This is a genomic window from Stenotrophomonas sp. 116085_Sma, from assembly GCF_056479585.1.
Genome location: NZ_CM151057.1, coordinates 2,412,858 through 2,523,248 on the forward strand (window position 1 = coordinate 2,412,858; position 110,391 = coordinate 2,523,248).

The following is a 110,391-nucleotide window of genomic DNA, read 5'->3' on the forward strand; positions in this document are numbered from 1 at the left end:
CATCGCGCCATGAACAACCCACGCTTCAGGGAACGTTTCCAATGAGCATCAGCATCAACGACGTCGCACGCGTGGCGGGGGTCTCCAAATCCACGGTGTCACGGGTGCTCGGGGGCGGTCCGGTCAGCGAGGACGTGCGCGGCAGGGTCGAGCTGGCGATCCGGCAGACCGGCTATCGACCCAACCTGCAGGCCAGGCGGTTGCGCTCCCGGCACACCGGCATCATCGGCCTGATCGTCGCGGATATCCGCAATCCGTTCTTCACGGCGCTGATCCGCGCCGTGGAGGAGGTGGCCTATCGCGAAGGATTGCGCGTGACCCTCTGCAACACCGACGAGGACCCGGAGCGGGAGGCGCTGTATCTGCAACTGATGCACGAAGAGCGCATCAGTGGCCTGATCTTCGCGCCGACCCGGACCACGGTGGGCCGGCTCGAACGGCTCACGCTGGATTATCCAACGGTGCTGGTGGACCGCGCCGCCCCCGGCGGGTCGATCGACAGCGTGGTACTCGACAATCCGGCAGCGATGGCGGGCCTGGTCGAGCATCTGGTCGAGCGCGGCTATCGCCGTATCGGCGGCTTGTTCGGCAGCACCAGTACCACGGCGGCCGAGCGTCGCGACGGCTATCTCGCTGCGATGCGCACCCATGGGTTGCAGCCGGACTACCGCGAGGTTGAACCCACGGCCGAAGCCGCCATCGCGACGGTCGGGCAGTGGCTCGCCACGCCATCACGCCCCGAGGCACTGGTGACCAGCAACAGCCTGCTGTTGATGGGGGCATTGAAAGCCGCCCGCAGCGCTGGGCTGGCGATTCCCGAGGCGTTGGCGCTGGCCGGCTTCGACAACGAACGCTGGACCGAACTGGTCGAGCCGGGCATCACCGTGATCGAGCAACCGGTTGAGGAGATGGGGCGGGCCGCGATGTCGATGCTGCTTGAACGCCTGCGCACGCCTGCGCTGCCTGTGCGCCGACTGGTGATGACGGGTCGGTGCGTGGCCAGAGGGTCGACGGCTGCGCGATAGCTCGACGCCCGATTGCGGCCAACCCTGAGAGCGCCGTCCGGGTGTTGGCGAGCCGACCGTCGTCTGTTACAAGCCATCTGTACACGCAGACACAATGGATGATCGCCTTGTCAGAGCCTTATTCAGCGCTGCTCCGCCTGCAGTTGTGCCCCGAAGATCTCTCCAGATGGCTGGCAGCGCCCGTGCCCGCAGCATCCCGATGGTCCGACTGGCGATGCATCGCCGGGCAGTGGCACCTGGGAAACGGTGAATACCTGGCCTCTTCAAGCGACGAGGCGTTGGATCACCTGCTTGCGGACTGCCAGGCGCTGCTGGCCCGCTACCCCGACAATCGCGCCGCATTGAACGCCTTCCTGGCCTCTGCACAGGCTGAGAACATCCGGGTCGCCGCCTATGACCGCAGCAGCACGCACTTTGTTGCAGGATCGCTGACCTATTCAGAAAGCCTCTACGATCTCATTGCGTTTCTTGCGGTGGCACGAAGCGCCGCCGACTTCCTGAAGGCAGGTGACCAGGGGGTGGCGCTGATCCACGACTATCTCTGGGCCGAGAACGATCAGCGGGAGACCATTGCCGCGATTGCGCTGGCAGGCCACGGCGAATCCAGCTTCCTGTCTTCCACTGACCTGGATACCGCCACCGCATCCTTCGAGACATTGGTGGAGGCCATGCTGGAAGACCGGGACGACCCGGAGTTTCATCCGCGCAACCAGCTCGATCGACTTTGACCCTCGCTGCGTGGAACCCACAGAGACGACCACCAAGGACCCCGACATGAAAGGACATCACGCCCTCCACGCGCGCCGCGGCATGCGTCGGCTCATCGCACTTGGCCTCTGCGCCCTGGCGGGGTCCGCCCTCGCCGGAACAACGCAACCGGCACGCACCTGGCTTGTCAGTGGCGCCGAACTCCTCACCCTGCTGCAGGGCAAAGGCGCCGACGGCTTCTGCGACGGCGATCAGTGCCGGAACCTGTCCAGCGCTCGCGCCAGCGCCTATATCCAGGGCGTTGCCGATGCCAGCCACGCCCAGTGGTGTGGCCAAGGCCGGATTCTTCCGCACGAGCTGGTTGACCGGGTCGCTTCACATCTTCGACAGCTGCCCCAAGGGAAACTGCAGCAGGATGCTGCACCCTTGGTCGTCGATGGGCTGAGGGCGGCCTTTCCCTGTGATCGAGGGGCATGACCCAGCAATGCCCGAGGTGACTCGGCCTCCTCCGCGGAGAGGTCCGCGCCCTTCGTGGAGCCCTCTCTGTTCCGCCTGAAGCTGGAGCCGAAATAGTGAAGACACACACACGAGTGGCGAGCGCGGAAGATCTTGAACAGGTCGCGATGCTGTTCGACAAGTATCGACAGTTCTACGCGCAGCCGGCAGACCTGCCATTGGCAAGGCAATTCATGCATGCACGCCTGTCAGAAGGCGATTCGCTTGTACTGGTGGCCGAGGCAGATGGGGACCGCCTTGTCGGGTTCACCCAGCTGTACCCGCTGTTTGACTCCATCAGCGCACGCCCAAGCTTCGTACTCTATGATCTTTACGTCGACAGACCAGCACGTCGCACTGGTGTTGCCCGCACCCTCATGATCAACGCCGTTGAAGAAGCACGAAGACGCGGCGCAGCGCGCATCGAGCTGCAGACGGCGAAGGACAACGCGGCTGCGCAGGCGCTCTATGCAGGACTCGGATGGCAGCGCGATGAGGATTTCTTCATCTTCGCCATTCATCCTTGATGGCCGTATCCGCCGCGCTTTGGATCGCCGAAGAACTCAGGCGACCATGGCAGAGGCGGCACGCCCTTCGAGGGCGTGCCGTGCTGGGTAGCGGGGATCAGTGAGTGATGGCGGGTGCGCCGTCGTTTCCCATCACACGCTGCACAGCCTCCTGCAATCGCTCGATATGGAAAGGCTTGGCAACAAAGGTGGCACGCCGATGGCGCAGCGGCACCAGCTGGTCGTACACCGCAGAAACGAACAGATAGGGGATGCCGAGTTCAGCCAGGCGATCGGCGACGGGGAAAACCACACCGTCACGAAGCTCCACATCCAGAACGGCACCGTCGAATCGCTGCGTATCCAGCAGCCCCAATGCATCGAACACACTGTAGGCGTGTGTTACCTGGCCACCGCCCTCTTCAAGCGCCTGTCCCATGAGGGCAACAAGGTCCAGTTGGTCTTCCACCAGCAGCAGACTGTATCGATTCCGCTGGTTCATATCGGGTTGCATTGGCACATGCCTGCGTTGCCATCGGAGCTGCAGTGTGTCCTGTGCTGCATCAACGCGACGCGTGTGGGTTGTCAGCTCGGTGTCGAAGCGACCCCGCCTCTCGATGCCGTCCACGTCGCATGGAAGGTGCCACGGGACGTGTTGACGGCGTCTTGGCGAGCGCCATGGATACTGCCGCCGTCCCCTGCACTGGAGTGTCCGTCATGCACCGATCCCACGCCAACCCCGCTTCGCCACGTGTACTGCGTGTGGAGTGCATGCGCCTGGACTGCGGAGGCGCTGCCATCGTGGTGGAGCTGGACCGCATCCCTGAACGGGCGTGGATGAAGTCATTGAAGCGGGCACTGCAGGCCGACGATCTCTTCGAGGGCGCACAAGCCAAATTCGACGGACGTTTCGTTTACGTCGTGGGCGTCGAGGGCAGCGAGCATCGTGCGCAGCATCGGGTGGTGCAGGCGCTTGAAATGCCGCAGGCAATGGTCAATACGTCGCGCTCACGCATTCCGGTGGCGGACGCGCGGCATGCCGGCAGGGTTGACGCTCAGGTTGGCCATTGATTCCAGATGGAGCGCGCGCATGCGTAGCGCATCGACGGTCACCCGTCGCAGAGCCGGCCACCCACTCCTGCGGGGCAATCCGTTGTATTGTGGACAGTGCTCGCAGCGCCCGTCAGCGAGAGGATGTTCAGGTGAACGCTTCCATGCTCCCAAGAATCGTCGGCTTCGATGTCCCGTTGCTGCATGAGCGTGTAGACGCATCCACCGACGAGGCCATCACCGCGCTGCTCGATCTGGCGCCAGGCGCCCGCTGGACAGAGATGTTCCTCATCAAGTGCAGAGCCCTGGCGTCCCAGCTCCAGCTGGCGGATGTTCGCATTGAAGGCGCCAGGATCTACTTCTACGGATCCATCAGCGATTCCCGTGGACTTGCCGACGCGGTGATGTCCATTGTCCACGTACTGAATGATGAGCTGATGCGCGAGCGGAATCACGCAGCCAGCCGCGCCTAGGCGCAGCCAAGCAGCGACCAGCACCGATCGGCGATCTCTGCTGCGCCAGGATGACCGCGCAGGCTCGATCGCTTCGCAAGCCTGCCCTGCAGATCGTCGATCCATGCCGACCGGGCGCCGTGCGGATCTCTCACATAGATATCGCAGGCAAGCCGGATAACCGGCGCCACTTCGTAGCGGAAGCTCATCGCGGGCAGGGCGCCCAGGTTGAACGCGGCCTTCCAGTGGGCCAGTTCACGCTCTACGTCCACAACGTGCTTGCTTCTTCCCTGGATCACGGCGTTACCCCTTTTTGAAACCTCACTGTACACACTTCTTGCTGCGAGCCTGTTCATGACAGTCGTTCATATGGGGCGCTTCCCCGTACGTTCCCGTAACGGCGACACGCCCACAGTCAATCGGCAGCAGACTTGCTGCGGCGGAGAATCGAAATGAACAGCGTCCCCGAACAGAACAGGAATGACCGCTCCAATGCTTCCTCTGAAGCAGAACGGCCCACGCAGCAGGGGCGGGTCGAGGGGGGCGAACCCGGAGGGGAGGAGCCTGGCAAGCAGGGACAGCAACAGCAGCAGGACAACAAGGATCGCGAGAGCCCAAAGCCAGCGGACGAAAAGAAGGGCGGTCTCGGCGGCGATACACGGCGCTGAGAAAGAGGAGGAGCCGCGCGCCGCGCGGCTGCTTCCGTTGCAGACAGGGAGCGTGCATGTCCTCGCAAAGCCAGGCGATCAGCCTGATGACCAAGATCATGTACCAATGTCGTCCGGAGAGAACCACGACGATGGCGCAATGCCGTTGCTGCCATGCGCCCAGCCCAGGCGGCATGGAGTGCGCACGGTGCCTGACCGGAAGGCTCGGCGACATGATTCAGAACCGTGGCGCAGCATTCAGCTGGCTGGACTCATTCCGCAGGGTCCAGCAGGACGAAGCACACGTGTTCGAATGCGCAAAGCGCGTCGATGCGGCATCTCCCTAGGCGTCGCATCCGGACCTGACATCGCGCAAGCGTATGCTCAAGTCATTCAGGAGCAACGCGATGACTTTTCCGATCTGCATCTACGATAGAACGGGCACGGGGCTCCGGCTGCCCGCGGGATGGTGGATCGACCTTCAGTCCGATCTGCCTGCACTGGTGAAGGGTGCCGCGCGCATCGACCTTCCGCGATCTTCAAAGGACGAGCATCCACGATTGGATCCTGAAGTTCTCAGGGATCTCTTCCGGCGCATTGGAGGCTCGCAGTGGCTAGGTTGAATCCAACCCAGTCCCTGGGAGTGCGCTGGCTGTTCTTTCGCCTTCGCAACGGGCAGTCCATCAGTCCCGCCAGGCTGATGTCTGTCTGGTCCGAGGCGGCTGAATCCAACGACTGCGCCGTGCGCCGTGAGATCATCGACGGCGCCGGCTACGTCTATGCCTTGTATGCGCCCAACAGCCTGCTTTCACCCCGGCGCGTGGAGCTGCGCATGAGGGCGCTGCTGGAGGAGGCCGGCTACGCCTTCACGATGGGCAGCCTGGCGGGGCGGCACCCGGGCGGCGGCTGAAGCGCGGCGCTGACGCGGCGGCCGCACAATCCAGGACAACAGGTCTCATTTCGGGCCGTCTGGCTCCAGGGGGTCGTCAGGCACTGGATCAAAGAGCGCCAGCATCCGTTCGCGGCGGCACTGCTCAAGCCAGTGGTGCCATATCTCCACCTCGTCCATCAGCCCTGTTGCACCGCATGCAGGGCAGGTGAGCGTCGTGCCCGATGGACTCGTCTGAATGCCGGCGTCCTCGGTCATTGATGAGCGCAGGCCGCAGCTCTTGCAGGTCGATCGCAACTGATCGAGGCGAACGATGGCGCCATTGCGCGCAAGAAGGGGCTGGATCGCATGGATCCGGAAGGCATTGGGAGGGTGCATGGCCGTGTCGTCTTGGGCTGGACACGGGAGCAAAGGATTCTGCGCCGGAGAAGAGCCGTGAGGGTGCAGTGTCCTCCGTCGGAGGTTAACCCTTCATCAAAGTGCGGGACGCGCTCCATCGTTGGCCTGAAATCCCACGCCCGCAATCGTGCACTGACACGGCACCCGGCGCATATCCGGTGCCAGCCCTGCTTCTGGGCAGGAAGGGCTCCGCCATCACAACGGAGCCCCGGTCACTCACTTTTCCTGCAGGAACGTCAGCAGATCCTGGTTGACCTTGTCCTTGTGGGTGTCGGTCAGGCCATGCGGCGCACCCGGGTAGACGATCAACCTGGCGCCCTTGATGAGCTTTGCCGATTGGCGGCCTGAGATATCGATCGGCACGATCTGGTCGTCGTCACCGTGGATCACCAGCGTGGGCACATCGAACTTCTTCAGGTCCGCGCGGAAATCGGTGGCCGAGAACGCGGCGATCGAATCGTAGGTGTTCTTGTGGCCGCCCTGCATGCCCTGCGCCCACCACGCATCGATCAGCCCCTGCGACACCTTCGCGCCCGGGCGGTTGAAGCCGTAGAACGGGCCCGACGGGATGTCCTTGTAGAGCTGCGCGCGGTTATCCATCTGTGCCTTGCGGATGCCATCGAACACTTCGATCGGCAGGCCGTTGGGGTTGTCGGCGGTCTTCAGCATGAACGGCGGCACCGAGCTGATCAGCACGACCTTCTTCACCCGCCCGGTGCCATGCCGGCCGATGTAGCGCGCCACCTCGCCGCCACCGGTAGAGAAACCCACCAAGGTGACATCGTGCAGGTCCAGCGTATTGATCACCGCGGCCAGGTCATCGGCGTAGTGATCCATGTCGTTGCCGTCCCACGGCTGGCTGGAACGGCCGTGGCCACGACGGTCATGCGCGATCACGCGGTAGCCATGATCGGCCAGGAAGATCATCTGCGATTCCCAGCTGTCCGAGTTCAACGGCCAGCCGTGGCTGAAGGTCACGACAGGCCCGTTCTTCGGGCCCCAGTCCTTGTAGTACAGCTGCACGCCGTCGGCGGTGGTGATGTAGCTGGCGGTGCGCGCGATGCTGGTGGCCGCCGCCGGCGTGGCCGGTTCGGCGGCATGCGCAGACAGGCCGGCCTGGACCGAGAGGGCGAGGGCGGCAACGGCCAGGGTACGGGCGAAGGTGTTCATGCGGGAACTCTCATGGGTGGGTGGTGAGACGTACTTTGCGCCTGCAATCAGGCATCCGGGTGATGAACTGTCCGGATTTCTTGATAGAGCGTCCTGCACGGATGTGCGCATACGGGCTATTCGCCATCGCATGTTGACAAGGTAGAACGTGCGTTCTACCTTGTGGCCATGAGCAAGACCACCACCGATACGCATCAGAAGATCCTGGCCACGGCCGAGGCGCTGATCTACCAGAACGGGATCCACGCCACGGGCATGGACCTGCTGGTGAAGACCTCGGGCGTGGCGCGGAAGAGCATTTACCGCCACTTCGAGAACAAGGACGACGTGGCCGCTGCGGCGCTGAGGGCGCGCGACGTGCGTTGGCTGGCCTGGTTCCGGCACGAGTGCGAGAAGGCGGACACCCCGGAAGCACGCATCCTCGGCATGTTCACCGTGCTCAAGAACTGGTTCCAGTCCGAGGGCTATCGCGGGTGTGCGTTCATCAATACCGCAGGCGAGGTCGGCGACCCAGCCGATCCGATCCGGCAGATCGCGCGTGATCACAAGCAGAAGCTGCTTGATTACACATTGGAACTTACCGGACAACTGGATGTGGAGCAGCCGGCGGAGCTGGCCCGTCAGCTGCTGATCCTGATGGAAGGCGCCATCACCCTGTCGCGCGTGATGGGTGATTACGACGCCGCAGACACCGCGAAGGATGTCGCGAAGCTGTTGCTGGAACAGGCCAGGCGTTAGCGCCTGGGTACGTCAGATCGTTTGAAGCAACCCGTGTGTCCATTTCGATTGGAGGTTTCCCCGTGTCCACTGAACACCCCCGTCCGCCGTTTCCTCCGTTCACCCTCGAATCGGCCACGCAGAAGGTGCGCCTTGCCGAGGATGGCTGGAATTCCCGCGATGCCGACAAGGTGTCGCTTGCCTATTCGCTCAACACCCAGTGGCGTAATCGTGCCGAGTTCACCAACGGCCGGGAAGAAGCCCGGCAGTTCCTGGCACGCAAATGGAACAAGGAGCTCGAGTACCGCCTGATCAAGGAGCTCTGGGCCTTTACCGAAAACCGCATTGCTGTCCGTTACGCCTACGAATGGCACGACGACTCCGGCAACTGGTTCCGTTCCTATGGCAACGAAAACTGGGAATTCGGCGCGGATGGCCTGATGCAGCGGCGCTTCTCGTGCATCAACGACATGCCAATCAAGGAAAGCGACCGCAAGTTCCATTGGCCGCTGGGGCGTCGCCCGGATGACCATCCGGGGTTGTCTGATCTGGGTATGTGATTCCCGCTGAGGCGCCACCTGAAGCGCGCTCAGGTACGATGGGGCGGCCGGCATCTGCGCCGGCCGGGGCAGGGGGCGCAATGGACATGCAGACAGGGGGCGGATTCGTTCCGCCCGCGAAGACCGATTCGCAGGAACTGACATTCCACTGGCTCTACCAGCGGGTGCAGGGACTGGTTGAGCACAGCATCTACCCCAAGGCGGGCAGGGTGGAGACGTGGGCGTTTCGCATCGGCGTGGGTGCGGCGATCATCGGCATTCTCATGGGTCAGCTTCCGGATCGATGGCTGCCTCTTGGCGTAGTGCTCCAGGTGGTTGTTGCCTGCCTGGCAATCGAGATCGGAGGGTTCATTGTCGGTGGCGTACTGGCCGCCCGCAGGGGCATTCGCCAGTTCAGTCAGCCGCGGCTCTCGCACGCCCGGGAGATGGATGAAGACTTCGCCCACTGGCAAGCGGTGGTGACCGAGCTTCGCGGATTCCCGCGCGTCCAGCGCGAGCGGCGACTCAAGTTCGTCAGCACCTTGCGCACAAACATGATTGAGCGCATGGGCATGATGTATGGCGGCCTGCAGCGGCTGGGACCATTCCCGCTGTTGATTGCCCTCTACCTGCAGTTCCGCGGATGGAAATGGGGCGACTGGGCGGGCGCTTTCGATGTTGGCCCGCTGGGTGCACTACTGATCTTCGCCATGGTGCTGCTGTACCTGCTGGGCTGGATGCTGATCGGCCTTCGCACCAGGCTCGATACCTACGTTGCCTTGTTGGAAGGCTCGATCCACGAACCCGAGTCCTCCCAGCCAACGCCTTTGTAGCGTCGGGCCATCATGTTCCTCATGCTGAGGGACAAACAGGACTGTGAGTCATCCAGTGAGGCATACGCATGGCTCAAGAGTGCCGCGCTGTGGCTGGATGCAGCCGATTTCTTCGGGCTTGCTGCATCATGTTCGTACATTTCGCCGACTTCACAGGTCTGTACCCCGCAGATGGGCATAGTGGCCCTTCGGTAGTGTGAGCGCGTCCATCCAGCCACGGGGTTTCCCCGAACGCCAGGAGGTCACTGTGCCAAGTTGTGATGAAGGAATGAAGTTGACGCGCCGCCAGGTGATCGCCGGCGGCGTCACGACCGTGGCAATGTCCGCCGCACCGGGGGCGTCCTCGCTCGCCGCCGAACTGGCGGCGCCCCCGCCGCCCAGGCCGCCGGTCATCAGCACGGTGGCCTTGACCGTCAACGGCAAGCGGCGGGAACTTGAACTGGACACCCGGACCACGCTGCTCGATGCCCTGCGCGAACATCTGAAGCTGACCGGAACGAAAAAAGGCTGCGACCACGGTCAATGCGGTGCCTGTACAGTGTTGGTCAACGGTGAGCGTATCAATGCCTGCCTCAGCCTGGCGGTGCAGCACCAGGGCGACGCCATCACCACCATTGAAGGCCTCGGAACCCCCGATGACCTGCATCCGATGCAGGCCGCCTTCATCAAGCATGATGGCTACCAGTGCGGGTATTGCACGCCGGGGCAGATCTGTTCGGCGGTGGCGGTACTGGACGAAATCAAGCGGGGTGTCCCCAGCCATGTGCAGGCGGATGTCAGCGCACGGCCCCGGGCCACCAACATGGAGATGCGCGAACGCATGAGCGGCAACCTCTGCCGCTGCGGGGCCTATTCCAACATTGCCGAGGCGATGGAAGAGGTCGCTGGCGTGACCTCTGCAGGGAGGCGCTCATGAGGGCCTTCAGTTACGAACGCGCGAAATCCCCGGCCGAGGCCGCCAGGGCCGTCGCCGGTACCGAGGGCGCGAAGTTCCTGGCCGGAGGGACCAACCTGCTCGACCTGATGAAGCTGGAGGTCGAGACGCCAGCGCACCTGGTCGATGTGCAGGACATCGGCCTGGACAGGATCGAACCCACCGACGAGGGCGGCCTGCGCATCGGCACGCTGGTCACCAATACCGCGCTGGCCTCGCATGAGCGCGTGCGCCGCGACTACGCAGTGCTGACCCGCGCGATCGTGGCAGGCGCCTCCGGGCAGCTGCGCAACAAAGCCACCACCGGCGGCAACCTGCTGCAGCGCACGCGCTGCCCGTATTTCTACGATCCCAACCTGCCCTGCAACAAGCGCCTGCCCGGATCCGGCTGCGGCGCACTCGAGGGGTTCTCCCGGCAGATGGGCGTGATCGGCACATCGGACAGCTGCATCGCGACCTATCCGGGCGACATGGCGGTGGCCCTGCGGGTGCTGGACGCCTCGATCCAGACCGTCAGGGGTGACGGCAGTACGCGCAGCATCCCGATTGCCGATTTCCATCGTTCCCCGGGCGACAGGCCGCAGCAGGACAACGTGCTGCAGCGCGGTGAGCTGATCACCCACGTCACGCTGCCGGAGCCTCTGGGCGGTCGGCACGTGTACCACAAGGTACGTGACCGCGCGTCCTTTGCATTCGCACTGGTGTCGGTCGCCGCGGTCGTGCAGCGTGACGGCTCGGCGCGGTTCGCCTTCGGTGGGGTCGCGCCGAAGCCGTGGCGCGTCGAGGCAGCCGAACCCCTGCTGCGCGACGGCGTGAAGACCGCGACCCGGCAGGTGTTCGCCGGTGCCCGTCCGACGCGGGAGAATGCGTTCAAGATCGCTCTCGCCGAGCGCACCCTCGCAGCCGTGCTGGTGGAAGGAGAGCGCTGATGCCCCTTGAATTCAACGCCCCCGCCGGCGACAACCTGTTCGACAATGCCAAGGTCGTCGGCAAGTCGACGCCGCGCATCGACGGTCCACGCAAGACCACCGGCACCGCCCCCTATGCCTACGAGCGCCATGACGTGGCGCCGAACCAGGCCTACGGCTACATCGTCGGTGCGGGCATCGGCAAGGGGCGCATCATTTCGATGGATGCCTCCTGCGCACGTGCCGCGCCCGGCGTACTGGCGGTCATCACCGCACCGGAAACCAAGCCGGTCGACAAATCGAACTGGAACAATGCGCCGCTGTTCGGCGGACCCGAAGTGGCCCACTACCATCAGGCCATCGCCTGCGTGGTGGCAGAGACCTTCGAGCAGGCCCGCGCCGCCGCGGCGCTGATCCGCACCCGCTACGAGCGCGACAAGGGCCGCTTCGATTTCCCCGCCCTGGCACCAACCGCGCCGCTGGCAAAGGGACGCGACGGCAAGCCCGACCGGCAGACGCTGGGCGAATTCGACACCGCCTACGCGAGCGCCGCGGTCAAGCTGGACGAGACGTACCACACCTCCGACGAAAGTCATTCGATGATGGAGCCGCACGCCACCATCGCCGCCTGGGAGGGCGACACGCTCACGCTGTGGACGGCGAACCAGATGATCGACTGGGCCAGGCAAGGCATGGCGGCGATCCTCGGCATCGATCCTGCCAAGGTGCGTGTGGACTCGCCCTATATCGGCGGCGGCTTCGGCGGCAAGCTGTTCATCCGTGCCGACGCGGTACTGGCCGCGCTGGCGGCCAAGCAGGTCGGGCGGCCGGTGAAGATCGCGCTGCAACGCCCGTTGATGCCCAACAACACCACGCACCGGCACGCCACCCTCCAGCGCGTGCGGATCGGCTGCGGAAAGGATGGCCGGATCTCCGCCATCGCCCATGAGAACTGGTCGGGCAACATCAACGGCGAGGACGGCGAAAACGGCACCCTGCAGACGCCCAAGCTCTATGCGGGCGCCAACCGCCTGGTGGCCAATTACATCGCCACGCTCGACATGCCCGAAGGCAATGCGATGCGCGCACCGGGCGAAGCACCGGGCCACATGGCGCTGGAAGTTGCGATGGACGAAATGGCCGAGAAGCTGGGTCTCGACCCGATCGCGTTCCGCATCCTCAACGAGCCCGAGGTGGTACCCGGCGATCCGTCCAAGAAGTTCTCCGACCGCAACCTGGTGCGCTGCCTGCGCGAAGGCGCGGAGCGCTTCAACTGGAACAAGCGCAACCCCAGGCCGGCGCAGGTCAGGGAAGGGGACTGGCTGGTCGGCATGGGCGTGTCTGCGGGCTATCGCGGCGCACCGACGATGAAGTCGGCGGCGCGGGTCCGGCTTGACGGCCAGGGCGGGGTGATTGTCGAGACCGACATGACCGACATTGGCACCGGCTCCTACACGATCATCGCGCAGACGGCAGCCGAGACCATGGGCGTGCCGCTGGACCAGGTCCAGGTCACCCTCGGTGACTCCCGTCATCCCGCCTCCGCCGGTTCCGGCGGCCAGTGGGGCGCGGCAAGCTCCACCGCGGGCGTGTACGCGGCGTGCGTCAGCCTGCGCCGCAAGGTGGGCGAGAAACTCGGCTTCGACGGCGACACCGCAAACTTCGCCAATGGCCGCATCCAGGCGGATGGGCGGACCATCACGCTGGCGGAGGCGGGAACCCTGTCGGCGGAGGACGGCATTGCCTTCGGCGACTTCAAACAAGGCTACGACGTCGGCACCTATGCAGGACATTTCTGCGAGGTCGCCGTGCATGCCTACACTGGAGAAACGCGCATTCGCCGCATGCTTGCCGTATGCGATGGCGGCCGGATCCTCAATCCGCTCTCCGCACGCAGCCAGGTCATCGGCGGGATGGTGATGGGTGCGGGCGCGACCCTGATGGAGGAGCTGGTGGTCGACAAACGGCTTGGTTTGTTCATCAACCACGACCTGGCCGGCTACGAGGTTCCCGTGCACGCCGACATCCCGTACCAGGAAGTGGTCTTCCTCGACACGCTGGATCCGGTGATCTCGCCGATGAAGGCCAAGGGTGTGGGTGAACTGGGCATCTGCGGGGTGGGCGCCGCGATCGCCAATGCGATCTACAACGCAACCGGCGTGCGCGTGCGCAGCTATCCCATCACCCTGGACAAGCTGTTGCCCGGCTTGCCCGACATAGGCTGACGTTGCGCATGACCCTGGACAAGCTGTTGCCCGGCTTGCCCGACATAGGCTGACGTTGCGCATGGACCGACCCGTAGCCTCGCCCACTCTGGAGGTCTCCGCCGCAGGCGGAGGGGAGCCCGGCGATCTTGCCGAGGACCTGTCCGCAGCGCCGGGCTTCCTCGCCGAAGGCAGCCCGCGCGGCGTACTCGAGACGGCCTTGACGCGCGTGCGCGCGGGGGAGCACGCCGTGCTCGCGCTGGTGCTGGAAACCGATGGCTCCACCTACGCCGGTGCCGGCGACATGGTGCTGTTCTGCAACGGCAGCCAGGTCGGCTGGCTGAGCGGCGGATGCCTGGAGCCCGAGCTCGCGCGACGCGCGGAGCAGGTGAGCGCGGCAGGGCGGGTCGACTGGATCGAGATCGACACCCGCAGTGACGACGACCTGTTGAGCGGGTCCGCGCTCGGCTGCCGCGGCCGGCTTCGGATTGCGCTGCTGCCGTTGCGTGCCATGGCCGGCATCGACGACGTCATCGAGGCTTGGTTGCGCGAGGGCGTGTCACTCCAGCGCGACCTTCGCACGTCGGGGCAGGTCGTTTTCCGTGCCGGCCATCGCGAGCAGGCGTGGCAGCTGCATCCGATGGAGGGTACACAGCCCTTTGGCGAGGGCGCGTGGCGTTTGCCGTTGCCCCGGCTTCCGCTGGCCCTGGTATTGGGGGGCGGTCCCGAAACGCCCTTGCTGGTTCCGCTGCTGCGGGGACTGGGGTGGCGGGTCAGCGTGGCCGAACGGCGAGCGCGCTGGGCCTCGGCCGGGCAGTGCGCGGATGTGCATCTTCAGACCAACCCTGCAGAGGCCCTTCATGGCGACCCGTGCGACGCGGTACTGGTGATGCATCACGATTTCGAACTGGACCGGGAGGCGCTGGTGGCCCTGGCTGATACCAAAGTCGCGTTCATTGGACTGCTGGGTCCGCGGCGAAGGCGCGAGGACCTGTTCAAGCTGCTGACACCGGATCAGCGCCACCGCCTTTCCCCGAGACTTCGATCACCGGTCGGCCTGAACATCGGCGGCCGAGGGCCAGAGGCGATTTCGCTCAGCATCGCCGCACAGCTGCAGCAATGGCGAAGCGCGCACGGTACGTGACTGACGCGCATGCGGTCGTCGTGCTGGCTGCCGGCGGGAGCACCCGACTTGGCCAGCCCAAGCAGCTTCTGACCCGGCAGGGCGAGACCCTGGTACATCGCGTGGTGCGGTTGGCCTTGGAGTTCGCGCCATCACAGGTATTGGTGGTGGTGGGCGCGAACGCACAGGCCGTGACATCCAGCATTGCCGGGCTGGATGCCACTCCGGTAACCAACCACCACTGGGAACGCGGCCTGGCGAGCAGCCTGCAGGTTGCCGGCGCGCACCTGCTGCCCACGGTGACCGAGGTGATGGTCGTGGCATGCGACCAGCCCGCAATCGAGCGCTCCCATCTGCAGGCGCTGCTTTCGGGTGCCCGCGCCTCGGCGTCAGGGTGTGCGGGTGCCCGTCATGGAAACGCGCTTGGCATTCCTGCAGTAGTGCCGCGTGCATGGTTCAACTCTGCGCGTGCAACCGGTGACCGCGGCTTCGGAGCGCGCCTGCGGCAACTTCCTGTCGATACGGTGCATGTCCTACAGGCACCGGAACTGGGCTTGGATATCGATACGCCAGAAGATCTTGCGCGTGCGCGCGATGCGGGCTGGATCGATGCCGGGAAGTGACTCGCATGATCACTGGACCAATGCCTGTCGCGCAGGTGACGAGCGGCAGGGCTGGAGCCCGGAGCCTCGCTGCCCGCAGCCTTGTAGAGTCGAGCCATGCTCGACTACGGCACGCCACATCGCGCCCCATCAGGCACATCACCAGCAAGAATCTGCAGCACCCGATCCAACAGAACAGGCTCCGGCACGCCAGCCAGTACCTGCTCCAGGTAATCCAACGGCTCCAACTGCCATTGGAGGAGCGCCCGCAACCGCACAATGGCAGGCGCCCGCCGCTCCGCGTCCAGTGAGACCTGCAACAGCAGATGGTGCGAGCGCCCCTCCAGCCACAGCACGGGTATGCCCCGGCAATGAACCTGGAACGCGGCATCTCGATGCCGCTCGACGAACTGGAAGCCCTGCCGAGGCCGAGAGTCCACGAACTGCATCGCCTGGCGGCGCAGTTGTGAGAATCGATCATCGTTGATGCTTTGGAACGCGACAGGCGAGGGCACCGGCGGCGCCGGCCACAGCGCCTGTGCCGCAACCACCACCACAAGACAGAGCGCGGTGGCCGCCCAGCGCCACCAGGCCACTCAGCCCTCCGGATGCAGTCGGGTACTGGCGTGTGCGGTAAGGCCGATTCCGGCCATGATCAGCCCCTCCATCACGCGCGGGCCGACGTATTGCTCCAGCTCGCCGTTCTCGCGGGCACGCTGCGCGGCCAGCAGGATCTCCAACACCACGCGAAGGCCCGCCAGCGAGCAATCGGTATCTGCCAGGGCGATGCGTCGGCCGGGCATCTGATGGCGTTCCGGCCACGGCTGGCCATCGGAGGCGGCGCCCGAGCCGATGCTGTGCAGCAGGGCGATGAGCGTGTTCGGATCCAGCTCGGGGCTGTTCGCAGACGCTTCGTGGATCGGATGCGGGGCAGGGGAGTGGGGCTTGGTCATGGCTGGGCTCCTTGCGTGCATGCAGAAGCCGCCACCGATAAAGGTGGCGGACGGTGCGTGGTTCGAAACCCCGTGTGTGGATGACCGGGCAGGCACAAGGCCTCCACGCACCGCCCGCCATAGCCGACTGACGGATTGCCAGCCGGCACCGCGCGAAGCAGTGCCGGCTGGCAAGTGCGAGCAACATCCACACAACCGGGGTTTCGAATCCCGACCACCGATGCACGGTGGCAGGGCAAGGAATACGCGGACCTATGCGTGATGCCAATGCAGTAGGGCTGATGACGTCACTACTTTCAACATTTTCAGAATCGTTGCATACGACGCAACCAAGCTGGAGCCTTGCGCTGCAACGCTATCGGCGATGTCGGTGGTGCAAGCCTAGCGAGTGTCGGCATCTGCCCGGCGAGGCTGTGAGCGAGGCAGATGCGACAGGATTGCCAACGGCTGCCAGGCGTCAGTAGCCCTTCAACGCGGCCTTGGTCCGCTCCAACCAGACGGCATTGTGGCTGCGCGCGTGGCGCGACCAGTGCTGGGCATCGTCGATGATGCCGGCGAACAGGCTGCGAGCTTGCTCGCGGTCGTCGGGTTGCGACTGTGCCATCAGCCATTCGGCATACAGACAGCGGGCGGCCGCGTCATTTCCGCACTCCACCGCGCGCTCGAACGCGGCACGGGTGCCGAGCGCTTGGGTGGCCGCCAGTGCCTGCGCGTAAAGCAGCGTCTGTTCCGGCTTGCGGCGCACATCCGGGTGGCGGGCGAACAGGCCGTCCAGTGTCTCCGCCGCAAGCGCGGGCTGCCCGGAATCGAGGCGGGCACGCGCCAGGCCGGTCAGGATGTAGGGATCGTCGCCCAGCGGTGAGCTGGCCGCCTGCTCGAGCAGGGTTCTGGCTTCCTCGGCCTGGCCTGCATCCAGCAGCGTCATCCCCAGGCGAACCCGGTTCTGCACGGTGGGCGTGCGCGCCAGTTCGGCACGGGCGTTGCGCAGGTCCTGGCCCGGGTCCATGAGCTGCTTGGCGGAACGGACGACCTGCCGGGCGCCGCGCGAGTGACGGACTTCCGGAAAGTAGATCGCCAGGAAGTAGACGACGCTGCCGAGCAGCGGGAAGGAGAAGAGCAGGATGAGCCAGTAGAGGCTCTGGCCTGAGCGGATGGCGTGCACCGCGAAGTAGATGGCCGCCAGTACGTGGAGTCCGATTCCTATATAGGGCATGTGCGCCGCCTCGTCCTTGTGAGGGGTGGAACTATAGTGGGGGAGGGGTGGGGCGCCAATGGGGTGGGGGTGAGTGGGCGCGACGCGTCACGTTAATGAGGCGATTCCTGCAACGCGCCTTGCCGCATGTCACTATCAGATCAGACGGTACATCGCGGAACTGCACCTCCAACTTATCAACCCGTTCTCCAGCCTGGATCGACCTTTACCCGGAGATGATCAAATGAGGCCGTACAACATCGTCCTTTTGGCGGTCGAGTCCTTTTACTCGGTCGAAACCGGTGATTGGCCCGGAATGATTGAATTGTTCGAAGAGCGGCTCGAACAGGTACAGGTGTACAGGGAAGGCGTACGGCGGGAGCTCTACGAGAGCTTGAGCGATTCCGAATTCTCCTGGAAATCGGCACTCTGGAATGACGATTGCCATGTGGAAGAGTTTGATGGGGAGGAAGATGCACGTTCTTTCATCAGGAATGCTGTACTGCGTCTGGTCGAGCGCGCCTTCACAAAGATGCAGGCTTCGCCGAGTATCTGAGACTAGGCGTCGCCGCTGCTGCCGCGCTCACGATGGCTACAGAAGAGCAACATGGGGATCAATGGAATCATCATGAAGATGCTGCGAATGCTGCGCGCTCCGTACTCGTACGCCTATCTCGTTGCCGCCAACCTGGAGATATTTTCTGATCTCGACGGAGGTTGGCGACGCATTGGCGCCTCCATCATTGTTGCACTCTATATGGTCCTCCAGGCGCTTTTCGTGATCACGCTGGCGAGATACTTGGGGGGTGACCTCTTTGAGGGCAGGACCAATCCGCCATTCTGGGCGATGCTGATCGCAGCGTTTGTGCTGGCATGGCTCGTCTCAGGAGCGGCCATTAAGAATGGCGAATCTCTGATAGCTGGACATGACGGCAAGTGGAAAACCATCTTTGCGATCTACCTGATACCAGGGGCGGGCTTCGGATGGATGCTTCTTTGGAAGCTATACGTGCCATTTGCGTTCGTGCACGCTGCCATTACCTGTCTTCTGTACTTTTCGTATGATCGATATGTTGAATGGCGACCGGAATGATGGCGCCTATATTAGAGAACGAACAAGGCCGAATGCAGCCGGGCTCTGACTGGCGGCGCGCCCGCGTTGCTGCTCACCGGTTGGCGGCAGCTGTCGCCGACCACATGTACCCTGTACTGCTCTTCCGCGAGACATTCAAAGGCCTTGAGTTCTTGATTGTCGAGGAGCGAGTCAGCGATCTATACTGGACTGGGGCAGGTATCCACTTATGACTGGAAGCGGGCGCTTGGCCGGACGCGGCGTACCTGCAGTGCTAAAGTCCCCTTTCGGCGCAAAGCGGTCGCACGCATGATTCCGAGAGAGATCTCATGGAACTTCTACTAAGTGTCGAGGACCGCTTCTTGCTCGGCGGTCGAGGGTTGGTTCTGGCGCCCGATTTACCGCTCCAGTATAGTGAGAGCAGCCCCGTTTTTACCGTCATCGTCGAGTGTCCGAGCGGTACTAGATTGCAAGCACAGGCGGAGCTGCGTCTTGACCATTTTCGACCTGGAGGCTACAAACTGATCGTCCATCTCCCTGGACTCGATAAGACTGACGTGCCCATAGGCAGCAAAGTCTGGAAGGTGTAATTCAAGTCTCCGCTTTTGGCCGATCCTCGACCTTCTGCAGGACGAGCTTCTGATAGAGGGATTGGCCAGCGTTCGCCTGGTGTCTGCCGCACCGAAAACGCCCGGCCTCTAACGCATTGATTTTAGAAGATATGGATGGGGTGAGCTTAGCCTCTTCCTGGCAGCTTCCGTCCACCAAAGATGCCCGATATTTCCGGAAGTCCACCAAAGATGCCCGATATTCCCGGAAGTTCACCAAAGACGCCCGGCATTTCCAGAAGTACATAAATAACGCCCAACAGTTCCGGAAGCCCATAAAACACGCCCACGACTGCCGGGGGGTCTTTAGAATTACCAATTAGCCCACGCGGCGGCAAAGCCTCCCCTTGTGTTGCGTACTCGCATGAAGGCTACTGCCGTTCGCAGTCCGGCACGAGACAGTGCCGTTGCCCCAATGATGGCAAAAATTGCTAAGAACTGCCTGCCTTAGGATTTCTGCTGGATTCTAGCTGTTTTTCGAGGTGTCACCCAGGCGACCCGGACTTCTCTCAAGGAACGGGCGGAACCCTGAAGCTCGATGACCGGATACCCACCTGAAGGCAGTACATCCTTCGGATTCAGCTTGAACACCCTTGCAAGCGTCAACGCCAAGCCTTCCTCATAAGCGGTTGCCAGAACCCACACAAGCGCGTCGACCAAGGCGGATCTTCCCTTAATGCTGTCCAATACCGAAGCGACGATTACGGAAGGGGACCTATCCGGCTTGTCGTTCGCGATACCAAAGGCCGCAGCGGCCAGCTCCAGCGCTGTGCCGCACGCTAACGTTACCATCGGGTCGACAACCGAGAGATTGAGCCAAGTCGCGCCGCTGGCAGAAACACCATAGGGAGCTAGGAACGACTCGTGCCGCTCTACCTCAGTGGGTCCTTGGGTGTCGTAGTGCGTTGAGCGGAAGCTCAGGACAGATAGGCCTTCAAGTCCGACCCTGGCGCATGCCGCTGCAGTGGCCCGCGTCAAAGCATCGTAGGCCATCAATGGGAGCGGAGCGCACATGAGGCCCGAGTTGCCGCCAATCATTGCCCAGCCCCAGAACGCCCCTGGCTCCGGATCGTCAGCGGATGGCTGGAAAGCCTCATACCTTACGTGAGCATTGCCATCGTCCTGGTGGACGGGCGGCATAGGAGTCGTTCTATCAATCAGGCGCGCCAGAGCTGAAGGCCAGCTTTGCGCATCACTGGGGAAGTGAATCACTCGGCCTGCCCGCTGGCGTGATGCCCAATGAAGGTAGTCATCCACCCACTGCGACACTTCACGAGCGGGAAATTGCCTGACGTCCAGTAGCGCTGTGTGGGCGTCGATTGGCTGAAATCCACAAGTACAAGTCCCGAGACCACCGGAGTGGTCAAAACTGGTGCCCAGCGTCCTTCCGCATGCCTCGCAGTGGCTGATGAGCTTCTCGCCATGCCAAGGGCACGCAGAGATGGAAGGAAGGAGAAATAGTGAACAATGGTAGCCGTGAAGTGCGCATGCGGGGCACCGCATATATGGAAGCTCACTACCCGCGAGAAGTCGAAGTGATTGAACTGGAAGCCACGCGGCCGGATTCCATAGATTCTTCGTTGTGACGTCACGGACTTCGATGGCTGACGCAAAAGTATCCTGCACCCGGCCCGGCAGAAGCAAAGGGCGGAGCATGGAGCGCCCAGTCTTACGCCTCACCCCCATGATCATGAGTTGCTCACTTGTTGGCATGCCCAGTGCAACGATCCGCTGCAGCACGCCGTAGCCCGATATGTATGGATAGAACTCATGCTCTGCGCCGACAATCCGAGGCGTAGAAGGATTTACGGCGCGAGAGCTATTCATTGCTTCCCCCTACCTGGTTTGCCGTATTCTGTATCTTCTCAATGATGGCGATTGCCTTGTCGGACATCTTCTCGCGCATGCGAATGAACTCGGTTCGCAGGTACCCGACATGCACAAGCGCAGCACGGACGTCAGATGGAGTGAAGCGTTCGAAACTCTGCTGAAACCAAGCGTTCGTTAGCAGATTCCGCACGGTCGATGTGAAGGAGCACATCGGCCAGCCACTATGTTCGGGAAGTCCCACCTCCCTCCGGAGGGCGGACACAGCATCGCAAATCATCTCCGTTTCAGATTCCAGCCGCCATCCGCGATCAAATGCGTCGGTGGCGAAGTATCTAGAAAATGGCATGTCCTCTGTCGGCCACCATGCTGCGCCGTCGTAGCGCGACAGGGCATGCCTGACCTCATCTCGCGCCGCAAGAGGAAGAAATGGGGCTGAGTCCAGAAACCACCGGCGAACAACATGTGACGGATGGTGCTGCCACATGTCGCCAAGCTCGATGCCCTGCTGGTCACTTTGGTACACAAAGACCAAAAAGAGAGTAAGCCTGTCCTTGCTCATCAAGTTATCAAGATCTTCTAAGCACTGAAACTCAAGATTGGTGAGCCGTTGAGCACTGTCGATGAACAATACGTACCTGCGTACGTCGGCGTGCCCACACGCGGCGCGCATGTGATTGTGTATTCGTGCCCTCAGCTCGTGAGGCCTGGCCGATGACCAGCGCGGCATTCCCAGTTGATGTGAAAGCGCGTGCCAGAAGCTCAGCGGGCTCCTGCATGCATCTGAGGTTGCGACGATTGCCCTGGCCACACCTGCGCGGCGTCCGTCCTCCACGAGCCAGCGCCAGTCGGTTTCGACTAGATAGTCTTGCGCCGTGGATTTGCCAACCCCGCTCTCTGAATAAAGAGAGCACCCATGATGACCCTGCTGAATGTTGTACAGAACGAAATCCGCCATGCGTTCGACAGGCTTCGTGTTGATACGGTAGCCAGACTCAATGAAAAGTGGATGGTCGGGGTCAAGGCGACGGACGGCCATGATGGCCTCCGCAAGGTCCGATCTAGTCATCAAGATTCACCTTGCCTCCCCGGGGGACTCTTACCGGGATGTGAGCTGGCTGGGACCGAATGTCGGGCAGACGGCCGAAGTGCAACTGCTGCAAGCGCGCAAGTTGGTCGACTGCGGGTTGGGACGTGTCTGCAGTAGATCGAAGATGCGCTATGAAGGCTTCAATTGCACACTCCACGCCAGCGATTGAGAAATCACTGCGCTGTTTGGACCAACGACAGATGATCCTTCGCGTCCTCTCGTCATGCGGCGCGCGCGACCAAGGCGCTCGCGCGGTAGCCACTCCGAATGGCACGGTGGCACTTTGAAGTAGCACGATTGAACGAAGATCGCGCCTATTCACGCGCGCAAGAATCCTGGTGCCAATCAGTCCCCATTTATCGTTAAGGGAAGGGGATCGGTAGTCCGCATACAAGTAGGTGACATGGGGCAACTCCCCATTATCCTTGTTGCCTTTTACGGGCAGGCTTACGATTGTCGAAGCCATATCTGCAGCATCCAGGCCACAGGTTTCCGGCGCAAACGCAAACGCTGACTCTTTGCGATTCGTGAGATACGCTAGCGGCGTCATCTGTCCGAGTGCGGAGTGAGGCGTCGCGTTGTAGTTGGCTATGATGACGTCCAGGAGCTCCTCGAGAAGGTGCATCTGGATGGGATGGGCATCCGGAGAGAAGTTGCTGATCCTGATCTTGTTTTCCCCCAGCCGTTTGGCGGGCTCAAAACCGCCGGGGATCTTACGCAGCGCACCACGTTCCAAGCGCGAGAAGAATTGCTCTACAATGGGTCGTGAGCGCGGTGTGTGCGACTTTCCGAAGATCATCACACCTCCCCGAGCCCTGCAGAATGCTGCTTCGAGTGCATGGGCCGAGTGCGCAAGGAAGTTGTCCAGTGCGACAGCGGCCGAGCGCGTGACTATCGGCGTTGCTGCCTGATAGACGGGCATTCCAGCGCCAGGTGCGTAGAAGAGGTCCGGGATCGTCAGGTCCCTGGGAGCCCAGGGTTCCATTGACTTGGACAAGCAGAGCGCTACATCAAGATTGTCATAGCTCTGGCCGACACAGAGAAGCCATCCCGTTACCGCCCTGGATTCAGTCTCTATTTCGATGAGAAGCCATAGCCGTGACACTTTGCGCGTAACACGCGCGCCATTGGGCATATCGATGGAGATCTTGCATTCAACATCGATTTGGTGCGCGTCAAACTCCGTTCTGGCGAACAGGCCCATCCGTACTGCTTGCTCCAAAGCGACAGGAGCGTTCGATGCCGATTGAGGTTCATAAAGGTCCACGTCGGCTACTGCCGACTGCCGCCGCTTGAGCAAAGCAAGCAGCGAGCGCTTCCCCTTGCCAGGATCGTTCAGGGGGAATTTGTCCTCCAGGTTGTGCTGCTTCAGCTCCGCAAGGACTCGTTGGTGCAATTTTACGAACGCGCTTGGAGGGCGGCCCGGCGGCAGATGGGTTGCAAAGCCATCGATCAAGGCTTTAACACTCGGCACAGCTTCGGAGACTTTGTGCCACGCAAATCTTCCTGGAACCAGCGGCAATTCCGCGGGTTCGAAGGAAAGCTCAGTCGAGTAACTGCCCCATGGAATGCATACGCGAAATCCGTGCGGCATGCCATCGTGGGCTATCGTGGGCGCTTTCATTGCCATGCGCTTCAGGCGTTTGTGGCAGATTCCATATCTCCGGGATATAGCGGTGATGGTGGAACGGCCCAGAAGCAAGGCGGTGAGTGCTTCCTTGGCCACGCGGAACTTGGAGAGATGATCTGGTGCAATATCAACCGGATGTGGGGAGTACCACTCGTCGAGTGTCGCCTGATCATAGATTTCGTACCTAGCCATGACGCACCTCCACGAGGGCATCCGGATCCCCTGGGCGATAGTCCACGAGTTGTACGCGGCCGGTGTAGACGAGGCTTGCCACTGCGCAAGCCACTGCGAACCGGGCCTGGCCCGTCTGCAGTTGTAATGCGCTCATGGTGAGGCGCTCAACGTTCTGGAGCATGTCCTCAATCCTCACTTCCAACTGCCTGGCCCCCGCGATCTTTGCATTGGCCCAGACAAGCGGAAGTAGTTCGTAGGCAACAGCGACCTCGCTGGCGCGAGATGCCAGAGAGTTTTCGTGGACAAGTCGCAATACGAGCCCTTGATTCAAGGCCATGTGGATGAGCTCGTCATCTGCGGGAAGCTTGACTAAGCCAACGCTCAGTGAAGCCACCCGTTTTGTAGGGATTACAAACTGGTAGTGCTGGGTGCCATCCCTCCGCCCGACCCAGAAGCTCAACTCAAGGTCGCGCTTCTCGCCTACCGTGATTCGACGCGGCCTCTCAACATACATCTCCACCTGGGGGTCAAATTCGAGCATCAGCGCCTGGCAAAAGTTGACCAGGTCGGCCACCGTTACGGTCCGCCCATTCTTCGGGGACTGAAATACAAAGATTTCGCGGCGGTCGCGCTTGCCGCGTGCTAGCTCGAGAGGGGAATGGGGCAGATGCCCCTCACGGCGGTCTTCGTCCGTCGGTTTGGCGGTCGCGCTTTTTCCTGCGGTCATCATCCTGCTCCTCAGCCGTCGGCTTGCGAACGTCTGCCCGGTCTCGAGATTGGAACAAGGTGCCCATTCAGGTTCGCCTCCGCCATATGAGATGGGGAGGAAATGGGCGCACCCCTCCGCGCGAACGGGAAGTCGCTTGACTTTGTCAAGGAAAAGGGTGAGCCTCAGGGCACAGGCTGAGTTTCACCACCATCTGCTCCAACAGATGTCACTTGCCCCCGCGCCAACGGGGGCAAGTCATTTCCAGGGTTCGGAGATGTTAGTTTCCGGCTCTTGGTACTCTCCTCGGCGCTCGGCGAGCGCATCTTCGGGGACGTCTTGAGTCTGTTCTTGAAACGCTACAAGCCCGGCCCCTTGAGTTTGGGTTGTGGGGCGTCATTCCTGGTTGGGCTTCAGAGCAGCCGCTTCATCTTGCGGGGTGCCAGATACTGCCGGCGGACTGATTGCGGCCCTCAGCCCAACCATCCAGTCGGCGATGTCCATCGCAAAGGCAAATTTGCCGCGGCGGCCGGGCACTTTGAATATCTTCACGGGCAAGGTTCCGCGTGCCTCTGCTTGGCGGAGCGCGTGGCTGGAGCGATAGCCAAGAGCTCGCGGCAAGTTTTCATAGCCGATGAGAGGCCCGAAATGAAAGGTCAATTCTCTTTCGATCTCACGGCGTTCCGGGGCCAGGATTGATTCGTTGGTCCGCTCCGTCATGGCGTGGTCACACCCCGTCGCTTGTGTCCTCCTGATTCTGCCCCTCTAATACGGATGGTGGAAGGAGTAACAAACTCGCGTTTCGTTACCCATCAAAGGTGAATGGGGAGGGGCACGGCCATGGCGCTCAAAGAGATACCCTTTTACGGCGAGGCGCGACTTGCCCGCATGCGTGCAAGCACGAGCATACTTCCCGCCAACCGAGCCGTGCCGTACTGCCTGCGATCACTCAGTGTCGGATTGTGGTTTGAATGCTTGCGAAGCCGAATGGGCCTATCCAGCGCATACGCGCTCGGACAGTCGATATCCCCGGAGCGTCCCGGCTGCCACTCCAATGTGTGGGTGAAATATGCCCATGCGGAACACGTCCCGTCCCAGGCGACGCAGGCAGCAGCCGAGGCGCGCTATCCCGGCTCCCGCATGGTTCTATGTTCACCGGTCTGGGCCGCTCTGAATGTCCACGAGGCACTTGGCGGTTGTGGAGAATCAATACTCATGTCGCTCAGTGCACCTGTGCAACTGGAAGTGTTCAGCGGAGCGAGCTTGCGAGCCGGCATGTTTGTCCGCCGAGACCGTCGGTTACGAGAGATCACCGAGGGCTTGTGCGGGCTGGGCACTCTGGATAGCCTGGCGGCACTAGTGGTGATGTTGAGGGTCGCCCATGAGCAGGGCAGACGGCATGACTGCTTTGCCTTGGGGCGTGCACTGCACGATTGCCTGCTACTGGTGGGGCAGGATAGTCCCATCCAGCTTATTGCCGAAGAGCTGTTCTGGTACTTCAGCCATTTCGTGCTTCCTTTCACAGGGTGCCGGGGTGTTCGGATTGCATCGTCGCGACGCCGCTTGCTCCTGCAGCATGAGGTTCTCTCCCGCCTCGTACTTGAGCTTGAAGACAGCGGGTTCGACTATCTCCCAGGCATGCGTCACCCGCTCTTGCGGGTAGTCCGCAATCAGCAGCATGCTCCGTCTTCGCGCTTCTTCTCGCCCGGCGTCGGACCCTGCAGCGCAACATCGCGGCAGATGGCGCGGTAGCGCTATCAATACAGAGTCTTGTTGAGACGAGGAGGCATCCAGGATGGTGAGCGCAGAGACTAAAGGCTCGACCGATTACGAAATGAGCCGCTTGTGGTGGGCGGCACGGCTGTCGCAGTCGAGTAGAGGCTCAAGATGATTGCCTATCTTGGTTGGGGGTCGCTGGTATGGCAACCCGACGGTCTACCGGTTCGTGGACAGTGGCTGGCAGACGGGCCAACGGTTTGCGTAGAGTTTTTAAGGCAATCCGGCAATGGACGGCTTACGTTGGTCATGCATGCGGCCGCGTCTGCTGTCACCTCCTTCTGGGTTGAGGCTGGTACCGACGACGAGGGCGACGCCAAGCGAGCCTTGCGTGAGCGGGAAGCCATTCCCTCAAAGAACATGGAGCGACACTTGGGGGTCTGGACACATGGCTGTCCAGCACCGGCGAGTATTCCTGGGCTCGCTGACTGGGCCGCTGCTCGCGGGATTACCACTGTGCTATGGACGGCGCTGCCACCGAAGTTCAACGGGGAAAATCAACGCGTCCCATCAGTGGAAGAAGCAGTTGCCTACCTCGCAAGCCTCTCAGGGCAAACTGCGACGCTCGCAGAAGAGTACGTCCGGCGAGCCCCGCCCCAGATTGACACCGTCTATCGTCGTGAGTTTGCTGCACGTCTAGGCTGGCATCCCCTTCCGAAAGGGAGCTAACTGCGACGTGCGTGTGATAGCCGATGGCCAAACTCCGGCAATGGCCAGCACCGTTTCTCACCTTGGGCCGACTTGGGCCGGAAGGCCCGGCCCTGTCAGCGCTGCCCGGGGCTCCGGCTCAACAACTGGATGAGCAGAAGCCACTTGTGTGTCACTTTGCCGGCGGAGGCAGCACAACGATGAGTGCCATCCATGGGGCGATTGCCAGAACAGTGGCAATGTACGCGTACTTCAAACAGCTGAATTTTGACGAGAGAATCTTGGAATTGCGCCAACATTGACCCAGGAGGTCTTCCTCGAACTCCATCAGCGTACGCTCCGCGCACTTCTGCAAGAACTCGTGCTCGGCCATGCTCGACACCCGTTCAAAGAAGATGAGCGAATTTGACCCGCCTCGCAGTTCCGGAAAATATCCGTACCACAGGTGCCAGAAGCTAACAGTAAGCGGTGTAAGGAACAAAACGCCCGCAACCGAGATCAGGGCCGTTAGTTCATCAAGTTTCGGCAGCCGCGTCGCGATCATGGCAAGCATGCCCAGGTTGATACCCAGGCCGACCGAGAGTTTTGTGTCTACACGGGAGAAGAAGCCCAAGACCAAATTCAGCTGCTGCCAAGCGGCACTAACGCGGTCGCTTTGATTTGGCGGGTGGCCGCCAGAATTTTGAGGTTCTTGCACGGGGTGAGTTCTCTGTCTTGAGGGATACGGTTTGTGTTCGTTTGATGGCAGATCGAAGACCGCAGATGTCCAGCGTTCCGCAGCAGCGCGCTCCTGCAGCCGCACAATCCTCAAGGAAAGCTGTGTCGGCCAGCGCACATCGGTGCTGTTCCAAGATGAAAGTGACCAGGGCCGCAGCGTGGTCGCCACATGCAGTGATCGCACCGTCAGGATCGCGGCCACATGGGCAGACTGGGGGTCTCCCGACCAAGGTTTCAGTGCGCGTCGACACCCGAGCAAGGAGTAGTTTGCCGTGCCAGAGCTCGAGCCTCCGCTTCTGAGGGCGCGAATCCTTGCGGACCATGAACTGCCCCGCGAGCACATCTGCCTTGAATGCCGGACCCAGTCGTTCGGCTGCCTGCTCAGCATTGGCCTGATGCTGCGCAGCACGACCGTGCGCGCGGCCGTTCTCCGCTCCAGGAAAGACCCGGCGGGCGTTCGCGCCGATCTGGTAGGTCAGGTACTGGTAGACCGTGGCCCACCAATGCCTCGCTGCTGCTTCGTCTTGGATCCGGCTCGGATTGTCTTCTCCCCAGCCGAGGCAGAAGCTACGGTCACCGTTGATATGCCGATCGGGACAGAACCCCGGCAGCATGCCGGGGTCGGCGATCTCGCGCACTGAGACGTGCTCGCCTGCAACGGAGACGAGCAATCTAAATGCGTACTCGGCTCCGCCGGCCCGAACCACTGTGATCCCAACCAGCCCCCCGACAGGGTCTACGATCAACGTGGCACCGTAGTCCGGTGCCACGCGCTGCAGCAGCTCCAAAGGCCTTGGCGTCACGTCGCGGCCACATGAGGACGGATCGGCTGCGCGAGCGCAGGAGCCACTGCGGGTGCCACTTCAGCGTAGTGTGCCTCCAGTGTTGCCTTCGCCACGCGGTCCCCGGATGCGGCGAGTTCCTCCACCGCTGCGGCATAGTCTAGGTTCGCCGCCTTTCGCTTGTCGGTAAAGACGGTCCGTATCGCGGCGCTGGCGGCCTTGTAGGCATTTTCACCAATGGCCGTCTCCACACCGTCGCAGAGTCGTTGTTGGGCTTCAGATTCCAACACCGCTCGCCCCGTGGCACACCGCAGAAGGCTCCCCTTCATGCCCAGGCGGGAAATGGCAAGGGGGCCAAGTTCGAAGCCAATGGCCAATCCCAGCTCTGCCACTTCCGCGCCTTCGGCGCTCAGTTGCTCCAGGGCAGTGGAGAAACTGCTGCGCAATGCACCCGCGCACTGGGCAGCGGTGCTGACCGTGTCCTGCGCATCTGTCGTCTGTGACGTGCCCTCCAGCAGCACCCCATGAAGGCAGTCGCCAATAAAACGGACACGACGCCCTCCAAAATCCTCGTGTACGACCGCATCCAGCTCAGAGCGCAATACGTGCAGTGTTCGAACCAGATGTTCGGGATCCTCCTCTAAGTGCTTGTCCACGAAGTCGGTGAATCCGTCAATGTCGGCATAGATCGAAACGCCATCAAATCGCCTTGAGTTCGCCGCGCTGAGCAGGGAGAAGTCCAGATCAGAAAGCGGAGGCGTCGGTCGACTGAACTTGAATTCGCCGATAGGGAGCTCGGCCTGTTCATCTTTCCAGAGTTCGATGATGCGCGACTTGGAAATGCCGAGTGCAGCGGCCTCGACGCATGCGGAAATCTGAGCATCGGTCAGCGAAGTGGTGCGGTCCTTGTTGCCGGTCAAGGTAGGCAGTTCAAGCACGGCACGTGCGCCGTGCGTCAGGTAGATGCCTTCAGCCCCTCCATGCCCGGCACACTTGGCCGCCTGATTGGCTGGGGAGCCTAAGAAAAGAGGTTCTCGGCTGGCGCGACGACCATTGTTGACGGCCAACGCCATCCCGCTGTCAATGCCGACACGAACCTGGGCATTGGGGATGTGCGCGTCCGAGTCGCCCGTTTCAGCCAGCACATCGATGGCGAGCTGGGCGATCGCAACCGCGCGCTCGATCCGGGCGCGTTCGTTGGCATCGCCGTACGGCTTGGTCACAACCGCATGCAGCCGCTGGTTGTGAAAGTCCACACGGATGGCATCACTTTCAACGAGGATGCGATGGACGGCGCGGTAGTGCTGATTCAGGAATCGAAGGGCCCGCTTGTGGCAGGTTTCGCCTTCGATGTCAGTGCAGCTAAGCATGTCCGCCAGATTGACGATGTCGATGTAGACATGCGCCCCTTGGACGCGATAGGCGCGATTGACTGGAATATCCACCAGCGAGGTTTCCCGCTTGTAATCGCGGATGTCCACGTCGCGGACTTCGGCGTAACGGGTGGCAATGCGCTTCTTGGTGCGATCTTTTTTCCAGCTGTGTCCCATCGTGCTACTCCCTGCGCCCAAGAGGAGGCCAGGCCGGGCGGGTCGCGTCGCCTACGGCGTGGCTGGCAGCCGGATTCATTCCAGCTCCTTTGGGCGTATATTGGGACCCAGTTCACACTTTCAAGGGGGCAGTATGGGGACTGGGATCGTCGAGCGCCTCGCGGCGGATGATGGCAGGCGACTGATCGCCGCCTTGGCTGAGTTCCGCCTGCTGGCCGGCTTGGACGCGGCCGCAGCCCAGCTGGCACAGGCCGGGGAATTGCTCGACGTGGGGACAGGGCAGGCCTTTATCACTCAGGGCGCCCCAGAGACCGACGTTTTCTTCATTGTCTCCGGCTCCGTGGACGTGCTGGTCAACGGCAAAGTGGTTAATACCCGAAGGGCTGGGGACCACGTCGGCGAAATGGCAGCCATCGAACCGGCGCAACTGCGGGCGGCAACTGTTACTGCACGCGAGCCGACCGTAGTGCTAAAGGTGCCGGAAATCGATTTCAGCAGGATTGCGGATTCACACCCCGTCATCTGGCGGCGGCTGGCCGCGACCCTTTCGCGCCGTCTAAAAGAGCGCAATCACATGATTACCCAACCTCGCGGACAGGTCCGGGTCTTTGTGATGTCGTCGGTGGAGGCGCTCCCTGTCACGCGGTTGCTGGTACAGCACTTCGAGCACGACCCGTTCCTGACGGTGGTATGGGACCACGGGGTGTTCCGCGCCGCCAACTACACACTTGACGAGCTCGAGCGCCAGCTGGAACAGGCAGACTTTGCCATTGCCGTGGCCCACGCGGATGACATGGTCATCAGCCGCGGTGACGAGTGGCCTGTCATGCGCGACAACGTCGTCTTTGAACTGGGTATGTTCATTGGATTCCTGGGGCGTCGGCGCGCCTTCTTGATGGAGCCGCGCGAAGACAAGCTGAAGCTTCCCAGTGATCTCACGGGGCTCACGACCGTCCCCTACCGATACACCCCTGGCCCGGACGCCCGGGCTTTGATTGCACCGGCATGCGAACAAATTCGCTCCCGCATTCTCGAAGCTGGGCCGAGGGACTGACGGTGGCACTGCTGGAAGAGATGACGGCCGCCGTGCAGGCGATAGCACAAACCCGATGGTCTACACGGAGAGGTCAAGTTGTACCCGATCCAGAAGATCTGCGATTGGGCAATGACGCAGTGGAGTTTGATCGTGCCACTGTTTTGTACGCGGACCTGAACGGCTCAACGAATATGGTCGACACCGAAGCCTGGCAGTTGAGTGCAGAGATCTACAAAGCGTTCCTGCACTGTGCAGCGACGATCATCAGGAAAGAGGGCGGCAAGATCACCTCCTACGACGGAGATCGTGTCATGGGCATCTGGGTGGGTGACCGGCAAGCCACGCCGGCGGCTAAGGCCGGGTTGAAAATCAACTATGCGGTCAAGATGATCGTCATGCCAGCGTTGAAACAGCAGTACCCCGACTGGACAGGTACCGTGAGGCATGTCGTCGGAATCGACAGCAGCCCAATCCGAGCTGCTCGCACGGGTATTCGAGGCGGCAACGACATCGTCTGGGTTGGACGCGCGGCCAATCATGCGGCCAAGCTCACGGACCTGGACCTTGCCCCGTCAACCTGGATTACCGATGAGGTGTTCATCCGGTTGGCTGATGAGTTGAAGTACGGTGGAACGCCGCCGACTCTGATGTGGGAGGCGTTCCGCTGGAACCGGCAGGGTGGTCGCCGCATTCACGGATCAGACTGGGCTTGGCGCGTCTAAAGCGCCCTCTGCGGACCCGGCATTCGCAGGGCCAGCATGGCAGGGAAAGGGCGCACTGTTAGAGGCCGATTTCATGGCGCGGGAGTCAGGCAGCCGAGTCCTGCCCTCCGATGAGTGCGCGCCGGGAGAGGAACCCGCTGCCATTGCGGAGCTCTGGCAGAGGTTCATCTACGCACCGGCCCCTAGCGCCGCATTGATCTCAGCGAAGGCCTTCTCAAAGCGCTCCAGCGTTTCATTGATGGCCGTAGTTTCCGCGGCCAGCACGTGCTGATTCTGGATGAGCCAGTTGGCGGGAGTGAAATGATCCAGGGGCGGAACGGAAGCCCCCATGACATTAAACAGTGCTTCGGCCTGTTTGACCTGGCGCGTCAGGGCACCGTCTTGGCTGAACTGCCGGGCGGAAATTTGCCCTTTTCCCTTCAGACCGTAGGCACCGTTGAGGATGTCGGCGAAGACGGCGGGTGCGAAGAAGTCCTCAATGTCGCTCTCCGCCTTTCCGGTGAAATCCGTGGCTACCAAGACGCCGGAAGTCTTCATGATCTGAGACTCCCTCAGCCGCTGCACCTTGCCTTTATCGCCATTGCCGTAGTCACACAAGGCGACCATGTGGATGCCCTTGCCAGAGAAGAGCGAGGCGAACGATTGCACTTTGTCTATGCCGCCTGTGGGGCAGATCACCCACCGGCTGTCCAAGCCTTGGCGCTTGCGTTGCTTGAGCGCGTGCGATGCCGCCTGAAGATAGAGCACATCCGAAGGTCCTTCGACCAACAGGGTATGCGCTCCCACAAACAGGCTTTGGGTAACCTCGTAACCGAGATGGGCCTGAAGGGGGAACAGCGTGTCCTGATCGACGCTCAGGACGTCCGCGGAGACCTGTGTGCCCTTAACGGTGGGGCGGCGACGCTGGTCGTAGGTGACAACGTCCTCGACGACGCGAACGTCCGCAAGACGATCGGCCGGCACCATAAAGGGCGAGTGGGTGCTGTAGATGACCTGGGGGTCGGGGAGTAGACGCTCAATGATGTAGCGGAGCAGATCAGCTTGCGCCTTTCCATGTAGCGTCAATCCAGGCTCATCCAGAAGGATGATCGCACCGGGGTTCCTCTTTCGCATCTGCTTGAACTGCGACAGGAAGGAGAAGAACCAGACGAATCCGGCGCTGCGCTCAGACAGGGGCACCGAAACCTTGTGGTTGTCATTCCGAATGCGGATTTTGGCAACAGTCCCGCTATTGAAGGGGGCGGGATCCTCGGAGAGGCCTTGGGCAAGCGCTATCTCTACACTGAGCGCGTCGTTCTGACTCCAAAACTCGAAGATCTCATCGGTAATTTCATTGGAGGCGGCTTGGCAACGTGCGTTGAGCTCTTCCAGGCGTGTGCTGGACTGCAATTCGCTGACCGACGTCCCGGCGTACTCGAGGAAGTCGAGGAAAATCTGGTCACCCGGGGAGATCGTCGCGCCGCTTTGGGTGTCACGAGACAGCTTGTCCAGCGATATCTCCCCGGACATGCGATCAAAGTGAGAGGTATAGAAGAACGCCGGCATCCTTTTCTGCAGGATATCGATGGCCGCCAGCACTGGTTTCCCCTTGCGGAAGCCGCTGATGGACCGCTTGACCGCCTGCAATTGGTCAGACGGCTCGGGGTGCGCATCTATCTCGACCACGAGTCGATCCAGCAATATCTTGGAAAACTTCTCCCGCTCCTCGCCTGCCACACCGTGCTGGTCGAGCAGAAACGCGCGCACCACGTTGGGATCGACGTGAATGCTCCAAGTGCTGTGGCCACTGTAATCTGTCGTTACGTCAACGGTCGTACTACTTAACGCGCCGGCACCCAGGACGTCGGCGACCGCCTTTTGGTCTTCGTGGCTGAGCTCCCAGGTCAGGGTGGCAACCGGTGCGGGTTCGTCGTCGTGGCGTTCCTCATACCGCGTGAGGAAGCGGCGGGGGTAATCGTGCACCGTGTCGTAAGCAAACTGGTCGGCGATGGGACGGGTACCAAACAACGCCGTCAGAATTGCAGTCTTGCCCGCCTCGTTCTTACCGACCAAGCAGGTCAGCTCTCCGACATCGAACGTTCCGGAATCCTCTGCAGAACGGAAGTTTCGGATCCGTGCCTTGACTAGCTTCATGCTGCCCCCTGATTCCTGCCGTGGATGGTGCGCGTCTTGTGCAGGATAGGGCCCGAGCGGGGCACATTCAACGCGCACTGCTGGCCGCTCGGGCCGGAGGCTCAGTCCTCATCCATCAGGCGCGCGGCGGGGTTGCTGCCGACGCCGCCCTGCTGGAAATATCCGATCACGCTGGCCACGGAGCGGTGATCGGTCATCGCCATCAGCGCCGGCAGGGCCACCCCACGCCGCGCACCTTCGGTAACAAAGCCCGAGCGCAGGCTGTGGCCGGCAAAGTCCCCGTCCAGACCGGCCAACCGCGCCCGGTCCTTAACGATGGCGGCGACCGCCTTGCCGCTGAGCGCGCCGCCCAATGACCGTGGCCAGACGCGCCGGAACAGGGGGCCGTCGGTAATCTCGGCCATGTCCAGCCAGTCCTGCAGTGCGGTGGCTGCCTCTCCCAGGATGGGCTTGTCGGGGCTGCTGCCAACCACTGGCCCGGACTGCAAGGTTTTTCCGTGATCCAAGCGATAGGTGTAGCCGCCTTCGGGCAGTCGGGTGAGGTGATTCACCGTCGCCTCGGCGACTTCGCTGCGGCGGCGCCCGCCGCTAGCAAAGGCAAAGTAGAGCAGGGCGCGATCGCGCTTCCCCTTGAGCGAGGTGTCGCAGGTGGCCGCCATTGCGCGCAGATCTGCGGCTGACAGCGCGGTCTTCTTGGCCGGGCGCTCGCCTCGTTTGTGAGAAGCCCTGCGCCCCTTGGACAGTAGGGTCCTCACGGCGCGATCCTCGCAAGGGTTGTCTTGGCGGGCCTGCTTGTGGGCCGCCGACAAGACCGCCACCCGGTGGACCAGGCTGGAGAACGCCAGCGGCCCAGGCTTCTTCTTCAGGCCCGCATGCACCAAGGCACTATCCAAGTCTGCAGGCAGATCCCAACGAAGCCCCAAATCGCCTGAGCGCCCCATGTGATCCACGATGAACTGAACCACTGCCGCCGGGGGGACGGGTAGGGCGATGGGCCTGCCATAGCGCCCTTCGAACCAGCCCGCCCAATAGCGCAGGGCGCCGGCGTAGCTGCGAATGGTGTTAGGCGCTTCGGCCTCCTGCAGGATGTCTCGCACCGCTTCTGCGGCGGAAGTGGCCAGCCGCTCCGGAACCAGCCCCGAAACGAGTTCCCCTGACGCAGCAGTGATATTATTCATATGTACTATGTATTGTGCACTATGATTAGGTTGAGCTACATCTGATAAATATGCCTTATCAGACATGGCCTGCCAATTCTCACCGTTCCGCAGAAGGACACCCAATGGCCAAGGGCATCAGCGAACTGGATGTGCACCAGGCAGCGGACGACATCATCGCCGCCGGCGAACGTCCCACCGTCGAGCGAATCCGAGCCCACTTGGGCACCGGCTCGCCCAACACCGTCACGCGTTGGCTGGAGACCTGGTGGCAGACCGTAGGCTTTCGCCTGCGCCAGCGCGCCATTGAGGCGGCGGTTCCAGGCATCCCAGAGCGGGTAGCTCACCTGAGCCAGCGTTTGTGGCAGGCCGCGCTGCAGGATGCCGGCGAGCTCGCTCAGACCCAGCTGGAGTCGACCAGGCACGCACTGGAGGAACGCGAGCGCCTGCTGGAGGAGGACCGGGTGGCCCTGACGCTGGCGATTGAGGCCAGCCAGAAGCGCGAAAGGGAGGCTCAGGTCCAGACTCAGGCCGCCGCCACCACCGCGGAGCAGTTGGCGGCACAGGTCTCCCAGATGACGGCACAAGTACAAGACCTGCTGCGCCAACGCGATGGAGCCTATGGACGGGCGGAGCGACTCGAGCAGGAACTGGATGCCGTACGCCGCAGTCTGGGCGAGGCCGCGGCCGCTCACGAAGAAGAGAGGAGGGCGCTCCAGGCGCACGTCAGGGCAGTGGAGGATCGTGCCCATACGGAGGTTGACCGGCATCGCCAGGCGTTGCGGTCAGCCGAGCAGGAGTGGGGGCGGGAGCGCATGGCCTTGGCCACCTCATTGCGAGAGAGCGAGCAACAAGCCATTGCTGCTGCCAACCGCGAGCAACAGGCATTGCGCCGACTGGAAGGCGTGAACGCGCGGGCTGATGGCTTGGAGGCGCAGCTGACGTCACTGAAGGAAACCACTCGGCAAGTTACCGAGGCACTCCGACAAGGGAGAGCGAACACGGCAACGCCAAGCAGGCAAAGCAAGCCACGCCGCACCGCGCCCAGAAGAGTGGGCGAGCCGACACAAGAACCCAATAGCAGGAAATCTAAGACTTGAGGCCATCCATTCGATCAAGGCTTCTTTCCCCGAAAGACTTGGAGGACGTACACGCCCCCCCCAAAGTTCATCCTCGACCGCGCCCGAGAGCACGGCGCGACAGGCCCCGTACGAACGGTAGAAACCAGCACGCCGGAGGAGGAACGCCATGAAGCAGGGAAGAACTGACAGAGATTGGGCGGTGGTCGCTGTGATGACCTTTGCCGCAGGAGCCGTCTTGACTTGGGCACTCATGAGCAAGCCGAGTCCCAAATCCGCCACGTTAGCGCTTGACTGGCCGGCGTGGGTGCAAGCGATCGGCAGCATCGCAGCCATCATCGCCGCGGGACTGATCCCCCTTTGGCACGCCAGAGTCAGGAGACGGGAGGTCACACAGTCCCTCATAGAGCTGATTTCCTATGCGCGATTTCCAGCGACACTGATGCTGGCGCAGTTCGAGGGAGGATTCGGCGGCCCCCGGCTGATCTTGGCGCATCTGACCCAGCTTCATAAGGCTTTCGATTCAGTCAACTATGTTGACGTGCCGAACCGATCCTTGGCGATTGCGCTGCAGCAATCAGCAACGGCTGTGAGTGCACTTAAGGAGATCCAGGAACTCTTTCTGAGAAAAGAAGAGATGAAAAAGGGGCGGGGGAGCGAGATCGTTAAAAAGTACCTGCTCATGCTCGATAGAGCCGTCGAAGAAGCAATCAAGGCAACCGGTCAGCGGCCTCGAGACTTCAACTACGACACAATCGTGCTGCCTAATGAATAGCCCATGCAAATGCTGTTCGTTACAACTACGCGGTAATAGTCACAAACCTCTCTCTAGTAATCCACTGCCGAGGGCTATCCGGCAAATCGTGCGGAGTCGGAGGGAGTAGCTGGCGTCTGAACGGGGGAACTCGCCTGGCGATGTAGCAGGGGCCTGGTGCACTGGACTGTAACAGAGCAGTTTCACTGTCACCGCGCCTTGTTACGGTAAAGAACCTCCGTTACATTCGCTGCTATGAACGACCTCGACGCCGCAGCCCGCTATCTTCAGGGTCTACTACCCGACATGGTCGGTGAGCTCGAGCCCTGGCCCAGCTCCAAGACGCGCGGCTTACCCCACTTCCTCGCCACCCTATTCGGCCTGGCCGAGCTTGACCTGCTCGGCCACAGGGTGCTGCTGGCCACCGTCCCGGCGCAGACGGAACCGTTGCCACCTTTGCGGCTGATCGCGCAGGTGCATCGATTGGCGGAAAAGGCCGGCTTGAGGGTCATTCTCGTGCTCTCCGGCGTTTCGCCCTACATTCGCTCCAAGCTCATCGAGTCTCGGGTGGATTTCGTTGTGCCTGGTAGCCAACTGTTCGCTCCGAGCTTCCTGATGAGCTTACGCGAGCGCGATTCGTCTCCAAGGGTGCTCACATCCGCTGGGGAGCGGTTGAGCCATCCGGCACAAGCGGTTCTGATCGCGGCCCTGTTGCGGCCCGACTTGGAGGAGCGCGGCATCCCTGGCAGCGTCCCGTGGGTGCCGCTCGACCTGGCGCGCGAGGCAGGCTACTCACGCATGACTGCCTCGCGGGTCGCCCGTGAACTGGTGGCGGCTAACCTCGTCAGCGCCCAGCGCGAGGGGCGGGAGACGAAGCTACGGTTCTTGAAAGCGCGCCGCTCCTTGTGGGCGGTCGCGCTGCCGCGGCTGCGCTCGCCGGTGCTGCGCACCACTTGCATCGGCAAAAGTGGCTTGGACATGCTGCTGGCCGATCATTGTCGTGCTGCGGGAGAAACCGGCCTGTCCGTTCTCACCGAACTGGCGGCGCCATCGCGTCCGATCGCTGCGATCGGACGAGACTGCTTCCGTCGGCATCCGGAGCCGGAATGGTTTCCCGTGGCCGGCGAGGGCTATGCAGACGTGCAGCATTGGGCGTACTCCACCCGCCTGGGTGGCGCGGGCACCGTCGTGGACCCGTTGTCGCTGTACCTGTCCTTGCAGGGACAGGGCGACCCGAGGCTGAACGGCGCGCTGCGGGACCTGCTCGATGAGGTCTTCGTCTGATCGCAGGCGCGCGGGAGCTCGGCGAGTGGTGCCTGAACTCCGGTACCAGTCCGCGGTCATCGGGGCCGTTGCGCTGGCCGTCGTAACGCAGGAAGCGAAGCGGCAAGTGGGGCCACGAAGGATCTGGAACGTGGTGCTGAGCGTGGAGGCGCTGACGCTTGCGTTCGGCCAGCGGTTCTCGGGGGGATATCGAGGCAGCGGCTACGAGGTGCGCCAGCCCTCGGACCGACACTCAACGTTCTATCGCTTCCGGCGGCCTGCGCCCAGAAACTGCAGGAGTGGCCGACGGGTCGTTTCGACCTGATCGTCTGCAGCGGGATGGACGACTAACCCGGGCCGGATGCCCTGCTCGAACTGCGTGACGGTGCGCATGGGGCGACGAAGGACGGTAGCCTGCTGGTGGCTTGCCAATGGCTGCCCATCCTTCAAGTAGCAATGCCTTGGGCGCATGCGCTGGCTAGGATTGTGCCGCGCTGAATCTGCTTCTGGCCGGCAGACGATCACCCTCGAAGTCGCAGGGCTAGGACAACTGATCTCAATCATGGAGGGATAGATGTGGCCTAACCCTTAACAACTCCGTGAGGGCGGCTTACATCGCATCCACAGTGATGCCATGAAGGATCATTGAAGCATGCTGGGACGCAAGTTTGTCCAGCGCAGGTGCATGCGGACTCGAGGTCCCGAACAGCTCGTGGAACAGCACACCCATTACGATCGGAGCCATGATTGAAAAGGCCATGAGATTTGAGTCGCCGGCGCGGACGGTCCCCTTGGCCTGCGCCCGCTCGACAGCGCTTGCCACCAGCCGGATCATGCGAGATGCAACTTCGTCATGCCAGATCCTCGCAAGCTCAGGAAACATTCGGCTCTCCGATAGCACCATTCGCAATGCTGCAGACAAGCGGGCATCGCCACCTGATGAGACCGCTCGCTGGAGGAGCGTCGGGATTAGCTCCTCAATCGACCCGTCGAAGGTCGCCTGTGCCGTCTCAAGGCCTTCCAGATTTGTGGAGATCAACTGGCGCGCTGCGGCTCGAAACAGCTCTTCCTTGGTTTCAAAGTAGAGGTAGATCGTGCCCTTCGCGACTCGTGCGCGCTTCGCGATATCAGAGAGCTTTGCGGCAGCAAAGCCGTTCTCAAGGAAAACATCTACCGCAGCGTCTACAATCTCGAGCGGCCGCGCCTCCTTGCGACGACTCCACTTAGGTTGCATCTCGCTCACGTGCTCAATCTCTTGCCCATGCGGGAATCCCAATAGCGCTGCAGCTCGTCTAGGGACTGCGTTGGCTGTGCCAATCCCACCCAAGTGTCAGGCCGCAGAACGTAGACAGCGTCCTGCTGACGTCCAGCGCGGCCATGTTCTTCGTGCCAGGTAAACTCGCGAAGAGCCATGCCGCGGCTGTCGCACCAGCCCTTTAGTTCAGTACTGGCTCGTCCATAGACATGGACCTGCCAGCCGATTTGCTCTGAGATCGCGTAGTTGTCCTCACCACGCGTCTTCACCCAGGGCAGGCGATCGCCGCCTTCAATCTTTCCAGCCTTGCCCTGGCTCAAGGGGCTATGCGATCTACAGCATCATCATGATCAACGTTGTCTTCCACGTGATCCCGCTGATTCTCGGGGTCGGCTACGGCGCGGGAACGCTAACTGCGATCATCATCTTCATCCCCCTCTGCGCTTGGATGATCTACACATCCTTTGGCGCGGGTCGTATGAGCTATCGAGCACTAGCCCTTTTGGTTGGTGCGGGAGTGTTGTTCCATGCCCTACTCACTATTCCGATGATTCTCCTGCTGCAAGGTGCAATCTCAGAGACGTCCGTAGTCATGATTCAGGTAGCCAACCCCTTTGTGCTGATGGTCATCTTGTCGGCGGCGGAGCGCTCGCGCTTGAGCATGCCGGCAAGGCAGCGTCGGCCAAGTGCCTCTCGCTAGCTCGAGTCTTCTTCGGCGCCTAGTCAGACCTCCCATCCCGTCTCGCTCACGCAGCCGCTTCGGTGACCCCTGGCGGACAAGGCGGAGCAACTTTAATGGTGCCTGTCCCCGCCTGTGTTGAGGCGGGGTAGCAGCTTGCAATGGCGTTAGGGATTCTCGATGGGAGCCAGATCATTTGCCCCTATTGCTCGATGGAGGAGGGGGCTGGCTCGCTCCTATTGAGCCGACGCCTTGCCCGGGCCTTTGTATCTGCTCAGCCAATAGCTGTAAGGCGTGGGTAGCACGCTGGCTGGGAGCTCCTGGCCAAGCGCAATGGCCATTTGGTACGGATAGTGCGGATTGGATAGGTGGGCCCGCCCGATCATCACTAGGTCAACCTGACAGTCCGCTACAACGCGCTCGGCAGTCTGTGGATCATCGATGCACCAACCTGTGGCCACCGGAAGCCCAGTTTCATTAGCAAATCGCTCAGCAAGGGGTGCCAGGAACGCCTGTGTACCCCATGGGACGCGGCCACCAAGAGCACTGAAGCCAATGCTCACGTTGAGCAGATCAAGCCCCAACTCTCGCATTTCTTTGCCAATCTCAATGGAGTCGACCAGTGCTTGGCCATCGCGCGAGTTGTACTCCACAACTCCAAAGCGCGCGGTCAGCGGCAGATGCTCGGGCCAAACCTTACGGACGGCCGCCAATGTCTCCAGCAGGAAGCGTGCTCTGTTCTCCGCACTGCCACCGTAGCGATCCTCCCGCTTGTTGCTGTCGGGGCTGAAGAAGCTCTGCGCCAGATAGCCATGAGCGAAGTGAAGCTCCAGCCATTCAAATCCTGCAGCAAGCGCACGCTTGGCTGCAGCGACGAAATCCGCTTGAACGCGATGAATGTCCTCAACCGTCATCTCGTTGGGAACTCTATCGAGCGAGCCGCCAAAGGCGATCGGCGAGGGACCAAGGATCGCCCATCCTGCGGGATCATCGGCTGCGATGTGGTCATCGCCTTGCCATGGCCGATTTGCACTAGCCTTGCGCCCTGCGTGGCCGATCTGGATGCCAGCTACGGCACCGCCTTGCTTGATGGCAGAAGCGATGGCTGCCATTCCTGGAATTTGCTCATCACCCCACAGGCCAGCACATCCCGGGGTGATGCGTCCTTCCGGAGACACGGCGGTAGCCTCGACAATCACGAGCCCAGCGCCTCCGCGCGCAAGCGCGGCATAGTGGCTGAGATGCCAATCGTTGATACGGCCGTCCTCCGCACTGTACTGGCACATGGGCGGCACCGCGATACGATTCTTAAGAGTGACACCTTTGAGCTCGAATGGGCTAAACAGGGCAGACATAAACGGGGCTTTGGGGAGAGCAAGAGGAGCAAGCACGGGGATTTACTCCGGCTTAGGACGTTGACTTGGCGGCTCGAGCTGCTTCCACCAGGCCGTCCAGCCAATCCTGGTGACCATTGATCATTGGATTCGGCTTGGCCAGACGCAGGGCTTCTGCAGGCTGTCCCTTCTGCGTCTCCTGCGTGAGGATCCGCACTCGGCCACCATCAAGGTCTTCGACAATCCACGCATGATGAACGTCAAGTCGATCGGCAGACCCGGGCTCACCGGCCCAGCCATGCCAAGCGATCCGGCCCGGACCCTCGGAGGTAGGAGCCTCATGCTCGACGCATTGAGCCTCCACGGGGAAGCCAAAGGTTTCAAAGTAGAATCGATCCCCGTTTCGCAACAGAGGGCCGGCGCCATCGTGGAAGCGCACATTGGCTGAATTTCCGTAGTAGGTCGGCCACAGACGTGGCTCTTCAAGCAACGGCCAAACATCAGCTGCGGCAAGGCCGAGGACGATCAGCTCATTCGAGACAAAGTTTTCGGTGTAACCAGGAAGGTAGCCTTCCGGCCAACGAATGCCGTTCATTTTCATCATATGCTCCTTAGGGCTAGCGGCGCGGCTCGCCGATGAATCGTTAAAATTACGTTCGCCAGCTTCTAACTTGCAGACCTCTGACTTCTACAGCCGAGACACTTGCTCCGTACCGTCGTGTCTCAGTTTGGCGAGGACTGCCTGGCAGTCGAAAGCTGGCTGAGGGTGTGCGTGGAGCTAGACGTACGCGCCAGCTGAATACGTAAGCTCGTAGCTGTGGCTGTAGATCTCCAGGATGTTGCCCAGCGGATCCTCCATGTAAACCATCCGATAGGGCTTCTCCCCTGGGAAGTACTCTCGAACCGGCATTCGCTGCTTTCCACCAGCTGCCACAATCCGAGCGGCCAGGCCTTCAACGTCCGGATCCTGAATACAGAAGTGGAAGACGCCCGACTTCCAGTACTCGAAGTTGTTCGCGGGACGCTCGGCGTTATTGAACTGGAAGATTTCGACTCCAACCCGGTCACCAGTGGATAGATGTGCAATGCGGAAGCTGCCCCATCCAGGCCCAAACACATCCGTGCACATCACGCCAATTGCGCTTTCGTCTTCAGCAATCCTGGTCGGCGGCATGACGAGGTACCAGCCCAAGACTTCTGTATAGAAGGAAACCGCGGCATCGAGATCGGTAACAGACAGGCCGATGTGGGAGAAGGCGCGAGGGTAGGGAGGGGGTAGGGCAGGCACGGCACACCACTGAAGAGAGGGGTAGCCGCAAGATTAGACCCTGCAACTCAACCATGATCTGATCCATTTTTATCAGATTGATAAAATATTCTTATGCTGAATGAGCATTGGCTCCGATCCTTTCGGGCTATCGCAGAGGTCGGGAGCTTTACCAGGGCCGCAGGCCAGCTGCAGCTCACCCAGGCTGCGGTCAGTCAGCATGTACGTCATCTTGAGCAACAGCTGGGTGCCCTGTTTCTGCGCAGACCACGATTTATTGAGCTGACGCCGGCGGGAATGGCTCTATTGCAGTACTGCCAAGAGATGGATTCGGCCGATCGCCGGCTTCAAGCCAAGCTCGCGAGCGCGGACAGCGATCAGGGGGAGTTTGCGCTGATAACCCCCGGGAGTGTTGGCCTTGCTCTTTACCCGGTGTTGCTGGACTTCCAGCGCACCCATCCCGGCTTGATCATTCGTCATCGCTTCTCGCCGGACCCAGAAATCCTATCGGCGGTACTGGAGAAGAAGTACGAGGTGGGTCTACTTGCACTTCGGCCGGATGACCCTCGGCTGCGGGCTGAGCCCTTCACCGAGGAGGCGCTTGAGCTGGTAGTTCCGAGAGGTGCCTGCGCGGACAGCTGGGCGGATCTTCAAAAGTTGGGTTTCGTTGATCATCCAGATGGCCAGGCTATGGCCACCCGCCTTCTCGCCCGCAAGTTCCCAGGAAATCCAGGCGTACGCGCGCTTCCTATACACGGCTTCACCAATCAGGTTGCGCTCATCCTTGAGCCGGTATCGCTCGGGCTGGGATTCACTGTCATTCCGCGACACGCCCGTGAATCCTTCGCTCGGCAAGACGCAATTGAGGTGGTTGACTGTGGATCTCCGGTGGTTGACACCCTCTGGATGATCCATCGATCCGAATGGCCACTGTCTGGGCCAGCTAAATGGTTGACCCAACAGCTTCGAGGCCTGCCTCGATTCAGCGGGAGGAGGGCTCCACCTCTCGCTGGAGCGGACTGAGGCCCCTTCTATACTGGTCTGGGGTCCGGCCAGAGTGTCGCTTGAACATCTCACTGAAAGACGTTGAGTTTGCATAGCCCAGATCGTCTGCAATCTGCGTAATGGATCGGTCTGAACCCAAGGCATCAATTGCCCTCAGAAAACGAAGCCGACTGCGCCACTCTCCGAACCCCATCCCTAGCTCGCGCTTTGCCAAGCGCTCAAGTGATCGAACACTAATGTGGTGGCGCTCTGCGACCTCAAGTGCCGACGGAGAGTCCTGAAGGGAGGTCTCGGCATAGCTCAGAATCCGCTTTAGCACGTCACCGCTGGCCAGCGGCAGGAAGCTCGACATCACCGGCGCGGCCAGAATCAGGTCAAGGGCGACCGCGGAGAGTCGCCGGTCTTCTGGCTTAACGGCCTCGCCGATGTCACGACGGGCCAGTTCGTCCAAGATCTCCCTAAGCAACGAGCTAACCGCTAACGCAGTCGGAATGCTGGGCATCTGCGCCGACGCGCCGACCGAAAGGTATGCGGATCGATAAGCAACCGCACCACGGTTTCGGGATGAGTGGTGAACACCAGGCGGAATCCATATCGCATAGTGGGTAGGGGACACCATCCAGTCCTCGCCTACCTGTAACTCCATGACACCCTGCGCAACATAGTTGAACTGCCCCCACGGATGCACACGAGCATCCCAGTCGGAGGGAGGCAAAGTCCCTTGCCGAACGTAGATGTCTCCAGGGATGGAGCTGAACGAGGGGACGGGGTCCATTGCCATGTCGCATTCAAGATGAAGATTGGCGCAAATTATGGATGTAACGAAATTCCGCCAAGTCTACGCTACTGGCTGTTGATATCCAGTATCTGAGGATGCCATGTACTACCTGCTCCCCCTCCTGGCCTGCCTTCTCTGGGGCGCCAACACCATCGTTACAAAGCTCGCTGCAGGGACCGTCGGCCCGGTCGATATTAGCTTCTGGCGATGGCTTGCTGCGGCCATCATCTTGCTCCCATTCGCCCTGCCGCGCCTGAAGTCGAACCTAGCGGTCCTGAAAGCCAATTGGGCACGCTTCCTCGTGCTCGGTGCTTTGGGCGGTGTCATGTTCCAATGCCTGGCGTACTACGCCGCACATTTCACTTCTGCGACCAACATGGGCGTTATCCAGGCACTCATCCCGTTGATCGCTCTTGCCTTGTCGCGCATCTTCATGGGTCACGCAGTCCGCGGTGGCGCAGTGATTGGTTCGATCATCTCCTTGGTTGGGGTGATAGCGGTAGTGTCCCATGGTGACTTTGAAGCCTTGGTTTCCCATGGAATCAACAAAGGTGACGCCCTGATGCTGCTGGGCGCTTTGGCTTTTGCCACCTACAATTTGCTGATGCACAAGTGGCGCATTCCCGTAACGCTGATCGAATCCCTGTTTCTTCAAGCCATGTCTGCAACGATCCTGCTGCTACCTCTTTTCCTTGTCGCAGGCACTGGCGTCCAGGGTGGCGCAGCCATCGGCTGCATTGCATTCGCAGCAATCGGCGCTTCGATCATGGCACCGTTGGCATGGATGACCGGCCTGCATCGGCTGGGCTCTGCTCGCGTGGCCGGGTTCTTCAATCTCGTCCCGATCGTCACTGCATTGCTTGCGGTGGTGGTCCTCAAAGAGTCTCTGAGCACCTGGGTCGTGGGTGGCGGTTTGATGGCAGTATTTGGTGTGGTACTGGCGGAGTACGCAGCTCGCAAGAAGCCTGACGAGGTCATGGTCGTGGATGACACCTCGACCAAGCGCTGAAAGACAATTGCATAGCTGCAGTTCAAATGAAAACGGGCCGCTTGAGGCCCGTTCTCCTTGTTCGGGGAACGCTTCTTCGGCTAGCCAGGTTCAAAGGGCCCTCTCCTCAAGGTGAAGTTGCATCTAGACAGCGCTCTTCAGCTGAGTTGGGCACATGCCGGTTAGTCGGCGAAACATTGCAATAAAAGGGGAGGGGCCGCTATAGCCCAGCCGCTTGGCAACATCACCAACTTTGCAGTCGCTCTGGAGGAGAGGGAGGGACGCAGCAAGCTTCAGCCTCTGGCGCCACTCACAACATCCCAGGCCAGTAGCGGCAACCCAGCGTCTTGCAGGAGTCCGAGAGGATACGCCAGCAACTTCTGCCCATTGAACTAGTGACTGGCCACTTCCTGGATCGGCTTGTAGCGCATCGATGATGGGGGCTAACAAGCGCGAAAACGCCAAGAATGCGCGGCCAAAGCTTCTGTTCCGGTAACTCAGCGAATGACCGGGGATCACCCCAAAGCGGAAAGGCTAACAGTAGGAACCGGGGATGCTTCGCGGCCCAGCTGCGCATCTTGCGCTGCCGCCGCCAAGCGATAGCCTTTGCGTCTCGAAGCTTGTGTAGGGCGCAATCCTCCACGTCAGACAGTCGCGCCGAAAGGGTATAGGCCCCGCGACAAGCCCATCGGAGGCATTTAGGGGTTCGCTTTAGCGACCTGTGGAGCTGCTGTGGAGTGGGCCGGAGAAATGTCTTCACATCAACAACTGTAAAGACGTCGCTTCACCCGGATCTACACGAGGGTTCAGACCCCACGGTTCCACAAAACAGCCTAAAGTTTCGACCCGGCACGCCGAGGCCGATCTACGTCACGGATTTCCGGCAGGGCGTGCCCCTTCCATCCGGTTGGCCGTCTGTCACTGGCGTGTGCGCCTGGTCCCGACCGGCCGGCAAGAAGCGCGAACCTACCGCTACACCCTAAGGGGCTTTAGTCTTTGATTCGCTTCTCAAAGTTTGTGATCAACTTGCCCAGCGAAAGGCCTGTCAGGCGGGCGATATCTCTCAGCTCCACCACATCAACCCTTCTCTTGCCTGTTTCGACGTCGCTGATGAATGACTGGCTGCGGCCCAGCATGCTGGACACCTGGGCCTGGGTCAGACCGGCAGCTAGCCGCGCCTCGCGAACAGCCTCAATGAGGGCAGCGTACTCTTTTCGATGGATGGACTTCGACACGACCGCGCCTTGGCTGAGCGGCCTAGAAAGCTATATCCAGTTCTCCGATATCTAAAAACCAGATATTCTGTCTTCTTCATTGACAGGGGGACGCATGAGCGAACAGCCATACCGCTTCATCACCGCGGCCAGAAGCAGAGCAACACTGATCCTGGCAGCATCAGCACTGCTAGCTGCCTGCAGCGGTCCGACAGACAAGAAGATGGTTACGAATGGAACCCAGCAGCAATACCGGCAGTCAATTGACGCTATCGACGCGGAACTCAATGCCCACGAAAGAGCGGCCTTCAACTGGGCAGTCGCTGGGATGAACCTTGAAGAGGGTCGGCAGGGAATCATTACGTACAGGGCCAAAAGCTGCCTAAGCGACTGAATTTCAAAGTTGATTGCTCGTCTCTCGATCAGGTTCTCCCCATCTATGGGGTCTGTTCAAGCACCTTGGCTGTGTAGCTCAGCGGCGCCACTTCCCTTTCAAGATCCAGGTGGTAGTCGCCGAAGCGATTGATGTGGCTGGTCCGATAAGGCGACAGGCCGGCCAGGATCTCGGGCGTCAGTTCAATCCCCTCCTTCCTCATCTCGGCCAAGGTCCGGCTCATGCCTTCCACGTTGTGGAGGATGATCATGTTGGCCACCAGCTGGCTGTACTTGATGATCTTGCGCTGCTCGTGTTGGACGTTCTCAGCAATGATCCCCTGGCTGCCAAAGAACACCCATTTCACGAAGCCGTTGTATTCCTCGCTCTTGTTGGTGGCAGCATGGATCGTTTTGCGGATCTCATTGTCATCAATGTAGCGCAGCAAGAACAGCGTTCGAACGGCCTTGCCAAGTTCCCGGAAGGCGAAGTACAGCTTGTTCTTCCGGCTGTAGGTGCCCAGCCGGCGCAGGATCGAGGACGCGGTGATCTTGCCCAATCGGATTGAGATCACCACCCGCAGCATGTCGTGGAGATGGGTGGCGATCAGTTGCCAGTCGATGCTGTCCCCGAACAGTGCCTGGATGTTCTTATAAGCCCTACCCGGTTCGGGCCGAAAGAATGTCAGGTCCTTGATGTTCCGGATCCGGGGCATCAGCTGGATGCCCAGCATGTGGGCCAGGCCGAAGACCGGATAGCTTTGGGCCTGCGTGTCGCCATGGACGATCTCAGGCTGGATGTCGGAAGTGTTGGCCAACAGACCGTCGAGGATGTAGATGCCCTCGTGCACGCCACAGGGAATGAAGTGGCTGAACGGCGCTACGTATTTGTCGGACACGTGGCAGTAGCCGATGCCACCGTAGCCGCCGTAGCGGATGTGATACTCCGACAGCAGGTTGTCCTCGTAGACGCTCCACTTCGTGCCATCAGCTGATGCGCTCTTGCCGCTGCCCCAATAGCCAGGCAGGTCGAATCTGTTGTAGGTATTGATGACCTCCACGATGGCCTTCTCAAGCACATCCTCGGTCACGTATTTCAGGTTGAGCCAAGCGACTTGGCGCCGGCTGAAGCCCTTGATCGACCGCGCCGTCTGCGTCGGCCCCAGGTTGCAGCCATAGCAGAATAGCGTGGTGATCACACGTCGGGGCAGATCTTCGACCTGGCTCTCGGTGCCGGCGATCGGGCGGAAGAAACGGTGCAGATCCAGCCATTGGCTGGCATCGATCAGGACATCGACGATGCTGGATTCTGGAAGCCGTTCGGCGATGAGGCGATCCACCGTGGTAATCGCGCTGGAGACTTCGGCGCGTTGCCCCTTCCGCAGCACCAGGCGCCCATCCAGGATGTCCGCATGTACGTTCTCCGGGAAACGCGCGTCGACCTCATCGGCCAGGGAGGTCAGTTGTGCACGTAATCCCGCCACGAAAGACTCGGCGTCGGTGGGCAGGCCTGACACCTGGCCGTAGGCTTCCAGTTCCTGGGCCAAGGTGGCTTCATCGACCAGCTGCTCACGGTAGTCATCAAACCGTTCGCTGCTGGGAATGAAGAGATCTCCGGACTTCAGTTCGTCCTTGACCTGCACCAGCACGGCCAGCTCGAAGTACTTACGGTGCATCCAGCCGGCGCCGGCTGCACTGGCCCGCTTGCCGAACACGTGCTGACACCAGAGCTTGGACATCCAGTCAAAGTCCTTTTCCGGGTCCAAACCGAGGGAGGCGACCTCGATCAGCTCACGGCGCTGGTTGCGCAGCGAGAGCACCGCTGCGATCAGCGGCTCCATGCCGGCGTCGTGGCTGGTCGCCCGAAGTTTCATCAGCTCCAGCCCATTGAACAGCAGCGGCCTGACCGCGCCATAGGGCTGCAGCATGAAAGGCAGGTAGTTCTTCCCGGCGTAGGCCATATGTTCTTCGCATTCGGCCAGCAAGGTCGACACTTCCGCTTCCAGGCTGTTGTCGATGGCATCCACGCGCTGACTATCGCTGCCGTCTAGCTGATAGGCCTGCAGGATTTCCTTGAGCTGGCCGATGAGGAAGTCGGCCCGTTTGGCATGTTCGAGCTGGTAGGCCAGCAATTTCTGCTGGGCCGTGTTCTCCAGCCCGCGCACCTGCTTGATGAACAACTCGGCTGCATCATCCAGTGTCTTGGCATGCTGGGCGCGAATGAAGATGGTGGCCAGCGCATAGCGCTTGTCCGGAGCCAGTTCGGCCAGCTCGCTGGCGTCATAGGCCCGAGCCATTGCACGGAACTGCTTGAGCTTGGGCACCGGCACATCGATGGGAGGCAGCTGGTCGGCCAACTGCTGCAGCATGCGGATGTGCTGCAGGTAGAACCGAACTTCCTTGTTGGTGGGCCGGCCGGGCTCGCGCTTGAGTGATTGCCAGCCGGTGAACCTGGACCCTTCCGGTGCGCGCAGCAGTTCGTCGATGAGCGTGCGCGTGGCAGGCGTCAGCGCGTGGCTGATGCTGCGGTAGTAGCCCAGATTGACCCGCTCACGGGCGCCGATGGCGGCCAGCTCCAGAGTGCGGAAACCGGGCAGTTCGTAGCGATGGTGCACCAGCTCTTCGAGCAGGACGTTCACGATGTCCGGGATGGTGTGCTTGGTCTGGGCTGCTCCGGTGGCCACTGTGTCCAGCCAAGCCAAGCCCGATTTATCCAGGGGACGTACCCCGATGAATTGCCGAAGCTGCGGCATATGCCGGCGCTGGCTGCCGGAAGCGTCGTAGCGTTCGAGCTGGTCGGTGTCCAATACGCGCCCGAGTCGGGCGGCCTTGGCGATGTGCTTCCGGATCCGCTCGGGTACGTCGGCCAACAGCGTGAAGTAGCCCAAGCGTTGGAAGAGCTTGAGATGAATCAGTACCGCCAGCTGCGGACCCGGCTGGGTGGTCAGCTGCTTGGCGAATGCAATCTCAGCGGCGGTCGGGGTATAGATCTCCTCCAGTTCCTTGGCGGTGGGATCAGGCTTCAGTCGCGGGTAGGCGGTCTCGTGAAGGGTAGCCATTGGATCCGGAGGGTGTGAGGGGGATCAGTCCCAGTGCCGGCCGTCGTCTGTACTGAGCGACGCTTCCAGGAAGCACTGGTGCGTATCGGCCATGCGGTGCATGTCATCGAGCAACGTGGCCAGGATTTCATCCAGATCCCTTTCGGGATCGGTGGGAGCAGTCAACTGGTACTCGCTGCTGGCGGTGTTCAGGCGCACAGCCTGGAACGGGGCCAAGCAGATCTCTTCAATTCGGCCTCGGGCCTTGGCCGCGCCGCGGCCCGTGCGGGCAAACGGGGTCAGCACCATGCGCAGGCGCAGCTGCAGGGCCGATTTGCCCTCCGGCGCCGGCAGTGCCATCGCCGGTACCGGCACGGTTGGACTGGGCAGGCTTGCTTCAATGCGGTCCCGGGCAAACGGGTCACGCCCGTCCAGGTAACGCATGGCCGACTGCACATCGCGCCAGCCCACGTACTCCATCAAGGCCTTCATGTCCCAGCCTTGGTCGTTGGCCCAGCTGGCAAAGCCGCGGCGCAACGAATGGCTGCTGTGGAGCCCCGCATCGGCAAAGCCTGCACTGGTCAGCAACTCGCGCAGCAGGCGCACCAAGCTGTTGGGATGCAGGCCTTCGGCGCTCACCTGGCCCCATTGGTTGACTGCCCGAAACACCGGCCCTTCTTGCAGGTCGGCCGCCTGCAGCCACGCCTGGGTCGCCTCCACCGGACATAACCGCGACAGCGCCGGCACCTTGTAGGTGACGCCGGCTGCTTGGCGATCACCCTTGCTGCGTGGCAAGAAGCAGGTCATCCCCTGTCCCGGCACCAGCGTGAGATGGGCCACGTCCAGACGCAGCAGTTCATCGCCACGGAATCCCCGCCAGAACCCGAGCAGCACCAGCGCTCGGTCTCGTTGATGGCGCAGCGCCGCCGGCCCATCGCCCCGGGCATGTGCCGCAGCGATCGCCGCGGCCAGCCAGTCATCGAGCTCGACCAGCCGCCGAATCTGGAGCGGCGCGGCTTGCTTGACCTGGCCCGGGTGCAGGGTCTGGATGCCTTTGAGCACCTTGCGCACCAGCGGCGATCGGGTCGGGTCGACAAAGCCGTGGTCGCGGTGCCAAGAGGCGATGGCCGCCAGACGTTGGCGGAGGGTGCTGGTCGCCAAGGTCTGCGCATAAGCGGCCAGGTACCGGGCCACGCTGTCAGGTGTCGCTGGGAGGTGGCCTTGCCATTCAACCTCGAAGTGCCGCAGCGCCGACGCATAGCTGCGCACCGTGTTCTGGCGCGTGGCCGCATCGAGGTAGCGGTCCAGTTCGGTCACTGGCGCGTGGCCTCCACCGAGGTCGTCTGGCGCAGCGTCGACAGGATGGTGCATTCCGCCCGCTGCCCGCCATGGCAACTGGCAATCACCCGTTCCAGCTCGCTGGCCATGCGCTGCAGGTCGGCCATGCGGGCGCGCACGTCGGCCAGATGGCTGCGGGCCAACCGGTCCACGTCCCCGCACGAAAGCTCCTCATCGCCGGCCAGCTGCAGCAGGCTGCGGACCTCCTCCAGGCTGAAGCCCAGGTCCCGGCCACGCGCAATGAAGCGCAGCCGCTCGATGTCGGCCGGGCCATAGACCCGGTAGCCGTTGCCCGTGCGCCCCGGGCGCGGCAGCAACCCGATCCGCTCGTAATAGCGAATCGTCTCCAAGTGGCATCCGCTGGCGTCGGCAGCCTCACTGATTTTCATTCGTAGTACGCTTGACTCCGTAGTAGCTACGGACTTTACGCTGAACCCGTATCCGCCGCCACTCCGGCCGCGGCGCTGCATGTGACGACCATGCCACTGCCCATCGCCTTGATTCGCTACTGCCTGATTGCCTTGCTGATCGGCTGGGTTCTGCCCGCTTCTGCTCAGGCGGAGCCTGCCGCAGCAGACCTGCGCCAAACCTGGCAGATGCTCGATTACATCGCGGTCGACTACCCCGGCGCGGTCCAGGCCGGTCGCGTAATTGCCCCCAACGAATACGCCGAAATGAGCGAGTTTGCCGGCGCCGTGCGCAGTCAGCTGGCAGCATTGCCCAGTGGCCAGAACCAGCAGGAGCTGACGGCCCAGGCCGACCGCCTGGTCCAGGCGGTGGCAGAGAAGGCCGACCCGGCGCAAGTGGCAACGTTGGCGCGCGGGCTCGGCACGACGCTGTTGGCCCGCTACCCGATCGGCGCTGTTCCGGCGAGCGCGCCGAAGACCTCCCAGGCCGCGTCCATCTACAGCCAGCAGTGCGCGGCCTGTCACGGCCCCACAGGTCACGGTGATGGCCCCGCCGCGCAAGCGTTAAGTCCGCCGCCGATCGCGTTCACCGATGCCACTCGCGCCGCGCAGCGAACGCCGCTGTCGTTGTACGAGGTCATTTCCCAGGGTGTGCCGGGTACCGGCATGGTCAGCTTCTCTGGGCTGTCAGAAAGTGATCGCTGGGCGTTGGCATTCTATGTGGGCAGCTTGGGGTACTCCTCGCAAGCCAAGGCTCAAGGTGAGGCGTTATGGCGCACCAGTGCCGAGGCCCATACGCACATTCCCTCGCTCGAAGCGCTGACACGCACGCGAGAGGCCGATCTTGCCACCACGATGCCCGCCGATCAGGCAAACGCGATCATCGCCTACCTGCGTTCGCAGCCACAGGTAGTAAACGAAGCGGTACCAGGAGCCGATCGCTTTGCGGTGGCGCGGCAGCGACTGGCCGCCAGCCAGCGCGCTTACGCTGATGAGGACCTGGCTCAAGCCAAAAAGCTTGCGCTCTCGTCCTATCTGGATGGTGTAGAGCCGCTTGAACCCACGCTGGCCACGCGCAATCCGTCATTGCTGCGAGAGATCGAGACGGCCATGGCAGGCTACCGCGCGCAGCTGGATCAGCATGCGCCCGCGGCTGACGTTGCCGGGCAGGCAGCGCAAATTGCCCAGCTGTTTGATCGCGCGGACGTGGCGCTGCAGGACACCCGAATAGGCGCCAGCACCGCGTTTCTAGGCAGCTTTACCATCTTGGTACGCGAAGGACTGGAAGCGCTGCTGATCGTGATTGGTATCGTGGCGTTCTTGCGTAAAGCCGAGCGGTCTGATGTGTTGCCGTATGTGCATGCGGGTTGGATCTGCGCGTTGTTGGCAGGCGCAGCTACCTGGGCGGTGGCCACTTACTTTGTTGATATCAGCGGTGCGAACCGGGAAGTCACTGAGGGCGTCTCGGCCTTGTTCGCTGCCGCTGTCCTGCTCAGCGTAGGCATCTGGATGCACCAAAAGAGCCTTGCAGGGCGGTGGCAGGAGTACCTGCACGCCAAGCTGACGACTGCGCTGACACGGCGCTCGGCTGTTTTCCTGTTCATGCTGGCCTTTGTCGCGGTGTACCGCGAGGTGTTTGAGACGATCTTGTTCTACATCGCGATGTGGAGCGATCAGGCGTCCACCGCCATCCTCGCAGGCCTGGCGGCGGGAATCGCGGTGTTGGCTGCGGTGGCGTACTGGATGCTGCGCATGAGCAGGCGGCTGCCGATTGGCCGGTTCTTTTCGATCAGCTCGATTCTCATCGCGGTGATGGCGGTCATCCTGATCGGTAAAGGCGTGGCCGCGTTGCAGGAAGCGGGCTGGATCTCTCAAACACCGCTCGCGTTGCCGCGCATCGAGTGGATCGGCCTGTATCCCACCTGGCAGTCGCTGCTGGCGCAGGTATTGGTAGGCACCGCCGCCATCGTGGGGTTCCTCGCCAATGCCCGTTCCGGTGTGCGTAGACAGCCAGGCGCAAACAAGCAATGAAACAACACAGCAGAGGACCAAGACATGAGTGATTGCGGGTGCCACCACGAAGCCAAGAACAAGGAGGAGCGACGCATCCTCTGGATCGCCTTGGTCCTGAATGCAGCGATGGCCGTGATCGGCGGCATTGCCGGCTGGATTGCCCATTCCACCGGGCTGCTGGCTGACGCGCTGGACATGCTGTCTGACGCCACCGCCTATGCCATTGGCCTGGTCGCTATCGGGCGCACGGCGCGCTTCAAGGCCAACGCCGCGTGGGTCAGTGGCAGCGTGCTGCTGGTGCTGGGCGTAGGCGTGCTGGTCGAAGTCGGCCGCCGGGTGATGTACGGCGCCGAGCCGGTCAGCGGTTGGATGATCGGTACCGCTCTGGTCTCGCTGGCCGTGAACCTGAAGGTGCTCCGTATGCTCGCCCCCTTGAAGTCTGGCGAAGTGCATCTGCGAGCGACCTGGCTGTTTACCCGCGCCGATGTGGTGGCCAACGTTGGGGTGATTCTGGCCGGCCTGTTGGTGTGGTGGCTGGCCAGCCCCTACCCGGATTTCGTGATCGGCGCCCTGATCGGCCTGTATGTGATCAAGGAGGCTTTCGAGATCTTGGGTGATGCTCGCCGGGCGCGTGCCGACGCGCGCAAAACGCCTGCATGACAGCGCTTGGCCGGCTGAGCTGTGGCCTGCGCTGGCTGCTGCTGGCGCACTTGGCCGTGGGCCTTGTGACGCAGCCGGTGCTGGCAGTGGTTGGCGAGCTCCATGCTCAAACCCATCTGGCCGCGGCCGACCATGACCCGGCAGTGGCATCACCAGCTTCCGAGCGTGGCGTAGACGCCGCGCTGCACCGGCTACAGCAGCTGGTGCTGTGCTGTAGCCAGGCCGCGCCGGCTCCAGAAATAGTGTTGGCCATTGCTCATATCGGCCGGCATTGGCCGTCGGCGACAGCCCATGCGGACAGATATCGGCATGAGCACCTGCTCGCGCCGTTCCGGCCGCCGATCGCAGGGTGATGCGCGCCGGCGTGCGCCGGATCCCTGTTGGCTATCGAAAATTCTGGAGTACTTCATGCATGTGCGATTGGCGGCCCTGGCCGCGTGGCTACTGTTGAGCGCGGCGGCAACGCCGGCGACAGCAGAAGAGCTGATGACCTTGGACGACGCGTTTGCACGCGTGGCCCAAACCCACCCCGAGCTGCGCCTGGTCGATGCGCGAGCCACGGTGCTCGCTGCCGAGCGCGACCAGGCCGTGCAGCGGCCACCGTGGACGTTGGGGGCGGAGGTTGAAAATGCGCTGGGCACGGGCGCGGCCCGTGGCCTGGACAGCGCGGAGTTGACCTTGAGCCTGAGCTCGGTCCTGGAGCGCGGCGGCAAGCTCGACGCCCGCCGCACCTTGGCCCAAAGCCGGATTGATGCACTGGCCGTGCAGCGCGAGACCAGGCGGCTGGACCTGCTCGCCGAGACGGCGCAGCGCTATTTGGCCGTTGTCGGTGCCGACCGGCAACGCAGCCTGACGAACATGGATGTCGGCCAGCGCCAGCGGACCGTCGCCGCTGCCCGGCAGCGCCTGCAGGCTGGCGCGTCTCCCGAATCGGTGATGCTCACCGCACAAGCAGCACTGGCGAGAGCAGAGTTGACCCGTGATCGGGCCGAGCAGCAGCGCATTGCCGCCCGGCAGCACCTTGCTGCCCTCTGGGGCGAACGTGCTCCGAGCTTCGAGGTGGCCGCGGCGGATCCCATGACCCTGCCGGCGATCGCGTCCATGCAGTCGCTGGCCGAGGAATTGGAGCGCACTCCCGAGTTGGCGCAGTTTGCCGATGCCCGCCGGATCGCGCAGGCACGACTGCAGCTGGCGCGTTCGGCGGCCTCGCCGGACTTGTCGTGGCAGCTGGGCGTGCGCCGCCTGCAGGAGACTGACGACACCGCGCTGGTGGCCAGCCTGTCCATGCCACTGGGCAGCCGCAGCCGCGCGCAGCCGGAGATCCGCGCCGGCGAAGCCGAGCTGGAGGTTCTGACGATCGAGCGCGAGGCCAAGGGCCTGTCGCTGTATTCCACGCTGGTCGAAGCCCATGGTCGCTACACCGTGGCGCAGGCCGAGGTGGCACGGCTGCAAGGCGAGGTGCTGCCGAAGTTGGCCCGGGCTGAGAAGGCCGCCGAGCGCGCCTATCGCGCCGGCGCGATCAGCTACCTGGAATGGGCACAGCTGCAGTCCGAACGCACGGCCATGGCCCAGCAGCAGCTGGACGTGGCGCTCGATGCGCAGCGCGCCCTGATCGAAATTCAACGCCTGACCGGCCAAGCGCTTGTCGCGCCGCCGGCGGCTGCTTCCACCGGAGAGACCCCATGAATCGCTTTTCTTGGACCGCACTGGGCATGGCCCTGATGATGCTGGCCGCCTGCAACGCGTCGGCCCCCAACGAAGCGTCCGAAGGCGGCGCCGCCGCTGAGGGCGAAGAGCACGGCGAGCACGAGGAAGCGCCGCTGGAAACCAAGATTGCCGCCAAAGCTGCGCAGGCAGCGGGTATCCAGGTCGCACCGGCAGGCCCCGGTGAGATTGCTGACGAGCATGAGGTGCAAGGGCTGTTGACCCCGATTGACGGTCGCATCGCGCAGGTCACGGCACGCTTCCCCGGACCGGTCCGCTCCGTGCGTGCGGGCGTGGGTGATCAGGTACGGGCCGGCCAGGCACTGGCCACGGTAGAGAGCAACCTGAGCCTGACCACCTATACCGTCACCGCGCCGATCAGTGGCGTGGTCATGGCGCGCACGGCCGCCGTAGGCATGGCCGCCGCTGAGGGCGCGCCGCTGTTTGAGGTCGCCGACCTGTCCACGCTGTGGGTGGACCTGCACATCTTCGGCGCCGACGCCCAGCACATCGGTGCTGGCGTGCCGGTGACGGTTACCCGCTTGAGCGATGGCGTCACCGCACAGACCACCTTGGAGCGCGTCCTGCCCGGCACCGCCACCGCCAGCCAAAGCACCATTGCGCGCGGCACGGTGGCCAACACCGATGGCCTGTGGCGGCCGGGGTCGGCGGTCAAGGCGCGGGTCACCGTGGATCGCCAATCGGCAGCGTTGGTGGTGCCGATCACGGCGCTGCAGACCGCAGAAGACCAGGACGTGGTCTACGTGCAGCAGGGCGAAACCTACCACACCCGGCCGGTGAAGCTGGGGCGCCGCGACGCCGAACGCGCCGAAGTGCTGGAAGGCCTCAAGGCCGGTGAACAGGTGGTGGTGGCCCAAAGCTTCCTGATCAAGGCCGACATCGAAAAGTCCACCGTGGAAGAAGAATGAGGCCCGCCATGCTCGAACGCCTCATTGGGCTGTCCATCCGCCATCGCTGGCTGACGCTAGTGCTCACCGCTGCGCTGGTTGCGCTGGGCGTGTGGAGCTACCGTCACCTTTCCATTGACGCCACACCCGACATCACCAACGTCCAGGTCCAGATCAACACCCAGGCCCCGGGTTACTCGCCGCTGGAGGCCGAACAACGGGTCACCTTTGCCATCGAAACGGCCATGGCCGGTCTGCCCAAGCTGGACTACAGCCGCTCGCTGTCGCGCTACGGGCTTTCGCAGGTCACCGTCGTCTTCAAGGACGGCACCGACCTGTACTTTGCCCGCCAGCAGGTCGCCGAGCGCCTGCAGCAGATCGCCTCCCAGCTTCCCGAAGGGTTGGACCCGGAAATGGGGCCGATCTCCACCGGGTTGGGCGAGATCTTCATGTACACCGTGGAGGCCGAGCCCAACGCTCGCAAGCCCGACGGCACCCCGTACACGGCCACGGACCTGCGCACCCTGCAGGACTGGGTGATCCGGCCGCAGCTGCGCACCACGCCCGGCGTCACCGAGGTCAACACCATCGGCGGCTTCGAGCGGCAGATCCACATCACTCCCGATCCAGCTCAGTTGGTGGCGCTGGGCTTCACGTTGAACGACGTGGTCGCCGCGGTCATGCGCAACAACCAGAACATCGGCGCCGGCTACATCGAGCGCAACGGACAGCAGTTCCTGGTGCGCGTGCCGGGCCAGCTAGCCAATCTGGAGGCAATCGGCAACATCGTGCTGGACCGGCGCGATGGCGTGCCCATTCGGGTGCGCGACGTCGCTAGCGTGGGCGAAGGCAAGGAGCTGCGCACGGGCGCGGCCACCCAGAATGGCCACGAGGTCGTGGTCGGTACCGCCTTCATGTTGTTCGGCGCCAACAGCCGGGAAGTCTCCCAGGCGGCCGCGGCCAAGCTGGATGCCGCCAACGCCAGCCTGCCTGCCGGCGTCCATGCCAAGGCCGTCTATGACCGCACCGCGCTGGTGGATCGCACCATCGGCACGGTGTCCAAGAACCTGATCGAGGGCGCGCTGCTGGTGGTGGTGGTGCTGTTCCTGCTGCTGGGCAATGTGCGCGCCTCGTTGATCACCGCGGCGGTGATCCCGTTGGCGATGCTGTTCACCATCATCGGCATGGTGCGTGGCGGCGTGTCGGGCAACCTGATGAGCCTGGGCGCGCTGGACTTCGGCCTGATCGTGGACGGGGCGGTGATCATCATCGAGAACTGTCTGCGCCGGTTCGGCGAGGCGCAGCACGCGCTAGGCCGCCAGCTCAACGATGAAGAGCGCTATGACCTGACCGCCTCGGCCACCGCCGAGGTGATCCGTCCCAGCCTGTTTGGCCTGGGCATCATCGCCGCGGTCTACCTGCCGATCTTCTCGCTGTCCGGGGTAGAAGGAAAAATGTTCCACCCGATGGCGATCACGGTGGTGCTGGCCCTGACCGGCGCCATGGTGTTGTCGCTGACCTTCGTGCCGGCGGCGATCGCCAGCTTCCTGCGCGGCCGTGTGGCTGAGCACGACAACCGCCTGATGCGCTGGTCGCGTGCCCGTTATACGCCGCTGCTGGATTGGGCCCTGCGTCGGCGCGTGGTGGTGCTGGCCGGCGCGGCCGTGCTGGTGGTGGGCTGTGGCGTGCTGGCCACCCGCTTGGGTTCGGAGTTCGTGCCGAGCCTGGATGAGGGCGACATCACCTTGCAGCCCATGCGTATTCCCGGCACCAGCTTGGAGCAGTCGGTGGCCATGCAGGAAACGCTGGAGAAGCGCCTGGCCCAGTTCCCGGAGGTGGCCAACATCTTCTCAAAGATCGGCACCGCCGAGGTGGCCACCGATCCTATGCCGCCGTCGATGGCCGACACCTTCCTGATGCTCAAGCCCCGCGACCAGTGGCCCGACCCGCGCAAGCCCAAGGCCGAGCTGGTGGAAGAGCTGGAGGCGGCGGCCAAGGAAATCCCGGGCAGCAACTACGAGTTCACCCAGCCCATCCAGATGCGCACCAACGAGTTGATCTCCGGCGTCCGTTCGGACGTGGCGGTCAAGGTCTACGGCGACAACCTTGACCAGTTGACGCGCCTGGCCAGCCGGGTCGAGCGGGTCATGCGTAGCGTCCCCGGCGCCGAAGACGTCAAGGCCGAGCAGGTCTCCGGCCTGCCGCTGCTGACCATCACGCCAGATCCGGCGGCATTGGCACGGTATGGCCTGAACCCGGGCGATGTGCAGGAAACGGTGGCCACCGCCATTGGGGGCAGTGTTGCCGGCCAGTTGATCGAGGGCGACCGCCGCTTCGACCTGGTCGTGCGCCTGCCCGAAGCGCAGCGCCAAGACCCCGCTGTGCTGGCAGATCTGCCCATTCCGCTGCCGGCAAGCACCAGTGTCGATGAGTCCAGCCGTCTGGCCGCCGGCGCCAATGGGGGGCCTCGCACGGTGCCGCTGCGGGAAGTGGCGAAGATCCAGGTAGAGCGCGGGCCCAATCAGATCAACCGCGAGAACGGCAAGCGCCGCGTGGTGATCACCGCCAACGTGCGCGAGCGCGATCTGGGCGGGTTCGTCGGCGAGTTGCGCACACGCATCGGCCAGGATGTCGCGCTTCCAGAGGGCTACTGGATCGATTACGGCGGCACCTTCGAGCAGCTGATCTCGGCCACCCAACGCCTGGGCGTGGTCGTTCCGGTGACACTGGCGTTGATCTTCGCTCTGCTATTCATGGCCTTCGGCTCGGCCAAGGATGCGGCCATTGTGTTCAGTGGCGTGCCGCTGGCGCTGACCGGCGGTGTGCTGGCACTGGCTCTGCGCGGGATTCCGTTGTCGATCTCTGCCGGCGTGGGCTTCATCGCGCTGTCGGGCGTGGCCGTACTCAACGGGCTGGTCATGATCGCCTTCATCCGCCGTCTGCGCGAACAGGGCGATCCGCTAGACGACGCTGTGCGCGACGGCGCCCTTGGACGCCTGCGACCGGTGTTGATGACCGCCCTGGTAGCCTCGCTGGGCTTCCTACCCATGGCCTTGAATGTCGGTGCTGGCTCGGAAGTGCAGCGGCCGCTGGCCACTGTCGTCATCGGCGGCATCGTCTCATCCACCGCATTGACCTTGTTGGTGCTGCCGGTGCTCTATCGTTGGCTGCATCGCGACCGAGCTCCCCGCGCCGGTAGCACTGCTTTGGAGTCCCCATGAACGAGCTCAACCTGGAACAGGTCCGTGCGGCGATGTTTACCGACCCGGGCGTGAAAGCGGTGGACGACCTGCGCCTGGTCGCCGGTGAGCATGGCCGTGCGATCGCGGCCACCATCACGGTCGCGGCGCCCTCGGTCGACCTGGACCTGGTGCATGCTGTGATTGCCCAGGTCCTGGCCGATCAATTCGGCATCGATCAGATCATGCTGTGTTTCAACGACCCGGGCCCGGTACCGCCGCCGCCCACCGCGGCGCCGTTAAAGAAGATGTGATCGCAGCCCCTGGCTCTATGCGTCTGCGCTGGCAGGCGCATAGAGCTGATGACCCGGCAACGCGCACGCGCCGGCATACACAAAGGCCACGCTTTGCCGCGCCCGGGTGAAGGCCACGTAGTATTTCGGCGGCGCGGTGATACGCGCTGCATCGGCCGTGCGCAGGTACTGCGTCAACGGCCCGTTGGGAAAGATGAGGACCCGACTGTAGGTGCGGCCCTTGCACTGCCCAAAGTTCACCGCCGGCAGTCCGTCGCACGCCTGCCGCCGGTCATGCCGGAGCACGGTGGGGGCGAACTCCTGCATGTACGCGGCCACATCCCCTGGAGCGACGAGGTAGATGCCATCGTGTCCGGTGACCTCGCCATTGCCTGATTGGGTCCGCGGCATCTGCGGATAGAGCGTGTCAGCCATATCGCACAGGGCCTGGACGCAGCGCAGACTGGTGAGGCGGTGATCCAGCCGGCATAAGCCGTCGGCCTCCCAAATCTGAAACAGCGCTGCCAGATTCGGACCACGGTATTGGCTGTACCTTTGCGCATAGTTGGTCGCATACGTGGCTTGGCGCGTATCGCCTACCAACGTGATGGCAATCTCGCTCTTCAACAGCCGTTCGACCAGATCCAGATCAAAGCCGGCCAGATCCTGGACTTCGTCGATGTAGAGCTCGTCGTACATCGCCGCCAATCGCGCCACGACCTGGCCTTGGGTCAGCTCATCGCAGCGCACAGCGAAATCGGCCGCTCGGTCCGAATACATCCGGTTGCCCGCCAGGTAGTGGCGCGCCACCTGGGTGCGTGGGGCGCGGTTGTTGGTGACACCTTCTACGAACAGGATGGTCTCGATGCGAGGCTCAGGGCAAAGCGCAGCCTGGTACGGGCGAATGCACTGGCGCAGCAGAAAGCCATACCAGCTGTGCAAGGTGACATGCGCGGGGACCGCGCCTGCGTGGGCCTCAAACGAGCGCCGGATCTCTTCCAGGTTTTCCAGCGTGTAGGTGACAATCGCGATGCGGCGCTCAGGTCGCTCCAAGGCCTGCCGGACCAGCAACGTGGTCTTGCCCGAGCCGGCTGCCGAGAGCAGGACCCGGTTAGGTGATGGCACGCTGGACATAGTCCGGGAACCTGATCGAGTGCGGGCTATTGAAAATCGCCAAGGCCGTATCGGTCTTATGGCCCTTCATGTACTTGAGCAGCGCCACCTCATCGGCAAAGGCCTTGCCCAGCACGGTATTGAGTTCGGCCAGCGAGTTGGCTTTGATCAGCTGCTCTTCCAGCGAAGGGGCGCTCTCGTCGGAATCGTAATAGATCGCGTTGATGTGCTCGGCATAGCGCTCTTGCACAACTGCGATATCACCGTCGTTGTCGGTGATCACCTTGGCCTGAATCCTCAGTCGATCGGCAATCTGCAAGAAGCGTTTGAATGCCAACGACTTGACCGAAATGATGTCTACGCCGTGAGCCATCGGCGCCACGCCGTGATGGTCACTGTAGGCACGCTGCACGATCAGTTCGTCGGAAGGGCCTTCCACCAGGATCGCCTGCTTGGCCAGGATCAACCGCAGCGTGTCGTGGCCCGGCAGCTTCATGAAATAGTCGTGGGTATCGCTGGGCAGCTGGTCCAGCTTCATCTGGCCTTGCGCGCTGAACAGGATCACGTTGTCCACGCCCAGCTTGTTCAACACGAAGCTGCTGTGGGTGGCGATGATCACCTGCTGGGCGGTGGAGAGGGCCGCAATCTTGTCGATCAGCTGGGTCATGCTGGAATAGGACAGATGGTTCTCCGGCTCCTCGATCAGCAGCACGTGAGCCGCGCCGGCCGCGTGCATCGCCAGCTTCATCTTCACCGCGCTTTGCTCGCCCTTGCCGGCCTGGGTGAACGGGAGCTCATCCAGGTAGGGTGACAGGCTGGTTTCCCACGTTGAGCGCGGCGATGTGTCCACGCCTACCGTCAATGCCCTGTGGCTGATGTCCCCGGTGTGCTCGGTCAAGTAGGCATTGATCGCTGCCACATCCGCTTCTTCGGAAAAGCTCTGCCGCATGCGGCGGAAGCTCAGCGACAGCGAGACGCGCTGCGCAGGCGTCAGTGCCTGCTCGATGATGCCGGCGATATAGCGATCGGCACCGGACAAGGTCTTGATGCCGTGCGTGTCGATGATGGTCGAGTCGAACGGAATACTACGGGCGGTGACGCCATTGTTGGCGAAGGAGTACCAGCGCACCGTGTAGTACTCCACCGGCAGGCTGACCGCGCCCTGGTGCTGCTGCAGGTAGGCGTTGAACTCCTCGCGGTAGTCGTCGTTGAGCTCGACCAGCAGCCGGATGCCGGCGGTATCCAGACGCAGGGAGTTGTTGGTGCCGCGTAACGACGCCAGCGCGGCGTCGGCGCCCAGATAGGCTTCGATGGAGATCCGTGGCGGCGAGGCCGGCGTGCCCGTGGCAAGCGCTCCCAAGTACTCCTGCACCGTGGGCTGGTGGAACAGGTAGGGCGTGAGCTCGTAGGCAAGATTGCGCCCATGCAGCTGGCCGGTGACCACCGCGTGGATGGCCTCCAGCAGGGTGGATTTACCGACCTCGTTGTCGCCCACCACCAGGTTCATGTGGGCATTGAGGGGCAGGTCCAGATGGCGAAACGACTTGAAGTTGTCGATGACGATACGTTCGATCGGCATGCACAGTCCTATGATGGCCAACGGGCTCGGTGGCGGAGCCTGCCTGCACCCTGGCTGGCCTCCTTTCCGCTCTGGGCCATACTACCCAGCGATCGCCGGCCCTGGGCGGTTTCGTACTGCTTGGGACGCCGGGAAGGGTCAGAATCCGCCTTACGCGGGATAATTCAATATTATCCCGTATAACTATTTTCGCCGACGAGCGGTCGTCTACCTGCTTTAATAGTATGTAATTACATGGTATGTAATACATTACGAAATAAAGTGAGGTGGCACGATGGCGCGCGCAGGACTCTATAAGAGTGACGTCCAGAAGGCGCGCGACGCGCTGCTGGCCCAACGCAAGAAGCCGTCAGTCGACGCGGTGCGAGTGGCCTTGGGCAACACGGGCTCCAAGACCACGATCCACCGCTACTTGCGTGAACTGGAAGGAGAGGAAGGCGGCGGTCCGGCGAGGACGGTAGCCGTTAGTGATGCTTTGCAGGACTTGGTTGCGCGCTTGGCCTCGCGGCTCCAGGAGGAAGCAGAGGCCATCCTCACCCAGGAGCGTGAGCGCCATCAGGCTGAGCTCCACAGTCGGCAACAGGCGCTTTCCGGTGCCCAAGAGGAGGCTGCCGCCTTGAGCAGTCGGCTGCAGCGCACCGAAGCAAGCCTGCACCAAGAGCAAGCTGCTCACGCCCTCCTTCAACAGAATCTAGGTGACAGGATCGCGGAAATCGCCCAGTTGAACGAGCGCATCGCTGGCATGACGGTGCGGCTGGCTGATCATGAGGCGCATACGCGTTCTCTGGAGGACAAGCATGCCCATGCCCGGGAAGCGCTTGAGCACTACCGCACTTCAACCAAAGAGCAGCGTGAGCAAGAGCTTCGCCGTCACGAGCATCAGGTCCAAGAGCTGCAAGTAGCCTTACGTCAGGCCAATGAAGCCTTGGGCGCGAAGAATCAGGAGCTGTTGGTGCTGAACCGCGACAATGGTCAATGGCTGGAGCGCCACGGGCGGATTGAGCGTGAGCTTGCCCAGCTACGACAGGCCCACGAAGGCCAACACAGCGAGGTCGTGGCGTTGCGCCAGACCGCGACGGACTATTTGGCACTGCAGGAGCGCTGGAAGACTGACGCCAAGACCTTGGATACCATGCGCAACGAGCTAGCTCAAGTTCAAGACACCCTTGCGCGGGAGCGTGAGCGCCGCGAGAGCGCTGAAGCCGATGCGTTGCGTGCCAATGCACGTCTTGAAGCGCTAGAGCCTCTACTGAATCAACTGACGCCAGCACAAAATGCGGTGAAGAAAACTCGGCGCGGCCATGCGCAAGATGGGGGAGCCGACTGACGAGGCTGCTCGTTTGTCTGCTAGCGGCTGGGGTGGCGCTCACCTGTCCAGTACGCCCATTCCATAGGGACGACCCAATCTACAAACAGTTTGGCTACTGAGGACTCCGGTGCCAAATGATAGGGCTTGAACATGCCTTGCTCGGGCGAACTGGTCATCAGGTAGCGCAGGCGCTTCTGGACCTCCTGAAAGATGGCTTCCCGCACATGGGCGCTGTCGTGCACGCCAAGACGCATCGCCACCGAGGCACCTTGGCGTACCGCCGCCCAGCAGCAGTAACGCCACCGCGCGATCGGCAAGCCCCGCGGTCCGGATTGAAAGACGAACCCCACATCACGTGCCCAGCCTGGGTCGAAGTGATGTTTGAGCAATTGCTGCTCCAGAAACTGCTCGGTCTCCCAGAGTGCAAGTTCATCCCACAGCTCCAGTTTCGCGTCCGCCAAGTCTACATCGTGTGCCATATCGCCGAGTTGGTCTTCCAGCACCGGGAGCAGGTGCCTGCGCTCGTGGGTAGACCAGGCGAAAGCCCATTGCAGATCTTCGATGGGCGTGACCTCGGCATCGGGGCGGATCTGCCATCGATCCGCTGGCCAGGGAACTTGGATCAAGGCCAAGTCTCGCAGCGTGTCCAGCACCAGCAAGGTGGAGCGGCGTGTGGGCGCCACCGGTAGGCGTCGTAGCTGCGCGGCTAACAGTGCGGCTAGGAAAAGGGTGCCACGAAGGCCCAACTCCTCGATGCTGGCGACCCCAGATGGCGTCATTGACGAGGTTCCGGGCATGCGGTTTCCGGGGATGAGGGAGCGGCGTGGCTCCTGGGGGGGGGGGGGCGGCGCTACCGGTGTCGCCGGTTGCCTCAAAGCTAAGAATATCTTAGTATGCAAGGCTGGGTACATCCGCCATCCTTATGGGGTCTCCATGGGGTGCGCGCGTGACTTTGTCCGTCGACTCAACACCGACCTTCGCTCGACGCCTCAAACAAGCCCGCCTGCACACGGGTTTGTCGCAGAAGGAGTTGGGCATCCGGGCCGGTCTGGATCCTCACGTGGCCAGCCCCCGAATCAACCAGTACGAGCGTGGCAAGCACGAGCCCATGCTGGAGATTGCTGAGCGGTTGGCCCAAGCGTTGGGGATCCCCGCCGCCTTCCTTTACACCGACGATGATCTGCTGGCCAAGTTGCTCCTGCGCTGGGGCTCGCTAAGCAAGCAGCAGAAGCGCGAGTTGGTGAAGCTGATCGAGGCCACGCCCGAGAAGTAAACCGAACAAGCGCTCGCCCTATGGGCAACTCTTCGCCTCAACCCGCCCTTTGGGCGCTTCTGGAGGGAGCTGCAGTGTCCGCGGCTAGTGCGACTGACAAGTCGCGACATCTCAGGCTTACTTGAGATTTTGTTCACGACCGATACACACGCGCCTTGTCTAAAGTGATATACCATGTCGCCCGTGTCAGCCTCCTCACTTCTACTGCGACTGTTCCTGATCGCCATGCTCGTGCTTAACGGCGCGTGGTCGGCGTTTGCGTCCGTCAGTATGAACCCGGTCATGGAAGAGCAGGCCAGCGAAGTGGCTGCCGCGGTGCAAGTCGACGAAGACTGCTTCGCCCATCACAGTGCTGAGCATCATCCCGATGCCACATCGATTGAAAAGGCTGGCACTGGGCATGGCGACCATGCCGGTCCCGACTGTTGCAAGTCTTCTGCGTGCCGGTGCGCCTGCGTACACGCTTGCGCGAGCGCACTTCCTGCGCGCCTGCATGTTTCGGTGCAACTGGCCTTGGGCCTGGATGTCATGCCGCTGCCCCTAGGGCATGCGGCACCTGCCTTGCCTCATCTGATCCGACCACCGATCGGCTAAGCGTCCCTAGGCGCCGCAATGGCGCCGTTGGTGTGGCTTGCATGCCTGTTTAGGCCAGCCGCCCGCTCTGTACCACCGCCCGCCGGTGGCAACACGACGCTTGGAGCATTTTCATGTCGCATGATGATTTTCGTGGTCCACGCGGTGGACCGCTGCTGCCTTCGCGGCGGCGATTTGTCCAAGGCTTGGCCTTGGGAGGCGCAGTCGCAGGATTAGGTTTCTGGCCCAAAGCCAGTTGGGCGCTCAAGGGGCCGGGACAACCCAACGTACTATCGGGCACTGAGTTTGACCTGACCATTGGCGAGACGCCGATGAACTTCACCGGCAAGACCCGCACCGCGATCACGGTCAACGGGTCCGTTCCGGCGCCGTTGCTGCGGTGGCGGGAAGGCACCACGGTCAACTTGCGCGTCTCTAATGCATTGCCCGCTAACTCCATCCATGGCGCGGACACCTCCATCCATTGGCACGGCATCATTTTGCCGGCCAACATGGACGGCGTGCCGGGTCTGAGCTTTGACGGTATCGGACGTGGTGAGACCTACCACTACCGGTTCACCCTGCATCAGGGCGGAACCTACTGGTACCACAGCCACTCAGGGTTCCAGGAACAAGCCGGGCTCTATGGCCCGATCGTCATCGACCCATTGGAGCCGGAGCCCTTCAGTTTCGATCGCGACTACGTCGTGATGCTGAGCGATTGGACAGACCTGGACCCGACGGCCCTGTTCGATCGTTTGAAGAAGATGCCGGGCCATGACAATTACTACAAGCGCACGGTCGGCGATTTTGCGCGCGATGTGAAGCGCAACGGCCTGTCGGCCACGTTGGAAGATCGCAAGATGTGGGGCGTGATGCGGATGACGCCCACGGACCTGTCCGACGTCAACGCCAACACCTACACCTACCTGATGAACGGCACGACCTCACTGGGCAACTGGACCGGTTTGTTCCGCAGTGGCGAGAAGGTGCGCCTGCGTTTCATCAATGGCTCTGCCATGACGTACTTCGATGTGCGTATTCCGGGGCTGAAGATGACCGTGGTGGCGGCAGATGGCTTGTATGTCCATCCGGTTTCCGTCGACGAGTTCCGCATCGCGGTAGCAGAAACCTTCGATGTGATCGTGGAGCCCTCCGGGCAGGACGCATTCACCATCTTTGCCCAAGACTCCGGTCGCACCGGCTACATCAGCGGCACGCTCGCTGTGCGCGAAGGATTACGCGCGCCCGTTCCGTCTGTGGATCCCCGGCCGCTGCTGACGATGGCAGACATGGGCATGGATCATGGGTCGATGGATATGTCTGGCGGCAGCAAGGGCATGGAAGGCGGCTGTGGTGCGGCCATGGGCATGCCTGGCATGACCCCACCTGTCAGCGGTAACGCGACCTCGGCCCATGCAGGCCATGCGATGCCCGCCGCCGGCGATGGTGCCATGGCAGGCATGCAGCACGGGGGCATGCAATCACACCCTGCTAGCGAGACCAACAATCCCCTGTTGGACAACCAAGCCATGAGCGTGAGTTCGCGCTTGGATGATCCGGGCAATGGCCTGCGCGATAACGGCCGTCATGTGCTGACGTATTCCATGCTCAAGAGCACCTTTGAAGACCCTGACGGACGCGACCCCGGTCGCGAGATCGAGCTGCATCTGACCGGACACATGGAGAAATTCTCCTGGGGCTTCAACGGTCAGAAGTTTTCCGATGTCGAGCCGCTGCGGCTGAACTACGGCGAGCGTATGCGCATCGTATTGGTTAACGACACGATGATGACCCATCCCATCCATTTGCACGGCATGTGGAGTGACGTGGAGGACGACAACGGCAACTTCATGGTGCGCAAGCACACGGTGGATATGCCGCCAGGTAGCCGACGCACGTATCGCGTGCGTGCCGATGCGTTGGGCAGCTGGGCGTTCCATTGCCACCTGCTTTATCACATGGAAGCCGGAATGATGCGCACGGTGAGGGTCGACGAATGAACATCAATAGACGCGATACCACCCTGACTGCGCTGACGGCTATCTCGCTGGCCCTGGCCAATGCGGCCAGCGCCCAATCTATGCAGCACGGCTCCATGCAGATGGAGCAGGGCGCGCAGACCCAGACTCAGGATCACTCTGCACATCAGGCACCGACATCAAAACCTGCGCCAGCCCAAAAGCCTGCAACACCGGCCAAGACGAGCGAAGCGACGATCGATCATGCGGCGATGGGCCACGCCGAGCCGCAGGCTAACGCAGCCGAGCCTGCCATGCAGGGCATGGACCATTCGCAGATGGGGCACGGCTCGCCCGCGAGCACACCTGCGGCGCCCACAGCGCAGGCGCAGTCGATGCAGGGCATGGATCACAGTCAGATGGCACAGCCCGCTGCAGCCGACACCTCCGGCACGGCCACGCCTGCGATGCAGGGGATGGACCATTCGCAGATGGGCCATGATTCGCCCGCGCCCGCTACACCAGAAGCGGGAATGCAATCGATGGAGGGCATGGACCACAGTCAGATGGGACACGGGCCTGCAGCGCCAACGCAGCCGCGCACCCCGATTCCCGCGGTGACGGACGCGGATCGCAAGGCGGCCATCGCGCCGGAACACGCGCATCCGGTGCATGACAACTCGATCAAGAGCTACGTGCTGCTCAATCGCCTGGAAACCTGGGATGCCGATCCGGGCACCGGGCTGGGCTGGGAGGGCCAGGGCTGGATCGGTACGGACCTCAATCGCGTCTGGCTCCGCAGTGAAGGCGAACGCACGGATGGTCAGACCGAGTCGGCTGATCTGGAAGTGCTTTACGGCCGCAGTATCTCCACGTGGTGGGATGTGGTGGCCGGTGTGCGTCATGACTTCAAGCCTGGGGCATCGCAGAACTTCGCCGCTATCGGTGTACAGGGCTTGGCGCCGATGAAGTTCGAAGTGTCCGCCACAGCCTATCTCGGCGAAGGGGGCCAGACTGCCGCCAATGTCGAGGCCGAGTACGAATTGCTGCTAACCAACCGGCTGATCTTGCAGCCGCTGGTGGAAGTCACCGCCTATGGCAAGAACGATCCATTGCGCGGGATAGGTTCGGGTCTGAGTGCCGCTGAGGCGGGGCTACGACTTCGCTATGAGTTCACCCGAAAGTTCGCTCCCTACATCGGCGTGGTGTACGAGCGCGCGTTTGGCAATACCGCAGACATGCGACGCGAGCATGGCGAGTCCTTTGAAGACACGCGCTTGGTCATCGGCCTTCGTACCTGGTTCTAAGGGGAACTGACAATGAAATCCAACAAAAAGATGTGGGTATGGCTCGGTGCCGGCGTGGCATTGGTTGCGGTGGTCGCAACCGCCACGCTCTCTCTGGGCGTGTACAACGTGGCCGCCGACGATCCGCATAGTCGCCCGGTGTATGCGCTACTTGAAACGGCGCGCGAGCGTTCCATTGAGGTGCGCGCCGCCAAGCTTCAGCTACCCACGAACCTTGATGATCCTGAGCGTATCCGCCAGGGTGCGGGCAACTACAACGCCATGTGCGTGACCTGCCATCTTTCACCAGACGCGGCGGCCACCGAGATGAGCAAGGGCCTGTACCCCGCGCCACCGAACCTAAGCAAACAGCCGGTCGCTCCAGCTGAGGCGTTCTGGGTGATCAAGCACGGCATCAAGGCCAGCGGCATGCCCGCTTGGGGCGGCAGCATGGACGATGAGTTCATATGGAACATGTCGGCCTTCCTGCAGAAGTTGCCCACGCTGGACGCGACTGCGTACAAGGAACTTGTCGACAGCAGCGAGGGCCATTCGCATGGCGGCGGCGAGACGCAAGGCCACCATGACGACGAAAAGGCCGAGGATCACCCTGCCTTATTCGAGCCGGGCAACAACTCCATGCCGCATGCGCACCCGCCGGGCGTGGACGACGATCACCACGGCCCGACACCCAGCGACACGGAAGTCGGGTTGGTGAGCCACGGCCATCCCGACGGCAAGGTGGAGTCGCACCCTGCACCACACACGCCCGTGGCCGATGACGGCCATGCGCACCCCCATTGATCTTCTTGGAGCCCACGCAATGAACGCAACAGCAATCTCGTTCACCCTCGCACTGGCACTGGCCGTCGTGTCCCCCGCAATGGCGCAGGCGACACAGCCGCACGCACATCACCCCGCTGCCGCGGCATCTGCGGACGTCGACGTCCCAGTCACTGCAGAGGCCGCGGTCGCCGTAGCGGAGCGTTTCAACAGGGCCCTGTCTAGCGGCGATCTGGCCACGGTCGAAGCCCTGCTCGCTGCCGACGTTCTCATCCTCGAGTCCGGGGGCGCCGAACGCAGCCGCGAGGAATACATGGGCCATCACGCAGTCAGCGATGCGGCGTTCCTCAAGGGCGCCCATCGCCAGCTGCTCCGTCAGCGCGCACGAGCCGCTGGCGAGTTCGCGTGGGTCGGAACCGAAAGCGAGTTGCATGCCCAGAAGGACGGCCAGCCACTGACCGTCCAGAGCGACGAGACGATGGTGCTGAAGGAGACCGCGGACGGCTGGCGGATCGTCCACATCCACTGGTCCTCGCGGACCAAGCGCTGAGTCGAGAGATTGAAATGACTACGCTCACATTGCACCGTCTGACTTTTGTGGTCCTTGCCGTGGCTGGTCTGGGTGCTTGCACCCAGGATGCTTCATCCGCGCAACCCACAACCTCGCCCTCCGCACAGGTTGTCGTCCAATCAGCCGACGCGACTCCAGCAGCCCTGCCACGCATGACCGTCCACAAGACCCCGACCTGCGGGTGCTGCGGTGTCTGGATCGACCACGTGCAGAAGGCGGGATTCACCGTGGATGTGCACGACATGGATGACCTGGGTCTGGTCAAGGAGCGGTTGGGTGTCCCCTATGCAAAGGGCTCCTGCCACACGGCCGAGATCGGCGGATACGTCATCGAAGGCCACGTTCCGGCCGCGGACATCAAGCGTCTCCTCGAAGAAAAGCCGAACGCACGCGGCCTGGTCCTCCCAGGGATGCCGCTTGGTTCTCCGGGCATGGAGGTCCCGGAGGGACGCCAGCAGCCGTTCACGGTCGAGCTGATACATCGCGACGGAACCACTGAACCGTTCGCACAGCACTGATCCGTCGCAGCAACAGGGGACGGTGTTGCGGGCGCGCCGATTCTCGCCCGCGAGGAAGAAGGAGAACTACATGACTCACCATTCCGCAGCACACCGGCCCCAGGCCATGAACGAGTGCATCGACAACTGCACGCAATGCCATGCGATCTGCCTGGAGACCATCAACTACTGCCTGACCAAAGGAGGTGTTCACGCGGCCCCGGAGCACATCGCCCTGTTGGCGACGTGTGCCGATACCTGCGCAACCAGTGCCGACGCGATGCTGCGCGGTGCCAGCGTTCACGACGTGGTTTGCGGTGCCTGCGCGGAGATCTGCCGCCAGTGCGCCGATGCATGCGACGCCATGAACGACCCTGAGATGACGCGCTGCGCCGAAGTTTGTCGCCGCTGCGCGGAAAGCTGCAGCGCCATGGCAGCGTAATGCGTCGAGGATCCCGCCTGAGCCGGTGGGATCCTCGTCTCGCGAAAGCGGAAGTATCAAGAAAATCCGACAAATCGTGGTTTCAGTGACAGTCCGACATCTAACGCTTGTCGCATCGAACACAGCGCGGCCCCTCCCGAACGGGCTTTGCATCACATTCCAATGAGGATTTATCCATATGAAGTCGTCCAACGTCATTCGCTCCTTCGCGCTCGTCCTCGCAATCGCGGCCGGGCAGTTTTCGCTGCAGGTCGCGCACGCCCACGCCGCGCTGCAGCAGTCCACACCGGCGGCAAATGCGGTGGTGGCCTCGCCAGGCCAGATCGATCTCGTGTTCAACGAGACATTGATTCCGCGGGCGTCGCGTCTCAAGTTGCTCATGAAGCACGGCAGTTCCACCATGCCGATCGAGAATTTCACGACCGAGATCGTCAACAACGGCAAGACCCTGCGTGCCAAGTTGCCTGGACCGCTGGCTCCGGGCGTCTATACCGTGGAATACCGCGCCGTCGGTGGTGACAACCACCCCATGCCGGGCAGCTTCAGCTTCACGGTGCGCTGAGGAGTCGCGAATGTTCGACCTGTCGGCTTATGCACTGAGATTCTTGGAATACCTTGTCATCATGGTTCTTTTCGGGGTTCCACTCTTCGGTTGGTACGGGTCGCGTCGATCGGCACTCGCCGACGCCTTGGCCGGGTGGTCACTCATGGGCGTTCTATTGGCGGGTGCCGTAGCCGGTCTCGTGCTCACCGGGCTCGATGTCGTCTTCAAGACCGCGGGCATCATGGGAATGCCGCTTGCCGAGGTTGATCGCGCATCGCTTGGCTGGTATCTGCTCGAGACGTCCGCGGGCCGGGCAGCCATGGCGAGAGGCGCGCTGCTGGTCGCCCTGATGTTCGTGCTCGGATGGCATCGTCGCCGCGGGAAGGTGGAGACCGCCTTCCCGCTGGGGGCGATGCTGGCGGGCGGCGCACTCGCTTCGCTGGCATGGAACGGCCACGCCGCCGCTGGCGAGGGCTTGGCAGGCGCGGTCCGGCTTGCTGCAGGCATCGTCCATCTTCTCGCGGCAGGCGGCTGGATCGCAGCGGTCCTGATGTTCCTCGCCATGCTGCTGCGCGGCAAAGAGACGAACGGCAGCGGGCGTCTGCGATCAACGCATGACTTTCTGCATGGTTTTTCGACGCTGGGAACGATCTTCGTTGGTGCGCTCATCGTGTCCGGCATCGCGCACTACGGGGATCTCACCGCGTGGTCGTTTTCGGCCCTGTTCCAGAGCACCTACGGGAAGTTGCTGCTTTTCAAACTGGCCCTGTTCGCTGGAATGCTGGGTTTGGGAGCGCTGCACCGATGGACGCTGGTGCCGCGCTTGGAACGAGCGCTGACCAGCGGAGATCCCGCGCAGGAGGTGCGGGCTTTGCGGCAGAGTGTTACGGCTGAGGCCGCGCTGGCCATCTTGATCCTGATTGTTGTTTCAGTGCTCGGGACGCTCAGCCCCGAATAGCTGTGTAACCCGCAATGGCACACTGCCTTGGCAGTCCATCCCCACTAAAGCGAGCATCGGCATGAACTCACCGTCGTCCCATGACCATCACCATTCTGCAGGCGCAGCCCCTGTCGAGGCTGCGGATGGACGGGTCATCACCAATCCCGTCCGCTATACGGACGATGCTCCCCAGCAAGTTGAAGTGACCGCCCCAGCAGCGGTGGCCCAACCCAGCGGTACCCACGCCACGGTCTACACCTGCCCGATGCATCCGCAGATTCGTCAGCCAGGTCCCGGCACCTGTCCGATCTGCGGCATGGCGCTGGAGCCGGAGATGCCCTCGCTGGAGGAGGACGACAATCCAGAGTTACGCGATTTCACCCGAAGGTTCTGGTGGACGTTGCCTTTGACGTTGATCGTCCTGGTCTTGGCCATGCTGGGACACCGTCTGCCCGGCTTGTCCACGCAGGCGCGCACCTGGATTGAGCTCGTGCTGAGCGCCCCGGTGGTGCTCTGGGCGGGGTGGCCTTTCTTTGAGCGCTGCCTACAGTCCATCGGCAATCGCAGCCCCAACATGTGGACGCTGATCGGCATCGGCGTGGCCGCCGCGTTTGGCTACAGCGTGGTGGCCACCGTGGCACCGGACCTGTTTCCGGACTCTTTCCGCGAGCATGGACGGGTAGGGGTCTACTTCGAGGCGGCAGCGGTCATCGTCTCGCTCACCCTGCTCGGACAGCTGCTGGAACTGCGGGCGCGTTCCAAAACCTCGGCGGCCATCAAGTCCCTGCTGGGATTGGCGCCCAAGACGGCTCGCCGCGTCAAACCCGATGGGGGCGAAGAGGACGTTGCGCTGGATCACGTGCACGTGGGTGATCTGCTTCGCGTACGACCGGGCGAGAAGGTGCCGGTCGATGGGGAAGTCATCGAAGGCCGCGCCAGTGTCGATGAGTCGATGCTGACCGGTGAACCCATTCCGGTGGAGAAGGCTGTCGGTGATCACGTTATAGGCGCCACGCTCAACGGGACGGGCGCCTTAGTCATCCGGGCGGACAAAGTCGGATCCGGGACGGTACTGGCGCAGATTGTGCAGTTGGTAGCCCAAGCCCAGCGCTCCCGCGCGCCGATGCAGCGTATGGCGGACAAGGTGGCGTACTGGTTTGTCCTGGCCGTGCTGGCCACGGCGGTGCTCACGTTCTTCGGATGGGGTCTGTTTGGACCCGAACCGTCCTGGACCTTTGCCGTCCTCAATGCCGTATCGGTTCTGATCATTGCTTGCCCGTGTGCCTTGGGTTTGGCTACCCCCATGTCGATCATGGTCGCCACTGGCCGCGCTGCGCAGGTCGGGGTCCTGTTCCGCGATGCTCAGGCGATCGAGCAGCTACGTCTGATCGACACGTTGATCGTGGACAAGACCGGTACGTTGACCGAGGGGCGTCCAGCCTTTCGCGACACGCTCTCCAACGCCGGCTTCGACGCCGATCAGATCCTTTGTTTGGCCGGCAGCTTGGAGCAGGGCAGTGAGCACCCCTTGGCCGAGGCCATCGTGGCTGAAGCCCAGCGACGTGGCTTGAACCTGGTGGCCGCCCAAGATTTTGATTCGCTCACCGGCCAAGGCGTCCGCGGGCGCGTGTCCGATCAGGATGTCGTGCTCGGCAACCAAAGCCTGATGGCGTCGGTTGGCGCCGATGTAGCACCTTTGCAAAGCAGCGCCGAGCGTCTTCGGAAAGAAGGCGCTAGCGTGATGTTCCTGGCGGTCAATGGTCGGTTGGCCGGCGCCATTGCGGTGGCTGATCCCATCAAAGCCACGACCTTGCCTGCCTTGAACCTGCTACGTGCCGATGGCCTGCACGTGGTGATGGCCTCCGGTGACGCACAGGCGACGGCCGAGGCCGTGGGGCGCACGCTGGGCATCGAGGATGTGCGTGGTGGCGTCAAGCCGCAGGACAAGGCCGACCTGGTCCAGCAACTCAAAGCCCAGGGTCGTCGCGTGGCCATGGCTGGCGATGGCATCAACGATGCGCCGGCCCTGGCGGCAGCCGATGTGGGCATCGCGATGGGGACGGGCACGGATGTGGCCATGTCCAGCGCCCAGCTCACCCTGGTCAAGGGTGATTTGAGGCGCATCGTGCAAGCCCGTGCCATCTCGTCTTTGACGGTGGCCAATATGAAGCAGAACCTGGGCTTCGCCTTCGTCTACAACGCCATCGGCGTGCCTATCGCCGCCGGCTTGCTGTATCCCAGCTTCGGCCTTTTGCTCAGTCCGATGATGGCGGCCCTGGCCATGAGCCTGAGCTCGGTTTCGGTGGTCACCAATGCCCTGCGTTTGTCCGGCTCCACCGTTGTTGCCACCCCCCACCCTGACCGCGCCGATGAGCCTGCGCGCGGCCATTCCTGTCACTGATGGCTCATATCCCACAAGGAGTACTGCAATGAAGCGTTATGCCTCCCTCTCGATGATGGCCTTGTTCCTGATGGCGGGCGCGGCCTTCGCCGGCGGCCAGACCACCACGCCCACCACCGACCACGGTCAGCACAAGCCGGCGGCGGCCGATGCCGATTTCACCAAGCTCGATGCCAACAAGGACGGCTCGCTGTCCAAGGAAGAACTGGCCAAGCACAAGCTGGCGCCGCACTTTGGCATGCTCGATAGCAACAAAGATGGCAAGCTGAGCCCGCAGGAATTCGCTGCCGGCAAGGGTATGTAAGTGTTCTCAGCCCGGGAGCTGTTCCAACAGTTCGCGGGTTCTTCCGCCGTTCTGCCATTCCCACGGAGATTGTTATGTCCTCTTCGCACGGTACGCACGAAAACGCGCAAGACCCGCAGTCCCAGCACGCAAAACCGCACGCCTCACACCAACCTGCCCACCAGGCACAACAAGGGCATCAAGGCCATTACGGCCGCCTGTTGTTGATGATGGGCCTGTCTTTCGTGGCCATGTACGCATTGATGTACGCAATGGTCGATCAGTGGGCTAACGTCTATAACAACGTGAACCAGTTCTACATGGCGGGCCTGATGGCCGCTCCCATGCTGCTGATCGAGCTGTGGCTAATGTCCAGCATGTACCCCGATCGCCGACGCAATCTGATTCTGGCTGGTCTGACGGTGGCGTTCATGCTGTTCTGCTGGTGGGGCATTCGCACTCAAGCAGCGGTCACTGACAAACAGTTCATCCGTTCGATGATTCCCCACCACGCTGGCGCCATCCTGATGTGTGAGGAGAATCGTCTGAAGGATCCTGAGTTGGTGAAGCTCTGCCAGGACATTATTACCTCGCAGACACAGGAGATCGCGCAAATGAAGCAGTTGCTGGCTGAGCGTTCCCATTAGCTCACTGCCTTTTGCCAGCCGATATCACTTCACTGAGCCTGCGCACTGACCATTCGGTGGATCAAACGCGCGGCCACACGTGCGGTGGCTTGATCCGGATCCAGGGGCGGACACAGTTCCGCCACGTCGACCACACGTACCTTGCCCGAGGCCATGACCAGATCCAGCAGGGCTTCCAGGACCTCCAGACTCACCCCGCGTGGGTTGGGGGCGCTCACGCCCGGGGCCACCACCATTGAGTACGCCGGCAAGATCACCAGCGGCTTGGGTAGCTACACCCAGTGGCGTGGCTTGGGCTCACTGCGTATGGGCAAGAACCGTTGGACCGGCGTCTATTCGGCGCAGTACATCGGCAGCGCGGACGACATCATCGCCGTGCCCGACACGATCGGCTCGCATGTGTCCAGCGTGGTGTACCACAGCCTGCAACTGAGCTACGGCATCAAGAAGAAGTGGGATATCTCCGCCGGCGTTGAAAAAGTGCTCGATAAGAAGGCGCCGTTCGTGAAGAACAACCCCAACACCGACACCGACACCATGACGTACGACTTGCTGGGTCGTCGCTGGAATGTCCGCTTTGGTTACCACTGGTAAGCCACGATCACGAGGAGCTACACATCATGAGAAACACGCAACTATCCGCCACACTACTGCTGTTCGCTGTGGCCGGCAGTGCCGGTGCGCACGACCTGTTTGTCGCTTTCTCCAAGCCTGGCACCGCAGCGGGCGAGGCGAACACAGCGTTGGTGAACAATGGCACCTTCGATGAAAGTGCAGGTGCAGTCACCCGAGCGCGTCTACAGGACGTTTCGCTGAGTCAGGGCGGCGCTAAGGCTGCACCGGACTTGGCCAGTTGGAAAGAGGTCGGCAAGCAGAGCCAGCTCACCGTGCATCCGGCGGGCGAGGGCACCTATCTGCTGGGGGTCTCGACGATGGCCTCCACCAGCACGCGTACGGCCAGCGAGTTCGGCAAGTACCTGGAGTTGGAAGACTTGCCCGATACCCTGGCCACCTATGATGCGAGCAAGTTTCCCAAAGGGGTCACCTATAGCTATACCAAGCATGCTCGTACCATTGGACAGGTGGGCACAAAACTGACCGACGATTTCGCTGCCTCGCTGGGCTATCCGCTGGAGATCCGCTTGGCCCGCAATCCTGGAAGCGTGAAGGTCGGCGAACAGCTGTCGTTCCAGGTGCTGCAGCAGGGCACGCCAGTGCCCAACCTACGCGTGTACGTCGGTCATCGTGCTGACGCACCGGTCAAGGGTGGGCACGGTAGCGCTACGCTCCTGCGCACCGATGCCCAAGGCCAAGCCAGTTTCCAGGTGACCACCGCCAAGACCTGGTACATCCACACCAATCACATTGTGCCCTCTACACAAAAGGGTTTGGATTTTGTGTCGGATCGGGCGTCGCTGAGCTTTGAGATTTCCCCGCACGCCGGGCACTGATAAGTAAGCATGTAGGCGGTACTCTCCCCTTTGACGCCAGTCATGACTTCTTCCATGACTGGCGTCTTTTTGTGGGGACTTACCTCAAGTGCTCAGTCTGTCTCTCATTGGTCGCCCCGCGCCGCGCGCAATCCACGTCGCCGCACTAGATAGAACGCTGCGGGAATCACCACCATAGAGAGCACCGGTGCGGTGAGCATGCCACCCAGCATCGGCGCGGCGATACGTTGCATGACCTCCGAGCCGGCACCGGCACCGACGAAAAGCGGAAACAACCCGGCCAGGATGACGGCTACCGTCATCGCCTTCGGGCGCACCCGTTGCACGGCGCCTTCGTAGATAGCCTCTTGCAGGGTAGACACATCTTCCGGCGCACCGCTGGCCAAGCGCTGCTCCCAGGCATGACGCAGGTACAGCAGCATGATGACGCCGAACTCAGCCGCAACGCCGCCCAGGGCGATGAATCCGATCATGCTGGCCACCGAAATCGCATGGCCCAGCCCCCAGATCAACCAGAAACCGCCCACCAACGCCAAGGGCAAGCTGAGCAGGATGATGGATACATCGCTAAGCCGGCGAAACACCATCCAGATGACCAGGAAGATGATCGCCAACGCCGCGGGCACCACCCATTGCAGGCGTGCCAAAGCCCGTTGCAGATACTCGTACTGCCCCGACCACGCCAGACCATAGCCGGCAGGCAAACTCACCTGGGTCTGCACCGCGGCTTGCAGGTCCTGGACCACCGATCCCAAGTCGCGATCGGCCACATCCACGTAGATGTAGCCCACCAACCGGCCGTTATCGCTCTTGAGCATCGGCGGGCCTGGGCTGATTGACAGCTCCGCCACCTGGCTCAAGGTCAGTTGCACACCGCCTGGCGCGATCAGCGGCAGATCCTGCAAGGCCTGCAACGAGTCACGCTGGCCACGGGGGTAGCGCAAGACGATGGGATAGCGTTCGCGCCCCTCGATCGTTTCCCCGATTGGATCACCGCCAACGACCGTGGCAATCAGTTGCTGGAGTTGGCCTTGAGTGAATCCGTAACGTGCAGCGATTTCCGGGCGCACCTGTACATCGACATAGCGCCCACCCGTGACGCGTTCGGCCAGTGCCGAACTCACGCCGGGCACAGTCTTGGCCACCTGCTCGATCTGCTGGCTCAGGCGCTCGATCTGCTCCACATCGGGTCCGGAGACCTTGATCCCAATCGGGCTCTTGATGCCGGTGGCCAACATATCGATGCGATTGCGAATGGGCGGGACCCATAGGTTGGTCAGACCGGGAATCTTGACCGCTGCGTCCAACTCCTGGCGTAGCTTCTGGGGGGTCATGCCCGGGCGCCATTGATCCCGCGGCTTGAAGGTCACGGTGGTCTCAAACATTTCGATCGGTGCCGGATCGGTCGCACTTTCGGCACGGCCCGCCTTGCCGAACACGTGCTCAACCTCCGGTACGGTCTTGATCATCCGGCCCGAGAGCTGGAGCAACTGACGGGCCTTGTCGGCGGACAGGCCGGGCAGGGCCGTGGGCATGTACAACAGGCTGCCTTCTTCCAAGGGCGGCATGAACTCACTGCCCAACCGGCTAAAGGGGATCAAGGTGAGCACTAGCAGCAGGCCGCTGAGCAGCAAGGTGACACCGGGATGTTTGAGGACCCACAGCAGGATGGGCCGATAGCCAGCGATCAGGATGCGATTGATGGGGTTCTGCTGTTCCGGGCGGATGCGGCCGCGGATCAGGTAGCCCATCAAGACGGGGATCAAGGTCACCGACAACCCTGCTGCGGCGGCCATCGCGTAGGTCTTGGTGTAGGCCAGAGGCGAGAACAATCGCCCTTCCTGCGCCTGCAGGGCAAAAACCGGCACGAAAGACAGGGTGATGACCAGCAAGCTGGCGAACAGGGCCGGTCCGACCTCGGCCGCCGAGCGGGCCATCAGCTGCCAGCGCTCCTCACCCTGAGGTTCCCGGCCGTGCGCCTCCCGCCAGTGCTCCAGATGCTTGTGTGCATTTTCGATCATCACCACCGCTGCATCGACCATCGCACCAATGGCGATGGCGATGCCGCCTAATGACAGCAAGTTGGCGGAGATCCCCTGGGCGTGCATCACGATGAAGGCCGCCAGGATACCCAAAGGCAGGGTGATGACGGCCACCAACGCCGAGCGTAGGTGCCACAGGAACAGCAGGCATACCAGCGCTACGACCAGAAACTCTTCGCCAAGCTTGTGGGTGAGGTTGCGTACCGCATCCTGGATCAGCTCGGAGCGGTCGTACACCGGCACCACTTCCACGCCCTCGGGCAAGCTGGATTGCAACGCCTGCAGTCGCGCTTTGACGTTCCGAATGGCCCCCAAGGCATCCTTGCCGGTCCGCAGGACGATCACGCCGCCGGCCACCTCACCTTGACCATCCAACTCTGCGATACCACGACGGAAGACCGGCCCGCGACTGATCGTGGCCACCTCGCCGAGCAGGACGGGGATGCCGTCGTTGCCGGTTACCGGCACCTGTTCGAACGCCTCCTGTGTGCGCAGGTAGCCTTCGCTGCGCACCATCAGTTCGGCTTCGCCTTGTTCGATCACCGAGCCCCCGGTAGCGCCGTTGGCCGCATCCACCGCCTCGATGAGCTCGGCCACCGTCAGTCCACGGGCCGCCAACGCCTGCGGATCGGGCTGGATCTGCCAGGCGCGCACCGCACCGCCCACACTGGCTACTTCAGCCACGTCCGGCACGGTTTTTAGCTCATAACGAAGAAACCAGTCCTGCAACGCACGCAGCTGCCCCACATCACGTTGACCTGTCCGATCCACCAAGGCGTACTGGTAGATCCAGCCCAGTCCTGTCGCATCAGGACCCAGCGCCGGATTCACATTCGGCGGAAGTCGATCGCGTACCTGGCTCAAGTACTCGAGCACTCGAGAGCGCGCCCAGTAAAGATCAGTGGCATCGTCAAACAGGATGTAGACGAATGAATCACCGAAGAAGGAGAAGCCGCGTACCGCCTTCACGCCCGGCACGGACAACATCGTGGTGGCCAACGGGTAGGTGACCTGGTCTTCGATGATGCGCGGGGTTTGCCCCGCCCATTGCGTGCGGATGATGACCTGGGTATCGGACAGGTCCGGCAGCGCATCCAGCGGCGTGTTCTTTACCGACCAGATACCGACCACCGCCAGCAGCGCGGCGGCAACCAGCACCAGCACGCGATTGGCGATGCAAGCATGGATCAGGCGCGCGATCATGGTGTGCCCTCCATCGCTTCGGACATGACCTCGCTTGCCTGGCAATCAGCGGCTGCGGCGGGGCCGAACTTGGGTACCAACTGCATATCCATGAACGGTGACTTGCCCGGCTTGTCGAAATGCTTCTCCGGCACCATCGGGTCATACCAGTACTGCACCGGGCAGCGCGGCGGCGTAGAGGTGGAGGTGTCTGGCGCGACAGGCGCCGGCTGTCTGGACGGTGACGGCACGACAGTGCGTGGTTCGTGCCCGGCGTCATGGCGCTCGTGCACACCTGATGCGCTGGCAGGGCGTGTCGGTTGTGCAGCACCCAGGCGCTCCAACGCACCGGAGAGACTGGCTTCGGAGTCGAGCAAGAACTGACCCGAGACGACCACGCGTTCACCACCGGCCAAGCCTGCCACGATCTGCGTGCGCCCTTGCACGCTACGTCCCACACTCACCCGCACTGGCCGGAAGCTCCCGTCCGGATCCTGCACGATGACCCGGCTGTCCCGCCCGGTGGCGATCAGCGCCTCCGTGGGAACGACTGGCAGGGCCTGCTCGGCGTCGGGCTGCACCAGAACCTCGGCGAACATGCCCGGCACCAGCCGACGCTGCGGGTTGCGCAGCACAATTCGCGCCCGCTGCGTGCGACTAGCCATGTCGACCTGGGGAAGCAACGCCTGGATCTGTCCGGCAAAGCGCTCTGCCGGCCAGGCACTGACCGTGGCCTGCACTGAGGTCCCCGGCCGCAAGGTGCCCAGCGCTGCCTGGGGTACCGAGGCCTCCAGCCACAACGTGTCCAGCCCATTGATCTTGAACAGTGGCGTACCGGGCATCACCGTCTGTCCCTCGCGTGCCAGGATCTCGGTCACGACACCACTGTGGTCTGCGCTAAGCACGACGCCACTTCTGGCCGAGGCGCCAGAAGGAACACCCAACGAACGCAACCGTTGTTGCGCCGCACCCTGCAGCTCACGCGCGCCCGCGGACTGAGCTTGGCTCAGGGCATGTGCTTCGGCGATGGCCGCGTTCCATGCCGGGGCCTGCACGGTGGCCAGCGTTTGACCACGACGAACCTCGGTAAACGGCGCCTTTACCTGCACGTGGGTGATCAAGCCTTCCATGCGCGCACTGATCACGCTTTCCTGGGTCAGATCCCACGTCAGTGTGCCCGGCACGCGTACGGCAGTCCCTAGTAACTCTACCGTCACTTCCTGAGTGCGTATGCCCACGTTCTGCTGCAGGCGCGGATCGATCTGCGTTCCGCCCCCTATGGCCTCATCTGCGTATTTGGGCAGCAACTCCATATCCATGAACGGAGATTTGCCCGGCTTGTCGAATCGCTGCTCCGGCGCCATGGGGTCGTACCAGTACAGCACCTTGCGTGCTTGATCTGCGACGCTCGTGCCGGGGGGCGGGGTGGTATCAGAGGTTCGAGTCATCCAGGCGTAGCCGCCGGCAAAGCCGAGCGCCAGCAACCCGAGGGCCACGGCGAGCTGTGTGAGACGCGTCTTGGTCGGGCTCATGGCGTGTTCTCCTCATGGGGTAGCAGATAGGCCAGTGCCGCCCAGGCACGGCCCTGTTCGCCCAGCAGACGGGCGTTCTCCAGGTGCAATTCGATCTCATCGCGCCGCGCTTCCAGCCACGGCTGCAGGTCGGCACCGGCGCCGTAGGCGGCCAACGCCGTGCGTGCACGATCGCGCGCCAAAGGCAGGCTCTGCGTGTTCTGGCGCTCCAACTGGCCGGTTAACCCGCGCCATCGCGCTATCGCGCGTTGCACCGACTCGGCTTGGATGCGCCGGGCCTCATCGCGCTCTGCGGACACCGCCTCCAGCTCGGCCCGCCGTGCCGCGATGCCTCGTGCTTGGCGGTTCTTCTGGAACAGCGGCAGGCCCACACCCACTTCCACCATGAGCATGTCGCTGCGCGCCATGCCGTCGGGTGCGCGCTCGCGACGTCCGTAGGTGAGCTCCACACTCCAATCCGGGCGGGTTTCGGCCACGGCCGCATCCACCTGGGCCTGGGCTAAGCTCTCGCGTGCCTCCCAGCCCAGTAGTGGCGTGTGTTGGTCCAGTTTGGCCAGCAGTTGGGTGGGCTCCAATGGCAACTGCGAAAAATCCGGTGCCGCACCACTGGCCAAGATCGCCTCTGGTGCAATACTCAACCACCGCGCCAGGCCGCCCTGCGCGGCGGCGTGCTCCGCATGTACCTGCTCCAGGCGATTGTCCAACTGCAGTAGGGCGGCCTGGGCGGCAAGCACATCACTGGCCCCGGCCGTGCCGCCTGCCAAGCGAGCACGCGCCGCACGCTCGGCTATACGGGCCGGCTCGCGCAGACCTTCCAACGCATCTACGGCTTGCTGCGTACTCCACAGCTCGATCCAGGCCAGCGCGGCCGCTTGGGCCACCATCTGCTGTTCGGCCATCGACAGTGAGCGCGCTTGCGCCAGCGTCGCTTGCGCCAACGCGTGCTCGGCACGTCGTTTCGCACGCGCAGGAAACTCCTGCATCAGACCGATTTGCTGGGTGGTCATCTCATCGGCCCGCAAGCTGAAGGCATCGGGTCCGCTGACGGGCCAGTTCGCCAGCCCCACGATCAAACGTGGGTCGGGAAGCGCGCCAGCACGCGCGGCTTCTTCGGTACTGGCATCGATCTGCGATCGGCGCACCTGCAGGGTTGGGGCGTTAGCAAGCGCCCGTTGTAGGGCTTCTGTGTAGCTGATCGGGATAGCGGGCGATGCCGCCAGCACAGGACCACTGAGCGCCAGGGCAAACACGAACCCACACGCCATCTTGCGCCTTGCACGCAAGAAGAAAGACATCTCCATAAGACCTCCGGGAAACGACAACGAGCGCGCTGCAACGCATGCAGCACGAGCACGGGTCAATCCAGGAGGGGGCTTAAATCAGCAGGCTACAGAAGCGCTGCAGGGGAGGCGGATCGGACACGCACACCGGAACATCCCGATACAACTGCGCGTGTACCGGTGGCAACAGAGCCTGCACCAGCGCGAAGGCGGCCAGCGCGGGCTGGTAAGGCACTTGAGGGGCCTTCGCATCGGCCGTGGCGATGTGATCGCGCTGGCAATGCTGGTCGCACAACGCCGGAGCATCGGGATCCGGCGTGGACATCTCTTCGCAACCGACCATCAGGGTCGCTTGTCCAGCTTCCACCGATTCCAGCGGACAGGCGTAAGCCACCAGCGCGAGTTGCTGCAGCAGCAGCGCCCACAGTCCCAGCCATGCCAGTCGGGCACGAGAACGGGGTCGCCGCCATCGCCTCAGCAGCCTCACCATGACAGCTCCCGCACGCCCGAAGCAGCGCCTGCGGACGCTGGGCAGATCAGGGCAGGGGACGTGCGAGCTCTCATGATGGCCAGTCTAGCCCTCTTGGGGCCGACTGTCATTGATCAGGATCAAGCCCTCGCGCGGACTCAGCGGTGGCATCCGCCGCAGCAGGAGGATGCGACGGCCGGGGCGGCCGGCGTACCAGCCTCAGAAGGGAGCACCGCAGCGATCACATAGCCTTGCCGCTGGATAGCCTCAACCGCCTGTTCTACGGCAAGCAGGCCCTCGATCTTGACCACGCCACTGCCCAGATCGACGTCCACCTGGGCGTGGGGGTCAAGGGCCTGAATGGCTTGGGTGACCGTTCGGACACAGTGACCACAGGTCATACCTTCAACAACGAGATTCATGGACAACCCTCCAAAAGCATCGGCGGTTTGCCGACGGCGTGACGATGAGCCTTCCCACGGTGGGAAGGTCAAACGACAGGCAAGTTGAGTGGTAATCCGTCCCGCGTTGTTGACCTTCCCATCATGGGAAGGCTCAGGCTACCTGCTCGTTCCTATTGGCCCTCACTCCATGGACATAACGCTCACTTATGCGAATTAAGTTATTGATTATATTACATTAATACAGGAATCGCAAGGTCTGTAGTTGCACCGTGCCCTGGCCGGCCACAAACGCGATAAGCTAAGCATTCCTTAGTGCTAGTCATTCTTGATGTCATGACGATGCCATCTGAGCGCACCCGCAATGTGCTGCAGGCGGGCGCGTTCCTCAGGCAGCTAGCGGCCAGCCAAGCCGTGCCTAAAGAGGTGCGGCAAGAGGCATATCGACTGCTGCGGCACTATCCAACCGTCAGCGACATCGAGGCGATTGCTGAGCACGAAGAGCGGCTGCGAGCGCTGACCCAGTCGGCCTTCGTACGACCCTACCTGAGCAGCGAGATCGAGGCGGATTGGTTCTCCGGGTACCCGCTCGGCCCTCATCGCATCTGACCATGAAGCAACCGAGCAGGCCGCGTGGAAGAGGGACTACGTCTGCGGAGACAGCGCTGGAGGCTTCCTTTGAACGGGCCCGCGACAGTGCGGCCGAGGAACGCGCATTCTTCAAGCGACTGATGGATGCGATCGTGTACGTGCATGCGCCCATCTCGGACGACGCGCAGACACTGCGGCTGGTCCAGTTCCGCCATCCTGACGGTTTCGATGCGATCCCTTTCTTTACCTCGCTCGACAAGGCGCAGGCGGCCAGCTCGTCTGCTGTCAGAATTCTGGGAGTTTCAGGCCGTGAGCTGCTAACCGGTACTCGCGGCGCGACGTTGATGCTCAATCCCAACTACGGCGGCGTTGTCCTGTACCCGGAAGAGGTTGCGACATTGTTGGATACGGGCTTTCTGGCCAGGGTGGAACGTCTGGCGCCGGCGGAGTTCGCGGTGAGACCTGCCCAGGCCGCGCCGGCTTGGCTCGCTCCGGCCATCAGCGGCAGCCTTGAGCACGCCGACTTCGTCTCGTCGGCCTATCTCCTGGAAACTCACTCGTCAGGGGGCGTCGAACAGCCTCCCGGTCTGTTGATCTGGCTGGTGGTGGACCTGGCTTTCGCCGAGCGGGCGGCTCGTCTGGTGACCACCGCCATACAGCCCTTATGCTCAGATTTGGACGTCATCATCGACTTGGCGGTCCACGACGTATCGCTGCCTTTGCCGGCGGGCTTGGATGATCCCCAGATCCTGCCCATATTTTTTCACGAGAATCAAGCCAACTTGAGCACAGCTCATCGGCCTATGAGCCCTGAAGATAAGCTACTAGCACTCCTTCCGGGATTGACCGAGGAAGAGAAGGAACGGCGGACCCGCGAGGGTATGGCCGACGTCGACGCTGGACGTACGATCCCGCACGAGGAACTACTGCAATGGATCAGGCGACGGTCAGAGCCTTCTTGAAGGTTTCCGTTGGGTCAGGAGCGTGGAAACTCTTGAATCCAATATTCAAGAAGGGCACGCGTGCCTGAGCAGTACTCCAGGAATGCCTGTGTCACGCGGCTTCTGGTTCAATCAAGCCTAGGTCTGTAATCCACGAACTGCCTGACGTCGAGGGGTGTTTCCTCGTTGAATCATGGTGTTAGAGACGATTCGGCTGTTTTTCTCACGAATCCCTGCCGACCTTCTTGAAAAACTGAACCAGACCTACCCAAACGCTTCCGTAAGGCAGGTGGTGAGAGGGCAGGTTAAGCACATCAGGGATAGCAATCCCAAGGAGATAGAAGCGCTACGACAGGAGGCCAACGATCAACTTCCTACTATCGCCGAGCTAAAGAGGGTCAGTGCGGTTGATCCAGAGTTCCGGATGGAAAACAGCTTCTTTGGGCCCAAGCCAGTCATCACCGCCCGCATCATCAACCGCTCAACACTGCCATTGAGCGAAGCGAGCTGGAATGCGGCGCTGTACATCAATGGCGATGTACAGCCTGTAGCCACGTCGAAGGTGCGCAGCGATTTCCGTTCCATCGAAGGCCTCAAGCCCGAACACCATGTTACGGCTCGATTCACTGTCGGATTCGTCAAGGGCGATAAGGCCTGGACCACCTTGGCAATTCGTCAAGCTACATCCACACGCGTCGAGCTGGAGATGATCCCTGAGACAGCAATGGACTTTACGGACAAAGCCTATCTAAGTGCCGATCTTCAGAAGCGCATTGATTTCCTTGAGAACCAACTCAAGCAAGCGAGCGAGTTCGAAGATGTCTGATGCTACCAAGCCCCGCCGGCGGATCACCCTCCGGCGGGGCTTGGTAGCGGTACCGACGTTCACCCCCGCCAAAGAGGACCATTACACAATGCGCCCGTCCATCCTCGCCTTGGACTTAGAAGGAACGCTGATTTCCAACGCTGTAAGCCAGATCCCGCGCCCGGGCCTCTACGAATTTCTGGAGTCGGCAAAGTCGCTCTTTGAGGGTCTAGTCATCTTCACCACAGTTCCGGAGCCTAGATTTCGCGAGATTGCCGACCTATTGGCTTGCGAAGGAGCGGCCCCGGGTTGGTTTGCCCGCTTGCCATACATAGACTGGACTGGGCCGACGAAGGATCTTGCCAACGTTTCCCAGCCCATCGGCTCTGCATGGCTACTAGATGATTACGCCCCCTATGTACAACCGGGACAGGAACATTGCTGGGTCCCGGTTCAACTGTTTTGTTCTCCTTACCCCGAGGACGACGCGGGACTGGACGATGCCATCGAGGCAATCCGTAAGCGACTGAACGAGTACTAGAGGGCCATCTCTTGGCCAGCGTCCAATGGGCCACAGGCTCGCCGGTCAACCAAGGTCCAGCGCTTCGTTGGAGAACCGTCGATATAGACCTGGGGGGGCGTTTACCGCGATAGAGTCCTGAGCCCCCTCAAACCATCTCATGGACCCGTGGCAGCTGGTCGGTCTACTCAGACTAGAAGCTAAAGCTGCCAACTGCCGCTAGGTTCCAGCCAGTACGCCATGCCCAGCGGCAGGAAAGTCTCCATTGCAACGTCCAGGATCAACGGCTGACGCCAACCCTGACCAGGCAAGAAGCAAAAATCCTTCCGGGCGAGGGTTCCAGCTTGCTCGCGTCCAGCTAACCAGATGCATCTGCGTTTTATCTCGCGATCAAGTGCTCGCCTCGCGGCATGCTCATCCAAACCGCTTTGTATGAACTCCGAGGCAGAATTTCGCATGCTCGCCCACAGCACGTAGCGCTTACGCCCCAAGCTGAGCGCATTCCATTCAGGCGATCCAATCGACTGAAGCCCGTCGCCTAGCTTCGGGTCCAACCGATGCTTCCGCAGAAGGTTTGCCAAGTACGCTCGAGCTTCGGTGGATGCCAGTGAAATTCCGAGATTCCGCCTCGCACTGGGCGTGCACTCAGCCGCCCACTGGGTGAGCGACCGGGTCAATGCCGACTCAAGGTTCAAGTCACTGCGAGACCACGGAGATTTGTAGGACCAAGCCAGGGGCTCATACAGAGATCTTGCGGCAAGCCGAGAACATTCGACTGGTTCGCGATGGAGGACGCGCAGCGTCGCAAGCGTGTCAAGTGCCTGCGAGGCCAACCCCTCAGCAGCTACCGGCGAACTAGCCGTTCTTGAGCGCTCTAGCGCGCACCACGCGCACGCAAGAAAGGGACCTATTGAACGAACGAAATTGTCCAGTTCTGGCCAGGGCGCGATGAGGGTCGGTTGGCTAACGACATAGGCCACACAGCCCTCAAATCGCGATACCAGTTGTCAGGATATCAACCTGCCCACAGACTGTCTATCTGACTTTCCGATATTGACCCTTAGGTGTTCTCTCCAGTTCAACGATATCTGAACATCCGATATCCTAGCCGTGCAGCGAATGAGCGGGGAGCGCCCCGGCGCACGACGCAGAACGTTACCGCATGTTGGGAGAGCCGAAATGATGCGCACCAGCGCTAGCCACCCGTTACTGATTGCAGAGTTGCCTGTTGGAGCCCATGGAGGCGGCATAGGGGTGACATTTGCGCCAGGCAAGTACCAGGAAGTCGCCATGACTGGAGCATGGGCGAGAGACCTAGATGTGGACGTCTCGGCTATTCAGGACTGGGGTGCCACTCACCTAGTCACCTTGCTTGAGCCTTGGGAGCTCAAGGACCTTCGAATCGAGAGCTTACCGGCGATAGTGGCGGGGAAGGGCATCTCTTGGCATGGACTGCCAATCACTGATGGAGCCGCACCAGACGACAGACTCCTCAAAGATTGGCTACAGCTAAGTGCTGAGCTCGTCGCTGACATGCTGAGCGGTCAAAGGATCGTGGTCCACTGCAAGGGGGGGTTGGGACGCGCGGGAACGGTCGCTGCCATGCTTTTGCTGCAGTCTGGCGAGGCCAAGCGGGCATCGGATGCCATCCACATGGTGCGGCATGCCAGGCCAGGCGCAATCGAAACGATTGCTCAAGAGGAGTTCCTAGAGTACTGGGCGCAGAGCCTTCACCCGGGCGGAGCTTGACCACTCAGGTGCGCAGTCAGGAACTCAAGGACGAGTTGCCTGTGGATCCAGAACTCGAGGGCTTCTTAGGTCTGGATCCAGAAATCGACGGCGTCTCCATAGTGGATCTTCGCGAGGGTTCAGGGCACATCAAAAATTCGCTGCCTCGAAAGCTAAGAACCTTGCTGTCGCACGAATCAGGGTCTTGTGCTGGGGCCGGACCAGCGCTATCGCTGACTAAGGCAGGGCAACCTCCAGGGACTGTACTGCGACGGCGCGATCAATAGACATCTGTCAGATGTATCGCCACCACTATCGATCTAATGAATGCTGACTCAGCCGATGCGTGCTGCCTTAGGAGTTACGATCTGACTGCACTCGTGGCCGAGGCGAAACGCCACGACGTACAGGACCGTGGCATCCATCGGCATACCTGAGCCCATCCGAATGACGACCTTACGCTGACCGTGCGACAGTGATACTCCCAGTTCCCGCAGGACCTCAATGCGCTGCTGCAGCCCGTCGTAGATGTCTAGCTTGTCGACTTCTGAATACAGGTCTTGGCAGTCGCGATACTCACGGTAGTAGTCGACCAGTGCAGCAAACTCGCTCGCCGCCTCGCGCGACAGCTCGAAAGCCGGTTCGGACAGATCCATGTCGCACGAAACGATCAGGCTGGCCAGCTCGCGCCCAGCAGCAAGCGGGGACACCGCCAGGGTGATGTAGTCGCGCTCAAACTGCGCTTGCGCCGCCTGCAGTTCCTCGTCTGTCGGCAGCGAGAAAGGCTTGTTGAGTGCATCGATGTCATTGAAATCGAAGGCGCGCGCCAGTGCGCGACGGGTGTCGAAACTGGCCGAGTCACCCTGCTCAACCCGCTGAACTGTTCGCACGTTCAGGCCCGAGATCTCGGCCAATTGTTCTTGCGACCAATGACGCAACTGGCGGAACTGGCGAATGCAGGCGCCAACCTCAGCAGCGGTAAGCAGGCGAGGCGGGGTCTTGGTGGTCATAGAAGATAACTCCGGAGGGGTAGGGAGCCCAGATTAGGAGGGTGCCGAACTTGGAAACATGACAGTCGCCCGACAGGCCCCCGACACAGATCAACTGCCAGGACTTGCCCCAACGAGAAATCCGGGGCAACTGCTTATGCGCCCGTGATGTTCTCCCCGTGCCCCCAGAGGGGGGCGAGGCCCAACTGCCTAGTCACTCACCACAGACCCCACCCTAGACGCGCAGGCGATCCGGGACAGCTCTATGGCGAGGGCTGATGGGGGGTCAATGGCTCCAACTCTGGCAAAACACCCCCAAATTGATGATGCAGTGCATTCATCCATGCCAGAACTGGTTCGCCTGGCCACAGGTGCGCCAGATTCAGAAGGGTTAGCATGGCAAGCGCATTGCTGTTCATGGCCACCCCCGCCAGAAGCGCGCCCGGGTAGCCATTTAACTGCCTTGCCAAGGGGTGAATCCCGGCATGGAGATAGGAGTTCAAGCCGACATAAAGGCATTGTCTGGCTCTGCCCAACAACTGTGATGCTCCTCGGGGCCCAGAGGACTCAAGCTTTACGAGCATGTCCTGAACGCCAGGGAGCCTCTTTGCCGCTTGCTGACTCTCCAGAGTCAGGGGCGCAAGAAGCTTCTCGATGTCGGTGTCGGTAGCTGCATAACATGCCCAGGTTGCACGCACGAGGGCCTCATACTGGGGCCGGACCAGCGAGATTGCTGACTGGGGCAGAGTAGCGATCAGGGACTGTACTGCCACGGCGTGATCAAGGGACATCTGGCAAAGTGCCGCCACCGCCGTCGATCTTCGGTCACGTCCATGCTCTATCTCCATCCAAGCGGCTCGAATTTCACCCAAGAGCTCTAAGGAGCCCTCCAGCACAGACGCCCGATCCTGGTCAGCCGATTGAGGCACAAGTCATCCTAGAATCGTGATCTGCAGGCAAGAGTAACGGCTCGTCCATCGGGCAAAGCCCTCAGTTGGCCGGCTGGGCTGCAGCATCTGTTAGCCGGTAATCTCTGCATTGCATCATCCGTGCATCAGCAATTTCTGCGTTGCGTCAGTCGCAAGTCAAATTTTTCTGCAATGGACCGTCTTGCACTGAAATTTTATTCCTCAAAAGCTGAAATCTCTGCAATGGCACCCTAAGAATGTCTGCGATGAACAGCGTTCTGGTCCGCGCGCGATTGCTTCCTATATTGCAACCATACGCTCAGCCAGCCAACCGCCGGGATCCATGATCGCGCGAGCGGACGATCCCGGTCGCAAATGGCTGGCTGCCGTCACTCTCGTGGCTTTGAGCGATCAAGGGGAGCAGTCTGGCCCACGTGTCGAACAGAAGCCTTGGATCTTGGTGGATCAGAAGCGAAACCCGCAGCGCATCTTCCATCGCCTTGAGGTAGCCGCGGCGTATCTCAAGTGCGTTCTCGCAAGCATTGGGGCGACCAAGAATTTGTGTGATCGCGGAGGCCATAGCAGTCTGGACAGGAGGGGAGGGGAAGGCGATAGTCTGCAAACGTCTAGACGATCCCGCAATGAGCATCCTCAACGTTCTCCTCACTCGTGACCACCTCGTCGTCGCAGCGGATACCCTGGCAGAGGATGCTCTCACAGGGGCGTATTCCGCGGGGGCAAAGCTGCTGCTGATCCCTCAGCACAACGTAGTGCTTGCTGCGCGCGGGTCTACGCAATTCTTCCTGGGGGGCTCGCAGAATTCGGAAAAAATCGTACGCTAAGGTTTTCCGGGCATCCGTAGGGGCCGAAACTTCCCGTCTTCCAGTCTGCGGCTCTGCCGCCAGACGTAATCGCCGGTGAGGTTGATGTGCTCCCAGCCCAGCGGCGACAGGAATTGCAGCAACTCGCCGTCCACCGGCTTGCCGGCCTCGACCAACCCCTGGGTGGCGCGCTCCAGGTACACCGTGTTCCACAGCACGATAGCCGCCGTCACCAGGTTGAGGCCGCTGGCCCGGTAGCGCTGCTGCTCGAAGCTCCGATCCCTGATTTCCCCAAGGCGGTTGAAGAACACCGCCCTGGCCAGCGAGTTGCGCGCCTCACCTTTGTTCAGGCCGGCATGCACGCGGCGGCGCAGCTCAACACTTTGCAGCCAGTCTAGGATGAACAGCGTGCGTTCGATCCGGCCCAGCTCGCGCAGGGCCACGGCCAGGCCGTTCTGGCGCGGATAGCTGCCGAGCTTGCGCAGCATCAGCGAGGCAGTGACGGTGCCCTGTTTGATCGAGCTGGCCAGGCGCAGGATGTCGTCCCAATGGGCGCGGACGTGCTTGATGTTCAGGGTGCCGCCGATCAGCGGCCGCAGCGTCGGGTAGGTCTGCACGCCCTGCGGCACGTACAGCTTGGTTTCGCCGAGGTCGCGGATGCGCGGCGCGAAACGGAAGCCCAGCAGGTGCATCAGGGCGAAGACGTGATCGGTGAAGCCGGCCGTGTCGGTGTAGTGCTCCTCGATCCGCAGGTCGGACTCGTGGTACAGCAGGCCGTCGAGCACATAGGTGGAATCGCGCACGCCGACATTCACCACGCGGGTGCTGAACGGCGCGTACTGGTCGGAGATATGGGTGTAGAACAGCCGTCCCGGCTCACTGCCGTACTTCGGGTTGACGTGTCTGGTGCTCTCGCCCCGGCCGCCAGCCCGGAAACGCTGGCCATCGGAGGATGAGGTGGTGCCGTCGCCCCAGTGGGCGGCGAAGGCATGCTGGTACTGGTGGTTGACCAGCTCGGCCAGGGCCGCCGAATAGGTCTCGTCGCGGATGTGCCAGGCTTGCAGCCAGGACAGCTTGGCGTAGGTCAGACCGGGGCTCGACTCGGCCATCTTGGTCAGCCCGAGGTTGATCGCATCACCGAGGATCGCGGACAGCAGCAACGTCCGGTCTTTGGCCTCGGCCCCGTCCTTCAGGTGGGTGAAGTGGCGGCTGAAGCCCGTCCAGTCGTCCACGTCCATCAGCAGTTCGGTGATCTTGATGCGCGGCAGTAACTGACTGGTCTGGTCGATCAGCGCCTGCGCCCGATCCGGCACCGCCGCATCCAGCGGGGTGATCTTCAACCCGGACTCGGTGAGGATGGCATCGGGCAGCTCGTTGTCCTTGGCCAGGCGGGCGACAGTGGCCAACTGCTCGTCCAGCAGCTGCAAGCGCTCTTCCAGATACTGGTCGCTGTTCGGGTTGATCGCCAGCGGCAGGGCCTGTTCCCGCTTGAGCGCGGCGAACTTCTCCGCCGGCAGCAGGTAGTCGTCGAAGTCGCGGAACTGCCGCGAGCCCTTGACCCAGATGTCGCCGGAGCGCAGGGCGTTCTTCAGCTCGGACAGGGCGCAGATTTCGTAGAAGCGCCGGTCGAGGCCTTCCGGGGTGATCACCAGTGGCTTCCAGCGCGGCTTGATGAAGGCGGTGGGAGCATCGGCCGGCACCTTGCGCAGGTTGTCGGCGTTCATCTCGCGCAGCGTCTGCACGGCTGCCAGCACGCCCTGCGCGGCCGGGGCGGCGCGCAGCTCCAATACCTCCAGCAGAGCCGGCGTGTAGCGGCGCAGGGTGGCGAAGTTCTCGCCGACCAGGTGCAGGTGGTCGAAGCCCTCCGGCCGGGCCAGCAGCTCGGCTTCGCTGACGCTCTCGGTGAACTCGTCCCAGGGGATCACCGCCTCGATGGCGGCATAGGGGTCGCTGCCGGCTTCCTTGGCCTCCAGCAGCGCCTGGCCGATCTTGGAGTACAGGCGCACCTTGTCGTTGATCGCCTTGCCCTGCTTCTGGAACTGCTGCTGATGCTTGTGCTTCGCGCCGCTGAACAGCTTGACTAGGATGCGGTCGTGCAGATCCACCAGCTCATCAATCACGGTTGCAGTGCTCTCCAGCACCACGGCGGCCAGGGTCGCATAGCGCCGCTGCGGCTCGAACTTGCCGAGGTCTTTGGGCGTCATCTGCCCACCCTCGCGGGCCAGCTTGAGCAGGCGGTTCTGGTGGATGTGCCGGCCCAGGACTTCGGGCAAGTCCACCAGCTGAAATGTCTTCAGCCGCTCGATGTGCTCAAGCATGTGCCGAGAGTTGGGTTTCAGCGGTGCCTGGCGCAGCCAGGTCAACCAGGTGATGCTGCTGCCGGCCTTGAGCTTCAACAGCTCGTCCAGCTTGGCCCGATGCGAGTCCGTGAGCGGTTCAACCAGGGCGCGGTAGACCCGCCGATTGGCCCGTGCAATGGCCTCCGAGCAAGCCCGGTCGATCACGCTCAACGCCGGCAGGATGCGTCGCTTCTGCCGCAGGCTCTCCAGCGCCTGGCCGGCCAGCAGCAAGCCCTTGTCGGTCTGCTGGGCCAGTTCGGTCAGCTCGCGCACCAGGGCGCGGAAGTCGGACAGGCCGAACGGGGCCAGTTGAAGGTAGGTGCGCAGTTCCTGGGCGTGCTCGCGACGGGTCACATCGCGCTCGCCGTACTTCGTCCAACTCGCCGGATCGGTCTGGACTTGCTTGGCCACCCACAGGATGACCGGTTCGGGCAGCTCGCTGTCAGTGCCCAACGCATAGCCGGGGTAGCGCAGCAGGCAGAGTTGCACGGCGAAGCCGAGGCGGTTGGCGTCGCCGCGCCGCTGACGGATCAGCGACAGGTCGGAGTCGTTGAAGGTGTAGTAGCGGATCAGGTCATCCTGGCTTTCTGGCAACGCGAGCAGGGTGCCCCGCTCCGTGGCCGAGAGGATCAAGCGACGCGGCATGTGTCAGTCGTCCGTGCGGAGGTACTGGTAGAGGGTTTCCCGGCTGATGTTGAACTCGCGGGCAAGCTGCGCCTTGGGCTCGCCGGCCGTCGCTCGCTGCCGCAGGGTAGCAGCCTGCTCATCGGACAGGGCTTTCTTGCGGCCCCGGTACGCGCCACGCTGCTTGGCCAAGGTGATGCCCTCACGCTGCCGCTCGCGGATCAGGGCGCGCTCGAACTCAGCGAAGGCCCCCATCACCGACAGCATCAGGTTGGCCATCGGCGAGTCCTCGCCAGTGAACACCAGGCCCTCCTTCAGGAACTCGATGCGCACGCCGCGTTGAGTCAGCTTCTGTACCAAGCGACGCAGGTCATCGAGGTTGCGGGCCAGCCGGTCCATGCTGTGCACCACCACTGTATCGCCTTCGCGGACGAAGCTCAGCAGCGCTTCGAGCTGGGGGCGCTGGGTGTCCTTGCCCGATGCCTTGTCGGTGAACACCTTGCTCACCTGTGTCTGTTCCGGCTGGTGTCATTTTCAGAAGGTGACTGCACGGAATATCAAGAGTCGGCTGCACAGTCTTTTCTGATCTGTGGTCGTCTCAGAAAACGGAAAATAAAGCACGCTAAGCTGTGGAAGCCCCTGCCAAGCTCGTTCCACCTTGCAACGACGCAATCAGCGGACACGAAACATTCCCCTGCCGCGAATGGCAGGCGCACACCAGGTCAGACAGCACAGCCTCCATGCGCGCCAAATCGGCCATCTTCTCGCGCACGTCTTGGAGCTTGTGCTCGGCCAGGCTGCTGGCCTCCTCGCAGTGGGTGCCATCGTCGAGCCGCAGCAACTCGGCGATTTCATCCAGGCTGAAGCCCAACCGCTGGGCCGATTTCACGAATCGCACCCGTGTCACGTCCGCCGCGCCATAGCGGCGAATGCTGCCATAGGGCTTGTCCGGCTCGGGCAACAAGCCCTTGCGCTGATAGAACCGGATGGTCTCCACATTGACCCCGGCCGCCTTGGCAAAAACGCCAATGGTCAGATTCTCAAAATTAATTTGCATATCGCTTGACTCCGTACATAACTACGGAAGTAAGCTTAAGCTATCCAAACCAAATTTGAAAGGACAAGCGTATGTCTGAACCACAAAACGGGCGCGGCGCGCTCTTCGCCGGTGGGCTGGCCGCCATTCTTGCGTCGGCCTGCTGCCTGGGGCCGCTGGTTTTGATCGCCTTGGGGTTCAGCGGGGCATGGATCGGCAACCTGACGGTGCTGGAACCCTATCGCCCGATCTTCATCGGCGCAGCGCTGGTCGCGCTGTTTTTCGCCTGGCGGCGCATCTACCGCCTGGCGCAAGCCTGCAAACCGGGTGAGGTCTGCGCGATTCCCCAAGTGCGAGCTACTTACAAGCTCATTTTCTGGATCGTGGCCGCGCTGGTCCTGGTCTCGCTCGGATTTCCCTACGTCATGCCATTTTTCTATTAATCACAGGAGTTCATCATGAAAAAACTGTTTGCCGCCCTCGCCCTCGCTGCCGTTGTTGCCCCCGTGTGGGCCGCCACCCAGACCGTCACGCTGTCCGTACCGGGCATGACCTGCTCCACCTGCCCGATCATCGTCAAGAAGGCGATTTCCAAGGTCGAAGGCGTCAGCAAAATTGACGTGACCTTCGAGACACGCGAAGCGGTTGTCACGTTCGATGATGCCAAGACCAGCGTGCAGAAGCTGATCAAGGCAACCGGAGACGCGGGCTTTCCGTCCAGCGTCAAGCAGTAAATCTACCCGGAAAGCGATGATGAGTAACTTGTTTAGATACGGACGTTCGTCCGTCGTAAGCGGCCTTCTGATGCTCATGAGCGTCGGTGCGTTGGCCTATGACTTCAAAAGGATGGAGGCGGCCATCGAGTCGCTCTCGCCTACCACGCAAAGCGAATGGGAGCGCAAGGCCACAGCGGGTGAACCCATTGCGCAGAACGTCACCGGCATGGCGTACAAGTACGGCATCGGCGTCGCGCAGGATCAGGCAGTCTCGTGGAAGTGGTTCCGCTCAGCGGCAGAGCAGGGCGAGGCGGACGCCCAGTTCAACCTCGCGCGCATCTACGAAGGGCATGCCAACGACACCTTCTATCGTCGCCACGCACGGCCTGTGCCCGCTGACGACAGCGAGGCCGTGAATTGGTACCGCCGCTCCGCTGAGCAGAACCACACACAGGCGCAAGTTAAGCTGGCACAGCTGTACGCGAAGGGCGTCGCTCCGGCCGCGTCCGATCTGGTCCAGGCGTACAAGTGGTTCGGCATCGCCGCCGCCCGCGGCGACGAGACCGCGGTCAAGCTGCGCGCCGAGCTTGCGGCCAGATTGACACGTGAGCAGATCGCGGACGGCGATGCTCAGGCTATGGAATGGACAAGAAGTTCCAGTGTTAAGCAGTGAGCGACATCATGGGCTTGATTACACGCATCGCCGATAAAACCGGAGCGCTCGGCAGCGTCGTTTCCGCGATGGGCTGCGCGGCTTGTTTCCCAGCCATCGCCAGTTTCGGCGCGGCCATAGGGCTGGGCTTCCTGAGTGAATACGAGGGCCTGTTTATCTCCAGGCTATTGCCGCTGTTTGCCGCCATCGCCCTGTTAGCAAACGCGCTGGGCTGGCTGAGTCATCGTCAATGGCACCGCAGCCTGCTCGGCATGATCAGGCCGGCCATCGTATTCGCGGCCACGGTTTGGCTTCTCGGCAACTGGTGGACGGCGAACCTGATGTACGTCGGTCTGGCCTTGATGGTCGGGGTGTCGATCTGGGATTTCGTCTCGCCGGCACATCGCCGCTGCGGCCCGGACGGCTGCGAACTGCCACCACAACATGGCTGACGGAAACGACCGTCGCCGACAACAGAGAAGGAACAAACATGACCACCCTTAAGATCACCGGCATGACCTGCGATTCGTGCGCTACGCACGTCAAGGAAGCCTTGGAGAAAGTGCCCGGCGTACAGTCGGCCGTCGTGTCCTACGCCAAGGGCGCGGCCCAACTCGACCTTGACCCCGGCACCGCATCGGACGCACTGACTGCCGCCGTGGCCGGACTCGGCTACAAGGCAACGTTCGCTGATACCTTATCGACGGACAACCGCGCCGGGCTACTCGACAAGGTACGCGGCTGGATGGGGACCGCCGACAAGGGCAGCGACGGTGAACGCCAGTTGCAGGTCGCCGTGATCGGTAGCGGCGGCGCTGCAATGGCGGCGGCGCTGAAGGCCGTCGAGCAAGGCGCGAAAGTCACGCTGATCGAGCGCGGTACTATCGGCGGCACCTGCGTCAACATCGGCTGCGTACCGTCCAAGATCATGATCCGTGCCGCCCACATTGCGCATCTGCGCCGTGAAAGTCCGTTCGACGATGGCATCGCGGCTACTGTGCCGGCGATTAACCGCAGCAAACTACTGGCCCAGCAGCAGGCGCGCGTCGATGAGCTGCGCCACGCCAAGTATGAAGGCATCCTGGATGGCAACCCGGCCATCACCGTTCTGCATGGTGAAGCGCGTTTCAAGGATGACCAAAGCCTTACCGTCCGTTTGAACGATGGCGGCGAGCGCGTCGTGGTGTTCGATCGCTGCCTGGTCGCCACTGGTGCCAGTCCGGCCATTCCGCCCATCACTGGTTTGAAAGGCACGCCGTACTGGACATCTACCGAGGCCCTAGTGAGTGACACCATTCCCGAACGCCTAGCCGTGATCGGATCGTCGGTGGTGGCGCTGGAACTGGCGCAAGCCTTCGCCCGGCTGGGCAGCCAGGTCACGATCCTGGCGCGCAGCACACTGTTCTTCCGCGAAGACCCGGCCATCGGTGAGGCCGTCACAGCCGCCTTTCGTGCCGAAGGAATCAAGGTTCTGGAACACACGCAAGCCAGCCAGGTCGCCTATGCGGACGGCGAATTCGTGCTGACCACAGGGCACGGCGAAGTGCGCGCCGACAAGTTGCTGGTCGCTACCGGCCGCACGCCGAACACGCGCAGCTTGGCGCTGGAAGCGGCGGGTGTCGCCGTCAATGCGCAGGGAGCCATCGTCATTGACAAGGGCATGCGCACCAGTACGCCACACATTTATGCCGCAGGAGACTGCACTGACCAGCCGCAATTCGTCTATGTGGCAGCGGCCGCCGGCACCCGTGCGGCCATCAACATGACCGGCGGAGACGCTACGCTCAATCTGACCGCGATGCCGGCGGTGGTGTTCACCGATCCGCAGGTCGCCACTGTGGGCTACAGCGAGGCGGAAGCGCACCACGACGGGATCGAGACCGACAGCCGCCTGCTAACACTGGATAACGTGCCGCGTGCGCTCGCCAACTTCGACACACGCGGCTTTATCAAGCTGGTAATCGAGGAAGGTAGCGGACGACTCATTGGGGTACAGGCAGTGGCCCCGGAAGCGGGCGAGCTGATCCAGACGGCGGTGCTCGCGATCCGTAACCGCATGACCGTACAGGAACTGGCTGACCAGTTGTTCCCCTACCTGACGATGGTCGAGGGGCTGAAGCTCGCGGCGCAGACCTTCACCAAGGATGTCAAACAATTGTCCTGCTGCGCAGGATGAAAGGAGATGGAACCATGAAGCTCGCCCCATATATTTTAGAACGTCTCACTTCGGTCAATCGTACCAATGGTACTGCGGATCTCTTGGTCCCGCTACTGCGGGAACTCGCCAAGGGGCGTCCGGTTTCACGAACGACACTTGCCGGGATTCTCGACTGGCCCGCTGAGCGAGTGGCCGCCGTACTCGAACAGGCCACCAGTACCGAATATGACAAAGATGGGAACATCATCGGCTACGGCCTCACCTTGCGCGAGACTTCGTATGTCTTTGAAATTGACGATCGCCGTCTGTATGCCTGGTGCGCGCTGGACACCTTGATATTTCCGGCGCTGATCGGCCGTACAGCTCGCGTCTCATCGCATTGCGCTGCAACCGGAGCACCCGTTTCACTCACGGTTTCACCCAGCGAGATACAGGCTGTCGAACCTGCCGGCATGGCGGTGTCCTTGGTATTGCCGCAGGAAGCAGCCGACGTTCGTCAGTCCTTCTGTTGCCATGTACATTTCTTTGCATCTGTCCCGACGGCGGAAGACTGGGCCTCCAAGCATCAAGGATTGGAAGGATTGGCGATCGTCAGTGTCCACGAGGCTTTCGGCTTGGGCCAGGAGTTTAATCGACATCTGTTGCAGACCATGTCATCTAGGACACCGTGATCGGATATCGACCCAATGTTCTACGGCACCGGCATCGGATTCGCAGCGCGCGGATTGAACTCGGCGAAACGGTATATGCATTGCCGTGAACCGACCAAAAGGAGGTGTTCGATGAACGCCTACACGGTGTCCCGGCTGGCCCTTGATGCCGGGGTGAGCGTGCATATCGTGCGCGACTACCTGCTGCGCGGATTGCTGCGGCCAGTCGCCTGCACCACGGGTGGCTACGGCCTGTTCGATGACGCCGCCTTGCAGCGACTGTGCTTCGTGCGGGCCGCCTTCGAGGCGGGCATCGGCCTCGGCGCATTGGCGCGGCTGTGCCGGGCGCTGGATGCGGCGAACTGCGATGAAACTGCCGCGCAGCTTGCTGTGCTGCGTCAGTTCGTCGAACGCCGGCGCGAAGCGTTGGCCAATCTGGAAGTGCAGTTGGCCGCCATGCCGACCGCGCCGGCACAGCATGCGGAGAGTTTGCCATGAACAGCCCCGAGCGCATGCCGGCCGAGACGCACAAACCGTTCACCGGCTACCTGTGGGGCACGCTGGCCGTGCTGACTTGCCCCTGCCACCTGTCCATCCTCGCTGCCGTGCTGGCCGGCACAACCGCCGGTGCATTCCTTGTCGAGTATTGGGTCATCACGGCGCTCGGTTTGACCGGCCTGTTTCTTCTGTCACTGGCGCGGGCGTTGCGGGCATTCAGGGAAAGATCATGAGCGCTTCCCGGCCGGATGGATGGACTACGGCGGAGGGCCCAAGCGTTCGAGCGCGGGCAAGGCTTTCTGTTCGCAAAGCCGATGCCGGCGGCGGCATTCGCCGTCTTCGTCAGTCAATGGAGGGGTGCCACCATGAATGCAAATGATCCGACCGCCACCAGTTGCTGCGTGTGCTGCAAGGAAATTCCGCTCGATGCCGCCTTCACACCGGAAGGCGCGGAGTACGTCGAGCACTTCTGCGGGCTGGAGTGTTATCAACGTTTCCAGGCGCGGGCCAGCACTGCGACCGAAACGAGCGGCGAACCGAACGCTTGCGGTTCGCCGCCGTCAAATTGAGACAAACCACGCTTTCGCTACGTCGCCTCATGTCGGCATCAAATTCGGCTGAGTAGCTTCTCGCCATCTGGACGTAGCTCGCCCTTGGGTGAAATATGCCGATACAGGGTCTGCCGCGTGATGCCAAGTTCCTGGCACAGGTCGCCGACCTTGGTCTCTGACTGCCCCATTGCCGCCATCGCCAGCCGCAGCTTGGCGGCGGTCATCTTGAACGGCCGGCCGCCTTTCCGGCCGCGTGCCCGTGCTGAGGCCAGGCCCGCCACGGTGCGCTCGGCGATCAACTCGCGCTCGAACTCGGCCAGCGCGGCGAAGATACCGAAGACCAGCTTGCCGGCGGCGGTCGTGGTGTCAATGGCCGCGCCGTGCCCGGTCAGCACCTTGAGGCCGATGCCGCGTCCGGTCAGGTCATGGACGGTATTGATCAGATGGCGCAGGTCGCGCCCGAGCCGATCCAGTTTCCAAACGACCAACGTGTCGCCTGGCCGTAGTGCCTTCAGACAGCTCGCCAGACCGGGACGATCCTCGCGTTTTCCGGACGCTTGGTCTTCATAGAGATGCGCCGGATCAACACCGGCCGCGACCAGCGCATCGCGCTGCAAGTCCGTCGCCTGGGAGCCATCCGCCTTCGATACTCGCATGTAGCCAATCAGCATCTTGTACCTGTCACATATACGTTCGATTATGTGACAGTTTGCATCGGGAAGCTCTGCACGTCAAAATTTGTCACTTAACCCGTCATTCTGTCTAAGGCATGCAAAGGGTAGGCTAGGCTCATAATGTGACAGAAATTCCGGGGGGATGCCTTCCTTCGCGAAGGTGGCGCGCAACTGTTCCAAGGAAGCGGGGTCGCGCCGACCATAGGAAGCCAACGCGAACAGCGAGCGTGCCGTCTCGGGGTTGTGTCGTGCTTCAATGATGGCCTCATCAATGGCCTGGATTGCACGCTGCCAGTGATCGACGGGTTCGGGCTTCGGCGCTTTCGCCGGCAGGCCACTGGTGAACCCGGTTTGGGGCTCGGACCAGAATAGCTTTGCGTGCTCGCCTGGCGGGCTTATATCCCTCACCTCAATCAAGCTGATTGCCGTTGCCGCCGCCTCCAGCATCTGCAACCGTACTGCCGGGTTCAGGGTTTCATACGGTCGCCACAGACTTTGCCCAGCACGCAGCGGATGCCCGCAGCATTCCCAGATTTGGCGGAGATACCCCGCGTAGGTGCCGCACGTCGAAAGCGGGGTGTTCAGCTCATCGAGCAGCGTGCGTAGCAGCCTAAACCACAATCCGGCGTGGATGCGTCGGCGCGGCAACTCCACGTGGCCGGTCGTCAGTGCCTGCCAGGTACGCTGGTCCATCGCCGCAATCGCGTCGCTGGCAGTGCGCGGTTCGGCGTCGGCGTTCTCCCAGCCGAGAAACCGCCCTGGCACGCCCCAATAGGATTCCAGCCAGCAGCCATGCAGTGGGCAGCTCAGCATCAGGGGCAGCTTCCACGCGAGCAGTACGGCTTGGTTCTCCGGATCGTTCAGGCAGAGCGGACAGGCGCGGTGTATCGGTTGGGTGGGCAGCCAGGCACGCCAGCTCGTGATGGATCGCGTCTTACGGCGGAGTCTCGGCAGCAGTACCGAGAGCTGGAACGCATAGGTTTCCAATGCGGCTGGAATCTGATCATCAAGGCTGTCCAGTAGCCAAGGCACCCAGCCGGCGAAACTCATGCAGCGCAGCCGATCCAGCTCGATACCGCTCCGCTGGAAGAGCATCATCAGCAGCGACAGTGGTGGCGCGGTATCCAGGTCATCAACCTGGCCGTGACCAAGATCGTGCTCCAGCAGGTCGGACACCTCCATGTGATAGCAAAGGGCCACGCGGTTGAGCCATGAAGACAAGGCTTCGCCTTCCTTGGGAGCCGGATGCAGCGGCCAGCGTGGCGCTGGCTTCACATCAGTTCCCGCTCGAATTGCCGACGCCGCTCGCTTGGGCCGGTGTAATCGGCCATGCTGAGCGTGCGGTGGTTGATCGCTTCCTCGCCGCTCTCCACGGCGACGAGGGCCGCCGCCATCAGCAAGTGCGCCAGTTCGCCGATGGTGCCCTCGCTGCGTGTGAGCAGGTAGCGGGCCATGTCCAGCGTGGCAATCGACGAGGGTCGCCGCAATGGAAGCGAAGCGGCGAAGCTGGCCAGCAGTGAGCAGCAATCGTCGTTGGCCTCCCACACCGGCAGCATCATGGGCTCGAAGCGGTTTTCCAATTGGTCATCCGAGCGGATGGCCAGGTAGGCGTCGCGCGTGCCGACCCCGACCAATGGGATGCGCAGCTCATTGCCGAGGAAGCGCAGCAGGTTGAGAAATTCCCGCCGGTTGACGCTGTTGCCGGCCAAGACGTTGTGCAGCTCGTCGATCACCAGCATGCGCACGCCGACCTTGCGCAGCAGTGCCAGCGCCAGTTGCTCCATTTCCGGCAGCCGTGGGCGCGGGCGCAATGGTGCCCCCATCGCGGCAAGTAGCGCGACGTAGAAGCGGATCACCGACGGTTCGGACGGCATCTGCACGACCAGCACCGGCATGTGTTCCTGGTCCGCGTCGGAGCTGGCCGGATGCGTGCGCCGGAATTTCTCGATGATCATCGACTTGCCGTTGTTGGTCGGGCCAACCAGCAGCAGGTTGGGCATGCGTTGCTTGTTTGGCCACGCATACAGGGTTTCCAGCCGGTTCAGCGCCTCGACCGCGCGCGGGTAGCCGATCCAGCGGTCGGCGCGAAGGCGCTGGATGCGCTCGTCCGCCGGCAGCCGAGCCAGCCCCTGTGCCGCTGGCAGCAGGTGTGACAAGTCGATGATGGGATATTCGTCCACGGCTACCACTCCTCGATCTGGTCGAACGGTTTGGCCGGAGGCAGGTTGTCTGCCTGCGGATCAGCAACGTCCGTTTTCGGCGGAATCGGCTTGTCCGGCGGAGGCGATGCCTTGAGGTGCTGGCGTCGATCCGCGTCGCGCCGCGCCTTGCGCGTGGCCTTCTGTGCGGTGGTCACGATCTCGCGCATCTGCCCGATCATGCGGAACAGCGCCGACTCATCCACCTGTTCGCGTCCCTGCTGCCGCAATTTCGTCAGCGCCTGCCGTTGTTCCCAGAGGGTGACAGCCGGGTGCGACAAGGTACGGTAGGGGATTTCCAGGTAATGCTGCCCCTCCGGTTCCAGCACCCAGATACGGCTGATGTCACGCGGGTCGCGCCGGATCAGGAAAGCGGGCAAGCGGTCGCGTCGTGCGATCCACGGTTTGAGCGCATCGGCGTAGTAGTGAATGTGGTCGATGACAAAGCCGGTGCGAGTCAGAGTACGGCGAATGATGGGCAGGAAATCGACCAAAAAAGCCAAGGCGCGGGTGACGACAGCCGGTACACCGACACGCGCCACGGCTTCTGACCAGCGCGCCGCCGGCGGCTGAAGCAGGCCGTTGTGCACAGAGCCGTGATAGGTGCCCACCGCCAACGTGAGCCAGCGCTCCAGCTCACGCGATGTCAGGGCGGCCTTGTTTTCGGAATCGTAGTCCCCGCGCTGGTCAGGGTTGGAGAAGGTCGTCCCTGGCAATTCATCGTGGATCATCTGCATCGCCGTACCGATGATCCGTTCCACGATGCCGCCGTAGTGCGGCTGCCCTGGCGGACGATAGTCCAACCGGATGCCGTGCTGCTCGCAGCCACGGCGCAGCGCCTCGCTCTTGAACTCGGCCGCGTTGTCCAAGTAGAGCAGCCTGGGCTTGCCGCTCATCGGCCAATCCATTTCTATATTCAGACCCTCCAGCCAGGGACGCTTGTCGCAGGCGACATGCACAAGGCACAGGCCGACCGAAACAGATGACGGCGCTTCCAGCGTGACGACCATGCCGAGCACGCAGCGGGTAAACACGTCGATGGCGATGGTCAGATACGGACGGCCAATCGGTTGCCGGTCGCGCTCGTCCACCACGATCAGGTCGATGACCGTGTGATCAATCTGCACTTGTTCCAGTGGCGCGGTCACGGCGGGAGGCTCACCACCGACACCTTGCAGGCTGCGGGACGCATCCTGACCTTCCCGGCGGCGAGTGGCCTTGAGCGGGTCGAGGCCGGCGATCCGCAGGGCCAAAGTGTTGCGCGCCGGCACCCGTAGCTTTTGCGCTTTGCAAGCCTGCGCGACCTCGCGGTGGAACGCCGCCAGGCTACGCTTCTGCTTGGTCAGGAAGCGCTTTTGCAGCAACTCGCGGATGATGCGCTCAACTGATTCCGGCAAGCGTCCCTTGCCTTTTCCGCCGCCGGACTGGCCGGGAACCAGGTCCGTCACAAACCCAGCACCTTGCCGGGCACGCCGGATCAGGACATACACCTGCCGCCTGGATAGGCCCAGCGCTTGAGCAGCGGCATCGGCGGCTTCATGCCCAACCACTTCAAGCGCTGCCAGCGGCCCGATGATTTCGGTCCGGTGCCGGGCCTGTGCCCATGCCGCATCGGGCAGGGTGGCCACGCCCTGCTCGGCAATTGGTAATGTGTCTGACGCCATGCTCACACCTCGCTTTGGTGCACACGAGTATTGAGCATAGTCGAGATTGGTGCAGATGACTTCTGATATTGCGTGGTCAGGAGCCGACTGCACACCTGGCGTTACGCCCCGTCAATTGGTGCAGTCGTCTTCTGAAAATGACAGCTGGCGTTCCGGGTTCTGGTCGAAGCTGCTGACCCGGACGTAGCCGATGCGGTGCCCCTGCACGATGTCTCCTTGGTTGAAGGCGGCTTAAGTGCTCCTTCTGTTCCGTTGTGCCTCAAACCCCGTTTCTGTCAGGCTGAAATCTATGACCTTCGCAGGCATGTGTCAAAAAATGCGAAAGATGACTCTATTCTGACTAAGCGGCGCGGCCCTGCCTGACATCCAGTTAGGGTATGCCTCAATCTGACGGTAGCGAGTCGCAGGCGTTCGGATCGGCATCGGTTTCGTTCCCTGTCTTGGCACGCGCTTCGAAGCGTTGATAACACTCCAACCCGCAGAAGTGCTCGACGTATTCCGCGCCTTCCGGGGTGAAGGCGGCATCGAGCGGGATTTCCTTGCAGCACACGCAGCAACTGGTGGTGGTCGAGTCACTTGCATTCATGGTGGCACCCCTCCATTGACTGACGAAGACGGCGAATGCCGCCGCCGGCATTGGCTTCGCGAACAGGAAGCCTTGTCCTGTGTCGCAGTCCGCTTGTCGCAATAGATCAAGACTCGCCGATGTTTCCACGCCTTCAGCCACCACATCCATGCCCAGCCCGTGCGCAAGCTGAATCACGGTGTGCACGATGGTTTGGTCGCGGCGGTCGTTGGCGAGCCCGGCGACAAACGATTGGTCGATCTTGAGCGTGCTGATTGGGCAGCACTTCAGATGTTGCAGACAGGAATACCCCGTCCCGAAGTCATCGGCGGCGAAGCGCACACCGATCTGCCGCAAGGCGTCCAGGGCGGGGAAGATCGCCGGATCACCAAACGCGACCGATTCGGTCAGCTCGATTTCGAGATACTCGGCGGGCAACTCGGCATCAGCCAGCACGCCCTTTACCCACCCGTCGAAGTCCGGTCCCACTTGGCTCGCCGAAACATTGACGGCCAGCCGGAACGGTCGCCATGCCAGCATTCGCCAGTCACGCATCTGGCGGCAGGCTTCGCCCAGCACCCAAGCGCCGATTTCAGGCATCAGGCCGGACGATTCGACCACGGGCAGGAACTGGCCCGGTGGCAATAGTCCAAGCGTCGGATGACGCCAGCGCAACAGGGCTTCCGCGCCGACAATCCCACCACTGCGCAGATCGACGACGGGCTGGTAGTGCAGTTCAAGCTGCCCGCGCTCGACCGCTTGGGCCAGTTCCGGCGTCGTCCATCCATCCGGCCGGAAAGCGCTCATTCTCTTTCCCTGAATGCCCGCAACGCCCGCGACAGGGACAGAAGGAACAGGCCGGTCAAACCGAGCGCCGCGATGACCCAATGCTCGCCGAGGAAAGCACCGGCGGTTGTGCCGGCCAGCACGACAGCGAGGATGGGCAGGTGGCAGGGGCAAGTCAGCACAGCCAGTCCGCCCCACAGGTAGCCGGTGATCGGTTTGTGCGTCTCGGACGGCAAGCGCTCGGGGTTGTTCATGGCAGACTCTCCGCGTGCTGTGCCGGCTCGGTCGGCAGGGTGGCCAACTGCACTTCCAGATCGGCCAACGCTTCGCGCCGACGCTCGACGAACTGACGCAGCAGGGCAAGCTGCGCGGCCGCTTCGTCGCCGTCCGCCGCATCCAGCGCCCGGCACAGCCGCGCCAGCGCGTCGAGGCCGATGCCCGCCTCGAAGGCCGCCCGCACGAAGCACAGCCGTTGCAAGGCGGCGTCATCGAACAAGCCGTAGCCGCCTGGTGTGCACGCCACCGGGCGCAGCAATCCGCGCAGCAGGTAGTCGCGCACGATATGCACGCTCACCCCGGCATCAAGAGCCAGCCGGGACACCGTGTAGGCGTTCATTGAACACCTCCTTTTTCTCACCCGGCGCAGCAGGAAAGCTGCTTCACATCCTTGTTGAAGGTCTGCGCCGCGAGCTTCAACCCCTCGACCATCGTCAGGTAGGGGAACAACTGGTCGGCCAGTTCCTGCACCGTCATGCGGTTGCGAATGGCCAGAGCCGCCGTCTGGATCAGTTCACCCGCTTCCGGCGCGACCGCCTGTACGCCGATCAGCCGATGGCTGCCTTCCTCGATAACCAACTTGATGAAGCCGCGTGTGTCGAAGTTGGCGAGCGCACGCGGCACGTTGTCCAAGGTCAAGGTGCGGCTGTCGGTCTCGATCCCGTCGTGGTGGGCTTCCGCCTCGCTGTAGCCCACGGTCGCCACTTGCGGATCGGTGAACACCACGGCCGGCATTGCGGTCAGGTCGAGCGCCGCATCGCCGCCGGTCATGTTGATCGCGGCACGGGTGCCGGCCGCTGCCGCCACATAGACGAACTGCGGCTGGTCGGTGCAGTCGCCGGCCGCGTAGATGTTCGGGTTGCTCGTGCGCATGCCTTGGTCGATGACGATGGCACCTTGCGCATTGACAGTGACCCCCGCTGCGTCCAGCGCGAGGCTGCGCGTGTTCGGTGTCCGACCGGTGGCAACCAGCAGTTTGTCGGCGCGCAATTCACCGTGCGTGGTGGTCAGCACGAATTCACCGTCCATATGGGCGACCTGGCTGGCTTGCGTGTGCTCCAGCACCTCGATGCCCTCGGCACGGAAAGCGGCTGTCACCGCCTCGCCGATGGCCGGGTCTTCACGGAAGAACAAGGTATTGCGCGCCAGGACCGTGACCTTGCTGCCCAGCCGGGCAAAGGCTTGCGCCAGCTCCAGCGCCACCACCGACGAGCCGATTACGGCAAGGCGTTCGGGAATGGTGTCGCTCGCCAGGGCCTCGGTGGAAGTCCAGTAGGGTGACTCTTTCAAGCCCGGAATCGGCGGGACCGCCGGGCTGGCACCCGTGGCGACCAGGCAGCGGTCGAACATCACGACGCGCTCGCCACCCTCGTTCAAACGGACGGTAAGGCTCTGGTCGTCCTTGAAGCGCGCCTCACCGTGCACAACGGTGATGGCCGGATTACCGCCCAGGATGCCTTCGTACTTGGCGTGCCGCAGTTCGTCGACGCGGGCCTGCTGCTGGGCCAGCAGCTTACTGCGGTCAATCGTAGGCACAGTTGCCGCAATACCGCCATCGAACGGGCTTTCCCGGCGCAGATGGGCGATGTGGGCGGCGCGGATCATGATCTTGGACGGCACACAGCCGACATTGACGCAGGTGCCGCCGATGGTGCCGCGCTCGATCAGCGTGACCTGCGCGCCTTGCTCGACGGCCTTCAGCGCCGCCGCCATCGCGGCTCCACCGCTGCCAATGACCGCTACCTGCACCGGGGGCTCGTTGCCACTGTGCTTTTCGGCGGCGGCCATCCATCCCCGCACCTTGTCGAGCAGTCCGACGCGGTTGTCCGCCAGTGGCGCATCGGCTAGCGTTGCCTTGTAGCCCAGTCCGGCCACGGCGGCAGTCAGCGCGTCCGGCGATGTGCCCGGCACGATGGCGAGTTGCGCTGTGCCCTTCGGATAGGACACCAGCGCCGACTGCACGCCTGGCACTTTTTCCAGCGCTTCCTTGACGTGCGCCGCGCACGAGTCGCAAGTCATGCCGGTGATTTTTAGATGGGTCATGCAACAGATCCTTTATCGTTTGTGGCGCCAGACAATGACGTCCGTTGTGCTGCGGTGCCGTTTTCAGTGACTCACTGCTTGACGCTGGACGGATAGCCCGCGTCTGCGGTTGCCTTGGTCAGCTTCTGCACGCTGGTCTTGGCATCGTCGAAGGTGACGACCGCTTGGCGTGTCTCGAAAGTCACGTCAACTTTGCTGACGCCTTCGACCTTGGAAATCGCCTTCTTGACAGTGATCGGGCAGGCGGAGCAGGTCATGCCCGGTACGGACAGCGTGACGGTCTGGGTGGCGGCCCAGACGGGGGCAACAACGGCGGCGAGGGCGAGGGAGGCAAACAGTTTCTTCATGGTGAACTCCGATCAGTAGAAAAATGGCATGACGTAGGGAAATCCGAGCGCGACCAGAACCAGCGCGGCCACGATCCAGAAAATGAGCTTGTAAGTAGCTCGCACTTGGGGAATCGCGCAGACCTCACCCGGTTTGCAGGCCGCTGCCTGCCGGTAGATGCGCCGCCAGGCGAAGAACAACGCCACCAGCGCCACGCCGATAAAGATGGGGCGATAGGGTTCCAACACCGCCAAGTTGCCGATCCAAGCG

Annotated in this window: 121 protein-coding genes and 1 pseudogene (1 of these 122 cut by a window edge); 67 read left to right on the top strand and 55 right to left on the bottom strand. The window is 62.3% G+C overall.

Annotated elements, in window-relative coordinates; translation table 11 throughout:
• Positions 1-41: 41 nt before the first annotated feature.
• The 4 genes from ACZK0Z_RS11270 to ACZK0Z_RS11285 all read left to right on the top strand — a co-directional run bounded on the left by ACZK0Z_RS11270 (position 42) and on the right by ACZK0Z_RS11285 (position 2,755).
• Positions 42-1,025, top strand: coding sequence for a LacI family DNA-binding transcriptional regulator (locus tag ACZK0Z_RS11270; protein WP_197631956.1), 984 nt, complete (start codon positions 42-44; stop codon positions 1,023-1,025).
• Positions 1,026-1,123: 98 nt separating this feature from the next.
• Entirely contained in the window at positions 1,124-1,753 is a 630-nt protein-coding gene (locus tag ACZK0Z_RS11275; protein ID WP_197631957.1) for a hypothetical protein, read from the top strand.
• A gap of 46 nt (positions 1,754-1,799) precedes the next feature.
• Positions 1,800-2,210 (top strand): Rap1a/Tai family immunity protein, encoded by a 411-nt coding sequence (locus ACZK0Z_RS11280; protein WP_414489296.1) that lies wholly within the window; start codon positions 1,800-1,802, stop codon positions 2,208-2,210.
• 95 nt (positions 2,211-2,305) lie between these two features.
• Entirely contained in the window at positions 2,306-2,755 is a 450-nt protein-coding gene (locus ACZK0Z_RS11285) for a GNAT family N-acetyltransferase (RefSeq protein WP_197619191.1), read from the top strand.
• A 97-nt stretch (positions 2,756-2,852) separates the two neighbouring features.
• On the opposite strand, the gene ACZK0Z_RS11290 is transcribed toward ACZK0Z_RS11285, so the two are convergent.
• Positions 2,853-3,248: a response regulator gene (locus ACZK0Z_RS11290; RefSeq protein ID WP_049427847.1), complete on the bottom strand. Its 396-nt coding sequence runs from the start codon at positions 3,246-3,248 to the stop codon at positions 2,853-2,855.
• 257 nt (positions 3,249-3,505) lie between these two features.
• On the opposite strand from ACZK0Z_RS11290, the gene ACZK0Z_RS11295 reads away from it, so the two are divergent.
• Complete coding sequence (locus ACZK0Z_RS11295; protein WP_238380333.1) at positions 3,506-3,805, top strand: hypothetical protein; 300 nt, start codon at positions 3,506-3,508, stop codon at positions 3,803-3,805.
• Positions 3,806-3,936: 131 nt separating this feature from the next.
• Positions 3,937-4,257, top strand: a complete 321-nt coding sequence (locus ACZK0Z_RS11300; protein ID WP_019336574.1) for a hypothetical protein — start codon at positions 3,937-3,939, stop codon at positions 4,255-4,257.
• On the opposite strand, the gene ACZK0Z_RS11305 is transcribed toward ACZK0Z_RS11300, so the two are convergent.
• Positions 4,254-4,592 (bottom strand): hypothetical protein, encoded by a 339-nt coding sequence (locus ACZK0Z_RS11305; RefSeq protein ID WP_219632004.1) that lies wholly within the window; start codon positions 4,590-4,592, stop codon positions 4,254-4,256. The genes ACZK0Z_RS11300 and ACZK0Z_RS11305 overlap by 4 nt on opposite strands.
• Positions 4,593-4,688: 96 nt before the next feature.
• Here ACZK0Z_RS11305 and ACZK0Z_RS11310 point away from each other — a divergent pair, with 96 nt between their 5' ends.
• The 4 genes from ACZK0Z_RS11310 to ACZK0Z_RS11325 are packed head-to-tail and all read left to right on the top strand — an operon-like array spanning position 4,689 to position 5,793.
• Positions 4,689-4,904, top strand: a complete 216-nt coding sequence (locus ACZK0Z_RS11310; protein ID WP_080354976.1) for a hypothetical protein — start codon at positions 4,689-4,691, stop codon at positions 4,902-4,904.
• A 56-nt stretch (positions 4,905-4,960) separates the two neighbouring features.
• Positions 4,961-5,230, top strand: coding sequence for a hypothetical protein (locus tag ACZK0Z_RS11315; RefSeq protein WP_049427849.1), 270 nt, complete (start codon positions 4,961-4,963; stop codon positions 5,228-5,230).
• A gap of 60 nt (positions 5,231-5,290) precedes the next feature.
• Positions 5,291-5,506 (top strand): hypothetical protein, encoded by a 216-nt coding sequence (locus ACZK0Z_RS11320; protein ID WP_080354977.1) that lies wholly within the window; start codon positions 5,291-5,293, stop codon positions 5,504-5,506.
• Positions 5,494-5,793, top strand: a complete 300-nt coding sequence (locus ACZK0Z_RS11325; protein ID WP_049427851.1) for a hypothetical protein — start codon at positions 5,494-5,496, stop codon at positions 5,791-5,793. Before ACZK0Z_RS11320 ends, ACZK0Z_RS11325 begins: the two co-directional genes overlap by 13 nt.
• Positions 5,794-5,838: 45 nt before the next feature.
• On the opposite strand, the gene ACZK0Z_RS11330 is transcribed toward ACZK0Z_RS11325, so the two are convergent.
• Positions 5,839-6,150 carry a hypothetical protein gene (locus ACZK0Z_RS11330; protein WP_049427854.1) on the bottom strand — a complete coding sequence of 104 codons (312 nt, stop codon included), beginning with the start codon at positions 6,148-6,150 and terminating at the stop codon, positions 5,839-5,841.
• 237 nt (positions 6,151-6,387) lie between these two features.
• Positions 6,388-7,341 (bottom strand): alpha/beta fold hydrolase, encoded by a 954-nt coding sequence (locus ACZK0Z_RS11335; RefSeq protein WP_197631958.1) that lies wholly within the window; start codon positions 7,339-7,341, stop codon positions 6,388-6,390.
• Positions 7,342-7,509: 168 nt separating this feature from the next.
• Between ACZK0Z_RS11335 and ACZK0Z_RS11340 the strand changes: the two genes are divergently transcribed.
• The 8 genes from ACZK0Z_RS11340 (at position 7,510) to ACZK0Z_RS11375 (ending at position 15,222) form a co-directional block, all read left to right on the top strand.
• Positions 7,510-8,079, top strand: coding sequence for a TetR/AcrR family transcriptional regulator (locus ACZK0Z_RS11340; RefSeq protein WP_197631959.1), 570 nt, complete (start codon positions 7,510-7,512; stop codon positions 8,077-8,079).
• A gap of 62 nt (positions 8,080-8,141) precedes the next feature.
• Positions 8,142-8,618, top strand: a complete 477-nt coding sequence (locus tag ACZK0Z_RS11345; RefSeq protein WP_197631960.1) for a nuclear transport factor 2 family protein — start codon at positions 8,142-8,144, stop codon at positions 8,616-8,618.
• An 80-nt stretch (positions 8,619-8,698) separates the two neighbouring features.
• Positions 8,699-9,430: a hypothetical protein gene (locus ACZK0Z_RS11350; protein WP_197631961.1), complete on the top strand. Its 732-nt coding sequence runs from the start codon at positions 8,699-8,701 to the stop codon at positions 9,428-9,430.
• A gap of 268 nt (positions 9,431-9,698) precedes the next feature.
• Positions 9,699-10,346: an aldehyde dehydrogenase iron-sulfur subunit PaoA gene (paoA, locus tag ACZK0Z_RS11355; RefSeq protein WP_049427875.1), complete on the top strand. Its 648-nt coding sequence runs from the start codon at positions 9,699-9,701 to the stop codon at positions 10,344-10,346.
• Entirely contained in the window at positions 10,343-11,293 is a 951-nt protein-coding gene (locus ACZK0Z_RS11360) for an FAD binding domain-containing protein (protein ID WP_197631962.1), read from the top strand. Before paoA ends, ACZK0Z_RS11360 begins: the two co-directional genes overlap by 4 nt.
• The gene (paoC, locus tag ACZK0Z_RS11365) at positions 11,293-13,497 is read left to right on the top strand and encodes an aldehyde oxidoreductase molybdenum-binding subunit PaoC (protein WP_197632024.1); all 2,205 of its coding nucleotides are present in this window, start codon (positions 11,293-11,295) and stop codon (positions 13,495-13,497) included. The genes ACZK0Z_RS11360 and paoC overlap by 1 nt, the downstream gene beginning before the upstream one ends.
• 61 nt (positions 13,498-13,558) lie before the next feature.
• Positions 13,559-14,620 (top strand): XdhC family protein, encoded by a 1,062-nt coding sequence (locus ACZK0Z_RS11370; RefSeq protein WP_197631963.1) that lies wholly within the window; start codon positions 13,559-13,561, stop codon positions 14,618-14,620.
• Positions 14,596-15,222 carry a nucleotidyltransferase family protein gene (locus ACZK0Z_RS11375; protein WP_197631964.1) on the top strand — a complete coding sequence of 209 codons (627 nt, stop codon included), beginning with the start codon at positions 14,596-14,598 and terminating at the stop codon, positions 15,220-15,222. Before ACZK0Z_RS11370 ends, ACZK0Z_RS11375 begins: the two co-directional genes overlap by 25 nt.
• Before the next feature lie 104 nt (positions 15,223-15,326).
• Here the strand turns inward: ACZK0Z_RS11375 and ACZK0Z_RS11380 are convergent, their stop codons facing one another.
• From ACZK0Z_RS11380 to ACZK0Z_RS11390, 3 genes are all read right to left on the bottom strand, one after another.
• On the bottom strand, positions 15,327-15,797 hold the full coding sequence (locus tag ACZK0Z_RS11380; protein WP_197631965.1) for a hypothetical protein: 471 nt from the start codon (positions 15,795-15,797) through the stop codon (positions 15,327-15,329).
• Positions 15,798-16,154, bottom strand: a complete 357-nt coding sequence (locus tag ACZK0Z_RS11385; RefSeq protein ID WP_197631966.1) for a hypothetical protein — start codon at positions 16,152-16,154, stop codon at positions 15,798-15,800. It lies immediately after the preceding gene.
• A 457-nt stretch (positions 16,155-16,611) separates the two neighbouring features.
• Positions 16,612-17,367: a tetratricopeptide repeat protein gene (locus tag ACZK0Z_RS11390; RefSeq protein WP_197631967.1), complete on the bottom strand. Its 756-nt coding sequence runs from the start codon at positions 17,365-17,367 to the stop codon at positions 16,612-16,614.
• A 223-nt stretch (positions 17,368-17,590) separates the two neighbouring features.
• On the opposite strand from ACZK0Z_RS11390, the gene ACZK0Z_RS11395 reads away from it, so the two are divergent.
• Positions 17,591-17,902 carry a hypothetical protein gene (locus ACZK0Z_RS11395; RefSeq protein ID WP_197631968.1) on the top strand — a complete coding sequence of 104 codons (312 nt, stop codon included), beginning with the start codon at positions 17,591-17,593 and terminating at the stop codon, positions 17,900-17,902.
• Positions 17,903-17,974: 72 nt separating this feature from the next.
• On the top strand, positions 17,975-18,439 hold the full coding sequence (locus ACZK0Z_RS11400) for a hypothetical protein (RefSeq protein ID WP_197650035.1): 465 nt from the start codon (positions 17,975-17,977) through the stop codon (positions 18,437-18,439).
• A 1,034-nt stretch (positions 18,440-19,473) separates the two neighbouring features.
• On the opposite strand, the gene ACZK0Z_RS11405 is transcribed toward ACZK0Z_RS11400, so the two are convergent.
• The 9 genes from ACZK0Z_RS11405 to ACZK0Z_RS11445 all read right to left on the bottom strand — a co-directional run bounded on the left by ACZK0Z_RS11405 (position 19,474) and on the right by ACZK0Z_RS11445 (position 29,926).
• Positions 19,474-20,019: a hypothetical protein gene (locus ACZK0Z_RS11405; protein ID WP_126412179.1), complete on the bottom strand. Its 546-nt coding sequence runs from the start codon at positions 20,017-20,019 to the stop codon at positions 19,474-19,476.
• Between the two features lie 826 nt (positions 20,020-20,845).
• Positions 20,846-21,892, bottom strand: a complete 1,047-nt coding sequence (locus tag ACZK0Z_RS11410; protein ID WP_072167141.1) for an ATP-binding protein — start codon at positions 21,890-21,892, stop codon at positions 20,846-20,848.
• A gap of 22 nt (positions 21,893-21,914) precedes the next feature.
• Positions 21,915-23,765: a hypothetical protein gene (locus ACZK0Z_RS11415; protein ID WP_024956856.1), complete on the bottom strand. Its 1,851-nt coding sequence runs from the start codon at positions 23,763-23,765 to the stop codon at positions 21,915-21,917.
• A complete protein-coding gene (locus ACZK0Z_RS11420; RefSeq protein ID WP_049401583.1) occupies positions 23,758-24,474 on the bottom strand; it encodes a hypothetical protein in 717 nt (238 codons plus the stop codon). Before ACZK0Z_RS11420 ends, ACZK0Z_RS11415 begins: the two co-directional genes overlap by 8 nt.
• Before the next feature lie 375 nt (positions 24,475-24,849).
• Complete coding sequence (locus ACZK0Z_RS11425) at positions 24,850-25,173, bottom strand: hypothetical protein (protein WP_024956858.1); 324 nt, start codon at positions 25,171-25,173, stop codon at positions 24,850-24,852.
• A 720-nt stretch (positions 25,174-25,893) separates the two neighbouring features.
• Positions 25,894-26,133: a hypothetical protein gene (locus ACZK0Z_RS11430; protein WP_126412177.1), complete on the bottom strand. Its 240-nt coding sequence runs from the start codon at positions 26,131-26,133 to the stop codon at positions 25,894-25,896.
• A 916-nt stretch (positions 26,134-27,049) separates the two neighbouring features.
• Positions 27,050-27,574, bottom strand: coding sequence for a Pycsar system effector family protein (locus tag ACZK0Z_RS11435; protein WP_464816522.1), 525 nt, complete (start codon positions 27,572-27,574; stop codon positions 27,050-27,052).
• Positions 27,519-28,397, bottom strand: a complete 879-nt coding sequence (locus ACZK0Z_RS11440) for an E2 domain-containing protein (RefSeq protein WP_353949944.1) — start codon at positions 28,395-28,397, stop codon at positions 27,519-27,521. Before ACZK0Z_RS11440 ends, ACZK0Z_RS11435 begins: the two co-directional genes overlap by 56 nt.
• On the bottom strand, positions 28,394-29,926 hold the full coding sequence (locus ACZK0Z_RS11445) for an adenylate/guanylate cyclase domain-containing protein (protein WP_043033494.1): 1,533 nt from the start codon (positions 29,924-29,926) through the stop codon (positions 28,394-28,396). The genes ACZK0Z_RS11440 and ACZK0Z_RS11445 overlap by 4 nt, the downstream gene beginning before the upstream one ends.
• A 133-nt stretch (positions 29,927-30,059) precedes the next feature.
• Between ACZK0Z_RS11445 and ACZK0Z_RS11450 the strand changes: the two genes are divergently transcribed.
• Complete coding sequence (locus ACZK0Z_RS11450) at positions 30,060-30,980, top strand: TIR domain-containing protein (protein WP_088428977.1); 921 nt, start codon at positions 30,060-30,062, stop codon at positions 30,978-30,980.
• Positions 30,981-30,982: 2 nt separating this feature from the next.
• Entirely contained in the window at positions 30,983-31,684 is a 702-nt protein-coding gene (locus ACZK0Z_RS11455) for an adenylate/guanylate cyclase domain-containing protein (protein ID WP_024956864.1), read from the top strand.
• Positions 31,685-31,852: 168 nt separating this feature from the next.
• Here ACZK0Z_RS11455 and ACZK0Z_RS11460 read toward each other — a convergent pair whose 3' ends face one another.
• The gene (locus tag ACZK0Z_RS11460; protein ID WP_049402765.1) at positions 31,853-33,817 is read right to left on the bottom strand and encodes an AAA family ATPase; all 1,965 of its coding nucleotides are present in this window, start codon (positions 33,815-33,817) and stop codon (positions 31,853-31,855) included.
• Positions 33,818-33,918: 101 nt separating this feature from the next.
• On the bottom strand, positions 33,919-34,995 hold the full coding sequence (locus tag ACZK0Z_RS11465; protein ID WP_049401586.1) for a site-specific integrase: 1,077 nt from the start codon (positions 34,993-34,995) through the stop codon (positions 33,919-33,921).
• 104 nt (positions 34,996-35,099) lie between these two features.
• On the opposite strand from ACZK0Z_RS11465, the gene ACZK0Z_RS11470 reads away from it, so the two are divergent.
• The 3 genes from ACZK0Z_RS11470 to ACZK0Z_RS11480 all read left to right on the top strand — a co-directional run bounded on the left by ACZK0Z_RS11470 (position 35,100) and on the right by ACZK0Z_RS11480 (position 38,091).
• A complete protein-coding gene (locus tag ACZK0Z_RS11470; RefSeq protein WP_049402764.1) occupies positions 35,100-36,074 on the top strand; it encodes a DNA-binding protein in 975 nt (324 codons plus the stop codon).
• Positions 36,075-36,222: 148 nt separating this feature from the next.
• Positions 36,223-36,828, top strand: a complete 606-nt coding sequence (locus ACZK0Z_RS11475) for a hypothetical protein (RefSeq protein ID WP_033836002.1) — start codon at positions 36,223-36,225, stop codon at positions 36,826-36,828.
• Positions 36,829-37,062: 234 nt separating this feature from the next.
• Entirely contained in the window at positions 37,063-38,091 is a 1,029-nt protein-coding gene (locus ACZK0Z_RS11480; RefSeq protein WP_049402763.1) for a hypothetical protein, read from the top strand.
• A gap of 589 nt (positions 38,092-38,680) precedes the next feature.
• Here ACZK0Z_RS11480 and ACZK0Z_RS11485 read toward each other — a convergent pair.
• Positions 38,681-39,304, bottom strand: a complete 624-nt coding sequence (locus tag ACZK0Z_RS11485) for a TetR/AcrR family transcriptional regulator (RefSeq protein ID WP_043033616.1) — start codon at positions 39,302-39,304, stop codon at positions 38,681-38,683.
• Positions 39,305-39,309: 5 nt separating this feature from the next.
• Positions 39,310-39,645, bottom strand: a complete 336-nt coding sequence (locus ACZK0Z_RS11490; RefSeq protein ID WP_043033500.1) for a hypothetical protein — start codon at positions 39,643-39,645, stop codon at positions 39,310-39,312.
• A gap of 26 nt (positions 39,646-39,671) precedes the next feature.
• Between ACZK0Z_RS11490 and ACZK0Z_RS11495 the strand changes: the two genes are divergently transcribed.
• Complete coding sequence (locus tag ACZK0Z_RS11495; protein WP_043033501.1) at positions 39,672-40,025, top strand: hypothetical protein; 354 nt, start codon at positions 39,672-39,674, stop codon at positions 40,023-40,025.
• Positions 40,026-40,240: 215 nt separating this feature from the next.
• On the opposite strand, the gene ACZK0Z_RS11500 is transcribed toward ACZK0Z_RS11495, so the two are convergent.
• The 3 genes from ACZK0Z_RS11500 to ACZK0Z_RS11510 form a co-directional block, all read right to left on the bottom strand.
• Positions 40,241-41,359 carry an NADH:flavin oxidoreductase/NADH oxidase gene (locus ACZK0Z_RS11500; protein WP_049402762.1) on the bottom strand — a complete coding sequence of 373 codons (1,119 nt, stop codon included), beginning with the start codon at positions 41,357-41,359 and terminating at the stop codon, positions 40,241-40,243.
• A gap of 52 nt (positions 41,360-41,411) precedes the next feature.
• On the bottom strand, positions 41,412-41,939 hold the full coding sequence (locus ACZK0Z_RS11505) for an SRPBCC family protein (protein ID WP_223224789.1): 528 nt from the start codon (positions 41,937-41,939) through the stop codon (positions 41,412-41,414).
• Between the two features lie 177 nt (positions 41,940-42,116).
• Positions 42,117-42,626 carry a lactoylglutathione lyase family protein gene (locus tag ACZK0Z_RS11510; protein WP_033836000.1) on the bottom strand — a complete coding sequence of 170 codons (510 nt, stop codon included), beginning with the start codon at positions 42,624-42,626 and terminating at the stop codon, positions 42,117-42,119.
• 93 nt (positions 42,627-42,719) lie between these two features.
• On the opposite strand from ACZK0Z_RS11510, the gene ACZK0Z_RS11515 reads away from it, so the two are divergent.
• Positions 42,720-43,628 (top strand): LysR family transcriptional regulator, encoded by a 909-nt coding sequence (locus ACZK0Z_RS11515; RefSeq protein ID WP_033835999.1) that lies wholly within the window; start codon positions 42,720-42,722, stop codon positions 43,626-43,628.
• Here the strand turns inward: ACZK0Z_RS11515 and ACZK0Z_RS11520 are convergent.
• Together ACZK0Z_RS11520 and ACZK0Z_RS11525 are read right to left on the bottom strand one after the other, a co-directional pair.
• A complete protein-coding gene (locus ACZK0Z_RS11520; protein WP_231298592.1) occupies positions 43,588-44,061 on the bottom strand; it encodes a helix-turn-helix domain-containing protein in 474 nt (157 codons plus the stop codon). The genes ACZK0Z_RS11515 and ACZK0Z_RS11520 overlap by 41 nt on opposite strands.
• Positions 44,062-44,217: 156 nt before the next feature.
• A pseudogene (locus ACZK0Z_RS11525) lies at positions 44,218-44,391 on the bottom strand (AraC family transcriptional regulator); the annotation flags it as partial.
• Positions 44,392-44,488: 97 nt separating this feature from the next.
• Here ACZK0Z_RS11525 and ACZK0Z_RS11530 point away from each other — a divergent pair.
• A complete protein-coding gene (locus tag ACZK0Z_RS11530; RefSeq protein ID WP_043033504.1) occupies positions 44,489-45,397 on the top strand; it encodes a DMT family transporter in 909 nt (302 codons plus the stop codon).
• Between the two features lie 123 nt (positions 45,398-45,520).
• Here ACZK0Z_RS11530 and ACZK0Z_RS11535 read toward each other — a convergent pair whose 3' ends face one another.
• Together ACZK0Z_RS11535 and ACZK0Z_RS11540 are read right to left on the bottom strand one after the other, a co-directional pair.
• On the bottom strand, positions 45,521-45,895 hold the full coding sequence (locus ACZK0Z_RS11535) for a helix-turn-helix domain-containing protein (protein ID WP_080334755.1): 375 nt from the start codon (positions 45,893-45,895) through the stop codon (positions 45,521-45,523).
• A 470-nt stretch (positions 45,896-46,365) separates the two neighbouring features.
• On the bottom strand, positions 46,366-46,611 hold the full coding sequence (locus ACZK0Z_RS11540; RefSeq protein WP_043033505.1) for a helix-turn-helix domain-containing protein: 246 nt from the start codon (positions 46,609-46,611) through the stop codon (positions 46,366-46,368).
• 94 nt (positions 46,612-46,705) lie between these two features.
• Here ACZK0Z_RS11540 and ACZK0Z_RS11545 point away from each other — a divergent pair, with 94 nt between their 5' ends.
• A complete protein-coding gene (locus ACZK0Z_RS11545; RefSeq protein ID WP_033835997.1) occupies positions 46,706-46,984 on the top strand; it encodes a hypothetical protein in 279 nt (92 codons plus the stop codon).
• A 43-nt stretch (positions 46,985-47,027) separates the two neighbouring features.
• On the opposite strand, the gene ACZK0Z_RS11550 is transcribed toward ACZK0Z_RS11545, so the two are convergent.
• Genes ACZK0Z_RS11550 through ACZK0Z_RS11560 form a run of 3 tightly spaced genes read right to left on the bottom strand, consistent with a single transcriptional unit; the run spans position 47,028 to position 51,727 of the window.
• Positions 47,028-50,021, bottom strand: coding sequence for a Tn3 family transposase (locus tag ACZK0Z_RS11550; RefSeq protein WP_043033507.1), 2,994 nt, complete (start codon positions 50,019-50,021; stop codon positions 47,028-47,030).
• Between the two features lie 24 nt (positions 50,022-50,045).
• Positions 50,046-51,317 (bottom strand): site-specific integrase, encoded by a 1,272-nt coding sequence (locus ACZK0Z_RS11555; protein ID WP_005413373.1) that lies wholly within the window; start codon positions 51,315-51,317, stop codon positions 50,046-50,048.
• Positions 51,314-51,727: a MerR family transcriptional regulator gene (locus tag ACZK0Z_RS11560; RefSeq protein ID WP_012480230.1), complete on the bottom strand. Its 414-nt coding sequence runs from the start codon at positions 51,725-51,727 to the stop codon at positions 51,314-51,316. The genes ACZK0Z_RS11555 and ACZK0Z_RS11560 overlap by 4 nt, the downstream gene beginning before the upstream one ends.
• Before the next feature lie 90 nt (positions 51,728-51,817).
• Between ACZK0Z_RS11560 and ACZK0Z_RS11565 the strand changes: the two genes are divergently transcribed.
• The 7 genes from ACZK0Z_RS11565 to ACZK0Z_RS11595 are packed head-to-tail and all read left to right on the top strand — an operon-like array spanning position 51,818 to position 60,523.
• A complete protein-coding gene (locus ACZK0Z_RS11565) occupies positions 51,818-53,776 on the top strand; it encodes a cytochrome c/FTR1 family iron permease (RefSeq protein ID WP_043033508.1) in 1,959 nt (652 codons plus the stop codon).
• Between the two features lie 24 nt (positions 53,777-53,800).
• Complete coding sequence (locus ACZK0Z_RS11570) at positions 53,801-54,418, top strand: cation efflux transmembrane domain-containing protein (RefSeq protein WP_005413376.1); 618 nt, start codon at positions 53,801-53,803, stop codon at positions 54,416-54,418.
• Positions 54,415-54,771: a hypothetical protein gene (locus ACZK0Z_RS11575; RefSeq protein ID WP_012480228.1), complete on the top strand. Its 357-nt coding sequence runs from the start codon at positions 54,415-54,417 to the stop codon at positions 54,769-54,771. The genes ACZK0Z_RS11570 and ACZK0Z_RS11575 overlap by 4 nt, the downstream gene beginning before the upstream one ends.
• Positions 54,772-54,826: 55 nt before the next feature.
• Positions 54,827-56,104 (top strand): TolC family protein, encoded by a 1,278-nt coding sequence (locus ACZK0Z_RS11580; protein ID WP_043033510.1) that lies wholly within the window; start codon positions 54,827-54,829, stop codon positions 56,102-56,104.
• Entirely contained in the window at positions 56,101-57,051 is a 951-nt protein-coding gene (locus ACZK0Z_RS11585) for an efflux RND transporter periplasmic adaptor subunit (protein ID WP_021201906.1), read from the top strand. Before ACZK0Z_RS11580 ends, ACZK0Z_RS11585 begins: the two co-directional genes overlap by 4 nt.
• Before the next feature lie 8 nt (positions 57,052-57,059).
• Positions 57,060-60,251: an efflux RND transporter permease subunit gene (locus ACZK0Z_RS11590; RefSeq protein WP_049402758.1), complete on the top strand. Its 3,192-nt coding sequence runs from the start codon at positions 57,060-57,062 to the stop codon at positions 60,249-60,251.
• Positions 60,248-60,523, top strand: a complete 276-nt coding sequence (locus tag ACZK0Z_RS11595) for a hypothetical protein (RefSeq protein ID WP_019184735.1) — start codon at positions 60,248-60,250, stop codon at positions 60,521-60,523. The genes ACZK0Z_RS11590 and ACZK0Z_RS11595 overlap by 4 nt, the downstream gene beginning before the upstream one ends.
• 15 nt (positions 60,524-60,538) lie before the next feature.
• Here the strand turns inward: ACZK0Z_RS11595 and ACZK0Z_RS11600 are convergent, their stop codons facing one another.
• Positions 60,539-61,636: a UvrD-helicase domain-containing protein gene (locus ACZK0Z_RS11600; RefSeq protein WP_043033512.1), complete on the bottom strand. Its 1,098-nt coding sequence runs from the start codon at positions 61,634-61,636 to the stop codon at positions 60,539-60,541.
• Positions 61,614-63,194, bottom strand: a complete 1,581-nt coding sequence (locus tag ACZK0Z_RS11605) for an ATP-dependent nuclease (protein ID WP_026070029.1) — start codon at positions 63,192-63,194, stop codon at positions 61,614-61,616. The genes ACZK0Z_RS11600 and ACZK0Z_RS11605 overlap by 23 nt, the downstream gene beginning before the upstream one ends.
• Positions 63,195-63,468: 274 nt before the next feature.
• Between ACZK0Z_RS11605 and ACZK0Z_RS11610 the strand changes: the two genes are divergently transcribed.
• Positions 63,469-64,521: a DNA-binding protein gene (locus tag ACZK0Z_RS11610; RefSeq protein WP_021201903.1), complete on the top strand. Its 1,053-nt coding sequence runs from the start codon at positions 63,469-63,471 to the stop codon at positions 64,519-64,521.
• Between the two features lie 20 nt (positions 64,522-64,541).
• Here ACZK0Z_RS11610 and ACZK0Z_RS11615 read toward each other — a convergent pair whose 3' ends face one another.
• Complete coding sequence (locus ACZK0Z_RS11615) at positions 64,542-65,300, bottom strand: hypothetical protein (RefSeq protein WP_223224790.1); 759 nt, start codon at positions 65,298-65,300, stop codon at positions 64,542-64,544.
• 125 nt (positions 65,301-65,425) lie between these two features.
• Here ACZK0Z_RS11615 and ACZK0Z_RS11620 point away from each other — a divergent pair, with 125 nt between their 5' ends.
• The 13 genes from ACZK0Z_RS11620 (at position 65,426) to ACZK0Z_RS11680 (ending at position 76,704) form a co-directional block, all read left to right on the top strand.
• Positions 65,426-65,776, top strand: a complete 351-nt coding sequence (locus ACZK0Z_RS11620) for a helix-turn-helix domain-containing protein (RefSeq protein ID WP_043033515.1) — start codon at positions 65,426-65,428, stop codon at positions 65,774-65,776.
• Between the two features lie 174 nt (positions 65,777-65,950).
• Positions 65,951-66,370, top strand: a complete 420-nt coding sequence (gene copL, locus ACZK0Z_RS11625) for a transcriptional regulator CopL (protein ID WP_012480218.1) — start codon at positions 65,951-65,953, stop codon at positions 66,368-66,370.
• A 113-nt stretch (positions 66,371-66,483) separates the two neighbouring features.
• Positions 66,484-68,352: a copper resistance system multicopper oxidase gene (locus tag ACZK0Z_RS11630; protein ID WP_012480217.1), complete on the top strand. Its 1,869-nt coding sequence runs from the start codon at positions 66,484-66,486 to the stop codon at positions 68,350-68,352.
• Positions 68,349-69,617 carry a copper-binding protein CopB gene (locus ACZK0Z_RS11635; RefSeq protein WP_005413421.1) on the top strand — a complete coding sequence of 423 codons (1,269 nt, stop codon included), beginning with the start codon at positions 68,349-68,351 and terminating at the stop codon, positions 69,615-69,617. Before ACZK0Z_RS11630 ends, ACZK0Z_RS11635 begins: the two co-directional genes overlap by 4 nt.
• 12 nt (positions 69,618-69,629) lie before the next feature.
• Positions 69,630-70,400 carry a c-type cytochrome gene (locus tag ACZK0Z_RS11640; protein ID WP_005413420.1) on the top strand — a complete coding sequence of 257 codons (771 nt, stop codon included), beginning with the start codon at positions 69,630-69,632 and terminating at the stop codon, positions 70,398-70,400.
• Positions 70,384-70,929 carry a nuclear transport factor 2 family protein gene (locus ACZK0Z_RS11645; RefSeq protein WP_223224792.1) on the top strand — a complete coding sequence of 182 codons (546 nt, stop codon included), beginning with the start codon at positions 70,384-70,386 and terminating at the stop codon, positions 70,927-70,929. Before ACZK0Z_RS11640 ends, ACZK0Z_RS11645 begins: the two co-directional genes overlap by 17 nt.
• Positions 70,930-70,943: 14 nt before the next feature.
• The gene (locus tag ACZK0Z_RS11650; protein WP_012480214.1) at positions 70,944-71,468 is read left to right on the top strand and encodes a DUF411 domain-containing protein; all 525 of its coding nucleotides are present in this window, start codon (positions 70,944-70,946) and stop codon (positions 71,466-71,468) included.
• Between the two features lie 70 nt (positions 71,469-71,538).
• The gene (locus ACZK0Z_RS11655) at positions 71,539-71,889 is read left to right on the top strand and encodes a four-helix bundle copper-binding protein (RefSeq protein WP_012480213.1); all 351 of its coding nucleotides are present in this window, start codon (positions 71,539-71,541) and stop codon (positions 71,887-71,889) included.
• Positions 71,890-72,067: 178 nt separating this feature from the next.
• On the top strand, positions 72,068-72,451 hold the full coding sequence (gene copC, locus ACZK0Z_RS11660) for a copper homeostasis periplasmic binding protein CopC (RefSeq protein ID WP_005413416.1): 384 nt from the start codon (positions 72,068-72,070) through the stop codon (positions 72,449-72,451).
• Between the two features lie 10 nt (positions 72,452-72,461).
• Entirely contained in the window at positions 72,462-73,391 is a 930-nt protein-coding gene (copD, locus tag ACZK0Z_RS11665; protein WP_017354978.1) for a copper homeostasis membrane protein CopD, read from the top strand.
• 247 nt (positions 73,392-73,638) lie between these two features.
• A complete protein-coding gene (locus tag ACZK0Z_RS11670) occupies positions 73,639-75,774 on the top strand; it encodes a copper-transporting P-type ATPase (protein WP_024957401.1) in 2,136 nt (711 codons plus the stop codon).
• Positions 75,775-75,802: 28 nt separating this feature from the next.
• Positions 75,803-76,078 carry a hypothetical protein gene (locus ACZK0Z_RS11675; RefSeq protein ID WP_005413412.1) on the top strand — a complete coding sequence of 92 codons (276 nt, stop codon included), beginning with the start codon at positions 75,803-75,805 and terminating at the stop codon, positions 76,076-76,078.
• Positions 76,079-76,152: 74 nt separating this feature from the next.
• Positions 76,153-76,704, top strand: a complete 552-nt coding sequence (locus ACZK0Z_RS11680; protein WP_031269107.1) for a DUF305 domain-containing protein — start codon at positions 76,153-76,155, stop codon at positions 76,702-76,704.
• 29 nt (positions 76,705-76,733) lie between these two features.
• Here ACZK0Z_RS11680 and ACZK0Z_RS11685 read toward each other — a convergent pair whose 3' ends face one another.
• Complete coding sequence (locus tag ACZK0Z_RS11685) at positions 76,734-76,940, bottom strand: arginase family protein (protein WP_005413410.1); 207 nt, start codon at positions 76,938-76,940, stop codon at positions 76,734-76,736.
• On the opposite strand from ACZK0Z_RS11685, the gene ACZK0Z_RS11690 reads away from it, so the two are divergent.
• Positions 76,858-77,298 (top strand): TonB-dependent receptor, encoded by a 441-nt coding sequence (locus ACZK0Z_RS11690; protein ID WP_229298439.1) that lies wholly within the window; start codon positions 76,858-76,860, stop codon positions 77,296-77,298. The two genes, ACZK0Z_RS11685 and ACZK0Z_RS11690, sit on opposite strands and share 83 nt — an antisense overlap.
• 26 nt (positions 77,299-77,324) lie before the next feature.
• Positions 77,325-78,155, top strand: coding sequence for a DUF4198 domain-containing protein (locus ACZK0Z_RS11695; RefSeq protein ID WP_005413408.1), 831 nt, complete (start codon positions 77,325-77,327; stop codon positions 78,153-78,155).
• A gap of 104 nt (positions 78,156-78,259) precedes the next feature.
• On the opposite strand, the gene ACZK0Z_RS11700 is transcribed toward ACZK0Z_RS11695, so the two are convergent.
• The 5 genes from ACZK0Z_RS11700 to ACZK0Z_RS11720 form a co-directional block, all read right to left on the bottom strand.
• Positions 78,260-81,400, bottom strand: coding sequence for an efflux RND transporter permease subunit (locus ACZK0Z_RS11700; RefSeq protein ID WP_005413407.1), 3,141 nt, complete (start codon positions 81,398-81,400; stop codon positions 78,260-78,262).
• Complete coding sequence (locus tag ACZK0Z_RS11705; protein WP_005413406.1) at positions 81,397-82,911, bottom strand: efflux RND transporter periplasmic adaptor subunit; 1,515 nt, start codon at positions 82,909-82,911, stop codon at positions 81,397-81,399. The genes ACZK0Z_RS11700 and ACZK0Z_RS11705 overlap by 4 nt, the downstream gene beginning before the upstream one ends.
• Positions 82,908-84,212 (bottom strand): TolC family protein, encoded by a 1,305-nt coding sequence (locus ACZK0Z_RS11710; protein ID WP_197631970.1) that lies wholly within the window; start codon positions 84,210-84,212, stop codon positions 82,908-82,910. Before ACZK0Z_RS11710 ends, ACZK0Z_RS11705 begins: the two co-directional genes overlap by 4 nt.
• Positions 84,213-84,285: 73 nt before the next feature.
• On the bottom strand, positions 84,286-84,681 hold the full coding sequence (locus tag ACZK0Z_RS11715; protein ID WP_005413404.1) for a hypothetical protein: 396 nt from the start codon (positions 84,679-84,681) through the stop codon (positions 84,286-84,288).
• 137 nt (positions 84,682-84,818) lie between these two features.
• Positions 84,819-85,082, bottom strand: coding sequence for a heavy-metal-associated domain-containing protein (locus tag ACZK0Z_RS11720; protein WP_021201833.1), 264 nt, complete (start codon positions 85,080-85,082; stop codon positions 84,819-84,821).
• Positions 85,083-85,376: 294 nt separating this feature from the next.
• On the opposite strand from ACZK0Z_RS11720, the gene ACZK0Z_RS11725 reads away from it, so the two are divergent.
• The 5 genes from ACZK0Z_RS11725 (at position 85,377) to ACZK0Z_RS11745 (ending at position 89,667) form a co-directional block, all read left to right on the top strand.
• On the top strand, positions 85,377-85,670 hold the full coding sequence (locus ACZK0Z_RS11725; RefSeq protein WP_223224794.1) for a BPSL0761 family protein: 294 nt from the start codon (positions 85,377-85,379) through the stop codon (positions 85,668-85,670).
• Between the two features lie 2 nt (positions 85,671-85,672).
• Positions 85,673-86,614, top strand: a complete 942-nt coding sequence (locus ACZK0Z_RS11730) for an SseB family protein (protein ID WP_049401588.1) — start codon at positions 85,673-85,675, stop codon at positions 86,612-86,614.
• A 172-nt stretch (positions 86,615-86,786) separates the two neighbouring features.
• Positions 86,787-87,419 carry a hypothetical protein gene (locus ACZK0Z_RS11735; protein ID WP_021201832.1) on the top strand — a complete coding sequence of 211 codons (633 nt, stop codon included), beginning with the start codon at positions 86,787-86,789 and terminating at the stop codon, positions 87,417-87,419.
• Complete coding sequence (locus ACZK0Z_RS11740) at positions 87,412-87,939, top strand: NIF family HAD-type phosphatase (protein ID WP_021201831.1); 528 nt, start codon at positions 87,412-87,414, stop codon at positions 87,937-87,939. Before ACZK0Z_RS11735 ends, ACZK0Z_RS11740 begins: the two co-directional genes overlap by 8 nt.
• Positions 87,940-89,208: 1,269 nt before the next feature.
• Positions 89,209-89,667 carry a cyclin-dependent kinase inhibitor 3 family protein gene (locus ACZK0Z_RS11745; RefSeq protein ID WP_021201830.1) on the top strand — a complete coding sequence of 153 codons (459 nt, stop codon included), beginning with the start codon at positions 89,209-89,211 and terminating at the stop codon, positions 89,665-89,667.
• A gap of 314 nt (positions 89,668-89,981) precedes the next feature.
• Here the strand turns inward: ACZK0Z_RS11745 and ACZK0Z_RS11750 are convergent, their stop codons facing one another.
• The 3 genes from ACZK0Z_RS11750 to ACZK0Z_RS11760 form a co-directional block, all read right to left on the bottom strand.
• Positions 89,982-90,656, bottom strand: coding sequence for a helix-turn-helix domain-containing protein (locus tag ACZK0Z_RS11750; protein WP_005413401.1), 675 nt, complete (start codon positions 90,654-90,656; stop codon positions 89,982-89,984).
• A gap of 242 nt (positions 90,657-90,898) precedes the next feature.
• Positions 90,899-91,483 (bottom strand): DUF6988 family protein, encoded by a 585-nt coding sequence (locus ACZK0Z_RS11755; protein ID WP_401750236.1) that lies wholly within the window; start codon positions 91,481-91,483, stop codon positions 90,899-90,901.
• 379 nt (positions 91,484-91,862) lie between these two features.
• Positions 91,863-92,123, bottom strand: coding sequence for a hypothetical protein (locus tag ACZK0Z_RS11760; protein ID WP_049401600.1), 261 nt, complete (start codon positions 92,121-92,123; stop codon positions 91,863-91,865).
• Between the two features lie 61 nt (positions 92,124-92,184).
• On the opposite strand from ACZK0Z_RS11760, the gene ACZK0Z_RS11765 reads away from it, so the two are divergent.
• Complete coding sequence (locus ACZK0Z_RS11765) at positions 92,185-92,385, top strand: hypothetical protein (protein WP_032966765.1); 201 nt, start codon at positions 92,185-92,187, stop codon at positions 92,383-92,385.
• On the opposite strand, the gene ACZK0Z_RS11770 is transcribed toward ACZK0Z_RS11765, so the two are convergent.
• From ACZK0Z_RS11770 to merR, 3 genes are all read right to left on the bottom strand, one after another.
• Positions 92,382-95,348, bottom strand: a complete 2,967-nt coding sequence (locus ACZK0Z_RS11770) for a Tn3-like element TnAs1 family transposase (protein ID WP_005413400.1) — start codon at positions 95,346-95,348, stop codon at positions 92,382-92,384. The genes ACZK0Z_RS11765 and ACZK0Z_RS11770 overlap by 4 nt on opposite strands.
• A 3-nt stretch (positions 95,349-95,351) precedes the next feature.
• A complete protein-coding gene (locus ACZK0Z_RS11775) occupies positions 95,352-95,834 on the bottom strand; it encodes a recombinase family protein (protein ID WP_005413399.1) in 483 nt (160 codons plus the stop codon).
• A 115-nt stretch (positions 95,835-95,949) separates the two neighbouring features.
• Entirely contained in the window at positions 95,950-96,384 is a 435-nt protein-coding gene (merR, locus tag ACZK0Z_RS11780; protein ID WP_005413398.1) for an Hg(II)-responsive transcriptional regulator, read from the bottom strand.
• Positions 96,385-96,455: 71 nt separating this feature from the next.
• Here merR and merT (ACZK0Z_RS11785) point away from each other — a divergent pair, with 71 nt between their 5' ends.
• The 9 genes from merT (ACZK0Z_RS11785) to ACZK0Z_RS11825 all read left to right on the top strand — a co-directional run bounded on the left by merT (ACZK0Z_RS11785) (position 96,456) and on the right by ACZK0Z_RS11825 (position 101,606).
• On the top strand, positions 96,456-96,806 hold the full coding sequence (gene merT / locus ACZK0Z_RS11785; protein ID WP_005413397.1) for a mercuric ion transporter MerT: 351 nt from the start codon (positions 96,456-96,458) through the stop codon (positions 96,804-96,806).
• A gap of 15 nt (positions 96,807-96,821) precedes the next feature.
• Entirely contained in the window at positions 96,822-97,097 is a 276-nt protein-coding gene (merP, locus tag ACZK0Z_RS11790; RefSeq protein WP_005413396.1) for a mercury resistance system periplasmic binding protein MerP, read from the top strand.
• Positions 97,098-97,116: 19 nt separating this feature from the next.
• Positions 97,117-97,752 carry a tetratricopeptide repeat protein gene (locus ACZK0Z_RS11795; RefSeq protein ID WP_020833620.1) on the top strand — a complete coding sequence of 212 codons (636 nt, stop codon included), beginning with the start codon at positions 97,117-97,119 and terminating at the stop codon, positions 97,750-97,752.
• Positions 97,749-98,183, top strand: a complete 435-nt coding sequence (gene merC, locus ACZK0Z_RS11800; protein WP_425513007.1) for an organomercurial transporter MerC — start codon at positions 97,749-97,751, stop codon at positions 98,181-98,183. The genes ACZK0Z_RS11795 and merC overlap by 4 nt, the downstream gene beginning before the upstream one ends.
• Positions 98,184-98,221: 38 nt before the next feature.
• Positions 98,222-99,907 carry a mercury(II) reductase gene (merA, locus tag ACZK0Z_RS11805; protein ID WP_005413393.1) on the top strand — a complete coding sequence of 562 codons (1,686 nt, stop codon included), beginning with the start codon at positions 98,222-98,224 and terminating at the stop codon, positions 99,905-99,907.
• 14 nt (positions 99,908-99,921) lie between these two features.
• The gene (merB, locus tag ACZK0Z_RS11810; RefSeq protein ID WP_000761850.1) at positions 99,922-100,560 is read left to right on the top strand and encodes an organomercurial lyase MerB; all 639 of its coding nucleotides are present in this window, start codon (positions 99,922-99,924) and stop codon (positions 100,558-100,560) included.
• A 111-nt stretch (positions 100,561-100,671) separates the two neighbouring features.
• The gene (gene merD, locus ACZK0Z_RS11815) at positions 100,672-101,037 is read left to right on the top strand and encodes a mercury resistance co-regulator MerD (RefSeq protein WP_000995361.1); all 366 of its coding nucleotides are present in this window, start codon (positions 100,672-100,674) and stop codon (positions 101,035-101,037) included.
• Positions 101,034-101,270 (top strand): broad-spectrum mercury transporter MerE, encoded by a 237-nt coding sequence (merE, locus tag ACZK0Z_RS11820; protein ID WP_005413392.1) that lies wholly within the window; start codon positions 101,034-101,036, stop codon positions 101,268-101,270. Before merD (ACZK0Z_RS11815) ends, merE (ACZK0Z_RS11820) begins: the two co-directional genes overlap by 4 nt.
• Before the next feature lie 132 nt (positions 101,271-101,402).
• Positions 101,403-101,606 (top strand): DUF3330 domain-containing protein, encoded by a 204-nt coding sequence (locus ACZK0Z_RS11825; protein ID WP_005413391.1) that lies wholly within the window; start codon positions 101,403-101,405, stop codon positions 101,604-101,606.
• Positions 101,607-101,644: 38 nt separating this feature from the next.
• On the opposite strand, the gene ACZK0Z_RS11830 is transcribed toward ACZK0Z_RS11825, so the two are convergent.
• The 10 genes from ACZK0Z_RS11830 to merT (ACZK0Z_RS11875) all read right to left on the bottom strand — a co-directional run.
• Positions 101,645-102,259 carry a recombinase family protein gene (locus ACZK0Z_RS11830; protein ID WP_010981357.1) on the bottom strand — a complete coding sequence of 205 codons (615 nt, stop codon included), beginning with the start codon at positions 102,257-102,259 and terminating at the stop codon, positions 101,645-101,647.
• A 60-nt stretch (positions 102,260-102,319) separates the two neighbouring features.
• A complete protein-coding gene (locus ACZK0Z_RS11835; RefSeq protein WP_242015004.1) occupies positions 102,320-103,483 on the bottom strand; it encodes a TniQ family protein in 1,164 nt (387 codons plus the stop codon).
• 50 nt (positions 103,484-103,533) lie between these two features.
• On the bottom strand, positions 103,534-104,442 hold the full coding sequence (locus ACZK0Z_RS11840; protein ID WP_003830789.1) for a TniB family NTP-binding protein: 909 nt from the start codon (positions 104,440-104,442) through the stop codon (positions 103,534-103,536).
• A 2-nt stretch (positions 104,443-104,444) separates the two neighbouring features.
• Complete coding sequence (locus ACZK0Z_RS11845; protein ID WP_427916248.1) at positions 104,445-106,088, bottom strand: transposase; 1,644 nt, start codon at positions 106,086-106,088, stop codon at positions 104,445-104,447.
• Between the two features lie 418 nt (positions 106,089-106,506).
• On the bottom strand, positions 106,507-107,496 hold the full coding sequence (locus ACZK0Z_RS11850; protein ID WP_003132006.1) for a DUF3330 domain-containing protein: 990 nt from the start codon (positions 107,494-107,496) through the stop codon (positions 106,507-106,509).
• The gene (gene merE, locus ACZK0Z_RS11855; RefSeq protein ID WP_003132004.1) at positions 107,493-107,729 is read right to left on the bottom strand and encodes a broad-spectrum mercury transporter MerE; all 237 of its coding nucleotides are present in this window, start codon (positions 107,727-107,729) and stop codon (positions 107,493-107,495) included. The genes ACZK0Z_RS11850 and merE (ACZK0Z_RS11855) overlap by 4 nt, the downstream gene beginning before the upstream one ends.
• The gene (gene merD / locus ACZK0Z_RS11860) at positions 107,726-108,091 is read right to left on the bottom strand and encodes a mercury resistance co-regulator MerD (RefSeq protein WP_000995360.1); all 366 of its coding nucleotides are present in this window, start codon (positions 108,089-108,091) and stop codon (positions 107,726-107,728) included. The genes merE (ACZK0Z_RS11855) and merD (ACZK0Z_RS11860) overlap by 4 nt, the downstream gene beginning before the upstream one ends.
• 17 nt (positions 108,092-108,108) lie before the next feature.
• Positions 108,109-109,794, bottom strand: a complete 1,686-nt coding sequence (gene merA, locus ACZK0Z_RS11865) for a mercury(II) reductase (RefSeq protein WP_003156770.1) — start codon at positions 109,792-109,794, stop codon at positions 108,109-108,111.
• 71 nt (positions 109,795-109,865) lie between these two features.
• On the bottom strand, positions 109,866-110,141 hold the full coding sequence (gene merP, locus ACZK0Z_RS11870) for a mercury resistance system periplasmic binding protein MerP (protein ID WP_003131987.1): 276 nt from the start codon (positions 110,139-110,141) through the stop codon (positions 109,866-109,868).
• A 12-nt stretch (positions 110,142-110,153) separates the two neighbouring features.
• Positions 110,154-110,391 carry the 3' portion of a mercuric ion transporter MerT gene (gene merT, locus ACZK0Z_RS11875; RefSeq protein ID WP_003131974.1) on the bottom strand. It continues 113 nt past the right edge of the window, so the window shows 238 of its 351 coding nt (coding positions 114-351); its start codon lies beyond the right edge, outside the window; its stop codon occupies positions 110,154-110,156.

Coding starts and splice junctions, on each gene's coding strand:
- ACZK0Z_RS11685 (WP_005413410.1), bottom strand. CDS start 76,940: ATGGTGGTGGCCCCGGGCGTGAGCGCCCCCAACCCACGCGGGGTGAGT.
- ACZK0Z_RS11755 (WP_401750236.1), bottom strand. CDS start 91,483: ATGGAGATAGAGCATGGACGTGACCGAAGATCGACGGCGGTGGCGGCA.
- ACZK0Z_RS11430 (WP_126412177.1), bottom strand. CDS start 26,133: ATGCTGCTGATTGCGGACTACCCGCAAGAGCGGGTGACGCATGCCTGG.
- merE (WP_005413392.1), top strand. CDS start 101,034: ATGAACAGCCCCGAGCGCATGCCGGCCGAGACGCACAAACCGTTCACC.
- ACZK0Z_RS11710 (WP_197631970.1), bottom strand. CDS start 84,212: ATGGAGATGTCTTTCTTCTTGCGTGCAAGGCGCAAGATGGCGTGTGGG.
- merR (WP_005413398.1), bottom strand. CDS start 96,384: ATGCAAATTAATTTTGAGAATCTGACCATTGGCGTTTTTGCCAAGGCG.
- ACZK0Z_RS11405 (WP_126412179.1), bottom strand. CDS start 20,019: ATGGCCTACGATGCTTTGACGCGGGCCACTGCAGCGGCATGCGCCAGG.
- ACZK0Z_RS11460 (WP_049402765.1), bottom strand. CDS start 33,817: ATGAAGCTAGTCAAGGCACGGATCCGAAACTTCCGTTCTGCAGAGGAT.
- ACZK0Z_RS11670 (WP_024957401.1), top strand. CDS start 73,639: ATGCATCCGCAGATTCGTCAGCCAGGTCCCGGCACCTGTCCGATCTGC.
- ACZK0Z_RS11465 (WP_049401586.1), bottom strand. CDS start 34,995: ATGAATAATATCACTGCTGCGTCAGGGGAACTCGTTTCGGGGCTGGTT.
- ACZK0Z_RS11565 (WP_043033508.1), top strand. CDS start 51,818: ATGCCACTGCCCATCGCCTTGATTCGCTACTGCCTGATTGCCTTGCTG.
- ACZK0Z_RS11640 (WP_005413420.1), top strand. CDS start 69,630: ATGAAATCCAACAAAAAGATGTGGGTATGGCTCGGTGCCGGCGTGGCA.
- ACZK0Z_RS11470 (WP_049402764.1), top strand. CDS start 35,100: ATGGCCAAGGGCATCAGCGAACTGGATGTGCACCAGGCAGCGGACGAC.
- ACZK0Z_RS11270 (WP_197631956.1), top strand. CDS start 42: ATGAGCATCAGCATCAACGACGTCGCACGCGTGGCGGGGGTCTCCAAA.
- ACZK0Z_RS11680 (WP_031269107.1), top strand. CDS start 76,153: ATGTCCTCTTCGCACGGTACGCACGAAAACGCGCAAGACCCGCAGTCC.
- ACZK0Z_RS11315 (WP_049427849.1), top strand. CDS start 4,961: ATGTCCTCGCAAAGCCAGGCGATCAGCCTGATGACCAAGATCATGTAC.
- ACZK0Z_RS11620 (WP_043033515.1), top strand. CDS start 65,426: ATGGGGTCTCCATGGGGTGCGCGCGTGACTTTGTCCGTCGACTCAACA.
- merT (WP_005413397.1), top strand. CDS start 96,456: ATGTCTGAACCACAAAACGGGCGCGGCGCGCTCTTCGCCGGTGGGCTG.
- ACZK0Z_RS11335 (WP_197631958.1), bottom strand. CDS start 7,341: ATGAACACCTTCGCCCGTACCCTGGCCGTTGCCGCCCTCGCCCTCTCG.
- ACZK0Z_RS11690 (WP_229298439.1), top strand. CDS start 76,858: ATGACCAGATCCAGCAGGGCTTCCAGGACCTCCAGACTCACCCCGCGT.
- ACZK0Z_RS11305 (WP_219632004.1), bottom strand. CDS start 4,592: ATGAACAGGCTCGCAGCAAGAAGTGTGTACAGTGAGGTTTCAAAAAGG.
- ACZK0Z_RS11595 (WP_019184735.1), top strand. CDS start 60,248: ATGAACGAGCTCAACCTGGAACAGGTCCGTGCGGCGATGTTTACCGAC.
- ACZK0Z_RS11730 (WP_049401588.1), top strand. CDS start 85,673: ATGAAGCAACCGAGCAGGCCGCGTGGAAGAGGGACTACGTCTGCGGAG.
- ACZK0Z_RS11360 (WP_197631962.1), top strand. CDS start 10,343: ATGAGGGCCTTCAGTTACGAACGCGCGAAATCCCCGGCCGAGGCCGCC.
- ACZK0Z_RS11740 (WP_021201831.1), top strand. CDS start 87,412: ATGTCTGATGCTACCAAGCCCCGCCGGCGGATCACCCTCCGGCGGGGC.
- ACZK0Z_RS11610 (WP_021201903.1), top strand. CDS start 63,469: ATGGCGCGCGCAGGACTCTATAAGAGTGACGTCCAGAAGGCGCGCGAC.
- ACZK0Z_RS11400 (WP_197650035.1), top strand. CDS start 17,975: ATGAAGATGCTGCGAATGCTGCGCGCTCCGTACTCGTACGCCTATCTC.
- ACZK0Z_RS11390 (WP_197631967.1), bottom strand. CDS start 17,367: ATGCCCTATATAGGAATCGGACTCCACGTACTGGCGGCCATCTACTTC.
- ACZK0Z_RS11295 (WP_238380333.1), top strand. CDS start 3,506: ATGCGCCTGGACTGCGGAGGCGCTGCCATCGTGGTGGAGCTGGACCGC.
- ACZK0Z_RS11330 (WP_049427854.1), bottom strand. CDS start 6,150: ATGCACCCTCCCAATGCCTTCCGGATCCATGCGATCCAGCCCCTTCTT.
- ACZK0Z_RS11530 (WP_043033504.1), top strand. CDS start 44,489: ATGTACTACCTGCTCCCCCTCCTGGCCTGCCTTCTCTGGGGCGCCAAC.
- ACZK0Z_RS11655 (WP_012480213.1), top strand. CDS start 71,539: ATGACTCACCATTCCGCAGCACACCGGCCCCAGGCCATGAACGAGTGC.
- copD (WP_017354978.1), top strand. CDS start 72,462: ATGTTCGACCTGTCGGCTTATGCACTGAGATTCTTGGAATACCTTGTC.
- ACZK0Z_RS11475 (WP_033836002.1), top strand. CDS start 36,223: ATGAAGCAGGGAAGAACTGACAGAGATTGGGCGGTGGTCGCTGTGATG.
- ACZK0Z_RS11280 (WP_414489296.1), top strand. CDS start 1,800: ATGAAAGGACATCACGCCCTCCACGCGCGCCGCGGCATGCGTCGGCTC.
- merD (WP_000995360.1), bottom strand. CDS start 108,091: ATGAACGCCTACACGGTGTCCCGGCTGGCTCTTGATGCCGGGGTGAGC.
- ACZK0Z_RS11600 (WP_043033512.1), bottom strand. CDS start 61,636: ATGTCCAGCGTGCCATCACCTAACCGGGTCCTGCTCTCGGCAGCCGGC.
- ACZK0Z_RS11495 (WP_043033501.1), top strand. CDS start 39,672: ATGATCAACGTTGTCTTCCACGTGATCCCGCTGATTCTCGGGGTCGGC.
- ACZK0Z_RS11385 (WP_197631966.1), bottom strand. CDS start 16,154: ATGACCAAGCCCCACTCCCCTGCCCCGCATCCGATCCACGAAGCGTCT.
- ACZK0Z_RS11615 (WP_223224790.1), bottom strand. CDS start 65,300: ATGCCCGGAACCTCGTCAATGACGCCATCTGGGGTCGCCAGCATCGAG.
- ACZK0Z_RS11545 (WP_033835997.1), top strand. CDS start 46,706: ATGAGCGAACAGCCATACCGCTTCATCACCGCGGCCAGAAGCAGAGCA.
- ACZK0Z_RS11585 (WP_021201906.1), top strand. CDS start 56,101: ATGAATCGCTTTTCTTGGACCGCACTGGGCATGGCCCTGATGATGCTG.
- merD (WP_000995361.1), top strand. CDS start 100,672: ATGAACGCCTACACGGTGTCCCGGCTGGCCCTTGATGCCGGGGTGAGC.
- ACZK0Z_RS11550 (WP_043033507.1), bottom strand. CDS start 50,021: ATGGCTACCCTTCACGAGACCGCCTACCCGCGACTGAAGCCTGATCCC.
- ACZK0Z_RS11705 (WP_005413406.1), bottom strand. CDS start 82,911: ATGAGCCCGACCAAGACGCGTCTCACACAGCTCGCCGTGGCCCTCGGG.
- ACZK0Z_RS11650 (WP_012480214.1), top strand. CDS start 70,944: ATGACTACGCTCACATTGCACCGTCTGACTTTTGTGGTCCTTGCCGTG.
- ACZK0Z_RS11505 (WP_223224789.1), bottom strand. CDS start 41,939: ATGAAAATGAACGGCATTCGTTGGCCGGAAGGCTACCTTCCTGGTTAC.
- ACZK0Z_RS11700 (WP_005413407.1), bottom strand. CDS start 81,400: ATGATCGCGCGCCTGATCCATGCTTGCATCGCCAATCGCGTGCTGGTG.
- ACZK0Z_RS11675 (WP_005413412.1), top strand. CDS start 75,803: ATGAAGCGTTATGCCTCCCTCTCGATGATGGCCTTGTTCCTGATGGCG.
- ACZK0Z_RS11395 (WP_197631968.1), top strand. CDS start 17,591: ATGAGGCCGTACAACATCGTCCTTTTGGCGGTCGAGTCCTTTTACTCG.
- merA (WP_005413393.1), top strand. CDS start 98,222: ATGACCACCCTTAAGATCACCGGCATGACCTGCGATTCGTGCGCTACG.
- ACZK0Z_RS11695 (WP_005413408.1), top strand. CDS start 77,325: ATGAGAAACACGCAACTATCCGCCACACTACTGCTGTTCGCTGTGGCC.
- ACZK0Z_RS11795 (WP_020833620.1), top strand. CDS start 97,117: ATGAGTAACTTGTTTAGATACGGACGTTCGTCCGTCGTAAGCGGCCTT.
- ACZK0Z_RS11570 (WP_005413376.1), top strand. CDS start 53,801: ATGAGTGATTGCGGGTGCCACCACGAAGCCAAGAACAAGGAGGAGCGA.
- ACZK0Z_RS11575 (WP_012480228.1), top strand. CDS start 54,415: ATGACAGCGCTTGGCCGGCTGAGCTGTGGCCTGCGCTGGCTGCTGCTG.
- merB (WP_000761850.1), top strand. CDS start 99,922: ATGAAGCTCGCCCCATATATTTTAGAACGTCTCACTTCGGTCAATCGT.
- ACZK0Z_RS11445 (WP_043033494.1), bottom strand. CDS start 29,926: ATGGGACACAGCTGGAAAAAAGATCGCACCAAGAAGCGCATTGCCACC.
- ACZK0Z_RS11415 (WP_024956856.1), bottom strand. CDS start 23,765: ATGGCTAGGTACGAAATCTATGATCAGGCGACACTCGACGAGTGGTAC.
- ACZK0Z_RS11320 (WP_080354977.1), top strand. CDS start 5,291: ATGACTTTTCCGATCTGCATCTACGATAGAACGGGCACGGGGCTCCGG.
- ACZK0Z_RS11590 (WP_049402758.1), top strand. CDS start 57,060: ATGCTCGAACGCCTCATTGGGCTGTCCATCCGCCATCGCTGGCTGACG.
- ACZK0Z_RS11850 (WP_003132006.1), bottom strand. CDS start 107,496: ATGAGCGCTTTCCGGCCGGATGGATGGACGACGCCGGAACTGGCCCAA.
- merP (WP_005413396.1), top strand. CDS start 96,822: ATGAAAAAACTGTTTGCCGCCCTCGCCCTCGCTGCCGTTGTTGCCCCC.
- ACZK0Z_RS11485 (WP_043033616.1), bottom strand. CDS start 39,304: ATGCAACCTAAGTGGAGTCGTCGCAAGGAGGCGCGGCCGCTCGAGATT.
- ACZK0Z_RS11715 (WP_005413404.1), bottom strand. CDS start 84,681: ATGGTGAGGCTGCTGAGGCGATGGCGGCGACCCCGTTCTCGTGCCCGA.
- ACZK0Z_RS11560 (WP_012480230.1), bottom strand. CDS start 51,727: ATGAAAATCAGTGAGGCTGCCGACGCCAGCGGATGCCACTTGGAGACG.
- ACZK0Z_RS11720 (WP_021201833.1), bottom strand. CDS start 85,082: ATGAATCTCGTTGTTGAAGGTATGACCTGTGGTCACTGTGTCCGAACG.
- ACZK0Z_RS11760 (WP_049401600.1), bottom strand. CDS start 92,123: ATGGCCTCCGCGATCACACAAATTCTTGGTCGCCCCAATGCTTGCGAG.
- ACZK0Z_RS11500 (WP_049402762.1), bottom strand. CDS start 41,359: ATGTCTGCCCTGTTTAGCCCATTCGAGCTCAAAGGTGTCACTCTTAAG.
- ACZK0Z_RS11340 (WP_197631959.1), top strand. CDS start 7,510: ATGAGCAAGACCACCACCGATACGCATCAGAAGATCCTGGCCACGGCC.
- ACZK0Z_RS11420 (WP_049401583.1), bottom strand. CDS start 24,474: ATGACCGCAGGAAAAAGCGCGACCGCCAAACCGACGGACGAAGACCGC.
- ACZK0Z_RS11275 (WP_197631957.1), top strand. CDS start 1,124: ATGATCGCCTTGTCAGAGCCTTATTCAGCGCTGCTCCGCCTGCAGTTG.
- ACZK0Z_RS11480 (WP_049402763.1), top strand. CDS start 37,063: ATGAACGACCTCGACGCCGCAGCCCGCTATCTTCAGGGTCTACTACCC.
- ACZK0Z_RS11770 (WP_005413400.1), bottom strand. CDS start 95,348: ATGCCGCGTCGCTTGATCCTCTCGGCCACGGAGCGGGGCACCCTGCTC.
- ACZK0Z_RS11745 (WP_021201830.1), top strand. CDS start 89,209: ATGACTGGAGCATGGGCGAGAGACCTAGATGTGGACGTCTCGGCTATT.
- ACZK0Z_RS11735 (WP_021201832.1), top strand. CDS start 86,787: ATGGTGTTAGAGACGATTCGGCTGTTTTTCTCACGAATCCCTGCCGAC.
- ACZK0Z_RS11630 (WP_012480217.1), top strand. CDS start 66,484: ATGTCGCATGATGATTTTCGTGGTCCACGCGGTGGACCGCTGCTGCCT.
- paoA (WP_049427875.1), top strand. CDS start 9,699: ATGAAGTTGACGCGCCGCCAGGTGATCGCCGGCGGCGTCACGACCGTG.
- ACZK0Z_RS11515 (WP_033835999.1), top strand. CDS start 42,720: ATGCTGAATGAGCATTGGCTCCGATCCTTTCGGGCTATCGCAGAGGTC.
- merA (WP_003156770.1), bottom strand. CDS start 109,794: ATGACCCATCTAAAAATCACCGGCATGACTTGCGACTCGTGCGCGGCG.
- copC (WP_005413416.1), top strand. CDS start 72,068: ATGAAGTCGTCCAACGTCATTCGCTCCTTCGCGCTCGTCCTCGCAATC.
- ACZK0Z_RS11765 (WP_032966765.1), top strand. CDS start 92,185: ATGAGCATCCTCAACGTTCTCCTCACTCGTGACCACCTCGTCGTCGCA.
- ACZK0Z_RS11290 (WP_049427847.1), bottom strand. CDS start 3,248: ATGCAACCCGATATGAACCAGCGGAATCGATACAGTCTGCTGCTGGTG.
- merE (WP_003132004.1), bottom strand. CDS start 107,729: ATGAACAACCCCGAGCGCTTGCCGTCCGAGACGCACAAACCGATCACC.
- ACZK0Z_RS11350 (WP_197631961.1), top strand. CDS start 8,699: ATGGACATGCAGACAGGGGGCGGATTCGTTCCGCCCGCGAAGACCGAT.
- ACZK0Z_RS11830 (WP_010981357.1), bottom strand. CDS start 102,259: ATGCTGATTGGCTACATGCGAGTATCGAAGGCGGATGGCTCCCAGGCG.
- ACZK0Z_RS11450 (WP_088428977.1), top strand. CDS start 30,060: ATGGGGACTGGGATCGTCGAGCGCCTCGCGGCGGATGATGGCAGGCGA.
- ACZK0Z_RS11645 (WP_223224792.1), top strand. CDS start 70,384: ATGCGCACCCCCATTGATCTTCTTGGAGCCCACGCAATGAACGCAACA.
- merP (WP_003131987.1), bottom strand. CDS start 110,141: ATGAAGAAACTGTTTGCCTCCCTCGCCCTCGCCGCCGTTGTTGCCCCC.
- ACZK0Z_RS11635 (WP_005413421.1), top strand. CDS start 68,349: ATGAACATCAATAGACGCGATACCACCCTGACTGCGCTGACGGCTATC.
- ACZK0Z_RS11750 (WP_005413401.1), bottom strand. CDS start 90,656: ATGACCACCAAGACCCCGCCTCGCCTGCTTACCGCTGCTGAGGTTGGC.
- ACZK0Z_RS11825 (WP_005413391.1), top strand. CDS start 101,403: ATGAATGCAAATGATCCGACCGCCACCAGTTGCTGCGTGTGCTGCAAG.
- ACZK0Z_RS11375 (WP_197631964.1), top strand. CDS start 14,596: ATGGCGAAGCGCGCACGGTACGTGACTGACGCGCATGCGGTCGTCGTG.
- ACZK0Z_RS11410 (WP_072167141.1), bottom strand. CDS start 21,892: ATGGCCGTCCGTCGCCTTGACCCCGACCATCCACTTTTCATTGAGTCT.
- ACZK0Z_RS11370 (WP_197631963.1), top strand. CDS start 13,559: ATGGACCGACCCGTAGCCTCGCCCACTCTGGAGGTCTCCGCCGCAGGC.
- ACZK0Z_RS11310 (WP_080354976.1), top strand. CDS start 4,689: ATGAACAGCGTCCCCGAACAGAACAGGAATGACCGCTCCAATGCTTCC.
- paoC (WP_197632024.1), top strand. CDS start 11,293: ATGCCCCTTGAATTCAACGCCCCCGCCGGCGACAACCTGTTCGACAAT.
- ACZK0Z_RS11605 (WP_026070029.1), bottom strand. CDS start 63,194: ATGCCGATCGAACGTATCGTCATCGACAACTTCAAGTCGTTTCGCCAT.
- copL (WP_012480218.1), top strand. CDS start 65,951: ATGTCGCCCGTGTCAGCCTCCTCACTTCTACTGCGACTGTTCCTGATC.
- ACZK0Z_RS11425 (WP_024956858.1), bottom strand. CDS start 25,173: ATGACGGAGCGGACCAACGAATCAATCCTGGCCCCGGAACGCCGTGAG.
- ACZK0Z_RS11580 (WP_043033510.1), top strand. CDS start 54,827: ATGCATGTGCGATTGGCGGCCCTGGCCGCGTGGCTACTGTTGAGCGCG.